119 protein-coding genes, 1 pseudogene and 1 other annotated feature (2 of these 121 running past the window's edge) are annotated in these 115,343 nt (G+C 39.1%); of the genes and pseudogenes, 88 read left to right on the top strand and 32 right to left on the bottom strand.

Translation table 11 applies throughout. The features are described 5' to 3' along the window. The 32 genes from H9648_RS06435 to H9648_RS06280 form a co-directional block, all read left to right on the top strand. Positions 1 to 411, top strand: the 3' end of a protein-coding gene (locus tag H9648_RS06435) for an amidohydrolase family protein (protein WP_191753059.1). Its footprint begins 636 nt before the window's first position; only the last 411 of its 1,047 coding nucleotides appear in the window; the start codon falls outside the window, past its left edge; its stop codon occupies positions 409 to 411. Further along, positions 383 to 853 (top strand): RidA family protein, encoded by a 471-nt coding sequence (locus tag H9648_RS06430; RefSeq protein WP_191753058.1) that lies wholly within the window; start codon positions 383 to 385, stop codon positions 851 to 853. Before H9648_RS06435 ends, H9648_RS06430 begins: the two co-directional genes overlap by 29 nt. A 3-nt stretch (positions 854 to 856) precedes the next feature. Next, complete coding sequence (locus H9648_RS06425; RefSeq protein WP_191753057.1) at positions 857 to 2,326, top strand: aldehyde dehydrogenase; 1,470 nt, start codon at positions 857 to 859, stop codon at positions 2,324 to 2,326. A gap of 72 nt (positions 2,327 to 2,398) precedes the next feature. Next, positions 2,399 to 3,184, top strand: coding sequence for a 2-keto-4-pentenoate hydratase (locus H9648_RS06420; protein ID WP_191753056.1), 786 nt, complete (start codon positions 2,399 to 2,401; stop codon positions 3,182 to 3,184). 27 nt (positions 3,185 to 3,211) lie between these two features. Then, positions 3,212 to 4,117 (top strand): acetaldehyde dehydrogenase (acetylating), encoded by a 906-nt coding sequence (locus H9648_RS06415; protein ID WP_191753055.1) that lies wholly within the window; start codon positions 3,212 to 3,214, stop codon positions 4,115 to 4,117. Beyond that, on the top strand, positions 4,107 to 5,132 hold the full coding sequence (dmpG, locus tag H9648_RS06410; protein ID WP_191753054.1) for a 4-hydroxy-2-oxovalerate aldolase: 1,026 nt from the start codon (positions 4,107 to 4,109) through the stop codon (positions 5,130 to 5,132). The genes H9648_RS06415 and dmpG overlap by 11 nt, the downstream gene beginning before the upstream one ends. Positions 5,133 to 5,135: 3 nt before the next feature. Beyond that, positions 5,136 to 5,936 (top strand): 2-keto-4-pentenoate hydratase, encoded by an 801-nt coding sequence (locus tag H9648_RS06405; RefSeq protein ID WP_191753053.1) that lies wholly within the window; start codon positions 5,136 to 5,138, stop codon positions 5,934 to 5,936. Positions 5,937 to 5,947: 11 nt separating this feature from the next. Further along, positions 5,948 to 6,133: a 4-oxalocrotonate tautomerase gene (locus H9648_RS06400; protein WP_191753052.1), complete on the top strand. Its 186-nt coding sequence runs from the start codon at positions 5,948 to 5,950 to the stop codon at positions 6,131 to 6,133. Between the two features lie 268 nt (positions 6,134 to 6,401). Next, positions 6,402 to 7,298, top strand: coding sequence for a manganese catalase family protein (locus H9648_RS06395; protein WP_191753051.1), 897 nt, complete (start codon positions 6,402 to 6,404; stop codon positions 7,296 to 7,298). Positions 7,299 to 7,384: 86 nt separating this feature from the next. Then, positions 7,385 to 8,206 carry a sensor histidine kinase gene (locus H9648_RS06390; RefSeq protein WP_191753050.1) on the top strand — a complete coding sequence of 274 codons (822 nt, stop codon included), beginning with the start codon at positions 7,385 to 7,387 and terminating at the stop codon, positions 8,204 to 8,206. Then, positions 8,203 to 8,835: a response regulator gene (locus H9648_RS06385; RefSeq protein WP_191753049.1), complete on the top strand. Its 633-nt coding sequence runs from the start codon at positions 8,203 to 8,205 to the stop codon at positions 8,833 to 8,835. The genes H9648_RS06390 and H9648_RS06385 overlap by 4 nt, the downstream gene beginning before the upstream one ends. Before the next feature lie 119 nt (positions 8,836 to 8,954). Then, complete coding sequence (locus H9648_RS06380; protein WP_191753048.1) at positions 8,955 to 10,328, top strand: PepSY-associated TM helix domain-containing protein; 1,374 nt, start codon at positions 8,955 to 8,957, stop codon at positions 10,326 to 10,328. 22 nt (positions 10,329 to 10,350) lie between these two features. After that, entirely contained in the window at positions 10,351 to 10,992 is a 642-nt protein-coding gene (locus tag H9648_RS06375; protein ID WP_191753047.1) for an SCO family protein, read from the top strand. Between the two features lie 215 nt (positions 10,993 to 11,207). After that, positions 11,208 to 11,489 (top strand): DUF3817 domain-containing protein, encoded by a 282-nt coding sequence (locus tag H9648_RS06370; protein WP_191753046.1) that lies wholly within the window; start codon positions 11,208 to 11,210, stop codon positions 11,487 to 11,489. A 600-nt stretch (positions 11,490 to 12,089) separates the two neighbouring features. Further along, a complete protein-coding gene (locus H9648_RS06365; protein ID WP_225218757.1) occupies positions 12,090 to 12,719 on the top strand; it encodes a flavodoxin family protein in 630 nt (209 codons plus the stop codon). Between the two features lie 16 nt (positions 12,720 to 12,735). Next, a complete protein-coding gene (egtB, locus tag H9648_RS06360; protein ID WP_191753045.1) occupies positions 12,736 to 14,019 on the top strand; it encodes an ergothioneine biosynthesis protein EgtB in 1,284 nt (427 codons plus the stop codon). Continuing rightward, positions 14,016 to 14,981 carry an L-histidine N(alpha)-methyltransferase gene (gene egtD, locus H9648_RS06355; RefSeq protein ID WP_191753044.1) on the top strand — a complete coding sequence of 322 codons (966 nt, stop codon included), beginning with the start codon at positions 14,016 to 14,018 and terminating at the stop codon, positions 14,979 to 14,981. Before egtB ends, egtD begins: the two co-directional genes overlap by 4 nt. A 138-nt stretch (positions 14,982 to 15,119) precedes the next feature. After that, positions 15,120 to 16,091 carry a ring-cleaving dioxygenase gene (locus H9648_RS06350; RefSeq protein ID WP_191753245.1) on the top strand — a complete coding sequence of 324 codons (972 nt, stop codon included), beginning with the start codon at positions 15,120 to 15,122 and terminating at the stop codon, positions 16,089 to 16,091. 146 nt (positions 16,092 to 16,237) lie between these two features. Beyond that, positions 16,238 to 16,969, top strand: a complete 732-nt coding sequence (locus tag H9648_RS20840) for a peptidoglycan-binding domain-containing protein (RefSeq protein ID WP_191753043.1) — start codon at positions 16,238 to 16,240, stop codon at positions 16,967 to 16,969. 107 nt (positions 16,970 to 17,076) lie between these two features. Next, positions 17,077 to 18,018 (top strand): VanW family protein, encoded by a 942-nt coding sequence (locus tag H9648_RS06340; RefSeq protein ID WP_191753042.1) that lies wholly within the window; start codon positions 17,077 to 17,079, stop codon positions 18,016 to 18,018. A 53-nt stretch (positions 18,019 to 18,071) separates the two neighbouring features. Further along, positions 18,072 to 18,932, top strand: coding sequence for an MBL fold metallo-hydrolase (locus tag H9648_RS06335; RefSeq protein ID WP_191753041.1), 861 nt, complete (start codon positions 18,072 to 18,074; stop codon positions 18,930 to 18,932). 14 nt (positions 18,933 to 18,946) lie between these two features. Further along, positions 18,947 to 19,720, top strand: coding sequence for an alpha/beta hydrolase (locus tag H9648_RS06330; RefSeq protein ID WP_225218756.1), 774 nt, complete (start codon positions 18,947 to 18,949; stop codon positions 19,718 to 19,720). A 15-nt stretch (positions 19,721 to 19,735) separates the two neighbouring features. Beyond that, positions 19,736 to 20,194, top strand: coding sequence for a GNAT family N-acetyltransferase (locus tag H9648_RS06325; protein ID WP_191753040.1), 459 nt, complete (start codon positions 19,736 to 19,738; stop codon positions 20,192 to 20,194). 24 nt (positions 20,195 to 20,218) lie between these two features. Then, positions 20,219 to 20,971, top strand: coding sequence for a sugar phosphate isomerase/epimerase family protein (locus H9648_RS06320; RefSeq protein WP_191753039.1), 753 nt, complete (start codon positions 20,219 to 20,221; stop codon positions 20,969 to 20,971). Between the two features lie 14 nt (positions 20,972 to 20,985). Further along, complete coding sequence (locus H9648_RS06315; protein ID WP_318243491.1) at positions 20,986 to 21,393, top strand: GNAT family N-acetyltransferase; 408 nt, start codon at positions 20,986 to 20,988, stop codon at positions 21,391 to 21,393. 12 nt (positions 21,394 to 21,405) lie between these two features. After that, the gene (locus H9648_RS06310; protein ID WP_191753038.1) at positions 21,406 to 21,798 is read left to right on the top strand and encodes a VOC family protein; all 393 of its coding nucleotides are present in this window, start codon (positions 21,406 to 21,408) and stop codon (positions 21,796 to 21,798) included. 156 nt (positions 21,799 to 21,954) lie between these two features. Further along, positions 21,955 to 23,631 carry a M3 family oligoendopeptidase gene (locus H9648_RS06305; RefSeq protein WP_191753037.1) on the top strand — a complete coding sequence of 559 codons (1,677 nt, stop codon included), beginning with the start codon at positions 21,955 to 21,957 and terminating at the stop codon, positions 23,629 to 23,631. Between the two features lie 370 nt (positions 23,632 to 24,001). Beyond that, positions 24,002 to 24,187: a hypothetical protein gene (locus H9648_RS06300; RefSeq protein WP_191753036.1), complete on the top strand. Its 186-nt coding sequence runs from the start codon at positions 24,002 to 24,004 to the stop codon at positions 24,185 to 24,187. A gap of 189 nt (positions 24,188 to 24,376) precedes the next feature. Beyond that, the gene (locus H9648_RS06295) at positions 24,377 to 25,129 is read left to right on the top strand and encodes a gamma-glutamyl-gamma-aminobutyrate hydrolase family protein (protein ID WP_191753035.1); all 753 of its coding nucleotides are present in this window, start codon (positions 24,377 to 24,379) and stop codon (positions 25,127 to 25,129) included. Positions 25,130 to 25,251: 122 nt separating this feature from the next. After that, complete coding sequence (locus H9648_RS06290; protein WP_191753034.1) at positions 25,252 to 25,584, top strand: hypothetical protein; 333 nt, start codon at positions 25,252 to 25,254, stop codon at positions 25,582 to 25,584. Positions 25,585 to 25,700: 116 nt separating this feature from the next. Then, positions 25,701 to 25,961, top strand: a complete 261-nt coding sequence (locus H9648_RS06285) for a hypothetical protein (RefSeq protein WP_191753033.1) — start codon at positions 25,701 to 25,703, stop codon at positions 25,959 to 25,961. A 27-nt stretch (positions 25,962 to 25,988) separates the two neighbouring features. Further along, positions 25,989 to 26,372 (top strand): gamma-glutamylcyclotransferase family protein, encoded by a 384-nt coding sequence (locus tag H9648_RS06280; protein ID WP_191753032.1) that lies wholly within the window; start codon positions 25,989 to 25,991, stop codon positions 26,370 to 26,372. Between the two features lie 67 nt (positions 26,373 to 26,439). Here H9648_RS06280 and H9648_RS06275 read toward each other — a convergent pair whose 3' ends face one another. Both H9648_RS06275 and H9648_RS06270 read right to left on the bottom strand, forming a co-directional pair. Continuing rightward, a complete protein-coding gene (locus H9648_RS06275) occupies positions 26,440 to 26,667 on the bottom strand; it encodes a hypothetical protein (protein WP_191753031.1) in 228 nt (75 codons plus the stop codon). A gap of 134 nt (positions 26,668 to 26,801) precedes the next feature. Further along, complete coding sequence (locus tag H9648_RS06270; protein ID WP_191753030.1) at positions 26,802 to 27,248, bottom strand: OsmC family protein; 447 nt, start codon at positions 27,246 to 27,248, stop codon at positions 26,802 to 26,804. Between the two features lie 171 nt (positions 27,249 to 27,419). Here H9648_RS06270 and H9648_RS06265 point away from each other — a divergent pair, with 171 nt between their 5' ends. The 3 genes from H9648_RS06265 (at position 27,420) to H9648_RS06255 (ending at position 31,670) form a co-directional block, all read left to right on the top strand. Next, positions 27,420 to 28,472 (top strand): hypothetical protein, encoded by a 1,053-nt coding sequence (locus H9648_RS06265; RefSeq protein WP_191753029.1) that lies wholly within the window; start codon positions 27,420 to 27,422, stop codon positions 28,470 to 28,472. Positions 28,473 to 28,523: 51 nt separating this feature from the next. Then, positions 28,524 to 29,912, top strand: coding sequence for a hypothetical protein (locus tag H9648_RS06260; protein WP_191753028.1), 1,389 nt, complete (start codon positions 28,524 to 28,526; stop codon positions 29,910 to 29,912). Between the two features lie 237 nt (positions 29,913 to 30,149). Continuing rightward, the gene (locus H9648_RS06255; protein WP_191753027.1) at positions 30,150 to 31,670 is read left to right on the top strand and encodes an MDR family MFS transporter; all 1,521 of its coding nucleotides are present in this window, start codon (positions 30,150 to 30,152) and stop codon (positions 31,668 to 31,670) included. A gap of 45 nt (positions 31,671 to 31,715) precedes the next feature. Here the strand turns inward: H9648_RS06255 and H9648_RS06250 are convergent, their stop codons facing one another. Next, positions 31,716 to 32,366, bottom strand: a complete 651-nt coding sequence (locus tag H9648_RS06250) for a hypothetical protein (RefSeq protein WP_191753026.1) — start codon at positions 32,364 to 32,366, stop codon at positions 31,716 to 31,718. Between the two features lie 156 nt (positions 32,367 to 32,522). Between H9648_RS06250 and H9648_RS06245 the strand changes: the two genes are divergently transcribed. The 5 genes from H9648_RS06245 to H9648_RS06225 all read left to right on the top strand — a co-directional run bounded on the left by H9648_RS06245 (position 32,523) and on the right by H9648_RS06225 (position 37,032). Next, entirely contained in the window at positions 32,523 to 32,831 is a 309-nt protein-coding gene (locus tag H9648_RS06245) for a hypothetical protein (RefSeq protein WP_191753025.1), read from the top strand. A gap of 177 nt (positions 32,832 to 33,008) precedes the next feature. Beyond that, positions 33,009 to 34,361, top strand: coding sequence for a hemolysin family protein (locus H9648_RS06240; RefSeq protein ID WP_191753242.1), 1,353 nt, complete (start codon positions 33,009 to 33,011; stop codon positions 34,359 to 34,361). Between the two features lie 90 nt (positions 34,362 to 34,451). Continuing rightward, positions 34,452 to 34,676: a hypothetical protein gene (locus H9648_RS06235; protein ID WP_191753024.1), complete on the top strand. Its 225-nt coding sequence runs from the start codon at positions 34,452 to 34,454 to the stop codon at positions 34,674 to 34,676. A gap of 165 nt (positions 34,677 to 34,841) precedes the next feature. Further along, positions 34,842 to 35,087, top strand: a complete 246-nt coding sequence (locus H9648_RS06230) for a hypothetical protein (RefSeq protein ID WP_191753023.1) — start codon at positions 34,842 to 34,844, stop codon at positions 35,085 to 35,087. A 124-nt stretch (positions 35,088 to 35,211) separates the two neighbouring features. After that, positions 35,212 to 37,032: a PAS domain S-box protein gene (locus H9648_RS06225; RefSeq protein WP_191753022.1), complete on the top strand. Its 1,821-nt coding sequence runs from the start codon at positions 35,212 to 35,214 to the stop codon at positions 37,030 to 37,032. 58 nt (positions 37,033 to 37,090) lie between these two features. Here the strand turns inward: H9648_RS06225 and H9648_RS06220 are convergent, their stop codons facing one another. Further along, positions 37,091 to 37,246 carry a hypothetical protein gene (locus tag H9648_RS06220; RefSeq protein ID WP_191753021.1) on the bottom strand — a complete coding sequence of 52 codons (156 nt, stop codon included), beginning with the start codon at positions 37,244 to 37,246 and terminating at the stop codon, positions 37,091 to 37,093. A 295-nt stretch (positions 37,247 to 37,541) separates the two neighbouring features. Between H9648_RS06220 and H9648_RS06215 the strand changes: the two genes are divergently transcribed. After that, entirely contained in the window at positions 37,542 to 39,290 is a 1,749-nt protein-coding gene (locus tag H9648_RS06215; protein ID WP_191753020.1) for an alkaline phosphatase D family protein, read from the top strand. A gap of 18 nt (positions 39,291 to 39,308) precedes the next feature. Next, entirely contained in the window at positions 39,309 to 39,446 is a 138-nt protein-coding gene (locus H9648_RS06210; RefSeq protein WP_191753019.1) for a hypothetical protein, read from the top strand. 100 nt (positions 39,447 to 39,546) lie between these two features. Here H9648_RS06210 and H9648_RS06205 read toward each other — a convergent pair whose 3' ends face one another. Then, a complete protein-coding gene (locus H9648_RS06205; protein ID WP_191753018.1) occupies positions 39,547 to 41,640 on the bottom strand; it encodes a DNA topoisomerase III in 2,094 nt (697 codons plus the stop codon). Positions 41,641 to 41,827: 187 nt separating this feature from the next. Between H9648_RS06205 and H9648_RS06200 the strand changes: the two genes are divergently transcribed. From H9648_RS06200 to H9648_RS06180, 5 genes are all read left to right on the top strand, one after another. Further along, positions 41,828 to 43,045: an MFS transporter gene (locus tag H9648_RS06200; protein WP_191753017.1), complete on the top strand. Its 1,218-nt coding sequence runs from the start codon at positions 41,828 to 41,830 to the stop codon at positions 43,043 to 43,045. A 191-nt stretch (positions 43,046 to 43,236) separates the two neighbouring features. After that, entirely contained in the window at positions 43,237 to 43,791 is a 555-nt protein-coding gene (locus H9648_RS06195) for a bifunctional transcriptional activator/DNA repair enzyme AdaA (protein ID WP_191753241.1), read from the top strand. Beyond that, positions 43,778 to 44,674, top strand: coding sequence for a DNA-3-methyladenine glycosylase family protein (locus H9648_RS06190; protein WP_191753016.1), 897 nt, complete (start codon positions 43,778 to 43,780; stop codon positions 44,672 to 44,674). The genes H9648_RS06195 and H9648_RS06190 overlap by 14 nt, the downstream gene beginning before the upstream one ends. Next, the gene (locus tag H9648_RS06185) at positions 44,667 to 45,155 is read left to right on the top strand and encodes a methylated-DNA--[protein]-cysteine S-methyltransferase (protein ID WP_191753015.1); all 489 of its coding nucleotides are present in this window, start codon (positions 44,667 to 44,669) and stop codon (positions 45,153 to 45,155) included. The genes H9648_RS06190 and H9648_RS06185 overlap by 8 nt, the downstream gene beginning before the upstream one ends. 193 nt (positions 45,156 to 45,348) lie before the next feature. Continuing rightward, on the top strand, positions 45,349 to 45,882 hold the full coding sequence (locus tag H9648_RS06180; RefSeq protein ID WP_191753014.1) for a hypothetical protein: 534 nt from the start codon (positions 45,349 to 45,351) through the stop codon (positions 45,880 to 45,882). A gap of 104 nt (positions 45,883 to 45,986) precedes the next feature. On the opposite strand, the gene H9648_RS06175 is transcribed toward H9648_RS06180, so the two are convergent. Further along, a complete protein-coding gene (locus tag H9648_RS06175) occupies positions 45,987 to 47,165 on the bottom strand; it encodes a NupC/NupG family nucleoside CNT transporter (protein ID WP_144702219.1) in 1,179 nt (392 codons plus the stop codon). A gap of 190 nt (positions 47,166 to 47,355) precedes the next feature. Between H9648_RS06175 and H9648_RS06170 the strand changes: the two genes are divergently transcribed. From H9648_RS06170 to H9648_RS06155, 4 genes are all read left to right on the top strand, one after another. Then, positions 47,356 to 47,919 (top strand): cysteine hydrolase family protein, encoded by a 564-nt coding sequence (locus H9648_RS06170; protein ID WP_191753013.1) that lies wholly within the window; start codon positions 47,356 to 47,358, stop codon positions 47,917 to 47,919. An 87-nt stretch (positions 47,920 to 48,006) separates the two neighbouring features. Further along, positions 48,007 to 48,480, top strand: a complete 474-nt coding sequence (locus H9648_RS06165; RefSeq protein WP_191753012.1) for a DinB family protein — start codon at positions 48,007 to 48,009, stop codon at positions 48,478 to 48,480. A gap of 203 nt (positions 48,481 to 48,683) precedes the next feature. Further along, on the top strand, positions 48,684 to 50,999 hold the full coding sequence (helD, locus tag H9648_RS06160) for an RNA polymerase recycling motor HelD (protein ID WP_191753011.1): 2,316 nt from the start codon (positions 48,684 to 48,686) through the stop codon (positions 50,997 to 50,999). A gap of 538 nt (positions 51,000 to 51,537) precedes the next feature. After that, complete coding sequence (locus H9648_RS06155; protein WP_191753010.1) at positions 51,538 to 51,984, top strand: DUF4385 domain-containing protein; 447 nt, start codon at positions 51,538 to 51,540, stop codon at positions 51,982 to 51,984. A gap of 60 nt (positions 51,985 to 52,044) precedes the next feature. Here H9648_RS06155 and H9648_RS06150 read toward each other — a convergent pair whose 3' ends face one another. Beyond that, positions 52,045 to 52,422: a DUF1428 family protein gene (locus H9648_RS06150; RefSeq protein ID WP_191753009.1), complete on the bottom strand. Its 378-nt coding sequence runs from the start codon at positions 52,420 to 52,422 to the stop codon at positions 52,045 to 52,047. Further along, a pseudogene (locus H9648_RS06145) lies at positions 52,419 to 53,232 on the bottom strand (alpha/beta fold hydrolase). The gene H9648_RS06150 and the pseudogene H9648_RS06145 overlap by 4 nt, the downstream one beginning before the upstream one ends. 183 nt (positions 53,233 to 53,415) lie before the next feature. On the opposite strand from H9648_RS06145, the gene H9648_RS06140 reads away from it, so the two are divergent. From H9648_RS06140 to hmpA, 3 genes are all read left to right on the top strand, one after another. Beyond that, positions 53,416 to 53,862: a hypothetical protein gene (locus tag H9648_RS06140; RefSeq protein WP_191753008.1), complete on the top strand. Its 447-nt coding sequence runs from the start codon at positions 53,416 to 53,418 to the stop codon at positions 53,860 to 53,862. Positions 53,863 to 53,880: 18 nt separating this feature from the next. Beyond that, positions 53,881 to 54,384, top strand: coding sequence for a hypothetical protein (locus H9648_RS06135; RefSeq protein WP_191753007.1), 504 nt, complete (start codon positions 53,881 to 53,883; stop codon positions 54,382 to 54,384). Positions 54,385 to 54,493: 109 nt separating this feature from the next. Further along, positions 54,494 to 55,705: an NO-inducible flavohemoprotein gene (gene hmpA, locus H9648_RS06130; RefSeq protein WP_191753006.1), complete on the top strand. Its 1,212-nt coding sequence runs from the start codon at positions 54,494 to 54,496 to the stop codon at positions 55,703 to 55,705. Positions 55,706 to 55,743: 38 nt separating this feature from the next. Here hmpA and H9648_RS06125 read toward each other — a convergent pair whose 3' ends face one another. The 6 genes from H9648_RS06125 to H9648_RS06100 form a co-directional block, all read right to left on the bottom strand. Then, on the bottom strand, positions 55,744 to 56,073 hold the full coding sequence (locus tag H9648_RS06125) for a hypothetical protein (RefSeq protein WP_191753005.1): 330 nt from the start codon (positions 56,071 to 56,073) through the stop codon (positions 55,744 to 55,746). A gap of 105 nt (positions 56,074 to 56,178) precedes the next feature. Beyond that, positions 56,179 to 57,207 (bottom strand): ABC transporter permease, encoded by a 1,029-nt coding sequence (locus tag H9648_RS06120; RefSeq protein ID WP_191753004.1) that lies wholly within the window; start codon positions 57,205 to 57,207, stop codon positions 56,179 to 56,181. A gap of 1 nt (position 57,208) precedes the next feature. Further along, positions 57,209 to 58,162 (bottom strand): ABC transporter permease subunit, encoded by a 954-nt coding sequence (locus tag H9648_RS06115; RefSeq protein WP_191753003.1) that lies wholly within the window; start codon positions 58,160 to 58,162, stop codon positions 57,209 to 57,211. 120 nt (positions 58,163 to 58,282) lie between these two features. Further along, a complete protein-coding gene (locus H9648_RS06110) occupies positions 58,283 to 58,798 on the bottom strand; it encodes a DinB family protein (protein ID WP_191753002.1) in 516 nt (171 codons plus the stop codon). Beyond that, positions 58,795 to 59,466: an alpha/beta fold hydrolase gene (locus H9648_RS06105; RefSeq protein ID WP_191753001.1), complete on the bottom strand. Its 672-nt coding sequence runs from the start codon at positions 59,464 to 59,466 to the stop codon at positions 58,795 to 58,797. The genes H9648_RS06110 and H9648_RS06105 overlap by 4 nt, the downstream gene beginning before the upstream one ends. A gap of 16 nt (positions 59,467 to 59,482) precedes the next feature. Then, positions 59,483 to 59,962, bottom strand: coding sequence for a GyrI-like domain-containing protein (locus H9648_RS06100; protein WP_191753000.1), 480 nt, complete (start codon positions 59,960 to 59,962; stop codon positions 59,483 to 59,485). 255 nt (positions 59,963 to 60,217) lie between these two features. Here H9648_RS06100 and H9648_RS06095 point away from each other — a divergent pair, with 255 nt between their 5' ends. The 3 genes from H9648_RS06095 to H9648_RS06085 all read left to right on the top strand — a co-directional run bounded on the left by H9648_RS06095 (position 60,218) and on the right by H9648_RS06085 (position 63,085). Beyond that, complete coding sequence (locus tag H9648_RS06095; protein WP_191752999.1) at positions 60,218 to 61,570, top strand: glucoamylase family protein; 1,353 nt, start codon at positions 60,218 to 60,220, stop codon at positions 61,568 to 61,570. Between the two features lie 396 nt (positions 61,571 to 61,966). After that, positions 61,967 to 62,695 carry a hypothetical protein gene (locus H9648_RS06090; RefSeq protein WP_191752998.1) on the top strand — a complete coding sequence of 243 codons (729 nt, stop codon included), beginning with the start codon at positions 61,967 to 61,969 and terminating at the stop codon, positions 62,693 to 62,695. A gap of 192 nt (positions 62,696 to 62,887) precedes the next feature. Further along, positions 62,888 to 63,085 (top strand): hypothetical protein, encoded by a 198-nt coding sequence (locus H9648_RS06085; RefSeq protein WP_191752997.1) that lies wholly within the window; start codon positions 62,888 to 62,890, stop codon positions 63,083 to 63,085. 57 nt (positions 63,086 to 63,142) lie between these two features. Here H9648_RS06085 and H9648_RS06080 read toward each other — a convergent pair whose 3' ends face one another. The 3 genes from H9648_RS06080 to H9648_RS06070 all read right to left on the bottom strand — a co-directional run bounded on the left by H9648_RS06080 (position 63,143) and on the right by H9648_RS06070 (position 66,224). Then, positions 63,143 to 63,985, bottom strand: a complete 843-nt coding sequence (locus H9648_RS06080; RefSeq protein ID WP_191752996.1) for a carbohydrate ABC transporter permease — start codon at positions 63,983 to 63,985, stop codon at positions 63,143 to 63,145. Positions 63,986 to 64,001: 16 nt separating this feature from the next. After that, positions 64,002 to 64,886 (bottom strand): carbohydrate ABC transporter permease, encoded by an 885-nt coding sequence (locus tag H9648_RS06075; RefSeq protein ID WP_066392036.1) that lies wholly within the window; start codon positions 64,884 to 64,886, stop codon positions 64,002 to 64,004. 87 nt (positions 64,887 to 64,973) lie between these two features. Then, positions 64,974 to 66,224: a sugar ABC transporter substrate-binding protein gene (locus H9648_RS06070; RefSeq protein WP_191752995.1), complete on the bottom strand. Its 1,251-nt coding sequence runs from the start codon at positions 66,222 to 66,224 to the stop codon at positions 64,974 to 64,976. A 390-nt stretch (positions 66,225 to 66,614) separates the two neighbouring features. Here H9648_RS06070 and H9648_RS06065 point away from each other — a divergent pair, with 390 nt between their 5' ends. After that, entirely contained in the window at positions 66,615 to 69,959 is a 3,345-nt protein-coding gene (locus H9648_RS06065) for a GH36-type glycosyl hydrolase domain-containing protein (RefSeq protein WP_191752994.1), read from the top strand. A 55-nt stretch (positions 69,960 to 70,014) separates the two neighbouring features. Further along, positions 70,015 to 70,983 (top strand): LacI family DNA-binding transcriptional regulator, encoded by a 969-nt coding sequence (locus H9648_RS06060; protein ID WP_191752993.1) that lies wholly within the window; start codon positions 70,015 to 70,017, stop codon positions 70,981 to 70,983. A 41-nt stretch (positions 70,984 to 71,024) separates the two neighbouring features. Here the strand turns inward: H9648_RS06060 and H9648_RS06055 are convergent, their stop codons facing one another. Beyond that, complete coding sequence (locus tag H9648_RS06055; RefSeq protein ID WP_191752992.1) at positions 71,025 to 71,801, bottom strand: TerC family protein; 777 nt, start codon at positions 71,799 to 71,801, stop codon at positions 71,025 to 71,027. A gap of 371 nt (positions 71,802 to 72,172) precedes the next feature. Between H9648_RS06055 and H9648_RS06050 the strand changes: the two genes are divergently transcribed. After that, on the top strand, positions 72,173 to 72,745 hold the full coding sequence (locus H9648_RS06050) for a nucleotidyltransferase family protein (RefSeq protein ID WP_191752991.1): 573 nt from the start codon (positions 72,173 to 72,175) through the stop codon (positions 72,743 to 72,745). Positions 72,746 to 72,767: 22 nt separating this feature from the next. On the opposite strand, the gene H9648_RS06045 is transcribed toward H9648_RS06050, so the two are convergent. The 4 genes from H9648_RS06045 to H9648_RS06030 form a co-directional block, all read right to left on the bottom strand. Further along, on the bottom strand, positions 72,768 to 73,358 hold the full coding sequence (locus tag H9648_RS06045; protein WP_191752990.1) for a hypothetical protein: 591 nt from the start codon (positions 73,356 to 73,358) through the stop codon (positions 72,768 to 72,770). Positions 73,359 to 73,375: 17 nt separating this feature from the next. Then, positions 73,376 to 73,840, bottom strand: coding sequence for a hypothetical protein (locus H9648_RS06040; protein ID WP_191752989.1), 465 nt, complete (start codon positions 73,838 to 73,840; stop codon positions 73,376 to 73,378). 2 nt (positions 73,841 to 73,842) lie between these two features. Further along, positions 73,843 to 74,232 carry a VOC family protein gene (locus H9648_RS06035; protein WP_191752988.1) on the bottom strand — a complete coding sequence of 130 codons (390 nt, stop codon included), beginning with the start codon at positions 74,230 to 74,232 and terminating at the stop codon, positions 73,843 to 73,845. A 70-nt stretch (positions 74,233 to 74,302) separates the two neighbouring features. After that, the gene (locus H9648_RS06030) at positions 74,303 to 75,109 is read right to left on the bottom strand and encodes a phosphotransferase family protein (RefSeq protein ID WP_191752987.1); all 807 of its coding nucleotides are present in this window, start codon (positions 75,107 to 75,109) and stop codon (positions 74,303 to 74,305) included. Between the two features lie 30 nt (positions 75,110 to 75,139). On the opposite strand from H9648_RS06030, the gene H9648_RS06025 reads away from it, so the two are divergent. Further along, positions 75,140 to 75,457: a hypothetical protein gene (locus H9648_RS06025; RefSeq protein ID WP_191752986.1), complete on the top strand. Its 318-nt coding sequence runs from the start codon at positions 75,140 to 75,142 to the stop codon at positions 75,455 to 75,457. A gap of 57 nt (positions 75,458 to 75,514) precedes the next feature. On the opposite strand, the gene H9648_RS06020 is transcribed toward H9648_RS06025, so the two are convergent. The 3 genes from H9648_RS06020 to H9648_RS06010 all read right to left on the bottom strand — a co-directional run bounded on the left by H9648_RS06020 (position 75,515) and on the right by H9648_RS06010 (position 78,263). Further along, positions 75,515 to 76,795 (bottom strand): L-cysteine desulfidase family protein, encoded by a 1,281-nt coding sequence (locus H9648_RS06020; protein WP_191752985.1) that lies wholly within the window; start codon positions 76,793 to 76,795, stop codon positions 75,515 to 75,517. A 209-nt stretch (positions 76,796 to 77,004) separates the two neighbouring features. Continuing rightward, positions 77,005 to 77,613 (bottom strand): GNAT family N-acetyltransferase, encoded by a 609-nt coding sequence (locus tag H9648_RS06015; protein ID WP_191752984.1) that lies wholly within the window; start codon positions 77,611 to 77,613, stop codon positions 77,005 to 77,007. A 212-nt stretch (positions 77,614 to 77,825) separates the two neighbouring features. After that, positions 77,826 to 78,263, bottom strand: coding sequence for a hypothetical protein (locus H9648_RS06010; protein ID WP_191752983.1), 438 nt, complete (start codon positions 78,261 to 78,263; stop codon positions 77,826 to 77,828). A 95-nt stretch (positions 78,264 to 78,358) separates the two neighbouring features. Between H9648_RS06010 and H9648_RS06005 the strand changes: the two genes are divergently transcribed. From H9648_RS06005 to lysS, 13 genes are all read left to right on the top strand, one after another. Next, entirely contained in the window at positions 78,359 to 78,826 is a 468-nt protein-coding gene (locus H9648_RS06005) for a GNAT family N-acetyltransferase (RefSeq protein ID WP_191752982.1), read from the top strand. Between the two features lie 94 nt (positions 78,827 to 78,920). Continuing rightward, positions 78,921 to 80,675 (top strand): methyl-accepting chemotaxis protein, encoded by a 1,755-nt coding sequence (locus H9648_RS06000; RefSeq protein WP_225218782.1) that lies wholly within the window; start codon positions 78,921 to 78,923, stop codon positions 80,673 to 80,675. Between the two features lie 242 nt (positions 80,676 to 80,917). Beyond that, positions 80,918 to 81,799 carry an SMP-30/gluconolactonase/LRE family protein gene (locus H9648_RS05995; protein ID WP_191752980.1) on the top strand — a complete coding sequence of 294 codons (882 nt, stop codon included), beginning with the start codon at positions 80,918 to 80,920 and terminating at the stop codon, positions 81,797 to 81,799. A gap of 95 nt (positions 81,800 to 81,894) precedes the next feature. Then, positions 81,895 to 82,428, top strand: a complete 534-nt coding sequence (locus H9648_RS05990) for a sigma-70 family RNA polymerase sigma factor (RefSeq protein ID WP_191752979.1) — start codon at positions 81,895 to 81,897, stop codon at positions 82,426 to 82,428. A 2-nt stretch (positions 82,429 to 82,430) separates the two neighbouring features. Beyond that, positions 82,431 to 82,868 (top strand): PadR family transcriptional regulator, encoded by a 438-nt coding sequence (locus H9648_RS05985; RefSeq protein ID WP_191752978.1) that lies wholly within the window; start codon positions 82,431 to 82,433, stop codon positions 82,866 to 82,868. Beyond that, positions 82,841 to 84,112: an FtsW/RodA/SpoVE family cell cycle protein gene (locus H9648_RS05980; RefSeq protein WP_191752977.1), complete on the top strand. Its 1,272-nt coding sequence runs from the start codon at positions 82,841 to 82,843 to the stop codon at positions 84,110 to 84,112. The genes H9648_RS05985 and H9648_RS05980 overlap by 28 nt, the downstream gene beginning before the upstream one ends. Before the next feature lie 97 nt (positions 84,113 to 84,209). After that, positions 84,210 to 84,563 (top strand): YciI family protein, encoded by a 354-nt coding sequence (locus tag H9648_RS05975; protein ID WP_191753240.1) that lies wholly within the window; start codon positions 84,210 to 84,212, stop codon positions 84,561 to 84,563. Positions 84,564 to 84,717: 154 nt separating this feature from the next. Then, on the top strand, positions 84,718 to 85,314 hold the full coding sequence (locus tag H9648_RS05970) for a LysE family translocator (RefSeq protein ID WP_191752976.1): 597 nt from the start codon (positions 84,718 to 84,720) through the stop codon (positions 85,312 to 85,314). A 286-nt stretch (positions 85,315 to 85,600) separates the two neighbouring features. Beyond that, complete coding sequence (locus H9648_RS05965; protein WP_191752975.1) at positions 85,601 to 88,774, top strand: GNAT family N-acetyltransferase; 3,174 nt, start codon at positions 85,601 to 85,603, stop codon at positions 88,772 to 88,774. A gap of 12 nt (positions 88,775 to 88,786) precedes the next feature. Next, on the top strand, positions 88,787 to 89,644 hold the full coding sequence (locus H9648_RS05960) for an amidohydrolase family protein (protein ID WP_191752974.1): 858 nt from the start codon (positions 88,787 to 88,789) through the stop codon (positions 89,642 to 89,644). Positions 89,645 to 89,742: 98 nt separating this feature from the next. Then, positions 89,743 to 90,315 (top strand): GNAT family N-acetyltransferase, encoded by a 573-nt coding sequence (locus H9648_RS05955; RefSeq protein ID WP_191752973.1) that lies wholly within the window; start codon positions 89,743 to 89,745, stop codon positions 90,313 to 90,315. Between the two features lie 507 nt (positions 90,316 to 90,822). After that, a complete protein-coding gene (locus tag H9648_RS05950) occupies positions 90,823 to 91,419 on the top strand; it encodes a hypothetical protein (protein ID WP_191752972.1) in 597 nt (198 codons plus the stop codon). Positions 91,420 to 91,466: 47 nt separating this feature from the next. Further along, positions 91,467 to 91,740 (top strand) — a binding site (T-box leader). Between the two features lie 66 nt (positions 91,741 to 91,806). Further along, positions 91,807 to 93,357 (top strand): lysine--tRNA ligase, encoded by a 1,551-nt coding sequence (lysS, locus tag H9648_RS05945; protein ID WP_191752971.1) that lies wholly within the window; start codon positions 91,807 to 91,809, stop codon positions 93,355 to 93,357. Positions 93,358 to 93,485: 128 nt separating this feature from the next. Here the strand turns inward: lysS and H9648_RS05940 are convergent, their stop codons facing one another. Together H9648_RS05940 and fdhF are read right to left on the bottom strand one after the other, a co-directional pair. After that, positions 93,486 to 93,965 carry a helical membrane plugin domain-containing protein gene (locus H9648_RS05940; RefSeq protein WP_191752970.1) on the bottom strand — a complete coding sequence of 160 codons (480 nt, stop codon included), beginning with the start codon at positions 93,963 to 93,965 and terminating at the stop codon, positions 93,486 to 93,488. A 15-nt stretch (positions 93,966 to 93,980) separates the two neighbouring features. After that, positions 93,981 to 96,917 (bottom strand): formate dehydrogenase subunit alpha, encoded by a 2,937-nt coding sequence (fdhF, locus tag H9648_RS05935; protein ID WP_404825653.1) that lies wholly within the window; start codon positions 96,915 to 96,917, stop codon positions 93,981 to 93,983. A gap of 384 nt (positions 96,918 to 97,301) precedes the next feature. On the opposite strand from fdhF, the gene H9648_RS05930 reads away from it, so the two are divergent. Both H9648_RS05930 and fdhD read left to right on the top strand, forming a co-directional pair. Continuing rightward, positions 97,302 to 97,646: a Na-translocating system protein MpsC family protein gene (locus tag H9648_RS05930; RefSeq protein WP_137790251.1), complete on the top strand. Its 345-nt coding sequence runs from the start codon at positions 97,302 to 97,304 to the stop codon at positions 97,644 to 97,646. 19 nt (positions 97,647 to 97,665) lie between these two features. Beyond that, positions 97,666 to 98,463, top strand: coding sequence for a formate dehydrogenase accessory sulfurtransferase FdhD (gene fdhD / locus H9648_RS05925; RefSeq protein WP_191752969.1), 798 nt, complete (start codon positions 97,666 to 97,668; stop codon positions 98,461 to 98,463). A gap of 43 nt (positions 98,464 to 98,506) precedes the next feature. Here fdhD and H9648_RS05920 read toward each other — a convergent pair whose 3' ends face one another. Next, positions 98,507 to 100,174, bottom strand: coding sequence for a serine hydrolase domain-containing protein (locus H9648_RS05920; protein WP_225218755.1), 1,668 nt, complete (start codon positions 100,172 to 100,174; stop codon positions 98,507 to 98,509). Positions 100,175 to 100,392: 218 nt separating this feature from the next. Here H9648_RS05920 and mraY point away from each other — a divergent pair, with 218 nt between their 5' ends. Then, the gene (gene mraY / locus H9648_RS05915) at positions 100,393 to 101,343 is read left to right on the top strand and encodes a phospho-N-acetylmuramoyl-pentapeptide-transferase (protein ID WP_191752968.1); all 951 of its coding nucleotides are present in this window, start codon (positions 100,393 to 100,395) and stop codon (positions 101,341 to 101,343) included. Between the two features lie 201 nt (positions 101,344 to 101,544). Here mraY and H9648_RS05910 read toward each other — a convergent pair whose 3' ends face one another. Further along, positions 101,545 to 102,723 carry an endonuclease gene (locus H9648_RS05910; RefSeq protein WP_191753237.1) on the bottom strand — a complete coding sequence of 393 codons (1,179 nt, stop codon included), beginning with the start codon at positions 102,721 to 102,723 and terminating at the stop codon, positions 101,545 to 101,547. 212 nt (positions 102,724 to 102,935) lie between these two features. Next, entirely contained in the window at positions 102,936 to 103,478 is a 543-nt protein-coding gene (locus tag H9648_RS05905; RefSeq protein WP_191752967.1) for a GNAT family N-acetyltransferase, read from the bottom strand. Between the two features lie 116 nt (positions 103,479 to 103,594). Between H9648_RS05905 and H9648_RS05900 the strand changes: the two genes are divergently transcribed. Together H9648_RS05900 and H9648_RS21070 are read left to right on the top strand one after the other, a co-directional pair. Beyond that, the gene (locus H9648_RS05900; protein WP_191752966.1) at positions 103,595 to 103,939 is read left to right on the top strand and encodes a winged helix-turn-helix transcriptional regulator; all 345 of its coding nucleotides are present in this window, start codon (positions 103,595 to 103,597) and stop codon (positions 103,937 to 103,939) included. Next, a complete protein-coding gene (locus tag H9648_RS21070) occupies positions 103,932 to 104,120 on the top strand; it encodes a cysteine-rich CWC family protein (RefSeq protein WP_191752965.1) in 189 nt (62 codons plus the stop codon). Before H9648_RS05900 ends, H9648_RS21070 begins: the two co-directional genes overlap by 8 nt. A gap of 27 nt (positions 104,121 to 104,147) precedes the next feature. Here H9648_RS21070 and H9648_RS05890 read toward each other — a convergent pair whose 3' ends face one another. Then, complete coding sequence (locus H9648_RS05890; RefSeq protein ID WP_191752964.1) at positions 104,148 to 105,209, bottom strand: DctP family TRAP transporter solute-binding subunit; 1,062 nt, start codon at positions 105,207 to 105,209, stop codon at positions 104,148 to 104,150. 96 nt (positions 105,210 to 105,305) lie between these two features. On the opposite strand from H9648_RS05890, the gene H9648_RS05885 reads away from it, so the two are divergent. The 8 genes from H9648_RS05885 (at position 105,306) to H9648_RS05845 (ending at position 113,968) form a co-directional block, all read left to right on the top strand. Next, on the top strand, positions 105,306 to 106,904 hold the full coding sequence (locus tag H9648_RS05885) for an ATP-binding protein (RefSeq protein ID WP_191752963.1): 1,599 nt from the start codon (positions 105,306 to 105,308) through the stop codon (positions 106,902 to 106,904). Continuing rightward, positions 106,897 to 107,580, top strand: coding sequence for a response regulator (locus tag H9648_RS05880; protein WP_191752962.1), 684 nt, complete (start codon positions 106,897 to 106,899; stop codon positions 107,578 to 107,580). Before H9648_RS05885 ends, H9648_RS05880 begins: the two co-directional genes overlap by 8 nt. 206 nt (positions 107,581 to 107,786) lie before the next feature. Then, positions 107,787 to 109,058, top strand: coding sequence for a C4-dicarboxylate transporter DctP (dctP, locus tag H9648_RS05875; protein WP_191752961.1), 1,272 nt, complete (start codon positions 107,787 to 107,789; stop codon positions 109,056 to 109,058). Between the two features lie 86 nt (positions 109,059 to 109,144). Then, a complete protein-coding gene (locus H9648_RS05870; RefSeq protein WP_191752960.1) occupies positions 109,145 to 110,209 on the top strand; it encodes an NAD(P)H-dependent flavin oxidoreductase in 1,065 nt (354 codons plus the stop codon). A gap of 99 nt (positions 110,210 to 110,308) precedes the next feature. Then, positions 110,309 to 110,557: a phage holin family protein gene (locus H9648_RS05865; RefSeq protein ID WP_191752959.1), complete on the top strand. Its 249-nt coding sequence runs from the start codon at positions 110,309 to 110,311 to the stop codon at positions 110,555 to 110,557. Between the two features lie 737 nt (positions 110,558 to 111,294). Continuing rightward, a complete protein-coding gene (locus H9648_RS05855) occupies positions 111,295 to 112,548 on the top strand; it encodes an L-lactate MFS transporter (RefSeq protein WP_191752957.1) in 1,254 nt (417 codons plus the stop codon). Between the two features lie 137 nt (positions 112,549 to 112,685). Further along, complete coding sequence (locus H9648_RS05850) at positions 112,686 to 113,135, top strand: GNAT family N-acetyltransferase (RefSeq protein WP_191752956.1); 450 nt, start codon at positions 112,686 to 112,688, stop codon at positions 113,133 to 113,135. 191 nt (positions 113,136 to 113,326) lie between these two features. Continuing rightward, positions 113,327 to 113,968, top strand: a complete 642-nt coding sequence (locus tag H9648_RS05845; protein WP_191752955.1) for a YrrS family protein — start codon at positions 113,327 to 113,329, stop codon at positions 113,966 to 113,968. Between the two features lie 161 nt (positions 113,969 to 114,129). On the opposite strand, the gene H9648_RS05840 is transcribed toward H9648_RS05845, so the two are convergent. Continuing rightward, positions 114,130 to 114,891, bottom strand: coding sequence for a class I SAM-dependent methyltransferase (locus H9648_RS05840; protein ID WP_191752954.1), 762 nt, complete (start codon positions 114,889 to 114,891; stop codon positions 114,130 to 114,132). Between the two features lie 259 nt (positions 114,892 to 115,150). Here H9648_RS05840 and H9648_RS05835 point away from each other — a divergent pair, with 259 nt between their 5' ends. Beyond that, a protein-coding gene (locus tag H9648_RS05835; RefSeq protein ID WP_191752953.1) for a DinB family protein crosses the window boundary here: on the top strand, positions 115,151 to 115,343 show its start. It continues 308 nt past the right edge of the window; the window shows 193 of its 501 coding nt (coding positions 1–193); its start codon is at positions 115,151 to 115,153; the stop codon falls past the right edge of the window.

Here is a 115,343-nt window from a genome sequence, read left to right as displayed (position 1 = left end):
GGTATGATGGAGAAATTTCCTAAACTAAAAATTTGTTTTGCACATGGTGGTGGTTCGTTTCCTTACTTAATGCCCCGTCTTGACCAGGGGTGGCAAGTGTGGCCGCATTTAAGGCTTACTACACATCCGCCAAGTCATTATGCCAAGCAGTTTTATTTTGATTCGTTAAATTACGATCCAATGAATATTCGCTATATGATGGAGCGATTCGGTTCAGACAAGATCTTTATGGGTTCAGATTATCCGTTTCTATTGCGTGAAGTGAATCCCGGAAAAGTTTTAGATGAAACGCTTGAGCTAACGGATGCACAGCGTAAAGCAATGCTTGGTGGAAACGCAGCTGAGTTTTTAGGTCTTGAAAAACGAAAGCGGGGTGCAGCCGTTGCAAGTCATACAAACACCGGAGGATAAGCTTCAAAGTCTAGGTCTTGTACTACCAGAGGTGCGGCCAGCTGTCGGTAACTATGTAGGTTGTGTACGAGTTGGGAACTTACTGTTTACAGCGGGACAAGGTGTCGATCAATACCACGGTAAGCTAGGAAAAGATTTATCGGTAGAAGAAGGCTATGCAGCTTCTCGCCAGTCCATGTTAAATCTCTTAGCAGTCGTTCAACACGAGCTTGGGAGTTTAAACAAAGTGAAGAAGGTTGTGAAGCTGTTAGGCTTTGTAAACTGTACAGAGGATTTTACGGATCAGCCAAAAGTCATCAACGGAGCATCAGATCTACTTGTTGCTGTTTTTGGTGAGAGAGGTAAACATGCTAGATCAGCCGTAGGCATGGCACAGCTACCTGGTGGAACAGCCATTGAGATTGAGATGATCCTTGAGATTGAAGACGAAAAGGGGAATTAGCTTATGAAACCTGAAACCCTGACACAACAAGTAAAAGTGAATAATGCAAAACTGTTCATTGACGGAGAATATGTTGATGCTCTCTCAGGAGATACCTTTGAATCTATTAATCCAGCAACAAACCAGAGATTAGCACTCGTTGCGAACGGCAGTGAACAAGATGCGAAACGTGCCATCCAATCTGCCAAAAATGCCTATGATAGCGGCGTTTGGAGTAAGATGCCTGTTGAGGATCGGTCTGATATTCTTTGCCGAATGGCGGATCTTATCATGAAAAATGTAGATGAACTGGCAATGGTTGAAACCCTCGATGTTGGAAAACCCATTAAAGAGAGCAGAGGGTTCGATATTCCAAGAGCTGCGTCAAATTTCCGCTTTTTTGCTGAGATGTCTAAATATATGGTCAGTGAACATTATGACAAGCATAACATCATGTCATATGCCAAATACAGTCCAGCAGGAGTAACAAGTCTTATCATCCCTTGGAATCTACCATTTATGCAGATGACTTGGAAAGCATCAGCGGCCCTTGCTGCAGGAAATACCGTTGTCATCAAACCTGCGTCATATACACCACTATCTGCTGTCATGTTTGGAGATATTGCTAATGAAGCAGGACTTCCTCCTGGTGTCTTAAACATTATTACAGGACCAGGAAGTACGATGGGAAGTGCGATGACAACAGATCCGAACGTGCGTCGCATTTCGTTTGTTGGAGAATCAAGTACAGGAAAAACAATCATGAAGAACGCTGCTGAGAATCTGATTCCTGTCTCCCTGGAATTAGGAGGGAAATCAGCCAATATCGTTTTTGAAGATGCAGATTTAGATGAAGCGGTAAAAGGTTCGATCGATGCCATCTATCGAAATCAAGGAGAAATCTGTCTTGCTGGATCACGTCTTCTTCTACAAGAGAGCATCTATGATCAATTCATGGAAAAGTTTGTAGCTGCGGTTAAACAAATAAAAATCGGTGATCCGACTCTTGAGGACACAGACATGGGAGCACTTGTTTCTAAAAATCATTTGGAAACCGTAGAAGCCTATGTAGACATAGGTGTAAAAGAGGGAGCCAAGCTCGCTTGCGGTGGTAGACGGATAACAAATATTGGTGATGGAAACTTCTATGAACCCACCGTTTTATATGACGTGAACAATAAATGGCGTGTGGCTCAAGAAGAGATATTCGGACCCGTTCTCGTTGTTATTCCATTCAAAACAGAAGATGAGGCGGTTTCTATCGCGAATGATTCCCAATATGGTCTTGCTGGCGTAGTGTGGACAAATGATATTCGTCGGGCACAGCGGGTTTCAGCTGCAGTTGATTCAGGTCTGCTCTGGATCAACTGTTGGTACATAAGAGATCTGCGAACACCTTTTGGTGGTTCAAAAGCCAGCGGGATCGGACGTGAAGGTGGAAGGCACAGCTTTGAATTTTATTCAGAGGCGAAGACGATCACGATGAAGCTATAAATTTTTGTATTGAAAACGTGATTGGATAACAGTCGCGTTTTGCTCTTTGATAAAAGAAGGGAGGAAACAGACATGCAACAACAGATCATTTCTAAATTAACAACAGAGCTGATAGAAGCAGAAGAAAAATTAGCACCTGTAGAACCTCTATCTGCACGTTTTCCTGAACTCTCGGTTAAAGACTCTTATCATATTCAGCTGCAATGGGTGGAAAGGAAACTTGAAGAAGGACGAGTGATCATCGGAAAAAAAGTAGGATTAACGAGTAAAGCGATGCAGGATATGCTTGGAGTCGACGAACCGGATTACGGTCATCTGCTCGATCACATGAAGGTTTCTACAGGTACCGTCCTTTCTAGAAAGGATTTTATAAAGCCAAAAGTTGAAGCAGAGATTGGCTTTATCTTAAAAGATGATTTGCAAGGTCCAAACGTTACCTATATAGATGTGCTGATGGCGACTGAGGCTCTAGTGCCCACATTAGAGATCATAGATAGCAGGATAGAAGATTGGAAGATAAAGTTGGTAGATACGGTTGCAGATAACGGTTCATCAGCAAGAGCAGTTGTTGGTAAACCTTTTTATGAAATTGATCAGATCGATCTTAGGATGCTAAGTATGACGCTGATAATGAACGGTGAGATCAGAGCAACAGGGGCTGGAGCTGCTGCACTCGGTCATCCGGCACATGCTGTTGCTTGGCTCGCTAACAAACTAGCAGACTATGATATGTCATTAAAAGCAGGTGAGCTGATTCTGCCAGGAGCTCTATCAAGTGCGATCGATCTAGAGTCAGGCGATGAAGTGACTGCCACATTTGGAAAGCTAGGCTCTGTAAGCATCTCGTTTTGTGAATAAAATTCAGCAAAGAAAGGATCAGCCATAGTGAAAAAAATAAAGGCGGCGATTATTGGTTCTGGCAATATTGGGACAGATTTAATGTATAAACTGCAAAGAAGCGATGATCTTGAACTTACAGCGATGTTCGGGATCGATATGGAATCGGATGGGCTTAGGCGTGCGAATTCTGCTGGATACCGAGTGTTTACAAATGGCATTGATGACTTTGTAAAAAGGCCAGATTTAGCTGATATTGTGTTTGATGCAACTTCGGCTAAAGCTCATCTTCGTCATGCACAACTTTTAAAAGATATGGGAAAGACAGTGATAGATCTTACTCCTGCGGCGATTGGCCCCTTCGTATGTCCTCCTGTTAATTTTAGTGAACATATAGATTCACAGAACATTAATATGATCACATGCGGCGGACAAGCAACGATTCCGATTATCCATGCGATTAATTCTGTTGCAGATGTTTCTTATGGAGAGATCGCTGCAACGATATCGTCATCAAGTGCAGGACCAGGAACACGTGCGAATATCGATGAATTTACACTAACTACGAGGCGCGGAATTGAGGAAGTCGGTGGAGCCCAGAGAGGAAAAGCGATCATCATCTTAAATCCAGCAGATCCTCCTATTCTGATGAGGTCGACCATATATTGTGAAGTAAAAGAGATGGACGAAGCTAGAATACGAACAGCCATCTTTGACATGGAAAACAGCGTTAAAAGCTATGTACCTGGATACAGGTTAAAGAATGAACCTCTTTTCGATGGTGATCGGGTAACGGTTATTGTTGAAGTTGAAGGAGCTGGCGATTACTTTCCGAGCTATGCAGGAAATTTAGACATCATGACCTCAGCAGCAAAACAAGCTGGTGAAATGGTCGCGAAACGTTTGCTAGGCACGTTCAACATGGATAAGGCGGTGACAGCCAATGATGCGTAACAGCTCGCTGTCTCTAAAATTTACGGAAGTCTGTCTGCGTGATGGCAGTCACGTCATGTCGCATCAGTTCACAGAAAAACAAGTATACGATGCTGCAAAGTCACTCGATGAAGCAGGTATGCATTACATCGAGGTCAGCCACGGCGATGGATTAGGCGGATCGACCCTACAGTATGGAAGGTCACTTGTGGATGAGATGAAGTTAATAGAGACAGCGGCTGGAGTGTGTAAACATGCAAAAGTTGCCGTCCTTTTGATTCCGGGAATTGGAACCGTACATGAATTGAAAAAAGCGCATGAGTTAGGAGCAAGTCTAGTTCGTGTCGCAACACATGTAACAGAAGCGGATGTTTCAGCGCAACATATTCATATGGCTCGAGAACTTGGAATGGATGTATTTGGGTTCTTAATGATGGCCCATTCGGCTCCTGTTGAAAAGCTTGTTGAACAAGCAAAGTTGATGGAGTCCTATGGCGCGCAAGGTGTTTATGTAACCGACTCTGCAGGAGCACTGCTGCCATTTGAAGTAAAAGATAGAATCTCAGCATTACGTGAATCACTAAACATTGAGATCGGTTTTCATGCACACAATAATCTATCAGTAGCCGTTGCAAACACACTTGTAGCCATTGAAGAAGGAGCGACTAGAATCGATGGAAGCGTTCGCTGTTTAGGAGCCGGTGCTGGTAATACACAGACGGAAGTTCTGATCGCAGTTCTTGAACGAATGGGAGTGGAAACAGGTATTGATCTCTATAAAATGATGGATCTAGCAGAAGATGTGATCGGACCGATGCTGCCAGGTGCGCAGGAAATTCGTAAAGGAAGTTTAGCGATGGGGTATGCAGGGGTTTATTCTAGCTTTCTTTTACATGCAGAACGTGCGGGTAAACGCTTTGGTGTTGATTCAAGAGATATTTTAATAGAACTTGGGAAACGAAAAGCAGTGGGTGGTCAAGAAGATCTGATATTAGAAGTGGCAGCTGGCTTAGCAAAGTCCAAACTGGAGGTGTAGGAGATGACGGTTACAAATAAGACGAACATGGATTTGGTTGATTATCTGTTAAAAGCGGAAAGTGACGTGACGGAAGTGGTCAAGATTACAGACCAATATCCTGAACTATCAATTGAAGAAGCGTACGATCTGCAAAAAGCACTTATTGAAAGGCGTATGGAGAAGACACAGACAAAGCGTCTAGGAATTAAGCTTGGACTGACGAGTAAAGCGAAGCAAGAGATGATGGGCGTGCATGAAGCCATTTACGGTTATCTTTTGAGTGATATGCTCGCATTTGAGTGGGAACCCCTACAGCAGCACCGTCTCATCCATCCAAAAGCTGAACCAGAGATCGCTTTTATCATGGGTGAAGATTTGATGGGAAGTGATGTGACAGCTTCAGATGTCATGCGTGCAGCAAAGTATGTGGTAGCTGCGATTGAAGTGATCGACAGCCGTTACAAGGACTTCCGTTTTACACTTCCGGACGTTGTAGCAGACAATTGCTCATCTGCTAAATTGATTTTAGGCAGCAAGCTCGTTCGTCCAGAAGAACTTGATCTGGCGAATATCGGAATGGTGATGAGTAAGAACGGAGAGATGATGACGACGGGTGCGGGATCTGCTGTTCTTGGTCATCCTGCTGAAGCGGTAGCGTGGGCTGTTCAAAAGCTTGCCGAGCGTGGTGAAGGTTTATTAAAAGGAGATATCGTTTTGAGCGGGGCATTATCTGAAGCGATCGCTTTTGATATGGATGACACAATCGTCGCACAGTTCGATGGTCTAGGATCAGTAACACTATCATCGAGATATGTGAAATAGGTGTAGCGGTCATGCCGATCATTCATGTGCAAGTGATAGAAGGGCGAACAGATGAACAGCTGAGCAAACTGATGGAACGGTTAACATTGGCGGCGGCAGAATCATTGGATGTGAAAAAAGAACAAGTTCGTGTACTGATCCAAGAGATTCCCAATAAGCATTGGGGAGTTGGCGGAAAACCAAAATTTAAGAGCTAGAGATGAGATCCTTTGTCGAGCAAAGGGTTTCTTTTTTGGATGCGAGAGGCTTGTGAGCGATTCTTGAGATTGTGAGCGATTCCTGGTATTTGTGAGCGATTCTTAAGATTTGTGAGCGATTTACAAGATTCGCGAACGATACCAGAAATTTGTGTTAATTCTTATTCCTTTATTTTATCTTCTCAATCTTCTTCATGAAACAATCGGTATAGTACAATCTTAACTTCACATACCCTTAAACGACATGCAATCGTGAGGAGGTAGCTTTATGTTTAAACGCTTTAATCGGCTGGCGATCGAACTGCCGACACCGACGAATCCTGATGCGAATGCGGCAGCGGCAGTTCAAGAATTGCTAGGTGGTCGTTTTGGTGAGATGTCGACACTTAATAACTATATGTATCAATCTTTTAACTTTAGAAAAAGAGGAAAATTGAAACCGTTCTTTGACCTTGTCTCAAGTATTACAGCAGAAGAATTTGGGCACGTTGAGCTTGTTTCACACACGATCAATATGATGATTTATGGCACGACCCATCCTGGAGATGTGAACGACGCACCGATGGCAGCTGCAACAGATAAAAGGAACACTCAACATTTTATTGGTACGGCACAAACATCCTTCCCGTTTGATTCGATGGGAAAAGCTTGGAACGGCGATTATGTGTTCAGCAGTGGGAATTTACTTCTTGATCTTTTGCACAACTTTTTCTTAGAGTGTGGAGCAAGAACGCATAAGATGAGAGTTTATGAGATGACCAGTAACCCTGTTGCTCGAGAGATGATCGGCTATCTTCTTGTACGCGGTGGTGTGCATGTTTTGGCTTATGCAAAGGCGATCGAGATGGTTACAGGTGTCGATATTAAGAAGATGCTTCCCGTTCCTGATCTAGAGAACTCGGCGTTTGAAACAACTCGGAAATTTGAAGCTGAAGGCGTACACCGAAAGTTATATACGTTTAGTGATACGGATTATCGAGATATCGCCTTGATCTGGGCGGGGCAGCATCCGTTAGGTGGTCCACTTGAGACGGTAATCGGTGCTCCAGAAGGTGCTCCAATGCCTGAATTGCGTTCCATCTCAGAAGAGTTTGCGCCAGGCATCTCCCATGAAGATTTTATGCAGATCGCTGAAAGACTGAAGAAGAATGCAGGAATAAGTTGATCGACCGGCGTACAATACGTCGGTTTTTTTATGGTATGATTTATTATGTTTATAGATTTTGTAAGAAATGAAAGGAAGTCCGGTAGATGACATACAGACAAATTAAGTGGTTGATTCTTCTCATTCCAACAATTTCTGTTGGTTTATGGGAATACGTTAGACATACGGTTCTGTTGCCTTATATATCCATGAATACGGGAAACTGGCTCTCTGCCATCATTGTATTTTTAGTTACACTTTATTTTTTGAATATCTTGTTTGGAAGGTTAGAGCGTATGCAGCAGGAGCTTCAGAGAGAACGGTCTGAGAAAGCGGTCCTAGAAGAACGAGAGAAAATTGCGAAAGAGCTGCATGACGGCATCGCCCAGTCGTTATTTTTTCTCTCCGTTCAAGTGAATAAGCTTGGAAGTGCGTTTAGTAAGGATGATAAATCGTATAATAAACTCAAAAAAACGTTGCAGCATATTCATGACGATACGCGTAGTGCGATTCAAAATCTTCGAAACGTTCCGGCTCGAGCAGATATTTCGTGGACTCGATCATTAAATGCGTTCTTCAATGAAATGGAGACTCAGCATGATTTCAAGATTCATCGAGAGTGGAGATTACAAGATGATGATCTGACTTCAAAGGAAAAAATCGAATTATTTGCTTGTGTTCGTGAAGCAATTATCAACGTAATTAAACACGCTAACACGAATGAAGTATGGTTGAATATGAAGAAAACTTCAAAAGGCTGGGTTTGTACGATTGTAGATAAAGGATCAGGATTTGATTCACAAGAGCCAACGGACGGTTTTGGTCTGAAAATTTTACAAGACAGAGCGTATTCTATGGACTGGCAGCTAAAGGTTACAAGCACGGCAGGAAAAACAACGATCATGATTGAGAAGGAGGGAAGTGCATGACACAGCCTATTCGTTTATTGATTGTAGATGATCATCATCTTGCTCGAGAAGGTGTAAAAGAGATTTTAGAGTGTCAGCCCGAGTTTGAAATTGTGGGTGAAGGTTCTAACGGTTTACAAGCGATAGAGAAAACAAAAGCTCTTATGCCAGATCTTGTACTCATGGATATTTCTATGCCAAAGATGAATGGGTTTGAAGCGACAAAAGAAATAAAGAAGCTGTTTCCAAACATAAAAGTCGTGATCATGACGGTTTCTTATGACATTACGGACTGGTTTGAAGCTCTAAAGCGAGGGGCACAAGGATATCTTCTTAAAAATTTGAACACAGAAGATATGTTAAATGGATTGAAAGCTTATGCCATGGATGAAATACCGATGTCGAAAGAGATGGCTTTTCGAATTTGGAAAGAGTTTAAGAAGGATGGACAAGCTGGGCAAGCTCTTTCAGCCCGGGAACAAGATGTGCTTCAATTGGTTGCCAAGGGGCATTCTAATAAGGAAATCTCAAAAGTTCTCAATATCTCTGAGAATACGGTTAAAACACATATGAAGAACATTTTAGGAAAACTACATCTAGAAAACCGTGTACAATTAGCGAGTTATGCTTACGATAACGGAATCGTTTAATTTCTAGTGTCATACAATCGACACAATTTTATATTGGTAATCACCCTTTAGAGTGATTACCATTTCCAGCTTGTTGTTTATACTTTTCCATATTGAGTACGAATAAGGAGAATATAGATATGCAAGCAACAGCTTATAAGTTACCAGAAAACAGCGAGAATGCTTCTAAAAAATCCAACAGTCTCTACCAGACGTTTTGGAGATGGCATTTTTATGGCGGAATCATATTTGCACCTTTTTTGATCTTACTTGCTATTAGTGGAGCATTATATTTATTCCAAGCTGAAATTGAAACGATGATCTACAAAGACAAGATCATTGTTCAAAAAGATGAACAACCTCTTATTCTCTCGCAGCAGATTGACACTGTTCAAGCGGAGTATCCCGGCGCAGAGATTGGTTCGGTCAGACTTCCGAAAGAAGATAATCGAGCTACTTTAGTAAAAGTAATAGAAAATGATATTGTTACACAGGTTTATGTAAACCCATACACAGCGTCTATAACAGGAACGATACTTGATGAGGATCATTTCAAAAACGTTGTCGCTAAGCTTCACAGTGAATGGATTGTTGGAGGTACGTTCATTAATCGATTCGTCGAACTGGCCGCATGTTGGACGATCATCATATTGGTGACAGGTCTATACATTTGGTGGCCAAGAAACAAAAAGACTTTCATGGGAACGATCTTTCCACGCCTTAAGAAGAGTGGTCGCATGTTCTGGAGAGACCTTCACGCAGTGACAGCGTTCTGGCTGTCGTTGATGATACTAATCCTTATCGTTACAGGGCTGCCATGGTCAGGTGTGATGGGAGAGCAGATCAACAAGTTCGCGACGAATGCGAATGCAGGTTATCCAACTTATGCATTCATGGCGCCAACAGCAGAAAAGACAACAGATGAGATCGCAGAAGATATTCCATGGGCAACGGAGAACAATCCTGCCCCAACATCAACGAAAGATGACGGATCACTTTCTGATGACCAAGTGATGTACTTAGCTCAAGAGAACAAGATCCAAAAGCCTTACACGATTTCAATGCCTGCAGGAGAAGATGGCGTATTTACTGTTGCTTCTTCAAGAGATAAACCGGAAAATGAAGCTACCGTTTATTTTAACCAGTATAACGGAGAAATTGTAGAAGATGTTAGGTTTAGTGATTACGGCTGGATGGCTAAAGCGATTTCGATCGGAATTGCGCTGCATGAAGGTCATTATTTTGGTCTGGCTAATCAAATTTTAGGAGCAATAGCTGCTCTCGGTTTAGTAGCGATCGTTATCTTCTCACTCATCATGTGGAAGAAACGTAAACCTTCTGGAAGATTAGGAGTGCCAAAAAAATCGGACAAGAAGCTAAAACCGTGGATCATCATCCTCATGGTCATAACTGGTATTGTTATGCCACTCGCAGGTATATCTTTCGTTTTCGTATTCTTACTAGATCGCTTTGTAATTCCACGAGTAAAACCACTTCAGGATTGGTTGTCATAAAATTATTAGAGGTGAAGAAAAAATGAAAAGAATGATGCTGATTTTTGGACTAGTGCTGACGATGGCAATATTGTCTGCATGCGGTTCAGGTGGATCAAAAGACGAACACGAGAATCATAAGAACCACGAACAACATAATAGCGAAAGCAAGGAAACGTCTCAGTCATTAGACTGGGACGTTCAGTCGTTTTCTTTTAAAGACCAAAACGAGGCTGAATTTGGATTGGAAGATTTAAAAGGTAAAGTGTGGATGGCGAATTTCATCTTCACAAATTGTACAACAGTTTGCCCGCCTATGACTGCACATATGGCTAAACTGCAAGGTATGGCAAAAGAAGAGAAGGTTGATGTAGAATTTGTTTCTTTCTCTATCGACCCAAAAAGAGATAATGCTGAGGCATTGAAGAAGTTTGGTGAAAACTATGACGCAGACTTTTCGAACTGGCACTTTCTTGGCGGCTATGAAGAGAAACAGATCGAACAGTTAGCAAGAGATTCATTCAAAACACCAGTAGTGGCTGATCCTAACTCAGACCAGTTCATCCATGCATCAGCCTTTTTCTTAGTGGATAAAGAAGGAAAAGTCGTATCCAGATATGATGGAGTAGAAAATACACCATACGAAGAGATAATTGCTGATATGAAAAATAGACTGAAAAAGTAAACCAGCTTTTTGGGGTAGTAGAAATTGAATTGAGCAAACGCGCTGTTGGAAAAATGAAAAGCGAGGAAAAGAAAAATAGTTAGGGGTCTGACCCCAACTATTTTTCTTTGATTTTGTTCACACAATAGTTATGGTTTGGAAGTCTAACTTCTATCTACTTATGATAAAACTAAAGATAGAATCGTCATTATGCAATAATGGAGGTATATTCAGTTATGAATCCAATAAAAATGTTCAAAACAGTAGGGTATCTTGAAGGAGCTTCGTTCTTAATCCTTCTTTTCATCGCCATGCCGTTGAAGTATTTCTTCGATCAGCCGATGGCCGTATCAATCGTTGGTGCTCTTCATGGTCTATTGTTCGTTCTTTATATTCTAGTCATTCTGTATGTGTACAACGTGAAGAAGTGGCCGATTATGCGTGCTTTCTTGGCATTAGTTTCTTCTGTACTGCCGTTCGGGCCGTTCATTTTCGATCGCAAGTTTTTAAAAGATTAGGCTGTTTTCGTATTCATTGTTGCTTTTGATAGTAGTTGATTTACGTTCTAGGTTGCTCGCTTTCCGCTGGGCAGGAGTCTCGCACCTTGCACTCCAATCAACTTTTCATAGAAGCGAATGAACACAGTGATTCAAAAGCAACAATCCTTTAGAAAACAGCCAAAAATTAATACTGTTTGAGGGAGCCACCTTATTTAGGAAGGCTCTCTTTTTTATGCGATAAAAGGTAGAGAAGGTGTGTCATCATTTGTCGAAAAGCCTATATTTTTCTATTTTGACTTAATTGTAGCTAAATCGGACTTAATTATATTATTTTAGACTTAATTGATAGCGTTTTCCGCTTAATTACTAGTGACCAAGACTTAATAAGCATCGCCGGCAACAATACATGCAAAAGATGTGCTTTCCACAGGAACACGGAACATGCTATTGTCCCCATCAGAAGGAAAAGCTAACTTCCCACAGCTCACTAAACCGCCACATCTAGTAATTTTCAATCGTTTTGTTCCCTTCATGTTAAGAATTCGTGTAAATTGTTTTAATTTTCTAATTTTCGGCTATTTATACTTTAATATGGTTTTTAACAGGAGGGACATTCTCATGATTAAAGCACTTCTACTTAATGCGTCTCTTAAAAGTGGTGATGAAATCTCCAATACCGAAAGCTTGATGAACGAAGCGGTGCATATTTTTAATAAAAACAACATAGATACAGAAATGGTAAGGCTTGCTGATTACAGGATCGCTTATGGTGTTTCTGCAGATGAAGGAGAGGGTGACGAGTGGCCAGAGATTTTTGAAAAAGTGAAAAAGGCTGATATCCTCATCATCGGAACGCCGATTTGGCTCGGTGAAAAGAGCAGCCTTGCTACACAAGCGATCGAGAGGCTATACGGTGCGAGTGGAATGACGAACGAAAAAGGCCAATATCTATTTTATAACAAGGTGGCAGGTGTTGTTGTGACAGGTACTGAGGATGGAGCGAAACACGCGAGTGCTTCCATTCTGTACGGCTTGTCTCATATTGGTTTCACCTTACCGCCAAATGTGGATACATATTGGGTTGGTGAAGCAGGTCCAGGACCTTCCTATATAGAGGCGGAAGGCAACAAGAATGATTTTACGATGCAGCACAATAAAATAATGACGTACAATCTGATTCACTTTGCAAAGTTATTAAAAGAACATCCTATTCCAACAGAAGGCAATGTGGTAGAAAGCAATAGCTAATTAAGGGAGGATACTTATGGCAATCGATCAGGTAGCGGCAGAACGATTAATCGGGCAATTCGAAAGGATCAGGTCATTATCTGAAAAACTAGCATCAAAACTTCAAAATGAAGATACAATCATTCAGGCGATGCCAGATGTGAGTCCGCCAAAATGGCATCTAGCCCACACGACATGGTTTTTTGAACGATTCATCTTAAAAGAAAAGAATCCCTCCTATGTTCCTTTTAATCCAAAATTTGATTATCTTTTCAATTCCTACTATGAAACGATTGGTTCGTATCATCCCAGACACTCTAGAGGCGTGCTTTCCAGGCCGTCGATGGATGAGGTGTATGCCTATCGTGACCATATAAACACAGAAATCTTGAGTCTTCTTAAGAACTATGAAGATCAGCTTCCAAAAGAGGTTGAGGATCTGATTGAGATCGGTCTTCAACACGAACAGCAGCACCAGGAACTTCTTTTAACAGATGTAAAATATAATTTTAGCTGTAACCCTTTACTACCTTCGTACACAGAATCTTCCTCTTCAACTGATCACACAAATTCTGAGCAAAAATCGCAAGTCACTGAAATTAAGATTGAAGGAGGACTCGTTGAAATTGGTTTTACAGGAGCGGGGTTCTCCTTTGATAATGAACGGCCACGTCACAAGGTTTGGCTGAATGCTTACGAGATATCTTCCCACCCCGTCACGAACGGAGAATATCTTTCATTTATTGAGGCGGGGGGATATGAGCAGCCTGAGCATTGGTTGTCAGATGGCTGGGCAACAGTTAAAAAAGAAAAATGGAAACATCCTCTTTATTGGCGTAAGAGTGAGGATGGCTGGTACACGTTCACATTAACAGGTGAAAAGAAATTAAATCTTGATGAACCTGTCTGCCATGTAAGTTTTTATGAGGCAGATGCTTTTGCTAGGTGGAGCGGAAAAAGGTTGCCAACAGAAGCAGAGTGGGAACATGCGATGAGTTCCCTCCCAATAGAAGGGAATTTTGTTGAGGAAGAGTCGTTTCATCCAATGGTAGGTGAACTTTATTCAAAATCACCGATCAAGAAAGCGTTTGGAGATGTTTGGGAATGGACCAGCAGCCCATACACATCATATCCTCAGAGTAAGCCGCTTGAAGGTGCGCTCGGTGAATATAATGCAAAATTTATGTGCAATCAGATCGTTTTGCGAGGTGGATCATGTGCAACCTCTAAATGGCATATTCGACCTACTTATCGCAACTTTTTTCAAGCAGATAAAAGATGGCAGTTCAGCGGCATTCGCTTAGCGGGGGATCTCACATGAAAACGATAAGATCGAACGTTCATTATCACAACGGAAACGAACCTGAAACAGATATGTATAGTGAAATACTTCATGGACTGCGACAAGAGAAAAAGTTCATTTCACCTAAGTATTTTTATGATAAAAAAGGTTCTGAGCTGTTTGAATCGATTACGATGCTCACAGAATATTATCCGACCCGAACAGAACTGCTGATCTTAAATAAATTTAAAGATGAGATGGCTCACGCAATTGGAAGCGATACGGCACTCGTAGAGTTTGGAAGCGGCAGCAGTGAAAAAGTTAGGACGCTTCTCGAGGCGATGCCTGAACTTAAAGAATATGTACCAATCGATATCTCTAAAGATTTTCTGTATCAATCCGCAAGAGCTCTGTCAATGGAATATCCTCATCTAGATGTGCATGCTGTGTCTGCCGATTATACGGATAAGTTTGAGGTGCCTGAACTCAAATCTAAACGCAAAGCCGTGTTCTTTCCGGGATCTACGATTGGAAACTTCGAGCCTGAGGAAAGCATGAAATTTTTAAAGATGACTGCAAATTTTCTTCGGCCAAAAGGTGGTTTGTTGATCGGAGTAGATCTGAAAAAAGATCACGCTGTGTTGAATGCAGCTTACAATGATAATAAAGGGATCACAAGTCAATTCAATATAAATTTACTAAACCGGTTAAACAGAGAACTTTTGGCAAACTTTGATCTCGAAAAGTTTCAACATCATGCTTTTTATCATGCAGAAAAGGGCAGAATTGAGATGCATCTTGTAAGCCTGATAAATCAGACGATAACGATTGGTAATGAAAAAGTTTTCTTTACTGAAGGAGAGACTATACACACTGAGAATTCTTATAAGTTTACGATTCAAGAGTTTCAAAATATGGCGAGACAGTGTGGATTCACACCTGAAAAAGTATGGTGTGATGATAAGAACTGGTTCAGTATGCATTATCTAGTTGTCGAATAGATTTAAAACTAAGGGACTCCTTTTGTCGGGAGTTTCTTTTTTAGTGCAAGAACATACGAATGTACTCAAAGCTTTTTATTGGGCATTTTCTTAGCAAAGGGAGATAATAAAAGAAAATGGAATGGAAGAGGGATTATGATGAAACTTAAAGGAATTCACCATGTTTCCGCGTTAACTGCAAAAGCCCCTGAAAACTTTAGATTTTATACAGAAGTAATGGGCTTAAGACTGATCAAAAAAACGGTAAATCAGGATGACACAAGCGTTTATCATTTGTTTTATGGTGATGAAAAGGGGAATCCAGGAACAGAGCTTACGTTTTTTGAAATTCCGATGGCTGGAAGAAACCATGACGGTAACAACAGCATTTCATCTATCTCCCTTCGAGTGAAAAATGATGATGCACTTCGCTTTTGGAAAGAGCGTTTAAAAGAACAGGGTATTGAAGCAGAAGAAATCATGAAACGTGCAGGCCGTAACACGTTGGCGTTTAGAGATCCTGAAGGTCAAAGAATGATTTTAGTCTCGGATGAAAACAACAAAGGAGTTGCTGGTGGCCAGCCGTGGAACAAAAGCACAACACCACAAGAATATGCAGTCGTTGGGCTTGGCCCTGTAAGGTTAACTGTGCCTTCAGCTGAACCAACTGTAGAGGTGCTAGCTGAACTATTAGGCTTTAAAAGAATCGGAAGCTACGCACCAGAAGTGAAAGGTCAACCTGAAATTATAGTGTTGGAAACAGGTGAAGGGGGAAGCGGTGCTGAAATTCATGTAGAAGAACGAAATGACCTCCCTCAAGAACGACTTGGTCGGGGTGGAGTACACCATGTTGCCTTTCGAGTTGATAATGAAGAAGAACTTCATGAATGGATTGAAAAAGTAAAAACATCACGATTTCCAAATTCTGGATTTGTAGATCGTTTTTATTTTAAATCTCTCTATTTCCGTGAACCAAATCGCATTCTCTTTGAACTTGCAACAGATGGTCCCGGATTTGATACGGACGAAGATATTGAACATCTGGGTGAGTCACTTGCACTACCACCGTTCTTAGAAGCTCATCGAGAAGAAATCGAAGCGAAATTAAAACCACTTGATACAAAACAATAAAATTCCTATGGCCTGAATCTTAACGGATTCAGGTTTATTTTTTTTTGCTTAAATTATTTTTGAGCAAAAACCCGACATAAAAAACACATTTTAGAAAAAATTAAAAAGCGTTACAACAATATAAACAAATAAGGAGATGTCACAAGATGTATTGGCAAAAAAATGCAAAGAATATAATGAAGTACGTTAGTGCTTTTGTTTTGGCATTAGCTCTACTTTTAGGTACTTCAAACGCTGCTTCTGCAGTTGGGAAAAATGCAAAAGGTCCAGATGTCTATGCAATTCAATCCATGTTAAAGTCTCTAGGCAGTTATTCTGGGAAAATTAATGGCTACTATAATGCCTCAACAGTAAAAGGTGTAAAGTATTTTCAAAAGAGTCACGGACTGCCTGTGACAGGATCAGTTGATGCACGTACGTATCAATCTATTCTTTATGCTTACTCTTCATTAAAATTACCTAAAGTACGACAAGGCGGCGGAGCAGGTCAAGGCGGCGGAGCAGGCCAAGGCGGCGGAGCAGGCCAAGGCGGCGGAGCAGGCCAAGGCGGCGGAGCAGGTCAAGGCGGCGGAGCAGGACAAGGCGGCGGAGCGGGTCAAGGCGGCGGAGCAGGTCAAGGCGGCGGAGCAGGACAAGGTGGCGGTGCAGGCCAAATTGAACAAGGTGAAGGTCAGCAACAAGAACAACAACAAGGTCAACAAGAAGAAGGCAAAGAGCAAGAAGTACCAAAGCAGATGGAAGAACAAAAAGGTGAGACACCACAAGCGCCACAAGCACCTAAACAAGAAATGCAGCAAAAAGATTCAAAACAAAGTCCAAGTGTTCAACCTGGAAAGAGCAGTCCATCACCAGGGATGAAAGATAATGGAAAAGACTAAAATTATAGTATGAAAACTAAATTTTAAATGAAAATAACAAAGAGGTCATGTTCATGATCTCTTTTGTTTTTATAAAAAGAGAAATAATTAATCGGAGTGATCGGTCAATGTTGCAAGTATGGTTAGCTGGACTTCTTTTATTATCGACAACTGCAAATCAAAACACTGAAACGTTCATTGTGAACCAAGAAGGTCAAAAGCTTGCAGAAGTAAGCCGAAAACAGTTCGAAGGCTCAATTCCAGGGTTTCCAATGATCGATGACACGAAATATAATCAGTTCGTTGACCTGCTCGATAAAAGATCATATAAAGCACCTATTAATGCTAAATTAAATGATTATGGCGGCATCATACCTGGCCAAGTTGGTTATAAATTAAATCGAAAATTATTTAAAGAAAAGTTTTATACGTATTTTTTTGAAACCGGCCCAAAAAAGATAGATGTGCCAGAAATGAATATCTATCCAAAAGTTGATACAGAGGTTCTTGCTCATATTAAGAACCAGCAGATCGGACAATATGTTACATACTTTAATTCAAATAACAATAGCAGAACAACAAATATTGAGCTTGCTGCAAAAGCACTTGATAGTCATGTTGTTTTTCCGAATGAAACCTTTTCGTTCAACCAAGTTGTTGGCAAAAGAACTACGGCAAAAGGTTACAAAAGTGCACCTATTATCGTCAGAGGAGAATTATCAGAGGGAATAGGGGGAGGCATCTGCCAAGTATCGTCCACTTTATTTAATGCAGTAGACCGAGCAGGATTAAGAATCGTTCAACGCTATTCACACAGCAAACGTGTTCCATACGTACCATCAGGGAGAGACGCGACCGTTAGTTGGTACGGACCAGATTTTCAATTTCAAAATAAATATGATCAGCCAATACTTATTCGTGCAAAACGCTATGGAGGAAGTTTAGTCATCAAACTTTATTCTTCTGAAATCCTTGATCAAAGAAAGAGAAAAGTACCGAATGCACCAACTCATATACCGGAGGAAATACAAACGGATCAAAATGCGCATCTTTCTAACCCTAAGAGATGATTTAAAGTACAATAAAACTGTTCACATGTTTTTGAATAGGGGAGTTGGAGCGTTTGCAGACATTAGTAAAACTAACAGAACGTTTTTGGTACCAAACACCTGTTTCAGACACAGATCGTCCAATTTTAGGAGCTGTTGTAGGAAACGAAATGACTTTGATGATCGATGCAGGAAACTCAGAAAAACATGCATCTTACTTTTTGGATGAACTGCATAAAAAGGATATTCGAAAACCTGATCTCGTAGTTATCACGCACTGGCATTGGGATCACATTTTTGGATTGCCTGCTTTAAACATTCCATCCATTTCTTCAGCAGAAACAAAAACAAAAATGCAGGAACTCCTTCCTTTTTCATGGAGTGATAAAGATCTTGATGAGAGAGTAAAGCAAGGTGTTGAAATTGAATTTTGTGCAGAAGCTATCAAAAAAGAATTTCCAAATCACCGAAACATCAAAATAAAACTACCGACGATTACGTTTCATGAAAATATGGAAATCGATCTAGGTGGGGTAACATGTGTTCTTCAACATGTTGGCGGAGACCATACAACAGATTCAATCATTGTATACATAAAGGAAGAAAAGGTTTTATTTTTATCCGATTGTCTCTACGCAAATATGTACGCACCTAAGAATAACTATACGGTGAATCGAACGCTGACTTTGTTAGATCAATTAGAATCGTTTGACGCGGATTTTTATATATTCTCTCATTGGAAGGCAGCGACGAAACAAGAGTTTATAACAGAGGTATCCATGTTGAGAAGGTTCGCTAACCTTACAAATGAATTTAAAGGTAATCCACAAGCAATTGAAGAAGAATATAAAGTCCAAGTTAATCGTGAACTAAATGAAGATGAACGAGAAACATTACAGTTTTTTGTTAACGGTTTCAACCTCGACCTAGATTAATAGAATGGGAGAAGATGATGCTGCAGACATTCAAAGTGACCATTGCACAATTTGGAGAAATAGAAAGACAGATCCGTGTGTGTCTGCCTCACGATTATAGAGACAGTCAAGAACATTATCCTGTTCTATATATGCATGATGGTCAAAACCTGTTTCATGATGTAGACGCCAGCTACGGTGTTTCATGGGGCTTAGCTGACTATTTAAAAAAGAGTAAAGCGCCTCTTATCATTGTTGGTATTGACTGTAATCATGAGGGGTTTGAACGTTTTAATGAATATGCTCCATGGGAAAACTCGACAGTAGGACCAGAACTTCTTAAATTTGAAGGAGTTTATGGAGGAAAAGGGGAAGCTTACATCGAGTTTATTTTACATACGTTAAAGCCGCTGATTGATGAAAAATACAGAACGAAACCTGACGAAACATTAATGGCAGGCAGTTCGATGGGTGGACTGATCTCCACGTACGCAGCATGTCGCTACCCTCATATATTTCAAAGAGTAGCAAGTCTTTCTTCCGCTTATTGGTTTAATCAAACAGAGATTGAAAGGTTCATAGAAGAAAGTGACTTAAGTGGGCTCAAAAGATTTTATATGGATATCGGAACCGATGAGGATACATCAAAGGTTGATGCTGCTCATTACATACGTTCTTCTGAAGAGGTATATGAAGTTTTTAAGAAAAAGAATATCGACATGCAATTTGAAATAATTGATGGCGGAGTACATCATGAGACAGCTTGGCGAGAGAGGATGCCTAAGATTATTGAATATCTGATGAAGTAAAGGGGAGATAGGCGTTTGATCACATTTGAGAGAATGGACAACAAGCAGTTTAAAGAATACCTAAAGTTTATGCTGCCAGATTATATTCGTGATACCGCTGAACATTATAAACTAGATCAAGAACTAGCCACTGAAAAAGCACAAAAGCAAATGGAACAGCTGCTTCCTGATGAGGAACAAACAGAAGGACAGCATTTATTTCACATCAAAGAGGATCATGAATTAGCCGGCTACCTTTGGTTTTATGTTTCAAAAGAAGAGAAGAAAGCTTTTCTTTATCATATTTACGTGCTGAATGCATTCCGTAAGCGAGGCATCGCTCAGACCGCTCTTCGTTTTTTTGAGAATGAATCAAAAGATGAAGGAGCGGACTATGTGGGTCTACATGTGTTTGGTTCGAACGAGAATGCAATCGAACTCTATAAAAAACTAGGTTATAAACAAGCATCTATATCGATGAACAAAGTTTTGTAAACGTTTAAAAGGAGAGAGATAAACATGAGAAAAATTGGATTGCAACTGTACTCCATTCAACAAGAAGCTGAAAAGAATTTATTAGGTACATTAGAAAGATTGAAAGGGATCGGATTTGACAGTGTACAGTTTGCTGGATTATTCGGAATATCTGCTAAAGAAGTAAAAAAGGTATTGGACGAAAATACTTTAACTGTTGCTGGAGCTCATATTCCACTTCAGCAATTCTCTGGAGATGCATTTAAAAAGCAGATGGAAGATCAACTTATTTTAGAGAATGATTTGATGATCATGCCATACTTAACAGAAGATGAAAGAAGATCGATCGACGATTACAAGCGTGTAGCAGATGTGTTGAACGAAGCTGGATTAAGAAGCAAAGAGTATGGAATCCGTGTAGCTTACCATAATCATGATTTTGAATTTTACGAGCTTGAAGGTAAGATGCCGTTTGATTTGCTATATCAAGAAACAGATCCTGATTTAGTCAAGATGGAGTTGGATACGTACTGGGCAAAATATGCTGGGTTCGAGCCTGAAGAGCTGCTTAATAAGTATCGCTTCCGTTGCGTATCCCTTCACCTCAAAGATATGGTAGAGAAAGACGGGCATAAACAGAGCACGATCGCCGGAACAGGGATACTTGATATTAGTAGCTTCTTACGATTAGCAGATGAACAAAAAGTAGATTATTGCGTGATCGAGCAAGAACATTTTGAAGGAGATCTTATTTCGGAAGTTGAAAAAGGTGTGCAGAACGTTAAAGCACTTTTATAGAGGAGAACATAGTTGTGGCAGATATTAAATTTGTTTCTTATGTAGAAAAGAAGCATTTTGAGCTGATTCAAGAACTAAACAAACAAGAAGGCTGGACACAATTAGTTGAAAGGAACGAAGAAACAAAACAGGCTTGGAGTAAGTCGAATATAGCCTATGTCATGATAATGAACGAAAAGGTAATAGGTTATGCCCGTGGGCTAACAGATGAACACGTAACACTCTATATTTGCGAGATGCTATTTTCGAAGCCTTATCGTGGACTAGGATTAGGCGGAAAGCTCTTGAACATCATCCAAGTGAAATATCCAACAGCACGAATGGAGATGCTTGCATCCCGTACATCGCACACTTTTTATGAAGGGCAAAATTTCAGACCTTTTTATGGATATCGAAGAACGTATGAAGAATGTAAATTTTAGGAGGCGTCTTCCATGAGTGAAAAAGTAACGAGTATCTCTGCTATACAAAGTCACATTAACAATGTATTCGTGCATGTAACTGATCTTAAAAAATCTGTAGCATGGTATGCTGATCTATTGGGAATTACGATAGATGTAAGTGAAGTGCAATCACCTGTACATAACATTCCTGTAACAGGACAAACAGGATTATCACTAGATGATCATACGTTTGACCCATCTTTCCACCGATCACCTGGTTCAGGTCCTATGTTTAATGTATTTGCAGCAGATATTGATGAAGCATACAAAGAACTTCAAGGGAAGAATATGAAAGTAATCCGTGAGATTGAGTGGCACGGTGAAGTAGCTTGGTTCAATGTAGAAGATCCAGATGGAAACGTAGTTATGATCTGTAACTGCTAACAAATATGAAATTTTTAGTAACTGGCCATTACTAGCCTTCTTAGGTACTAGTGTGAGTCAGTTTTTTTGCATAATTATATAAACAGACATTCCATCATCAAGTATTTTCCTATTTGTGGTAAAGTGGATAATAGAACGTTTTTGGGAGGAATAGAAATGAACGATCAGAAAATAAATGCACTAAAAGAAGAGTTTGAGAATCTTGTAAGCGTCACCATAACTTCATTAAAAGATCTCATGAATTTTTTACATCAGCAAAAACGCATCTACGAAAGAGTAGAAGAAGAGATGCTTCGCCATTATATTGCCTTTCAATGTCAAAGTAATGATGAAGAAATTAAAAAGCAATTTGAATTTGATCAGCAACACATTAAGCCATTGTTTAAAAAGTATCAATCGATATTGGACGAGAAAGTGTTAGAATCACCATTTATGGCTGAACTGTCAGACGATGAATTTGGAGAATATAAGAAGAAACTAAGAACACAATTTGCTCTATTTCAAGAAACCAACTTGGAAATCGAAAAACAAGAGGATGCTCTAACGAATCAATACTTTGAGATCACAGGAGGTCTATCTTCAAATTGGGAAGGTCAAGAAGTAACGATTAGTGAACTCTTTGTTCATATTAGAGATTCAAAGCGTGATATAAGGGAAAAAGCGATGAAAGCTTTGTATGAACCTATTTTAAAAGAAGAAGAGAAACTTCATAGTATTCTTGATGAGTTGATTCAACTACGAGTGAAGAAAGCGGAGAACGCGGGCTTGAACGGTTTTAATGATTATATGTTTAAAAAATATAATAGATTTGACTACACGCCAGAGGATTGTACAGAACTCGCTGAATCCATACGTGAGCATGTTCTTCCGATAACGATACAACTTCAAAAAGAGCACAAAGCTGAAATTGGTGTAGATGTATATAAGCCATGGGATGTTCAAGCAGAAGCAATCGGTCGAAAACCATTACAACCTGTAAGTTCTGATGTGGAGTTGATCAATAAATCAGCGAAAGTATTAAGTGAACTTGATGTTACGTTCGGCTCTCTTGTCCATGAAATGAACGAGAAGAAGCTTTTTGATCTTACGAGCAGAAAAGGAAAAGCACAAGGTGGATTCTGTGAATCTTTACCTGAAACAGGGCTTCCGTTTATCTTTATGAACATGTCCAATACGGATAGTGACTTAGTTGTTTTTATGCATGAGATGGGGCATGCGATTCACGATCTATTAAAGAGCGATTTAGAATTATATGCTTATAAACAAATTCCAATGGAGTCGGCTGAGCTAGCTAGTATGAGTATGGAGCTTTTCACAATGGACCGCTGGGACGAGTTTTACAAAACAGAAGAGGAACTTAACCGAGCGAAGAAAGATCAGCTCAAAGGAGCATTGATGAGTCTTCCGTATATTTTGGTCATTGATCAGTTTCAGCACTGGCTGTATCAACATCCGAACCATACTTGGGAAGAACGTACGAAGAAGTTTGGCGAATTGAAAGATCGCTATGATGCTTCAATAATCGATTGGAACGGATACGAGGAATGGAAAGTAAAAGGATGGTTCTATACCCTTCATATATATGAAGTTCCGTTCTACTTTGTTGAGTATGCCATTTCTCAACTTGGAGCTATTCAGTTGTATAAAAAATACAAAGAAGATCCAGAGGGAACGATCCATAAATATAAAGATGCCCTGAAACTTGGAAGCTCTAAGTCAATTCCTGAAGTTTATGCAACTGCAGGAATTGAACTGGATTTTTCATCTAATAAGATCGCTGAGCTTATGGAGTTTGTTGCGAAAGAACTGGATCTGCTATCTTCAGTTAGATAATAAAACAAATAGTTAACGAATTTAAATAATTTAAAGGAATTAAGCTCTATTAGTAGAAATATTAGGATAAGGCGCACTTTATATAAATACCATGATTTATAGGATCAACCAATAAAGAGGTGTCCATAAATTCTTGTCATAACCGGTTGGTGAGAGAGTAGCTAATTGTAAAGCCTACATACCGATTCCGATATTGAGCCGGACTCTATTCCCAGTGAACAAAGGAGATTGTATGCTGGATTCTCAATAACGAGAGTAAAATATGCACGTTTAAACATACGATTTAGGATTCATTTTCCTAAGTAGGGGAAAATAAAGTTAAATGGCATATTGTTATGGGAAATTAATCGGAATATGAGGGGTGAGAGGTATGAGGAAACCCGATGACGAGAAATTATGGGACACTGGCACATCAGATTTTGAAGAAGGCGACAAGATCACCTTACACAATACCGAGCAGGGTGTTGAGAAAACTTACACGGTGAAGCGTGTGAAGGAGAACGGTGATATTGAACTCGTTTATTCCGTAAAAAAGCCGAGACCACCGATGCAGTAGCATAGATATAAATAGCAGGAACAGCTCACAAGATTAGTGAGCTGTTTTTCGTTTACTTGAAAGAAAAAGAAAAATGTAACAGGTATGAATAAATGGTTAATAGTAATAGGAATGATAAATTATGGGTGTTTATGATTATGTGATTAAGGTAAAACATGAGTGAAAAGCATATTGGAGAGGAAGTTATATATGACTCAAAAACCATTAATTGGATTAACAAGTACGATCATGTCGATCAATACCATTGAAACTCAAAATGAAAACGTTGATACGATCGTTGTTTATAATAAATTTGCGGAAACGGTTAGAGAAGCAGGAGGAATACCAATTGTGATTCCGATGGGCAAGCCAGAAGAAGCTGAGTTTTACGCAAACATGTGTGATGGGTTAATCTTTACAGGTGGTGAAGATATCAGCTCTATCACTTACAATGAGGAACCTCACCCAAAAGTAAAAAAGGTAAATAAGAATCGTGATGATTTTGAGATTGAACTTTTGAAAAAAGCTCGTGAGAAGGAAAAAGCTATTCTTGCCATGTGCCGAGGCTACCATTTATTAAATGTTAGTTATGGAGGAACAATCATCCAAGATGTAGAGAGTGAGTTTTCTGACAGTATTAATCATTTCCAATCATCTGCAACGCGTTCAGAACCTTCTCATACCGTTAGCATTGAAGAAGACAGTAAACTGTATAAGATTGTTGGTGAAAAAGAGGTTGCTGTAAATAGCTTTCACCATCAGGCGATCGGAAAAGTCGGCAAAGGGTTACGTGTTGCAGCAAGGGCTTCTGATGGTGTAATTGAGGCTTTAGAGCTGGAAGACCAAGAGAAAACTTTCCTGCTAGGAACGCAGTGGCATCCTGAAGAATTAAGACATGACAACGAGAACATGATGGCGATTATAAATACATTTATTAAGGAAGCAAAGAAAAGTAAGGAATAGAGATCGAAACCTCCAAAACAGGAGGTTTCTTTATTTATATAGAGAGGTAATGTTTATAATAGGAAACTTTTTTCGTGGTAAATCCGTAGTATATAGATAACAATCATTGAGGAGGCTGTCTCATGAACATATCGAGACTTTTGAAAATAATAACAGGTGGTATTGAAGCTTTCCTTGGTATTCCTTTTTTAGGAGGAGCCGTCATTCTTGCTTCAGCATGGGGACCACTTCAATTCATGTTTGTTTTTCACTTGATCACACTCATTATTTGTATTGTTCAAAAAGAGAGATTTACGGGTAGTGTATTGGGTATGATTACTTCTATCGTCGGTTATTTTCCTGGTATTGGAATGATCATGCATATCGTGACAGCACTAGTATTATTCTTTGATGCTGCAAGAGGGGGCACAAAAAAGAAGAACGAGCATGTCATCGATGTAAGAAAAGGGTATTAAAAAACGTCATTTCATACTGAAAGCTTTCAGCCTAAGGAGTGGTTGAAAGCTTTTTTATTTGAAGAAAAATGATACATTTATTGAGGAAAGAAAATTATGAGAGGGGATGAGAAAATTTGGAGATCTTATACGTTCCTTTAATACAGATTGCTATCGCTTATTATTTGTTTGTTCAAGCTCCGCTATATAATAAAGATCGCTGGCTGTGGGCCATACTAGGTTTTGTTTTTAGTCTTTTCACGTTAAGTATTTTTCTGATTTTAACAAACCGAAAAGGATTAGGTTGGACGATATTAATCGCATTGACTCTTTCTGCTATAGCGGGAATTCTATTTTTAAGTTTACTGGTCTGGGCTGTCTTTTTTTCAAAAGGGTAATGCTTGTATGAAAAAGAAGGTGAGTTTATGAAAAAACAACTAGTGTTTGTTTACGGGACGCTTCGAAAAGAGGGAGATAATGCCCACTATTTGGAGAATGCAAAATACATAGATCATAGTTGCTACGCCGAGGGACAACTATACGATACGGGTTGGGGTTACCCAGCGTTAATTCTTGAAAAAGATAAATGGGTAACAGGTGAGTTATATGAAGTAACTACGGAGGAACTAAAACGATTAGACGAGCTTGAAGATTTTGTAGAAAACAGAGCTGATAATTTATATGAGCGCATCACTGTGATGGTACACACTACAAGTGGTAAAGAAGAAGCTATCATGTATGTGATGAGAAACATAAAAGATCATTTTGTATCGATTGTTGAAAATGATTGGATCAGATATGTTAATTAGTAACATTAACAAAAAAAGAGGTCACCATTTATATGGTTGACCTCTTTCATTAGGAGAAAATTTTTCTCTATTTAGCAATCAAGGTATTGATACAATGAACAGCTGAGTCGACGTTATTAAACCGCTGAAGGGAGTTTGTTTCAATCTGAATCACTTCGAACGTTTGATCATTTTTTAAATACTTAACAGAAAAAACAGCTGAGTTGTTTTCACTAAAAGTGTGCGTAATATCGGATTCAATATACTGCCTGTTCTGTAAATTTAAGAGTATGTTTTTCACTTCTTGTTGGTTCATGATACATCGTCCCCTTTCTATTATGGGGGAACTTGTTAGGAACCCAAATAATAATATTAGTTTCCTTCCTTAATATTTATGCTAACATAAGTAAATTTGTAAGTACAGATAACGAAAGGCCCGTTCTTCTAAATTCATCCTTTTTTTATTGACAAAATCGCCTCTATTTCGACATTACCTTTCAATGCGCGTGAAATCATGCACGAATGCTCAGCTTTAATGGCGAGTTTTTGAAGAAGTGTCGAAATATCTTTTGACTGGTCATGTTTGATCGTGACGACCGGTCGATGGATGATTTTCTGATACGTAATCACTCCGTTTGTAACATCGACATATCCTTCTGACTCCATCGTTAAATTTATCTTATCAATCTTACTTCGTTCTATCATGGCAGCGAGTGTGATGATATAGCAAGTTGCCGCCGCCCCAAGCAACATCTCATCGGGATTCGTCCCAATTCCTGGTCCATCCATCTCTGGAGGTATTGATACCTTAGTCTTTAAATTCTGCGTTTCTATCGTTCCGGTAGCATTTCTTCCACCTGGCCAATGGGCATTTAGATAAAAAACATGTTGTGCCATATTTAAAATCACCTCAACTTCTTACTCCTTTAAGTGTAAAGCAAGTGAGCCTTTACGTCACATTTCCTGTTTAAAGTGTACAAAATGTAATTTTTTTGTTTTTTAGTGATCCAAATCAAATTTACCTCCGTTAGCTATTTGAAAACACTTACAGAAGGAGGTGATAACCAGGTGAAACGATTTGTACAATTAGTAGTATTCGCAGCTGGGATGAGTATTCCCGCGATCGTATCGGCGGATAGCGGAGGGATTCTTTCTCCGGTAACTAGTCTTACAAAAGAAACAGCTGAGATCGTTGAAAGTGTTCCAGACAAGGTGAATATTTCTACTAAAGATCATTCAGTTTCTGATGAGGTTGTGAGACCTACTCTTAACACAGTTACAAATATTGTTAAAGACACAACTCGTGCTGTCGACAGGGTGGATCAAACGGTTAACGAAGTAACCGAGACCGTAAAGCCTGTAGATGAAGCGGTCAAAACGGTAACGAATACAGTCGATACGGTAAAAGAAGCAGTTCCGACAGAAAAGCTAAAAAGTTCTAAACATATCGTAGATGTTAACCTTTCTGATAAACCTTCAATAAAAGTCGATGTGTTAGATCAGGAGGTGAACGTTACGGTCCCTGTTACACCGGAAAAACCTCAAATAGAGGTGAATCTTCCAGTCGTTTCAGAGATTGTTACTACTAAGCCGAAAGTTGAGGAAGTGGTCGAGGCAAAACCAGAACTATCTCCTACCCCAACACCAGTAACTGAACCTGTAGTGGAGAACAGACCGAATACTATTGAAACGATTAATGTTAATGAAACGAAAGGTGCGATAACCAAAAAACCGGTTGTTGTGACGAAAAAGGAAATTTTAGGAAAAGACATAGAGAATCCCGTTAGTACGAGTTCGAGTGGAGAAGTACTTAAAAAGAGCAGGGTTCAAGAAACCCAGAAACCTGTACGGCAAAAAACAAGTCCGGATTATCCGGTAACTCAAAAGGCAACTCAAACACAAATGCTAACTCCATCATCACAAGGTGGACAATCTCCCTCAGGTTCATCCAATGGACCGATGACTTCTTCAAGCACTGTTACGTTCTTGGCTATTCTAGATGGTGGACAGAGTGATACACAGCTTGAAACAGGAAGTCGACTTGGTGAGGGAGTTCGACACTATTATGATCAATGGCTAAATGCTCCACCTGGGCAACCACCACAATCTTTCTTCTTCTAATTCAAATTTGGTAAAACAAAAAAATTAAGAAGAAGAAGGAGAGAAATGACAATGAAAAGATCAAACTTTATTAGAACATTTGCGATTACAGGTGCTGCTGCGGCGGGGTTATTCTTTGGAGGAAGTGAAACATTTGCAGATGAAGGATCATCGAGTCTTAAAATCGGAACAGGGTTGTTCAGTAACATTCAGCTTTCTGATAAAGATGAAGAGTCTAATCTTAACCTTGATTTAGGTACTGTAACGGGCATCGAATTAGAGAGTTCAGATGATGATTCGAACCACAATAGCGTAAAAACAAACGTTGGTGCAAATGTAAATGCTGAGGCTTCGGGTGAAGAAGATGAAAAAGCTCAAGTAGGTACTGCTGTAAATGCTGGAGTTGAAGCGGAATCAAAAACTGAAGATCATAACGATGCTGCTAAAGCAAATGCGGCAGTCGGAACTGATACTACAGTTAAAAGTTCTTCTAATGATGAAAGTAAAGCGTCTGTAAACGCAGATACAAACGTTGAAGCGGAAGTACGTTCTAATGAAGCAGATAACAAAGATTCTACTTCTCTAAATGCGGGAGCAGATGTTCAAGCAGCTGTTGAAGCTCAAGATGAAAGAGAATCAAATACAGAGGCTGCTTTGAATGCAGATGTAACTGCAGGAGTAGAAGCAACTGAAGAAGACGAAGAGTCAAGTGCGAAAGTAGAAGTAGGCACAGATGTAATGGCGAACGTAACTTCTGAAGATGAAGAAGATAACTCTTCTGTGATGGCTGATACTGGTCTATGGGCAGGAGTAGAAGCAACTGAGGAAGACGAAGAGTCAAGCGCGAAAGTAGATCTAGGTACAGATGTGATGGCGAACGTAACTTCTGAAGATGAAGAGAATAACTCTTCTTTAATGACTGATGCTGGTCTATGGGCAGGAGTAGAAGCAACTGAGGAAGACGAAGAGTCGAGTGCAAAAGTAGATCTAGGCACAGATGTGATGGCGAACGTAACTTCTGAAGACGAAGAGAATAACTCTTCTTTAATGGCTGAAGCTGGTCTATGGGCTGGAGTAGAAGCAACTGAGGAAGACGAAGAGTCAAGTGCGAATGTAAATCTAGGAACGGACGTGATGGCGGCTATTATGTCTGAAGACGAAGAAGATCGTTCTTCTTTAAGCTCAATGCTTAACACGGATACAACACTTTCTCTGTCTTCTGAAGATGAGCTTGAAAATACTTCTCTTAAGTTAAATACTTCAATCATGGCAGACTTAATGAGCTCGTTTGATGAAGATGAAGATCGTTCTTCTCTACACTCTTCATTAGATACGGGTCTTGAACTTGGACTTGAAGGCGATGATGAAGACCGTGGGTTAAATCTAAATCTTTGGACAGGCTTAATGCTAGATGCAATGTATGAAGGACAAGATAGTGAAGATTCTATCTTAGAACTTTAATAGGATAAAAAGAGACGGCAGACGTGCTGTCTCTTTTTCTATGTGAAAGAATAGGAATAAGAGGTGAGTATAATTTATTAAATTAGTAATTTAACTATTTTTATAGGTTGATCTGTAGAAAACACCCTAATTAAATGGAGAGAATTAGCGAAGGAAATAAATTGTTGGGGGACAGTCCCTCATGTATACTTAAGTTTATTAAGTATACATGAGGGTGTTAGATTAGGAGATGGCGATATGGTACATAAAGAAACAAATCTAAAGTTAGTCGTAGCCGGGTTGTTGCTAGGTATTCTAATGGCCGCGATGGATAATACCATTGTAGCAACGGCGATGGGTACGATTGTTGCGGACCTTGGAGGGTTTGATAAATTCGTTTGGGTTACAGGCTCATACATGGTCGCCGTAATGGCCGGGATGCCTATTTACGGTAAGTTGTCCGATATGTATGGCAGAAAACGATTTTTCATTTTTGGACTTGTCGTTTTCCTTATCGGTTCAGCCCTTTGCGGTCTTGCTCAAAGTATGGAGCAGCTGATAGCGTTTAGAGCGATTCAAGGTATTGGTGGGGGAGCACTGATGCCTATTGCCTTTACGATTGTTTTTGATATTTTCCCTCCAGAAAAGAGAGGGAAGATGACTGGGCTTCTTGGGGCGGTCTTCGGAACTTCAAGTGTTCTCGGACCTTTACTTGGAGCATTCATTACTGATGCGATCAGCTGGCATTGGGTGTTCTATATTAACGTTCCTATTGGTGCAGCTTCCTTTTACTTGATCTTCCGTTATTATAAAGAAACACTGGAACATCGCGAGCAAAAGATCGACTGGTGGGGTGCCATCACACTTGTGATCGCAGTTGTTAGTCTGATGTTTGCTCTTGAACTTGGTGGCAAGACGTATGCATGGGATTCTACGCAGATCGTAGCTTTGTTTACGATATTTACTGTCTTTTTTATTGTGTTCTTTGCTGTAGAACAAAAAGCATCCGAACCGATTATTTCATTTTGGATGTTTAAGAAGAGACTTTTTGCTACTTCACAGATTCTAGGTTTTCTATACGGTGGAACATTCATTATACTCGCCGTGTTTATTCCTATTTTCGTTCAAGCGGTTTATGGAGGTTCTGCAACAAGTGCAGGCTTAATTCTTACACCAATGATGTTAGGTTCTGTTGCTGGAAGTATGATCGGTGGTATTTTTCAAACCAAAACCAGCTTCCGTAACCTCATGATTGTATCCGTAATTTCTTATTTCACCGGCATGTATATGCTGAGTGGAATGACACCGGATACGTCTAGAATGATGCTTACCTTTTTTATGGTGATTGTTGGATTTGGTATGGGCTTCTCGTTCTCTCTATTACCGGCAGCAACGATCAATAAGATGGAGTTTCGTTATAGAGGTTCAGCCAACTCTACAAATGCATTTTTGCGGTCATTAGGTATGACACTTGGTGTAACCATTTTTGGTGCACTTCAAAATCGGATTTTTTACGAGAATATAAGTGAGAATCTAAAAGGCTTTGCAGGGCAAGGTGCTGCGGCATTTAAAGAGATTGACCCGCAAAAAATATTTCAGGCAGGAGAACGATCTAAAATACCTCCTGAAGTCTTAGATGGAATAACAGCTTCAATGTCTGCGTCTATTACGACTGTTTTCACTTATGCATTGATTCCAATCGTAATTTCAGCTGTAGTCATATTGTTTATGGGGAATGAACGGGTAGAGACATCGAAACAAAATATAAAATCAAAATAATATTATAAAAGAGCTTGGGATGATAATATCCCAAGCTCTTTTAGTTTAAGCGGCACGCGTTGCTTTCTTTTCTTTTTTTGGAGCAACCGTATAAGACAACGATACGACTACATCAATCGCAAGTATCAGGGTCCAAATACGTGTGACATTATTAACAGTATCGTTTTTGTAGAATAGATCTGTCTTTGTTGTGTCATACCAATCTTTCCACAGGGAGTCTAATTGTATAGTTGATATGGCATCTGAAAGTCCAAATACCAGCCAAAAAACACCTTGTATGGTGATGAATAAAAGAATGTGCTTATAAAGATTTTGTCTTTCTTGCTTCGCATGTTGCATCCCATAAAGTGGTTTTGAATCGAGCAGTTCGGACTCAGGCAAGCCACGCCATTTGGCGACCTTTCGCTGTATAAAGCGATCTAATTTTTGAAAATCACTCTTTCCATACAAAAATGCATAAGCGATCACGACAAGAATAATAATTTGATAGGAGGAGAATTCTCCTGTTCTTAAATAATCAAAATATCCCATCGCAGCAATCCATAGGTCATTTAAGAGAAAGAGAATGAAGAATGCAATGCTTAATTTCTTTAGATTGAACCAATAACGTACCACTAAAAAAGATAAGGTGGAAACCCAAAATACGGTCTCGGCCAGAATGAGAAACACCCATTTATGATCCAGTACAAAATCCATTTGATGTTCATCCTTTCTTTGCTGCATCCTATAACAGTGTTTTACCATTTATAGAATACCACTTTAAAATGGGTAAGTCTCCCATATTTAGTATCATTTTTCTTTGTTATTATGTGATAATTAACAAGAAGAGAATATAAAAAACGGAGTGATTTTATGTATTCAGATACAGCTTCTGAATTGCGCTGCATTCGTAGGACATTGATTGTATTAGGAATCTTGTTATTATTTGTAATCGGGTCTATCAGTAATAGTGGTAGCGCAGAGAATGAAGAGTATCCTACTATTACAACGAATTCAGAAAATAATCTTGTCCCATTAGGTAACGGGTATTTTGGACTGTACTCCAACTTTGAAGAAACTGATTCAGGGCATGGAATGAAGATTTATTATTATGATGAAAAAGAGAATAAACTTGTGTTGAAAAAGGAGGAAGACTTAGATACTGTAGAAATTTCAGAATAATGTAAACGAGTTTTAAGGATTAGAAAAGTAAATGTAAAATACAAGTAAGTTGTTTTATTAAGTAAGTTCTTCAATTATATGATATACTTTTTCTTGATTATAAAAAAATTTATAACACTTAGGAGGTGACAACTTATATTCCAGTAACTTGGGGTATAAGGAGTCTTTTTGGACAGTTTGACCTTATTGAAATTACTTGCAGTAGCCGTACTTATTCTACTAACCGCTTTTTTCGTAGCAGCAGAATTTGCGATTGTTAAGATTCGTAAATCAAGAATTGACCAATTAGCTGAAGAAGGCAACAAACGAGCGATTGCAGCACAAAAGGTTATTTCAAACCTTGATGGATCACTCTCTGCCTGTCAGTTAGGTATTACAATTACAGCATTAGGATTAGGTTGGTTAGGTGAGCCTACGGTAGAAGCAATTCTCGGTCCAGTATTTGAAAAAATGGATTTAAGCCCGGCGATTGTTCATACATTATCATTTGCAATTGCTTTTGCATCCATTACTTTTTTACACGTTGTTCTTGGTGAGCTTGCACCAAAAACAGTAGCTATTCAAAAAGCTGAAACAATCAGCTTATTGTTATCACCTGCATTGATCGGATTCTATAGAGTTATGTATCCATTCATTTGGTTCTTAAACGGAAGTGCTCAGCTTCTAGTAAGAATGTTTGGTCTAAAACCAGCTTCAGAACATGAAATGGCACATACTGAAGAAGAACTTCGTCTAATCTTAAGTGAGAGCTACAAAAGTGGTGAAATCAACAAATCTGAGTTCAGTTATGTAGAAAAGGTATTCGAATTTGACGACAGAACTGCAAAAGAGATCATGGTCCCTCGCACTGAAATGGTTTGTCTTTATGAAGACAATACCGTTGCAGAAAATATTAATATAATTGCAGAAGAAAAATATACACGTTACCCTGTTGTAGGGGAAGATAAAGATAATGTTCTTGGTATGGTGAATGCGAAAGAAGTATTTTTTGACCTGATTAAAGGAAAAGAATACCCTCTTGAACATTACATTAGACCAACATTGAGCGTATTTGAAAATACACCGATTAAGGAAACACTATTAAAGCTTCAGAAAAAAGGATTTCATATGGCTGTATTAGTTGATGAATATGGTGGAACAGCAGGTATTGTTACCATTGAAGATATTTTGGAAGAGCTTGTTGGGGAAATACGTGATGAATTTGATGAAGATGAATCACCAATGATTCATGCAGTCAGTCCAAATGTTAAGCACTTTGACGGTAAAGTATTGATCGCAGAAGTGAACGACATTTATGGACTTGAAATTGATGATAGTGAACTTGATACTATTGGTGGCTGGGTTCTTTCACAAAACTCAGAGATACAAGAAAATCAGGTCATATCGTATGATGAATATGATTTCAAAGTGATTGAAATTGATGGACATCAAGTTAAAAAAATCGAAATTACGAAAAGACTTAATCAGGATGAAGTAACGTCTTCTTCATCCCAAGAATTAGAACACAACTTAGTTGAAAAAGAAGCTTAAGTTTTAAGAGACCATCCCTAACAGATGGTCTCTTTTCTTGTTTATTTTTTATGATGCAGGGAACAAATGAAGGTAAAGGAGGAGATTCATTTGAAATCTATTACTATTCAATTAGAATACGATGAGACAACAATCCAAGCATCGCAAAATATTGAAAAATTGTTGGAAGAACAACTTTCTGGAACAGATTTTAGATTAGTTTCCATATCCCCATCCTCAGAACATAACACGACTAATGTGATTAAAGATAGAGACTCTACAGGAGCTGGTGGACAGACTTCGCCTGATAATGAAAAGCCACCTAACAGAAATTAAGACGGGATTTCCCGTCTTTTTTCTTTATCATTCTAATTTCCCAGGAAATCGACTTAAATTGACAGAATATATTGACAAATTTATAGTGATTATTTACTATTTAAATAACTAAACTTTTAATACAAAAGTAAAAAGGGATGGAAGATTAAAAGGGGGCTGAGGGAAATGGTAAGAACGCCGCAATATCGCTTTATCCGTTTGATAACAGGCAGTGAAATATTAGATGTTGATATTTTTTTCTATACCAACAAAACAACTGTAGTGATAAGTATGCTTTATTACAAGCAAGAACATATTATCATGTCCTCTCATACAGCTCCGGATCGAAAAACTGCTTTGAAACATGCCTTTCATACTTTTTATGAAACAAAATTCATCTATGATCAAAAACAACTATCCATCATTAATTAAGAAAAACAATTAAGTAGTAAGAATATTTTTGAAAAAATATCTTTATTTGCAAAAGGACATGTGTTTATAATTTAGGTAATCATGAACGAAACGTTTTGATTAACGTTTTTAATGGAGGGTGGGTATGGAAACTTCAGATGGTCAAGTATTAGGAGACAGCCTTTTCATTAATCAAATGAGAACATACGCCAATCAATTTGAACATTCTGAAACACCTTTTCTTATCCAGAAAGATCGAACTTGGGTATATGTAAATCCAGCAGCAAGAAAGATATTAGAAGCAGAAGAAGATATCATCGGTCAGCCGATATGGAACAACCTCCCGAATGAGTTGCATAATTTAGTGGAGGAAAGGATTCAAACATGCGACAAAGGTATTGCCCCTAAGCCAAGTGAACAAACATGGATCACACAAAAGGGTAATCTTATTCAATTAGAAGTCATCGGATTTCCCCTGATGTTTTCATCACACGCCACACAAATTATCATTCGCAATTTAACACAGCAGCATCTTGAAAAGAAAGAAACGCTTGATCATTTAAAGCTTATAACTGAAAATATGATAGATATTATTGGAATTGTTAGTGGTGATGGAATCTTCACCTATTTGACACCTTCCTATTTTTGGGTAACTGGTTATACTCAAAGTGAAGCGATAGGTACCACTCCATTTAACCTTGTTCATCCGGAAGATAGAGACCGAGTGATTCAAGAATTTACTCGAATGATCATGAAGGAAATACCTCTTACGATTGAATATAGATACTTGAAAAAAGATGGGAGTTATATTTGGCTAGAGTCTAAAGGGACCCCTATCAGTCATAAAGACAACCTCTCTGCGATTGTTGCATCTCGAGATATTACAAAGAGAAAAGAAGCAGAAGCTGCCTTGAGAAAGAATGAATTCAAACATAAGATTATCTTGGATCATAGCAACGATTTAATCTGCTCAGTTGACATGAATGGAAACTATTTATACGCCTCACGATCATATAAAAATGTTTTAGGAATCGAACCAAGCTCACTCCTCGGTACAAGCGCTCTGAATTGTGTTCATTTGGAGGATCATGAGAGTGTAGAGAAATATATTAAATTAGTTGCCGCATTGGAAAATCCGCTTCCTCTTGTTTATCGCAAGATACATGCTTCAGGTCATCCTGTTTTATTAGAGGGTAAAGGCATGCCGATGGTGTCTGATGAAGGGGACATAGAAGGTCTCGTATTTATCTCTCGAGATATTACAGAAAAGAAAAAAGCAGATGAGTATATACGAAATAGTGAAAAACTTGCCGTATTGGGAGAACTAGCAGCAGGTGTTGCTCATGAGATCAGAAATCCACTCACATCCATTAAAGGATTGTTTTCTTTAATGAAAAATAGTGAGATCGATCAAAACAAACTCTATTTATATAATGAAGTAATCTGTGAGGAACTTCATCGGATTGAATTCATCGTGAATGAGTTTATGGCATTAGCAAAACCAGACGCTACTCAATATATGAAGAACGTGAACATTATTCAGCTTCTGCAAGACACTGTAATGTTACTAACGTCTGAAGCTAATTTGTACAATGTAGAAATTCGCCTATTATTCAAAGAGAAGGATCTCTTTGTCTCTTGTGAAAAGAACCAGATTAAACAAGTTTTCATCAATGTGATTAAAAATGCGATCGAAGCTATGAATGATGGTGGAATTCTCACGATAGCCATTGAAGAAACGACTGATCAGAAAATTAAACTCATCTTTGTAGATAATGGGATTGGAATTGAAGAAGAAAGGTTAAAGAGCATTGGCGTTCCTTTCTTTACCAATAAGGAAAAAGGAATTGGTCTAGGGCTAACGGTTAGTAATAAAATTATTACAGAGCATAAAGGACATTTAAAAGTAGAAAGTTACCCTGGTAAAGGAACAACCGTTTCTATCACTTTACGAAAAACGGAATAACTTAGAGATTAAAGTTCTGAATGGAAAAGACTGAACTCGGAATGAGAGTTCAGTCTTTTTAAATTCCGTCAAACAGCCTAAAAACACTTCTTCCAAGTAGTCGAATCAGCCAGATGATAAGTTCAGGAATAACCAATACAAGATCAATAATAAAGTCTAGCCATGTGTATGTTTCATTGTTGTACTTCTTTTTCTTTCTCCGTCTGAGTGCCATTTTGCCATCACCTATTCCTTTTAATCAAGATAAATACTTTTCACACTAATACGATTAATTATGTTTATGAAGTAAAGATTTAATAAAGAAGAACAGGACATAAGAAGCATAAGGTATGTTGCGAATTGTGATTAATAACTAGTGCACCAGTTCGTCTTTTAATTTCAATTAATAAGATTAGTAAGTTGTTCCTATGTGTAGCCATTTATACGTTTACATAAAAAAATAGTTTCTTAACATTTCCTCTCTATAATGAACGGTGTACTAAATTCATTTAAAAGGGGTTGCATCAAGCATGGATGAAAGACCGATGGATGAATGGGTTAAGAAGCTTACAGAAGACAGCTTAAAAAAAAACAAACTGAATCGCAGAACTTTTCTCTCGGGTGCCGGAAAAATTGCAGGAATTTCACTGGGGCTTACAATTGCTCAGTCGCTAGGGAGCTACGAAGTGAACGCGGCACCAAAATTTAGAAATTATCCGTTCACATTAGGTGTAGCATCAGGTGACCCGTTAGCAGACGGCGTTGTTTTATGGACAAGATTAGCACCAGATCCATTGAATGGCGGAGGAATGCCTAATCAGGCTGTACCTGTTAAATGGGAGATCGCAGAAGATGAACGATTCAAAAAGATTGTGCAAAAGGGCACGGAGCTAGCGCGTCCTAATCTGGCGCATTCTGTACATGTTGAAGTAGAAGGACTTAAGCCGAACCATGTATACTTTTACCGATTCAAAAGCGGATATGAATTCAGCCCGGTTGGAAAAACGAAGACTCTCCCTAGAAAAGGTGCGAATGTGAAAAGTATGACTTTTGCATTTGCATCTTGTCAGCAATATGAACATGGTTTCTTTACAGCCTATCAGCATATGTCAGAAGAAGAGTTAGATTTTGTTGTTCATCTTGGCGACTACATATATGAGTATGGACCTAATGAATATGTATCACCATCTGGCAATGTTAGAACCCATAGCGGTCCAGAGATTATGACACTTGAAGACTATCGAAACAGACATGCTCAATATCGTTCAGATGGTAATTTAAAGGCAGCTCATGCAGCATTCCCTTGGATCGTAACGTGGGATGATCATGAAGTAGAGAACAACTATGCAAACATGATTCCCGAAAAAGGACAGTCGGTTGAAGCGTTTGTAAAGCGCCGTGCTGCAGGTTATCAAGCGTATTATGAGCACATGCCACTTCGCCGATCTTCCTTACCACACGGAGCTGACATGCTGCTCTATCGAGACTTCACTTATGGAAACTTGGCAATGTTCAACGTTATGGATACACGACAATATCGTGATGATCAAGCCAACGGAGACGGAAGTAAACCACCTACCCCTGAATCTCAAGATCCAAATCGAACTTTAACAGGTATAGAACAAGAACGATGGTTGCTTCGGAACTTAGGAAACTCTAAAGCACATTGGAATGTTCTTGCTCAGCAAGTATTTTTTGCACAGAGAAACTATGGGACGGCTGAGGCGCCTAGGCTGAGTATGGATGCATGGGACGGGTACACGGCATCACGTGAACGTATCACAAATTTTATACAATCAAAGAATTTAAATAATATTATTGTACTGACGGGCGATGTACATGCAAGCTGGGCGTGCGATCTAAAAGCGGATTACAATGATTCATCATCTAATGTATTTGGAGCTGAATTTGTTGGTACATCCATCACATCTGGCGGAAATGGTGCTGATAAACGTTCTGATACTGATAAGATATTAGGGTTGAATGCTCATATTAAGTTCTTCAACGATTATCGTGGATATGTGAAATGCACCGTTACACCTGAGGAATGGCGAACAGATTATAAAGTCGTTCCGTTTGTAACTTCACCAGGTGCTGCTATCTCGACGCGTGCTTCATTTGTCTATCAAAAAGATCAGAATGGTCTTCAGCAGGTTGGGGCAGCGGCTGTTGCTGAAGGAGTTAAAGTATCTCGTGAAGTAGAAGAAGACCGAAACCGTGCTCATGGTAAAGCACATGAGAAGCAGATGAAGAAAACCGGTGTAGAAGCTGGGCAATAAATTTAGGTAGATGCGGTTATGACGAAGAAGCTTCTGCCGCATATAAGGTTGAGTAGGAAGAGCTACTTTGGGATTGGACAGATTACCCGTTCAATCGGACAGATTAACACTCCAATCGGACAGATTCGTCATGCAATCGGACAGATCAACGTTTGAAGCGTACAAATACAATTTCCTCTAACTAAAGAAAGCTAACTTCATGAGTCAAAACAGCAATGCCATGCTAGTTTTTTAGTCTCAGAAGTTAGCTTTTTATCTATTTTTTATCTTTCATCGCTGCTTTTAGAGCATCTGCTAGACTGTTTCCAAAGCCTTCATCTTCTTTGTTATTACTGTATTTTTTGAGAAGCTGCCGTTCTTCTCGCTTCGTAACTTTCTTTTTCTTATCCTCTGCTTTTTCCACCACATTACATGGTTTACACTGAAAATAAGTGCCTGCCTTTCCGTTATGCAGTTCCATCTTTTTGTGACACTGCGGACAGCGGCGGTTCGATAGCTTAGGATCTTTACGGCGTCGATATGAACATTCACGATCAGAGCACACAAGAACTTTGCCGTCGCGTCCTTTAACTTCTTTCAATAATTTTCCGCAATCAGGACATTTGGATCCTGTGAGGTTATGCGCACGATATTCCTGAGAGCTTGTTTTGATTTCCATTACAAGCTGTTTCGTCTGTTTTCGGATGTTGGCTAAAAACTCTTTCGGATTTCCTTTCCCGCGTGCGATTGCTTCAAGTTCTTGCTCCCATTTAGCCGTCAGTTCAGGTGACTTCAGCTCATCGTTCACAAGATCGATTAACTGTTTTCCTTTTGGCGTGGGGTGCAGCTTATTGTTTCTTCGATCAAGAACTTCAGAACCTAACAGCCTTTCTATAATTTCAGCCCTAGTAGCTGGAGTTCCCAAACTATACTTCTCCATACGAGATAATAGATCTGCCTCTGTAAAACGTGAAGGAGGTTCGGTTAACTTCTTATCCGCGTTTACATCTTTAACAGATAGCGATTGCCCTTCTTTTAAATTCGCGAGTGCGCGCGGGCTTTCTTCATCTTTACCAGACAATACTTTAAATCCTGGATCAAGCACTAGCGTTTCACGGGCTATAAATGTTTCACCCGCAACGTTTAATGTAGCGGTCAACGTTTCCGATCGATAAGCTGGATAGAAAAGAGCCAAGAAGCGGCGTGCAATCAAGTCATATAATTTACGTTCATCATTATCGAGATCACCTAAGTGCAATGGTTCATCTGTCGGGATGATCGCATGGTGATCCGTTACTTTTGAATCGTTAAACACTTTCTTTGCTACTACGTTTCCTTTTTGTTTTAACAGAGGTTGCACTTCTTCACGATATCCTGAAGACATCCCTTGAAGTCGGTCATACATCGTATTTTCCATATCCTTCGTTAAGTAGCGGGAATCTGTTCTTGGATACGTAACAAGCTTGTATTGTTCATAAAGTTTTTGTAGTACTGAAGAGGTCTTCTTAGCAGAGAAACCGAAACGACGATTGGCATCACGCTGTAACTCAGTAAGATCATAAGGCATCGGATGCGCTTCTGTTTTTTCTTTCTTCTGAAGTGAAGCCACTGTGGCTTGCTGCTCTTTTACTTTTGCAACGATGGCTGTTGCTTTCTTCTCCTCAAATAGACGCTTCTCTCCGTTATGTTCCCATGATGCTTTTAACAGACCGATCGTCGCATCAATCGTCCAAAAGTCTTTTGGCTGGAAAGCGTTAATCTCTTGCTCGCGATCCAGGATCATCGCAAGTGTCGGTGTCTGAACGCGACCAGCAGATAGCGGATCGTTGTATTTCGTTGTTAGTGCACGAGTCACGTTCAGTCCGATCAACCAGTCTGCCTCAGAGCGGCAAACCGCAGATTGATAAAGATTGTCATATTGTTTAGCAGGTTTGAGTTGATTGAATCCATCTCGAATGGCTTTGTCTGTTTGAGATGAAATCCATAAACGCTTTACTGGTTTTTGCCATCTCACTTTTTCCATGATCCAGCGAGCGACAAGTTCGCCTTCACGCCCAGCATCTGTTGCGATTACAAGCTCACTGATATCTTTGCGTTTAGAAAGTTGATCAATCGCACGAAATTGGTGACTAACTTGTCTGATCACTTTTAGTCCTATATGGTTTGGAATGATCGGAAGGTCTTCCAAGCGCCATTGTTTATACTGTTTGTCGTAGTCTTCTGGCATTTTTAATTCAACTAAATGACCGAGTGCCCAAGTAACGATGTGTTTAGGTCCTTCAATATAACTCTTATTTTGTTGCTTACAGCCAAGGACACGAGCAAGATCGCGTGCAACGCTCGGCTTTTCGGCAAGGATTAATTGTTTCATAGTTTACCCCTTTCAAACTTCTACTCTTGTCATTATAACAGAGACAAAAAATAAGCTAAAAATGACGGATTATTTTTCTGAAACATTTTAAATGATGTATACTGAATAGTGAGTCTATTTTATTTTGTGAAATATATATATTTTATCATTACAGTAGTTTCGGTATGGCTGAGGGGAGAAAGGGAACATGTGGAGAAACCGGAATTTTTTAATTTTGATGTTTGGACTTGCTGTATCTAGCACAGGTCTATGGGTAGGGATTATTGGGAATCTTGAATTTTTGCAGATGAATGTTGAATCCTCTTTTTTGCAGGCTTTAATCATTTTGGCTGGATTTCTAGTAGGAATTTTTCTTGCACCGATGGCCGGTCGAATCATTGATCGCAGCAATAAGAAAAAGATATTGATCTATGCTGGGTTTGCTCGATGTGCAGCTATCTTCTTTATGTATTTGGCAATCGCTTATAACAATGTTTGGTGGATGGTCGTTTATACGCTTGTTATCGGTATTTCCGGTACGTTCTCTCAGCCTGCCATGCAAACGATGCTTCCGTTAATCGTTAAGAAAGAAGAACTTCTAGATGCCAATGGTGTCAACATGAACATCTTTACGGCATCAAGAATCGTAGGGACTGCACTAGGAGGCGTGATGCTGGTTGGTATGTCACTATTTTCTTTGTATACGGTCACTCTAATTTCATATGTGATCCTTCTTATATCTACTTTCTTTTTAGATGTGGAGGAACAGCCTAAGAAAGCAGATTCCTCAGGTAGAAAGGATAATTTCTTCAGAACGCTTGGGGAATTGTATCCCATTATAAAGAACGAACGTAAAGTTGTGTATGGAATCTTTTTATTGATTCCAGCTTACTTATTTTTATCTGGATTTAACTTGATGGTTATTGAAATCAGTGAGTTGCAGGATAATGCGGGCATAAAAGGAATTCTTTATACGACTGAAGGCGTTTGTGTATTCATTGGAACGTTCTTATCGAAGAAATTCTTTAGAGATAATCCGAAGTTAAGCTATATGTTCGCTATTACGTTCATTATCGCTGCTGCACATACATCTTTGTTTTTAGCAGATCATCCAATCATGTCGGTTCTTTCTTTCGGATTATTTGGTCTTGCTGCAGGAACGCTGTTTCCTGTCGTCACTACCATTTTCCAGACGGATGTCCCGTCAGATTATCACGGCAGGTTTTTCTCTATAAAAGGGATGGTTGATAATATTATCTTCCAGGTTTTGATGCTGCTAACAGGATTGTTCCTAGACACGATTGGATTTCATAAAATGGTCATAGGATTTGGTATCACATCGTTCTTGATTGCGTTTGTCATCTATTATCAATATAAGACTAAGAGTGGATCAAATAAGAATGATAGAATGGCAGCAATTAAATAAATACGGGTTCGAATGAGAGTGGCTAATCGTCACTCTTTTTTCATACTTTGGTTCTGGGTTGATATCGTTTAAGTTATAGGACCATAACAGCAAGATTGAGGACGATTTGCTCAGTTAAAATGGTTAAAATAATGAAAAGATGATAGATGGAGGTGTGGTCTGTGGGTACAATACAAATGTCGTTTGACGAGATGTGGGATAAGATCATGGAATGTAACAGGTCCTATGACGGCCTTTTTTATACAGCAGTAAAAACAACTAAGATCTTCTGCCGTCCATCCTGTCGTTCACGAAAACCTAAAAAGCAAAATGTAATCTTTTATGACTTTATCGCACAATGTGAGGAGGCAGGCTATCGAGCTTGTAAAAGATGTCAGCCGGAGATCGAACATTGTCCACAAATAAATCTGATTAGAAAAGCTACAAGTTTCTTAGTAAATAATCATCAAAAAAGAATTCTTCTACAAGATGTAGCTGAACATTCTGGAGTGAGTCCATTTTATCTTGAACGATTATTTAAAGAAGAATTGAATGTTACGCCTAGAGAATATGTGGAGAACATTCGAATAGATAAAGCGGCTTATCTGTTAAGTAACACTTCAAAAACCAGTCTTGAGATATGCTATGAATCAGGATTTCAGAGTCCTTCTAACTTTTATAAAAAGTTTCGTGCGTATAAGAATTGCTCACCAAGTGACTACCGAAAGTCCAGAGAAGCTAAGGTTACGAATCATGAGATGGACTGAAGAATTAGATGGATCATTGAAGATAGAGTTGCCAGCGGAATTTTCCTATAGCGAATGTCTTGTGTTTCTTGAGAGATCACCACAAGAAGTTCTTCACCACATACATGATAAACATATTTATAAGTTAATAATGGTGAATGCTGAACTGATCTTGATCAAGATCAGTTACAGAGTTCACGTACTCGTAATAGAATTTCCAGATAGAGAGCCTTTAAATAAGGGAAAAATCGTTGAATTTATTGAGAATTGGTTTGATCTAAATCAAGATCTTTCCTTATTTTATGATGCTGTTTCAGAAGATAGTCTATTACAGCCGCTCGTAAAACAATATTTTGGTTTGCGAATGATCGGAATTCCTGACCTATTTGAAGCATTGACTTGGGCAATCATGGGACAGCAGATCAACTTAACATTTGCCTATACTCTGAAGCAGAGTTTGGTCGAGAGCTATGGGAAGAAACGGGTGCTTCATGACAAGGTTTATTGGGTATACCCATCTCCTGAAATCATAGCAAGTCTTCAGATTGAGAATTTAAGAAAACTCCAATTCACAACGCGAAAAGCTGAATATGTGATTGGTGTTGCAAAAGAAATAGTTGAAGGTCGTCTATCAAAAGATGTATTAAGATCATCTGAAGATCCAGCTCGACATCTTGTGTCATTAAGAGGAATTGGACCTTGGACAGCAGATTATGTGTTGATGAAATGTTTACTAAAGACCGATGCTTTTCCAGTTGCTGACGTAGGGCTTCAAAATGCCGTGATGAAACAGTTGGGATCGCAGCAAAAACCAACGGTAAAAGAATTAAAGAAACAAGCAGAAAATTGGAGTGGATGGGAAGCATACGCCACTTTTTATTTATGGAGGTCATTATATGAGTAAGCACTATAAATTAGAGATAGATTCTCCTATAGGCGTTATCGAAATTTTAGGAAACGATGACGTTGTTCAGTCCATCCTTTTCGTAGAAAGTGAGGGGGCGATAGAAAATCAACATGATATCCCTGCTGTTCTACTAGATTGCCGCGATCAACTTATAGAATACTTTCAAGGTGTAAGGCAAACTTTTACGTTTCCATTCCAATATAGCGGTACTCCTTTTCAACACACAGTCTGGAATTCACTAGTTGGTATTCCGTTCGCAGAAACCGCCTCTTATCGAGATATTGCCATCACGCTTCAAAAAGAAAAAGCGGTTCGGGCGGTCGGGAATGCCAATGGAAAGAACAAGTTAAGTATTGTGGTTCCTTGTCATAGAATTATAGGCTCCAGCGGGAGCTTAACAGGCTATGCGGGAGGCTTATGGAGAAAAGAATGGCTATTACATCATGAGAAAACGGTTAAAGAAACACGATTAGTATAGAAATATAACTTTTATATTAAAATAAATACAGAACGAATTTATAGAATAGTTAGATAATTCAATCATATTAAGGCTTCAGGATTATTTTTATCGATTTATAAGAAAACGGATACATTTTAATTTACAATAGTAAGAAAAAGTATTAAAATGAGAAAGTTCCAAAAAATAGAAATATATATAGGGGGCTTTTTTGATGAAAAAGTTTTTAGCGGTAACAGCGGCTGCTGTTCTTGCGCTTAGCGTAGGTTGCAGCAAGGAAGAAGAAAAACCAAAAGAAGAGGCTAAGCCAGCTGTTGCAGAAAAGAAAGAAGATGGAAATGCGGAAAAAATCACACTCCTTAATTTTGAAGGTGAGCTTGTAAACCAACTTCGTGGCTACCATGCACCATTCAACGCATATGCTGCAGGTCTAGAAAAAGAAGGGGAAGAAGCTCTTCCACAAGCAGAGCTTGATAAATTAAAAGCAGATGCTAAAGCAAGTGGTGAAAAAGCAGTTGCAGAGATTCCTTCTATTGAAGTACCATCAGATCTAACAAAAGAACACCAAGAATCTGTAAAAGCATCGCTTGAAGAACTTAAAAAGTCTTATGAAGCTCGTGTAGCTGGCTTAGAAGATGAAGCAAAAGCAACTGAAGCTGATGAATTATTTACAGCATTTGAAGAGAAGTTAAATACAGTACATGAAGATTTAAAAATGATTCCAGGCAAATTTGCGAGTGAATTATAAAAATTATTGAACTGCTGTCCCTAAAAGACAGCAGTTTTTTTTTACAAGGTTCTGCCACCGAGAAAATAAAAAAAACAAGGAACCTCGGTTCCTTGTTTTTATATTTATAGAAACAAACCCGCAATTGCGGCAGATAAGATACTTACTAATGTTGCACCGTATAGAAGTTTTAATCCAAAGCGAGCAACTGTATTACCTTGTTCTTCGTGTAGACCTTTAACAGCACCAGTAATGATACCGATAGAAGAGAAATTGGCGAATGAAACAAGGAAGACAGAAACGATCCCAATCGTTCGATCAGACATGTCTTTCGCGTATTTTGCTAGATCAATCATAGCTACGAATTCATTCGAAACAAGTTTGGTTGCCATGATTGTACCTGCAGAAACTGCTTCTGCCCAAGGGATACCAACTAAGAACGCTACTGGAGCAAAAACATACCCGAGCATCGTTTGGAACGTAATTCCAAAAATCATATCAAACACATCGTTGATTAACGCGATTAAAGCTACGAATCCAAGAAGCATGGCACCGACGATCACAGCAACCTTAAAGCCGTCCATGATGTACTCACCAAGCATCTCGAAAAAGGTTTGTTTTTCTTCTTCAATTTCGATGATGTCATCATCTTCAGTAACTTCATAAGGATTGATGATGTTTGCGATGATGAATCCGCCAAATAAGTTGAGTACGAGTGCTGTTACAACGTATTTTGGATCGATCATAGCCATGTATGCTCCAAGGATAGAAGCGGATACAGTTGACATGGCAGAAGTACAAAGCGTATATAGGCGATGCTTTGGTAGATGACCTAATAATTTTTTTACAGAGATAAATACTTCTGATTGTCCAAAAACAGCAGAAGCCACAGCGTTGTAAGACTCGAGTCTTCCTAAGCCGTTCACTTTACTAAGCGCAAAACCGATCCATTTGATGATGAATGGAAGGATTCTGAAGTGCTGTGCGATCCCGATCAATACAGAAATAAATACAATCGGCAATAATACAGTTAAGAAAAAGGGCATCGCAGCTTCGTTCGCCAAGCCGCCGAACACGAATTCAACCCCAGCACCTGCGTAGCTTAACAACTTCTCAAACAGTTTAGAGATACCTTTTATAATGACAAGGCCAACGCCTGTATTTAATAGAAAGTATGTAAGGATAAGCTGTAGTCCAAGCATAACTAGGATCGGCTTGTATTTGATCTTTTTGCGATCATTACTGACAAGAAAGGCTAACAAGAAAACCGCTGCCACTCCAGCCAGAAAGATGATGTACTTCATTTTTCTTTTCCTCCTAAATAACTCACTTGTTGAACCTTACTATTATTAGATAATTTCCCGTTTTTCGCAACTATAAAAAATTCCTTCTTTGTTAGTAATAACCAGTTATTGAAATAAATATTTGAGTGGCAAGGATTTTTGTACTTTTAAAAGAAGTATTTAAGTGATAAACGAAAAAGGAGCGGATAATTTGAAACATGCTTTATTGGTCATTGATGCACAGCAAGAACTGATTGAGGGGAATGCGAGTGAGCAGGCGGTTTATAACAAAGTAGGATTGCTTCAAAACATAAATGTTGTTATTGAAAAAGCGAAGCAAGCAAAAGCTGCCCTTGTTTTTGTTAGAGACGTAGATGTTTCTGAGGGAAAGGGAGCAGGTTTTGAGGTTCACTCTGCAATTAATGTTCCAGAGGGTGCTCAAGTTTTTGATAAGCAGGCAACGAATGCCTTTTATAACACAGCTTTATTAAGCTATCTAAAAGAGGAGAAAATTGGTCATCTCGTTATTATGGGTTGCAAAACAGAACATTGCATCGATACTGCTGTACGATTCGCAACTGTCTCTGGCTTCGATGTTACCCTTGTTGGAGATGGTCACTCTACTTCAGATTCAGAAGTGTTAAAAGCAGAACAGATCGTAAGCCATCACAATAAAGTTTTGCATGGTCATTATAATGTCGACCATTTTTCAGTTGTGCGTAAAACGGATGAAGATCTATTTGCACCCATTCACGATAACTATCGATCAGAATAGATTTTAGCGCTTTAGCATAACGTTTGTCTTGAAACGATTGTACACGTATGATGAATGATGAAAGAGCAAAATCTGAGGAGGTTTATTATGAATCAATTAACAATTCAAAACTTTGAACTAGCGAGAAGCTTCTTCCTTAAGCAATTGGATGGAATGGATGAGTCAGCAGCAGATATTCAACCTGATGGGTTCAATAATAACATCCGCTGGCACATTGGACACGTCCTCACGACTGCGGAATACTTCATGTTTGGGTTCCCGGAACATTCTGCTAATCTACCAACGCGCTATGTTGACCTATTTAATAGAGGAACAAGTCCTGCAGATTGGAAAGGTGAGGTTCCTACACTTAAAGAACTCAAACAGCAGTTAGAAGAACAGTTAGTACGTGTAAAAGAGATGCCAGAAGAACGCTTGTTTGAAAAACTGGAGAAACCAGTATTCAATTTAACTACTTTTGGTGAGCTTGTAAATTTCACTGTTTTTCACGAAACTTATCACCTTGGACAAATGCATGCGATAAAAAGAATTATCGAAAATCAAACAGCTAAACAAGCTTAGTTGTAAATACAAAAAACAGTGAAGCCCTTAAATAAGGTTTTCACTGTTTTTATATATGTACTTTATGTACAGAAATATGCTATTATAGAAAAGACGCACTAACTCATTATTTTTATTTATAATTGTCCCTAATTATATTATACGATAAAATAGGAACGTGTGTCAACGATTAACTAATTAATTTTTTTGTAGGGGGAAATCGGATGACAACATGGGATCAGGAACAACGAAATGAACAAAAGCGTGTAGATCAAGTAATTCATAAACTTTCTGATGCAACAGATAAACTTCAAGATCATCTCGGAGGAAAGAAGGCAGATGTTGTTCAAATCAGAAAGAATTTTTGGTCTGATGTGACAGTTAACTTAGAAGATGCCGACGATGCAATTGAAACGGCAGCTAGCATCAAGCAGCAGTCAGAGTTATTATCTGAGATTGAAAGAAGTCACACGTCTGCAGAAGCTCGACTTAAAACTTATGAAAAATTAAAAAGCTCCCCTTACTTTGGTCGAATTGATTTTAAAGAAGACGGTGAAGAGGAAACAGAACAAGTTTATATTGGAATAGCCTCCTATTACGATGAACCTTCAAGTACGTTCCTTGTTCATGATTGGCGTGCGCCGATATCGAGTCTGTATTATGATCACTCTCTTGGCGGAGCTGATTTTCGTGCACCGAGTGGTACCATTGAAGGAGAGTTAAAGCTAAAACGACAATTTATGATTAAGAATGCTCATATAACAGGAATGTTTGATACGGGAGAAGCGATCGGGGACGAATTGTTACAGCACGTATTAGGCAACCAAGCGAATACACAAATGAAAAGCATTGTGGCGACAATTCAAAAAGAACAAAATGCTATCATACGAAATACAGCAAGTGATTTACTTGTTGTTCAAGGTGCAGCAGGATGCGGGAAGACATCAGCGGCTCTTCAGCGAGTAGCCTTTCTGTTGTACCGAGATCGAGAAACCATTCAGTCGCACCATGTTGTATTATTTTCGCCCAACAATATGTTCAACAGCTATGTAGCCAACGTATTGCCAGAACTGGGCGAGGAGAACATGGAACAAACAACGTTTCAAGCTTATGTGGACCATCACTTAGGAGGAGACTACTCGATAGAAACGCCTTTTGAACAGATGGAAGAGCTTTTATCTGAACAAGGAGATTCAAAGCGTGTAGAAGCGATACAGTTTAAAGCCTCTGTTGAATTTCTAGAAGCGATCCATCGCTATGCTGAGCAGTTAAGTACATCGGGTATACAATTTTTGAATGTGAGATTTCGAGACCGCATTGTGATTCGTGCTAAACAGATCAGTGAATACTTCTATTCTCTCGATCAGAAAGAAACCCTTCCTTATCGAATGAAAAAGACGGTGGCTTGGATTTTAGAAGAGCTGAAGAAAATAGAACGAAGAGAACGCAAGAAACCATGGGTTGAAAAAGAGATACAGCTTCTTGATAAAAATGTATACACAAGGTTGTATGAGAAGTTAGAGGAACGAAATAAATATGGAGCTGACTCATTTAATGATCTTTCAAGTGAACAAAAAGTGCTTTCGGCTTATGTAACTCGAATTGCCTTTAAATCGCTTAGAGAAAGCATCGAACGGTTTTCGTTTATAGATATAAAAAGCTTATATGCTAAGTTGTTTCAGAAAAATAAACGATTGATTGAGGACGTGAGCACTTGGAACGAAATCTGCAATCAAACGTTGTTTAATTTGAAACAGAACTATTTAGCGAATGAAGATGCCACTCCGCTATTATATGTAAAAGAATTATTAGTAGGTTTTCAGTCGAATGCAGCAGTACGTCATGTTTTTATTGATGAAGCACAAGATTTTTCACCGTTTCAGTTTGCTTTCATTCAGCGGGTCTTTCCTAGAGCAAATCTAACGATACTAGGTGACTTGAACCAATCTATTTACGCGCATGCGTCAGATGAAACGTTCAGTATGCTCAAAAACTTATTAAACAAGAAAAATCCTGAAACGATTACACTACAAAGAAGTTATCGCTCTACAAAAGAAATCGTAGAGTTTACGAAAAGTCTTTTGAAAGATAGTAATGAGATTATTCCATTTAATCGTTCTGGTGAAAAACCTGTTATAGCAGCAGTAAAACGTGAAGAAGATCATCTTAACCAGGTTAAGCATCTTATAAGAGATTGGTTGAGAAAAGGCCATGAAACAATAGCTGTGATCTGCCGTTCAGCTAAAGAGAGCAAGGCTGTCTATGAGAAGCTTAAAGATAATATAGAGGTAAGACTTATGATTGATGAGGATGCTTCTTTTCAAAAAGGAGTAATCGTCATTCCATCATACTTAGCCAAAGGAATTGAATTTGACGCAGTAACAATATTTGATGCATCAGGTTATCAAATTGAACGAGAACGTAAACTGTTTTATACGGTTTGTACACGTGCGATGCATGAGTTAACCGTTTTTTACTCAGGAAAACCATGTCCATTTATAGAAGGAGCATCCGAGAGTTTGTATGAGGTTGTTCAGTAATTGTATTGATCCGTTGTTTCTTTAAAGAAGCAGCGGATCTTTTTCTTATCCCAAATTCTTTTTTATTTTTGTTGTTATCTAAAGGCTGTTTTCGTATACTTTGTTGCTTTTGGAAGCGTTGATTTCCGTTCCAGGCTGCTCGCTTTCCACGGGGCAGGCGGTGAGCCACATTCGAACGTTTCACTCTTAAGTGTCTCACCTGCCAGCCTGTCCCGTAGGAGTCTCGCACCTTCCACTCCAATCAACAGTCAAAGAGGTAAATACAAAAGATTTAAAAGTAATAATCTTTTAGAAAATAGCCATCTAAAAGATTGTTGCTATTGATTTTGCTTTCTTCTTTGCAAATTGGTTGTAGCGGAAGGTTGCCGACTCCTACTAGCGCAAGGCGGCAGGAGGCTCACCATACGCCCAGTGGAAAGCGAGCAACCTGAAGCGGAAACCAGCAACTTTTAAAAGCACTCAACAATGAATACGAAAACACTCATTATTTTTGCTTTCTTTATTTTAGGGTAACGATAACAAAAAGGAGGAAAAGGAAATGGCTTTTGATTATGATCTTGATTTTGATAATATCGATTTCCGAAAACATCCTGAAAAGTATCGTGTTGGCCGTGGTGAGCAGGGAGTATTATTAGTGGAACCTTATAAGAGTGAGATCTTGCCGCATTGGCGCTTTAAGACCCCAGAAGAAGCAGAAAAGTCTTCTAAGAAAATCTATGAACAGTTTCTAGAATATAAGAAAAACAAAGACTTTGTTGGAGCAGATATGGCGAGGAAGTTTTTACAGATGGGATATACACGCGCAAGGCGGTACACGAACTATAAAGGCGGAAGGAAATACAATGAGGAGGGTGAAGTGAATAAAAGGAAGATTGATCCCGTGAAAGCAAAGTCAGCCGCAATCTTTGAGGAGAAGTGGAAATTAGCACGAACAGATGAGGAATATCTGAAGATGAAAAAAGCACATCAAAAAGAATTTGGTTAAGCATCTCCTTATAGCAAGGAGATGCATTTTTATATTCATCTTATGATTACAGACCTTCTCCTATACGGTCACTGCCTCAGTTTCAGAAACAAACTCTCCAAAAACTAATTTTTCAAGTGGTGCAACATGTGTTACAAATTCGTCTAAACGTTCTTTCATCTCTGGATCTTGGTCGAAGTCCTCCATCGTCATGCGTGCATGTTCTTCAGATTGGAAGCGAAGAAGGCCGATCCAAAGTTCTTCTCCTTCTTCAACTTGCAGTTTTTCAGAAATAGAGGAGAATCCATAATTTTTTGGTGATGTGGATAATTTGAAAATCTGTTCTGTCACACCTCCGTATTCTTGAAATTTTTTATTTGATCTCGATGATATTTCAAGAAATTTTTCTTTCACTTCAGGTTTTAATTTATAAAAATATACGAGTAGGTATGCCATCATTTAACCTCCGATTTTTTTAACCATTTTGATAAGACTATATCTATTACTATGCGGGGTCTGTCCCAGTGCAACAAGTGTGTCGTGTTTGGCACTATATGTAGTTCACCGTTTGCGTTATTTCTAAACGTTTCAGCGGTCTGCAATCTCATTTCAGACAATCGCTCAGGTACGGTGGCGACAAGTAAAGTGATACCTGGTGGAAGAAGATGATAGATATCTTCTGTTTCGTTTAGATGCATGCCAGCGAACTTTACCTTCTCTTTCGATACCTAGATCTTGAACTGCGATATTTTTTAACGGTGACCACATCAAATAGTTTTCTTTTTCAGCTAGAAAAAAGTCATTCCAAGAATCGAACACGTACTCATCAAAATCTTTTTCATAATGATCCATTTCTTCTTCTAGAGAGGAAGACCAAATACGCTTTGTTTGATAGCCGCCATCGATTAATATCGTATCCAAAACATGTTCAGGATAACGGACCAAATAGTGAAGAGCTAGAAAACTTCCCCATGAGTGGGACAAGAGATAGAAATCGCTTACATTTAACTGATCTAACAAACCTTGAAGCCATTCAACAAGTCTAGGCATCTCATAATCTATAGCCGAGTTAAAGGGCTCAGATCTCCCGTGTCCTGGAGCATCAAACGCAATGATTTTAAAATTCTTCTTTAATTCCTCAGCTGCTTCTAGAAAGCTAAGGCTCGTACTTCCTAATCCGTGTAAGCAAACAATAGTAGGATTGTGAGCTTCACCCCATTCTGTAAGGTGGACTGTTTTTTCTTTGTACGTGATTAAAGACCTTCTCATCACTTTTCCAACTCCTGATTAATCGATAAGTGTTCCGTTTCATTCACTTAGTGAAGTTTTGTATCTTTCAATAGTATCATATTATTATAAAATCGTTTGAATAGTTTGAAAAGAACTAAAGGATATTGAACCATTAAATGGTAATATTATGGTGGGAAGTTATTTAAAAAGGGGGAGCGTTAAATGGATAGCAACCAATATGTAAAGCGAAGTTCGTTGCTGCTGCTTGCTATATTTCCTGTATTAATAGTGGGTTATTATTTTGCAGTAAATCATGAGAATCTGTTCTTTCTATATGAGTGGACGTTAATAGTGGTTGTACTTGGAGCAGGTTTAATGTCTTTAATCGGTAGCATTAAAACAAAAGAAAAAGAAAAGTGGGTCTTACTTTCAATATTAGCATTTTGTGTTCAGTTTGCAGTTTTAGGGTTGTTTTTAGGCCCGTTGCATTATTATTCTATGTTTTTTGTGTATTACCTAGCAACAATACTAGGGATGACTGTTTTTGGAATCACGCTCTCTAAAGTGGATAACTATCGATTTATCTCTGTTATCTTTATGATAATTTCTGTGCTGCTCACTGTATACATGATTCTTCTACAATCGTTATGGGGGCAAGATCTAACGTAAAGAAAGCGGGGGATTAAGATGTTACCGTGTCTAAAGAGAATAACGGTGATCACTTGTAGTCTGCTTTTATTATTAGCGGGGTGTACTTCATTCCGCTCCTCTAATGAAGTAAAAGTGACTTCTGAAATGAATGAGTTGATCTCGGATTATATCATCCAACATTATGAAGGGGTATATCCTGAAACGGATAAAGAGTTTGAAGTTCATAAGATCTATGGAGCGAAGGAAACTGGAGGAGTGACATCGGTCTATCTATATTCTTTGTTCTCGGGCTTTAACGAGAAAACGAAGACTGAGGGACAGTCCGGTCATTCCGTTCCTGCTGTAATCAAACTCAGAAGTGAAGGCGGCAAGTATGTGATCTCACATTATAAGGAACCAAGGGATGGAGCTGACTTTAAACGATCATTGTATAAAATCTTTCCGAGAAAATACGCAGGAAAAGCATTAGAAGACACGAAAAATTCTGCTGGTCTTCAGGAGAAAATGAAGCAAAAAGCAGAAATGTGGCTAAGAAAATAGCATCATTTATGTTCACAAAACGTCCTAAGGAAAAGTGATTCAAATCACATATTCTCTTTTATCATTCTTTTACGATAGAGTTGTAGGAAGAATATAAGGGGGAATTGACATGCTACAGCAAAGAACCATTGAAATTATTAAGTCAACCGTACCTGTTTTACAGGTACACGGAGAAGCGATTACTTCCCGTTTTTATGAAATGCTGTTTCAGAAGCATCCTGAGCTTTTGAATATCTTTAACCATGCAAACCAGAAAAAAGGCCGTCAACAAGCTGCATTAGCAAACGCCGTATACGCAGCAGCAGCTAATATTGATAAGCTTGAATCCATCATTCCGGTCGTAAAAGGGATCGCCCATAAACATCGTAGTCTAGGCGTGAAGCCAGAGCACTATCCTGTGGTCGGTGAAAACCTGCTTCTTGCTATTAAAGATGTGCTAGGCGATGCTGCAACAGATGAGATCATCAATGCTTGGGCGGAAGCATATGGAGTGATCGCTGATGTCTTTATTGGGATTGAACGTAACATGTATGAAAATGCGGTTTGGGAAGGCTTCAGACCTTTTGTTGTAACACGTAAAATAGAAGAAAGCACTGTAATCACGTCCTTTTATTTAGAGCCGGAAGATAAAATAGCACTTGCAAAATTTAAGCCAGGCCAATATGTGAGTATCAAGATGGATATACCAGGTCAGGTAAACACACATATCAGACAATACAGCTTGTCTGACGCTCCAGGACAGAGCAGTTATCGCATCTCTGTTAAAAAAGAAAGCGGTACGGATACAGTCGATGGAATGGTTTCCGTTTATTTGCATGAGCGTGTTAAAGAAGGAGACATTCTTCATTTAAGCGCTCCAGCTGGTGATTTTTATTTAAATACAGACAGTAAAAAGCACGTTGTCCTTATTAGTGGTGGTGTGGGGCTTACCCCTATGGTAAGCATGCTGAAAACGATAGCAAGTGAACAGCCAGAACGAGAGGTTACATTCGTTCATGCTGCAATCAACGGCCAAGCACACGCTTTAAAGGAAGAAGTTATAGATATTGCAGAAGCTTCAGATCATATCACTACACATTTTGTATATGAAAGTCCGTTAGATGAAGATTTAGGTTACACGAAGAGGGGCTACATCGATCAAACTTGGTTGAAGGAGATCTTACCTTTAAACGATGATGCAGAATATTATTTCTGTGGCCCGATTCCATTTATGAGAGTGATAAATACAGCTCTTCTAGCGTTGAATGTACCAAAAGAGAACATTCATTATGAGTTCTTTGGCCCAGCATCAGATCTCGAGAAGGAAAGTATCAAGGCATAAAGAAGCAAAACACCTTCCTGAACATGGAAGGTGTTTTGCTATTTAGGCGAGTGATAGTGAAAGCGTTGTATCATTGATTTACGTTTAACTAGGAGAAGGATTAACAAGGAGATTAAACTGATTAAGATGATCCATGCACCTAAATAGATGCCACCGATGGTAAATGCTCTAGAGATTTTCACAGAAAAAAAGATCCACCCTACAATGCCAATGGAACCTATACATAAGTTAAGCATCATACTGACAAAGAAGTGGGGAAGCACCATACCCGTATGTGTGACAGTAAACTTTGCGTATCTATAGCTGATCGGTAACCCGAGCAGAAGGAACAAGGTATAAAAAATGACGTTAAGGTCTGCTTCGCTCAAAGAGTTCACTCCTTTTTATTTCTTTATTCAGAACGAACGAAAAACATACCAAATACGAATGACTCGATAAGGTAAATCTTTTCCTCACCGAGTCATTCGTATTTATTAATTATCTGTTCCTGTTTTCATAATCCTATCAAACTGCTCTTGAGACAATTTCTTAACTGGCACAGGATTTTTTGTCTTTTTTACTCTTCGTGTTCTTTTCGTGTAAGCACCTTTTGCAAGGTATTGACGTTTCATCGCTTCAACCATAAAGTTCAACGCGAGTATGGTGATAGCAAATCCGGCGAGTGGAGCAAAAACGATCCACCGATCACCACGTATTTGGTAATAGTTTGCACCAATCATGCTCGACCATTCGTTAATCATGGCGACAGGCACGGTATTATTTTCTAGTGGATCAAGAGTGATGAAGTCAGTTCCACCGATAAAAACTTGTAATATGCCAAGATGTGCCCCTAGTAAAAGAGTAGCGATCAGCTGTTGGCTATACAAAATACTTAAACGTGGTCTAAGATGCGGCAGGACATGTTTACGAAGTGTATGTAATCTGCTGCCGCCTAGAACTTTTACAGAAGAAATAAACTCATTTTCTAAAAACTTAGACGTTTCATTAGCGACTGTTACCATAATAGGAGGTACAGCGATAATAACCAAGAGTATGACAGCGAATATCGTCTGTATATCACGTGGTAGAGACCATGTGAATATCTGAAGTACAGGGTACAATAGCAAATAGGCGATAATCGTAGCCGGAGCATAGTAAAACGATTCAAATAGCTTACTCAACGTGTTAAGGATGAATTTAGGCAATTGACTAATAACAAGGCCAAGGAAAGTTCCAAAGAATAGTCTCGCAAAAGCAATAAAAAATGCTACGCCAAGTGTATATTTTGCGCCATCGATCACCTTGTGTAAGATACTGACACCAAAACGATCGGTTCCAAAAGGCATATCTTTAAAAGGTGCAATAGGTGCACCATCTATAGCATTTTTATTTTCATCGTATCTAATCTGCATAACTGGCTGTTTATCATTGGGTACGAAATTAGAATAAATGATACTCCCGAAAAAGAGGGAAACAATGATTAAAAACCCTGAAAGAAAAAGCGGACTTTTCCAAACTGTCATTTTAAGCCACCTCTTCTTCAGTGCGTCCTAATTTATGAGAAAGAATGTACGAGACGCCTGTAAATAATAAATAGAATGGTACAAACATTAATAGAATGCTAACTGTAATTACTTCTGGCGTAGTTGGTCCATTATCGAGCATGAAGTCTGTTATTCCTGGTATGGCCATAATAGTTTCAACCATAAATAAAGTGGAAATCAATAACCAATACACGGTCTTCGAGTAATAAAAAAGACTGAACAGTGAATTTCTAAGCATATGAACATATAGAATAAGCGCATATCTTAATCCTTTTGCACGTGCGAATTCAACATATGTCTTAGAGTCTTCGTCATCTAATAAAAATAACAGTGTTCTTGTTAAAAACAGACTTGGAATGATGGCCAAGCATAGAATCGGGATAAAATAGGTGGGATTTTGGTCGCTGTGAGCGATTGGGAACAAAAGAGTTCCAGTATTCCGAAAGTATAGAATCATTCCATATTGTATCATCACGACTATAAAAATATCAGGCAATGACTCTAGTGAAAAAAAGACAAAACGAACTCCCTTTTGAATTTTGTCTGGCAAGGTTTTAACGATTAAAGCAAGTATTAACGATGATGATATAGCCAATGTAAATGCACCGATCACTAGTTTCACTGAATAATAAAATGGGGTTAAAATGGTTGGAAACAGAAGTTTGATCTGTTGATATTCATAATACTCTACATTCGAAAAGGTGATGAGTCTCAGCATTAACGAACCGATATTCTCTAGATAGTTTCTAAAGAAAAGACCCAAATCTTGATCTAAAAATAACGCATTCTTTATTGCTCCGGACTCCAATAAGCGTGCGACAGCTTCAATACCTTGAACATTGCTGAAGAAAAGGTAAGGAAGTGCACCAATGAAAAAAACACCTACGATCGGCATCAAAAAATAAACAATGCGCCGAAGGACAAGTAAATACATAAAATTTCCCCCTGAATCTCTCTATCTCTTTTTTATCTAATAAAGTTAACTATAATCATTCGACATAATCCATTATTTTCCTCCGTGCAGAGATAAAAAAAGCTCCCACTGGGGGGAACGTTATTTGAGTATGCTTAAGTATGTTTTCCATGGACCAACATCCATATCGTAGCGTTTAGCCAGAACCCTACTAATCTGGTTGATGTGTGTAAGATCATGGACTGCCCAAGTTGATAGTAATTGCTCTAAAGTAACGGAGCCAAACTCAGGGTGGAATCCAGTTCTGTTTAAATCAAAGGGGTTAACTTTAAAAGCGTTTAATTGGTATAAACTCTGTTGCCTGCTCTGATTGAATTCCCGTAGAAGCTCATCAATCCCTGCTTCCTTTTCTAAGTGAGAGAATCGATCAAAGGGTGGAAGGGGTTCGTTATCATTGTTTGAGAGAATGCTGCTGATTCGTGGAATCCAATTATGCTTCTCGCATTCGATCAGGTGAGCGACAACTTCAAGAGAATTCCACGAATTACCGCTCTCGTTGCTGCTTAACCATTCATGAGAGAGCCCTGATAACAAGTGTGTTAAAACGGCAGGGGTACGTTCTAGAATTTCATGAGCTTCACTTTGTTTAAAGTTCATGTTTTTAATACTCCGTTCTGCGATGAGATAAAATTATCCATTCTTTTTATAACACTTTTAACCGTATCAATAGACGTTAGGATATCGTTGTCCACTTCAAGTGCATGGTTTGCACCAGGGGGGATCATACACTCTAATGATGGGTTAAGTATGATTTGTTTCATTTTTTCTATGTCATAAAAGGGGTCTTTATCACCGATTATGCAGAGTCCCTCTTGTTTACACTTTCTCATCGTTTCAAAAACAGGTGCATCTATTAAACGGGGTGTTAACCATATAGCTTTTGTGTCGTTTATAGGCAAAAGCTCTAAAACAATAGGCATGGCCATCGTGCCAAAGGATTTCCCTAACACGTAATATGAATTATAGTTCGTGTGATCAAGCACTTCATGTAAGACAGCAGAAACATCTTTAATTAGTGCTGAAGTAAGTTCTTCAAAGCTAAAGTCTTCATAATCTGCTGAATAATAAGGGTAATTTACATGCAATACATCATATTCTTTGTTTAAAAAAGCTCCTGAAGAAAAATGAAACAATGGTGATTTAACAGTGTAACCTATTCCAGGAAGCATGATAGCTAACCCTTTTGGATTCGCTGTTTTACTTTGTATGACATAAGGGATTTTCATCTGTTCATAACCCAGTACAGATCGAGAAATTTCTTTCATATCCTAACCTCCGTTTTTATTGAATGGTATCGTACAAGTCGATTTCTAATTGATCACCTACATTAAAGGTATGAAATATCTCGATGTGCCAATTTTTAAGTAGTCTGATATATCCATTCTTTTGTATCCAATTGTGCAATATTTCGTAGCTGTTTTTAATTTCATCGTTTCTTCCTATATGTTTGGTCACTGCATATTTTTGAGGTGGTATGGTTAATTCCACCATGTCAGCCGGAACATCTTCATATTTTTCTACTTCAACACAAACCCAGTATCCATCTTCTTGTTTAGTTTGTGCATCAACGACGAACGCACCTATTTGTTTTGATGAATCCACGACATGCTGAATGGACTGTAATTGTGATCGCAGCGCAGTTGAAGCTTTAGGGATTTCGTGAATGTATTGATTTCCCTCGCATAGTACCCTTAATCCAACTAACTTTATTTCTTTCCGTTCTTCTACAACGGGTGTTTCATAAACTGCTTTGTTTTTCATAGCAAAAACTCCTTTTTAACTATTTACTACTTTCTTCTCGTAAAAGAAATCATTATCCTTTATTTTCCTAATAAGAGGATTGATTTCCTGATATTATCAGTTTTCTCCTACCTTTATACCGTTTGTTATGAAAGCGCATACAACCATTGACGCAAAAGGCTGTAATCTCCTTATTTATTTCATTCAAACGTGATAAACTATTGGTGAAACGTTTCGACTGACTATTTTCTAAGTATGGAGAGGAGCAACGCGTCCATGAAAACAAGTAAAATAATAAGCTTTGTATTGATGTTCAGTTTGATTGCGAATGTTTTTGTAACTTCATCAGCGTCCGCAACTGACAGAGGAAAAGATTATGCTTTTCAAATGGAATTGAAAGCTATCGCTAAAAAGACTTATAAGTTTTATCAAGATCACACCGATCCAAAAACAGGTTTGACTTATGATGAAACTCGATACACAGCAGAAGGTAAAAACGACGCAACACACACATCTCCTACAAATATTGGGATGTATATGATGAGTACGATCTCCGCTCAAGAATTAGGTATCATCTCTAAAAAGGAAGCGGTAAAACGCATACAAGTAACATTAAATACACTTGAAGATCTCGAAAAGTGGAATGGCTTATACTACAACTGGTACAACACAAAAGATGGTTCGGTTAAAAAGGACTGGGGTCAATTCATCTCACAAGTGGATAACGGCTGGCTGTCTGCAGGGTTGATTGTAGTTGGACAAGCTTATGATGAGCTGAATCCGCAAACAAGTAAGCTCGTTGAAAACATGAATTATACGACTCTATATGATCCTGAAGTAGGACAGTTCCGCGGGGGATATGACGTTGCAGAAGGAAAGCTTACAGATCATCATTATGGTTTGTTTAACACAGAACCACGTGTAGCAAGTTATATCTCTATCGGTAAAGGCGATGTGCCGAGCGAGCACTGGTGGAAGATGTATCGTACGATGCCAAAAGAATGGGACTGGCAAGCACAGATTCCAGAAGGTGAAACTCATGAATATGATGGTGTTTCTGTCTTTGAAGGACATTACGAATACAACGGTGTAAAATTCGTTCCGAGCTGGGGCGGAAGCATGTTTGAAAGCCTTATGCCTGGAATCGTTTTAAATGAGGTGGAACTTGGCAAGAATGCACTTGGGCTGAACAACAAGCGTCATGTTGAATTACAGCAAGCTTTTGCAGAAGAAAAAGGATATAAAGCATGGGGCTTCTCTCCATCAGCAACACCAGATGGTTACAGTGAGTTCGCAGCTACACCACTAGGAACTTCTGGATACAAAGATGGCGCGACCGTTACTGCTCATGCGTCCTTCTTAGCATTAGATTATGATCCAAAAGCTGTTCGAAAAAACATTAAAGCATTAAAAGAGCTCGATACGTATAACAAGTACGGATTCTATGATTCTGTAAACGTGGAGACGGGCGAAATCGCTAAAGCTTATTTAGCACTCGATCAGGGAATGATTATGGTATCAATCGCTAACTATCTAAAAGATGGTGTGATCCGTGACTACTTCCATCAAGATCCGATTGGTAAGAAGCCAGAGGATCTGTTGAAAAAAGAAAAGTTTTCTATACAGTAATTGTTTGCAGCACCCGATTCCAGATGGAAGAGGGTGTTTTTTGTTGGACTCAGCTTGCTTTGAATGATATCAGGTGGAAAAGTAGAGGTTACCGGTGGTCAGCAGTGATTCATAGGTTGTCAGTATGAATTTATCAGTGAAACCGTGACGTTTATCGGTGAAAAGATAACTTTTAGCGGCGAACGTGTAAGAAAAATAAAAACACGTACCGTAAACGAGGATAAAAGGGTCCAGGATTTTTATGTGGAATTTATTTTTAGTGACAGCTGTACCTATCATTTATTCAGCTGGAAATTTAAAAGTGGAAGTGAAGAAAAGATGTGTACAAGTTTTGTTTGGCAAGAAGATCGAATATATATTGGAATGAACTTTGATATATCTGAGAGGCCTATTAAAATGACTGTGTCAGGAGACCACAAGCTAATTATTCTACAACAAGAAGGCGGGCGTTTCTTGCCTGCCATAGGCTTCAATAAGAAGGGAATCTTTATGAACCTTCATATGGTGAACTCGAATGAAGAGGGTAAATATACGAGGAACAAGAACTCTGTTCATATGATGAGACTCTTTGATGAGGTGTTGTCTGAAAAAGTAAAAACGTCAGTGCTACCTACATACCTTCAAGAAAAAGCAATCGTGAATGTTCCAGATTATAGTGTTCAAAGTTTGATAGTTGCTCCAGATAAAAAGTCATTCATAGTAGAGCCTGGAAGAAAATATATAGGTACAGATCAGCTAGAGGATGATTTTATGGTTCTTACAAATTTTTCGGTTCGAGATGCGATGGAACATGATGATGAAACCTTACAAGGACCAGGAAGTGACCGCTATCTTGTAGCTTATGATGAACTGCAAAATAGCAGAGGTCACTTTTCAGTTGAAAAAGGGTTAACCATTCTGAAGCAAACCGTTCAAAGGGAAGGTGACTATCCTACACAGCTTTCTATGATCTATAGTCCAGAAGATGAGAGCGTTTATTTTTCTCTTAATGCAGATTTTAATAGACTTTATAAGTTCTCTTTCTCGGATATGAGGATAACAACAGTGAGCGGATTTGAGCGTGATTTTGGTTTGTTAGTAAAGAAAAAAGGGATTTTATTGTCAGAGCTGGAGGGTTGGAATTAAAAGTACTTAATAATAGAGGCACTTTAAAAATATGCAGAAGGTGTATTTTGTTTTTTATAGGCTGTAATACTTGATTTATAGTCCTTCAAAAATATTTATGGTCCTTTAAAATTTTTTATAGTCCTTCAAAATAGTTTATAGGCTTTTCGACAAAATATCATTTTCTTAAATGAAATGATAGTGGGGGTATCTATGAAGAAAGCATCAGAGAAAAGATTAAACGCTTTTTTAATATTAACTGGTAGCCTGTTCTTGTACTCTATCTTTTCAAAAGTTTATCATTTGGACAGCATCATTAATGATATTGTTTATGCTTCAGGTTTTACAATAGCTATTGTCATCCATCACTATTATAGAATGAATATCAAGAGTGAAAAGGTAGATTCATAAAAATAAAAAAGAACCCCTCGATTACATATTCAAATCGAGGGTTCTTCAACGTTCTTTCTATTTCATCCCTGAAATGGTATAGCCTTCTATAATATGCTTTTGGAAGATGATGAAGATAATGACGATTGGAACAACCATGAACGTCGAACCTGCCATCTGCAACGCGAAGTTTCCTCCATACTGCCCTTTTAGAAGACTTAACCCAACAGACAATGTGTACAGACTTTCGTCGTTCGCGATGATCAACGGCCATAAGAAGCTGTTCCATCCCGCGATAAACGTTAGAATTCCTTGAACGGCCATGATCGGTTTTGAAATAGGCAGAACGAGCTGCATGAACACGCGGAACTCACTCGCTCCATCTAGACGAGCGGCTTCAAGCAGTTCGTCTGGGATAGTAGACATGAACTGGCGGAACAAGAAGATGCTGAATGCACCAACTAATCCTGGCAGAACGACACCAGCCATCGTGTTCGTCAAGCCCATCTGGTTTAAGATTAAATAAACAGGAATCATCGTTACTTGTCCTGGAATCATCATGGTTGCTAAGACAAGGTAGAAAAGCTTTTCTCTTCCTTTAAACTTGTACTTCGCAAACGCATATCCAGCCATCGCATTAAAGAAAAGTCCGACAAAAGAACAGAGGACGATGATGATCGTATTTCGCAAATAAACACCAAAGTTCATGTTCTCAAACAGGTAGATGAAGTTCTCCGTTGTAAAGGTTTCAGGCCACAGAGTCGGTGTGAGCTGAAGGACTTCACTTTCAGGTTTGAAAGCAGAAAGAATCATCCAAATAAATGGGATGGCAACTAAAAGGCCGCCAAGCGTTAAGACGATTCCTGCGATCCATTGTTGAATTTTGTATGCTTTCTTCGCATCAGATACTTTTGTTTTCATGTTCTCACCTCACGTCCTAAATATCGGTATCTTTCTTTTGTAATCGGAACTGAATCATCGTGATGATGATAATGGTTACAAACAGGACAAATGATCCTGCAGCTGCATAGCCGAAGTTGCTGAGCTGGAATCCGTTGCGGTAGATGAAGAGAGCAACAGAAGTGGTGCTATCCAGCGGTCCGCCGTTCGTCATAACGAATGGTTCTTCGAAGAACTGAATCCATCCAATCATCGTTGTGATCGATACGAAGAAAATGGCATAACGAAGAAGAGGAATCGTAATCTTCGTAAGCTGTTTCCAGTTGTTCGCACCGTCTAATTGAGCTGCTTCATAATACGTTTTCGGAATACCTTGTAAAGCTGCTAAGAAAATAATCATGTTCACACCGATCGCGCGCCAAACGGCTAATGCGATCAAGGATCCTTTGGCGATCGTAGGGTCTTGTAACCATGGTATAGCAGGAATGCCGACTAGACCGAGCAGATAGTTGAACAGACCGAACTGCGGGTTGTATAGGTACGTCCACACTACAGCTACTGCTACAACGTTTGTGATTGAAGGCATATAAAAAACAAGACGAAAAGCCTTGAAGATGCGCGCTGTACCAAAGTTGATCAAAAGAGCGATACCAAGTGAACATGCGATAACGAGAGGAACACCAAATACGACATAAAAGACAGTGTTACCGATTGATTTTAGAAAAATAGGATCTTTAAAGATATTGATATAGTTCTCGATTCCAATAAAGCTAATATTTGAATAGTCTGCAAGTCCAGCTAGGTCAATATCTGTAAAACTAATCACCAATGCAAGAACAATGGGAAAAAGAGAGAATAAAGCCAATAATAGAAGCGCTGGTCCAATGAAGAGGTAAGGAGTCGTTTTTGAATAGCTTTTCATGTTTTCACATCCTTCATCGTTACCCGTGTTGATGATAAAAAGGTAACGAGCAGGATAACCTGCTCGTTATACCCGGATCAACAGGATTTATTTCTTTAAGATCTCTTCAGCTTTTTTGTCGAAGTTATCTAATTCCTTCTGAACATCTGCTCCGCCTCTGTAGATCTTCTCAAAGCTCTTTAAATAAGATTGAGCGATTTCTTCCCATTGCTTAATGACAGGCATCGGTTGTGAGGCTTCCATCTGTTCACCGAACGCTTTGTAAAATTCATTTCCAGTAAGAGATTCGTCTTCCCATGCTTTTTGTGTTGCCGGAAGAGAATTCGTCATCTCCATCCATTTAAGTTGTGTTTCAGGCTTACTCATATATGCTGCGAATTTTAACGCTTCTTTTTCGTGCTTCGTATGTTCGAATACAGAAAGGTTAGATCCACCTAGTGCTGAAATGTTATTTTCTTTTGCTGGAAGAACAGCCGTACCCCATTTACCTTTAAGCTCAGGAGCTTGGTCGTTGATCAGCTTAATCATCCAAGGACCACTGATGAACATTGGCAGTATCCCGTCTCCACGGAAGCCTTGAACGATGTCCATTCCTAGTTCTTCTTTTGGAGCTGCTCCGCTTTCATAGAAGCTGTTCAAGTACTCAACCGCTTCAACAAATTTAGGATCATTGAATTTAGGATCATTGTTTGCTCCTAATAGTTCAGCGCCGTTTTGGCGAGCGAACATGAAGGACAAGCTTTGTTCTTTTGCATCGATCGAAATTCCATATTTTCCTTTTCCACGGTCAGCTAGCTTATCAGCCGCTTCCTTCAACTCGTCCCATGTTTTTGGAGCTTCTTTAAATCCAGCTTTCTCAAGTAGATCTGTACGATAGTAGAGCAAACGAGTATCAACGTACCAAGGTACACCAACCATTTTGTTATCAAACTTAGTCGTTTCAACAGAACCTTCAAAGAAATGTTTTGGATCTAGTTCCGGGTAATCTTTAACATGAGGTGTTAAATCTTTTAATGCTCCAGCTGATGCAAATTCCGGAATCCAAGTTGTACCCATCTGAACAACATCAGGTCCTTTTTTGGAAGCAACTGCTGTTAATAGCTTATCGTGTGCTTGATCCCAAGGAAGGGCTTGCACTTTAACATCGATCTTTGGATTTTCTTTTTCAAATTCTTCGGCAATCTTAGGAAGTGATTTTGCTTCTTCACCCATTCCCCAAACCGTAATTGTCGTTTTTCCATCTTCTGAACCTGAAGAGCAGCCAGCTAATACGCCAGATAGGACAAGTGCACCAACCATTGACGTAACCATCGATTTTTTAAACCAACGTTTTTTCATGTGAGTTCCCCCTAAAATTTGCTTGTGAAAGCAATACAATTTTTATTATTCCCGAATTTTCTTTGAGATTATTGTTGAAACGTTTCGATAAGCACATTATAATTCAAGTTGTAATCGTTTACAACATGGAATTTTCAAAAAGAGATTAGCTTCCATAATTTGTTGGAAGCATAAGGGTTTATATCCTGTTTTCCTTGTTCTAAAAGGGCATGAAGAAGATTAGGTTATGAGGTTCAAAAAACTAGAAACTCTCTTGAATTCAATTGAAACGTTTCGATAATGCTTTCTTTTATTCAAAAAGAGTTTGAAAGTTTCATGTTTATTTCAACAACAATTGTTTTCATTAAGTTAAAAGCCAAATAGCTTTATATAAGAAATGAGGGATAGACAATGACAACATTAACGAAAGGGAACATCACGATTAAAGCTGGTGACTTTACATTTGCGTTCTTAAGTACTGGTGATATCTACAAAGTTTCCCACCATGATACGATGATCAACCAATGGATGAGTAATCCGATCGATGGTTCTTTAAACAATCTTTATCTACGTGTCTTTAACAGTGAGGGTATTCAAGTAACCCCACTTTTAGGTAGTAAATCTAACAGCACCGTTTCGTATAATGAGAATCAAGTTTTTTGGAGCGGTACATTTCAAGACATTTCATATGTAGTCACTTTTTCATTAAAAGAAAGTGGTATATGGTTTTGGGATGTTGAACTCGAAGGAAAAGCTGAGAAGGCTGATATTATTTATGGCCAAGACGTGGGGCTAGCTCATATAGGAGCTGTTCGAACAAATGAAGCATTCATCGCTCAGTATGTAGACCATGGAGTATTTGAAGATGATAAGCTGGGTTATGTTATCTGTTCGCGTCAAAATCAGCCTAATGGAAAAGCCTTTCCTTACCTGCAACAAGGATCGTTAACGAAATCTGTTGGCTATATAACAGATGGTTTTCAATTCTTCGGTACTTCATATAAAGAAACGGATGTACCACAAGCACTTTATAAGGAAAACTTAGAAAGTGAAGTGTATCAATACGAATTCGCTTATATTGCACTTCAATCAGAGCGATTTGTACTTAATGGTAGGCATCACATCAATTTTTATGGATGCTTTAAAGAGGATCAACAGGAAGCTGTTACGTCTATTGATTTTAAGGATGAGATAATTGCTACTTGGAATGAAGTACAGGGTCAACCACAAAAAGATGCGACTATACTTGAAAAGATCAACCGCAATGACCAGTTTGACGGAACATTAAAAACAGTGGATCTTTCAATGGAAGAAGTGGCAGCTCTTTTTCCGGAGCGTATTTTAGAAGAATATGAGGGAGAAACGCTTCTATCCTTTTTTACTCCGACCTATGAACATATCGTTTTAAAAGAAAAAGAAAGAATCGTAGAGCGACCTCATGGACATATTCTCGTTACAGGAGATAACATATCATTAAAAGAGGACACGATCACGACTACTTCTTATATGTATGGAATTTTTAATTCTCAGTTAGTAGTAGGAAACACTTCATTTCATAAGATGATGACGAATGCACGTAATGCGTTGAATGTTATGAAAACATCGGGTCAACGAATCTATGTTGAGTTAGATGGGCAGCTGAAATTATTAACGATGCCTTCAATATTTGAGATGGGCTTTAACTATACTCGATGGTTTTATAAAACGGAAGATGAGATGTTCATCATCACAAACTACACAACTGTCGATACACCAGAGGTAGAGCTGCATGTTAAGGCTATGAGCGGAAAGACTTACCGGTTTGTTGTAACGAACCAAGTATCCATGAATAATCAAGAATACGAAGTGCCATTTAAGATGGAAAAAGAAGATGAAGTTCTTTCGTTATTCGCGGATGCTGCTTCAGACAGTGCGAAAACGTATGAAAATTTAAGCTATCGAATGAAGATTACGGGTACCGAGTGGAACGTAACAGACGAGACAATCTTTGGGGATAACATGGATCGTGGATCTGCTTCTCTTGTGGTTTGTGACCTTGAACCAACAAATGAGTGGGGAATCTCTCATCAAGGTCTAATCGACGGGAAGAAGATTCCATTCACAAATAAGACGATTGAAAATGAAATCGAGCGTTACCGTAAATTTATACAAAATACGAATCGTGGATTCCGTTTGACGAAGGATGGAGTCGAGACACACGATCTTCAGAAGATGAACGCGTTAGCGCATTGGTACACGCACAACATGCTGATTCACTATTCTGTTCCGCATGGTCTTGAGCAATATGGCGGTGCAGCGTGGGGAACTCGTGATGTTTGCCAAGGACCTGCTGAATACTTCTTAGCAACTCAGCATTATGGTGCAGTAAAAGACATTTTGCTTACTGTATACTCTCATCAGTTTGACGAGACGGGTAACTGGCCACAATGGTTCATGTTTGATCAATACTTCAAAATTCAGCAAGATGAATCACATGGAGATATTATCGTATGGCCATTGAAGTTAGTGACAGATTACCTTGCAGCAACGAATGATTTTGATATCTTGCGTGCAGAAGTACCTTACACGTCGAACAGTGATTTCAATTTTACTGAGAAAAAAGAAACATTATTACAGCATATTCAAAAACAGATTGGTTACATGAAAGCGAACTTTTTGCATGATACGCACCTTTCCTCATATGGAGACGGTGATTGGGATGATACGCTTCAACCTGCGAATCCACAGCTTAAAAAATACATGGTGAGTTCATGGACGGTTGCGTTAACGTATCAAGTCATGACTCAGTTCTCACAGCAATTAAAGCATGTGGACGAAGTAGAGGCTGTTAAACTAAGCGAGCTCGCTAAAAACATTAAGACAGACTATCAAGAACATATGTTAGGCACAGATGTAATCCCTGGATTTGTTTACATGGAGGATCCAAAATCACCAAAACTAATGCTTCATCCTAGTGATAACACGACAGGTATCAACTATCGATTATTACCGATGACGCGCAGTATGATCGCAGAATTGTTAACACCTGAACAAGCGGAACAGCACCTTGATCTGATCATGGATAAATTTTATTGCCCAGATGGCGTAAGGTTAATGGACAAACCTGCTCATTATAAAGGCGGTGTGAGTACGCATTTTAAACGTGCAGAGCAAGCATCAAACTTTGGACGAGAAATCGGACTTCAATATGTTCATGCTCATATTCGTTTTGTTGAAGCGATGGCGAAGCTAGGTAGAAAAGAAGAAGTGTGGAGTGGATTGGAGAAGATCAATCCTGTTATGATTCAAGAAAAAGTTCCAAATGCAGAGCGACGTCAGAGTAATGCTTATTTCTCAAGTTCTGATGGCGATTTTAAAACTCGCTATGAAGCGCAAGAACGTTTTGGCGAACTGAAAGATGGCAAAGCAAAAGTTAAAGGTGGATGGAGAATCTATTCTTCTGGTCCTGGAATCTACATGAACCAGTTGATCTCAAATTGTTTAGGTATTCGTCCACAAGGGGAGAACCTAATCATTGATCCAATATTAACAGAAGAAATGAACGGCCTTGAATTGCAGTATATGATCGATGGGAAACCTGTGAAATTGGTATTCCGAGATCGTGGTGAGGAAAGTAATAGGCTCATCGTTAATGGCCAAGAAATACAAAGTAATACGTATCATAACATCTATCGAGATGGTGGTGTGAACGTGAATCGCTCTGAATTTGTAAATAAATTGTCAGCAGACGTGAATACCGTAGAGATTTATTCATAACCATTCGTTATAATAAAGGAAACGTTTGCAACATGAGAGATAGGAGAGAAGTTCGTTGGTAAGTATTAAAGACATTGCAAAACAAGCAGGTGTTTCCATTTCCACGGTCTCCTATGCCTTGAACGGAAGTCCGAAAGTTACGAAGGAAACATCAGCACGTATTCTGGCTATCGCTAAAGAACTTAATTATATTCCAAGCGCAGCCGCTCGTTCTTTAAAAAAACAAGAAACAAAAATCATTGGAATCTATTTAACGAACTATAGTGGTGCTTTTTATGGTCAACTTCTGCAGGGGATGATGGAGACATTAAGCGAGAACGGCTATGAACTTATCGTCTGCAGCGGGAAAGAATCACATCGCTTTCTACCTGAGCGCATGATCGATGGCGCAATCATTCTAGATGCCACATATGAAACGAAAGAGTTGTTAAGTCACGCGGAGCGGGGACATAAGCTGGTCGTGATGGATCGAAGAATGGACCATCCGAACATCTCTCAAGTACTGCTTGATAATAAAGCTGGTGCAACACTCGCGATTGATTATCTGGCTGAAAAGGGTCATCGAAAGATCTGTGTCGTTAAGGGTCCGGATATTTCATTTGATGCAAGGCAGCGATTAGAAGCTGTACAGAAAGCGGTGCAACGCTATTCGCATATCGAGTACATCGAAATCGATGGTGATTTTAACAAGCAATCAGGTGAAGAAGCAGGTAAGAAAATTCATCAAGACTTTACAGAGCCTGTAGGTGTGTTTTGTTTGAATGATGAGATGGCGATCGGAATGTATAATTATTTCAGCCGGACGAATCTCCGCATTGGTGAAGATGTTCACATTATTGGTTTTGATAATATTGAAGTGTCTCAGTATATTCAACCGAGACTTGCGACCATCAACTATTCAAAGCATAAATGGGGAGCACTCGCATCAGAGCTGCTTCTGAATTTGATACAAAAAAAGCAAAGTCCTGAACATGAACGAATCAACGTAAGCCTGATTGAAGGAGATTCTGTTCGAAAACGATAAACAAGAAAGAGGAGCTATTGTCAGCTCCTCTTTTTTTGCAATTATTCAGCTTGTGATTGAGGTGATTTTTCTTTAGATAGAAACCAACCGCCAACAGCGATCAAGAGGAGAACTACATAAAACGTGATTTTCCACTCTGGTGACTTTGCGAAACCTTCAGAAAGGATAGCTAAGTCCTTGTGTGCAAGCGTATAAACAGCTAATTTCACACCAACCCAACCGACGATGAGGAAGGCTGCAATTTCAAGACCAGGCTTAGATTGTAGAAGCTTAACAAAAAAGTTAGCGGCAAAACGCATGATAATGAGTCCGATCAACCCACCGGCGAAGATCACTAAGAATTTTCCACCATCCAGCCCTCCGATGTTAGGAAGCCCGGAATCTGGTAGTGCAACTGCTAGTGCTACAGCTGCAAGGATTGAATCCACTGCAAACGCGATGTCAGCTAGTTCAACTTTTAATACAGTAGTCCAGAAACCTGATTTTTTCTTTGCTGCCTTAGACGTTTCAGTCGATTCATCTGCCTTTTTTACCACAACTTTTCTAAAGATATGGTTAAGTGCGATGAACAGAAGATATACAGCTCCGATAGCTTGAACCTGCCATACGTTGACTAAGAATGAAATGGCAAAAAGTGATGCGAAACGGAAAAAGAAAGCACCGACCAAACCATAGAACAATGCTTTTTTTCGTTGTTCTTCTGGTAAGTGTTTGACCATTATGGCTAAGACCAGTGCATTGTCTGCCGCCAATAAGCCTTCTAATGCGATCAGCACTAACAAGATCCAACCATATTCTAACAAGATAGATAGTTCCATTTTGGTTCCTCCTTTAAAATGATAGATGCTTGAATGAAGCGAGAACAATTTACATGAAGCGACCTCCTGATAACAAATAAAAAAAGACCTCTACCAATAGCAGGCAAAGGTCTTACATAGAAAAAGACCCTTACCAACCGAACGGTAAAGGTCTTGCTAACAACAATGAAGTTGCCAATATAGCCGAGAGCACGAAGCTCCGAAATGACGACTATATTGTAAAAGCTACTCCCCTTTAGGAGTTATGAAGTTACTATTATCATATTATACGGGATTTAAATTTGTCAATTTTTTTATCTCAAAAAGTTGTGGAAGATAGCCGGTGTGAATTTTTGTAGTAACCTTATAATATATAGGCAGGAAAAGAGTGGATGAAAAAGGTGGATCAACATCAATACATAATTAATTTGATTAAAAATGATGAATGGATGATGCGGGTTTTACGTGCTGCCAAAACATTAGAATTACCAGATTGGTGGGTATGTGCAGGGTTTGTTCGATCTAAAGTTTGGGATACGTTGCATGATTTTCAAGAAAGAACGAGACTTGCAGACATTGATGTTGTTTATTTTAATCCCGATGATTTGAACAAAGAGAGTGAGAAAAAATATGAGAGTATGCTACATGAACAAATTTCTGGTTTGCCGTGGTCTGTAAAAAATGAAGCGAGAATGCATCTTGTCAACGATGATTTTGAACCGTACACTTCAACGGTAGATGCGATTTCTAAATTTCCTGAAACGGTAACTGCTCTTGGTGTTAGGCTTAATGAACAAGGCGAAGTCATTCTTGCTGCTCCATGCGGAATAGAAGATGTACTAAGCATGGAGGTAAGACCAACGGATAGTTACAGAAGAACAGAAGACAGAAGAAACAAATATAAAGAGCGAGTGAAGAAAAAGAATTGGAATGCCGTTTGGTTCAAAGTAAGAGTGGTAGAATAGATAGAAGCTTGAGCGCTAGCGCTCAAGCTTCTTGTTCTGACCTCAGATGTTCCTTATAGAAAGTAGTTAGCATCTTGAAATTCGAGATGAAATGAACATGTAAATTCCGTAGTTGCAGATCGATCGTACTTCGTGAATGAAGACTCGAATGGTGTTTCAGTTCGTCGATCTCCTTTTCAAGACTTAATGTTTCCGTTAATAAGCTGTGCAAATAAACCTTAGTACTTTCTGAATACTCTTCATGAAACGCAAGGTTGATGAGTATATCTTTTGCTTCATTAATTTCAAATTCCATATCAGTTAATGATTTTTTGGTGATGGTTATAGAATCTTTGTCCACCAACCAAGGAAGTTCATACATTTGTAATAGATATTCAACATCATTCGTGGTTAAGTCTTTAATAAATTCTTCTTTCCTTTGTTGTTTGAGCCGAGGTTCATACTCCAGCTTGAATGCTTTTAACTCTGATCTATAATCATTAATGAGTACTTGATCTCCATCATAGGAAATGGATTTATAAATGTTGAGTGGTGAATAAGGAAATACCCAATTTATCAATAAGAACAAAAGGGCAAACCCTAGAAATATCTTCCAAGCACCTTTTTTCTTCATCCCCACGTTCCTCTCGGTCAAACAGTACTTTTACTTCTGTATCTTCTTTCGTCTGATGGACCTGTAGGTTTTTTAGGCTCTTTGGGTTCGCGTTTTCTTCTAGGTCTAAATAACGCATAACTTAAACAAAAACCGATTGAACAAGTGATTCCATAACCAAACACAGCAAACGTGTTCAGTCCTTCAAACTTAGCCCAATAGAAAATAGTGAAACGGTATATCAAAAGAAAAACAATACTTAATGCCACATATAAGAGCAGATGGAATCTAAATTTCAATCTCATTCTATCTTTAGAAGATTCAATAATAAATGCAATTGGCAATGTGCAGAAAAGGAAAAAGGGTAGAGCTGTAACAATCCCAAAGAATAGACCGAATAACACACCTTGTAGATCAAGCTTAAATGGATTCCCGCCTGGAATAGCAAAAAAGAACAGTGCTCCACAAAGTACCGATATTACTGATGAAATGATGACTCTCATAACTATCTCCTAACTACCTGTCGAAGCTTTTCGTTCATGGCTTCTGAATCTTTATATTCAAATAATCCTAAGCGGTTTCCCCAAGGATCGGAAAACGTAGCCCATCTAACAGGAACTTCGACACGTTCAAAAATTTCAAAGTTTTCCACATGTAAAACATCGATCAATCGTTTTCTCTCAGCATCGAGATCGACTACACCAAGTCGAAGAGGTCCATTGCCAACAGCTGGGTCTCCCTCTGCAACTTGCAGCCAACAGTTAGGAAGCAGCTCCCACTCAGCAAAGCCGTCATGTGGAGTGAAGTCAGGCCGACGGTTCAACAGAGTTTCATAATACTTTTGACCATCTTCCATGTTCGGTACACGAACTTGAACGGTCATTTCATATATCATATGTAATTCTCCTTTACTTCATTTTATATCTACTAACAACGTTTTTAACGAGGCAGAGGTTTCATAACGATTAATTACCTATTAGACCTTTATTAATTATTGATAATAATAACTTTTTCTCAAAATCAGGAAGATTTTCACTTAATCGTGCTGCAGCTATAGGAACCATCCAGCTCTCTAAGACTCGCGAAGAGAACTGGTAATGTCTAGTATAACTTTTTCTATAATACATAGCTAAAAGTTTTCGTGCATATAAAGTAGTTCTAAAATTTAGAAAAGATGTGCGATCTTGTAATCCGCCGTAACGCAAGATGAGGAGAGTCCGTGCTAAGTCTGCCATACGGTTGCCACTTGTAGCATCGCACCAGTCAATGATTACAGCATTATCCTTTGTGATTAAAATATTGTCAGGGTGAAAATCACCGTGACACATACATTGACCAAGGGGGAGTGCTTCTAATCCTTTGATGATTCTTTTCTTGTCATCCCCATTTAATTCTTTTACTGACATAATTTTTTGTTTTAAAACTTCAAATTGAGAAGGAAGAGTAGGTAATTTCTTTTCGTGAACGCTGTTTTGAAGAGTCGCCATCTTCTTTAAGTAATAAAGTGCTTTTTGAGGTTGAGATTCTAATAATTTTGTTAACGTTATTCCCTCGACTTTTTCATAAATCAAAACTCTTTTCCCAGGAATCGGTTTACCCCATCTTACTTCGGGAACCAGAAGCCCTGATTGAAGAATGTTTTTATGGATCGAATACTCATGTTCAACAAAATCATCAGATATGTGATCATGAAAAATCTTTGCAACTTCGGTTGGAGAAAAGATTACGACCTGTGCGGTACTCCCTTCACCAATTAGTACTTTGTGCTCCAATTGTTTAACTCCTTTGCTCGATAGTTCTGTATGGATAATTTTAACACATGGAGAAGGGGGGAACTGTTTAAATATTACAGCAAGTATAATCGGTGGCCGTTTGTTACTAAAGCTTACATTCAGAACAGTACGAACATCTGGCATCTGTTTCTACATTCCTCTGTCATTGAAACGATTAAATATGTTTGGTCAACTTCTTTCTCGAGCGTATTCTTAACAGGACTTATCTTTATCGGAATTGGCATATTTGTAGCTTTATCGGTAGGAAACAGCCGAATCAAGAAAGAACCGATCGACCAAAACACGGTTCGTGAGGAAATCTCATCAAACCAGGCAATTACAGAATAAACAACAAAGAGCTGATGCATGATCAGCTCTTTTCATTTTAATTTCAATCAATTGTGCTTACCGTTGCTTATTCACCATCATATCTAAAAGTACAGAATCGGTTGTACTAGAAGTTTCAGCGCCTAATCGGCAAAAGTTTTCAATCGTCTTTTCTACATCTTCTTCAATAAATCCATTTGTGGAGGGGATACATAATCCGTTTGATGCAAGGACAGCCGATTGGACAGCGGCACTTGAGCAAGTAGCAACCTTCATAGCGCATCCGGCTTTTGCTCCGTCACAAACCATTCCACTGACGTTACCTAATGTGTTCTGAATCGCAGCCTTCATCTTATCTAAGTTGTCATCAAGCAAGTAGGTAATAGCAGCTGATGCACTAGCACCTGCAACAGTCACACCGCAGAGTGCAGACAAACGGCCGAATTTCGATTTCATATGAATCGAAAGAAGGTGACTCAATGTTACAGCTCGTAACATCTTTTCTTCTGTTACACCTAGCTTTTCAGCAGCTGCTACAACAGGCATCGTAACTGCGATCCCTTGATTTCCGCTACCAGAGTTCGCCATTACCGGCATAGTGGAACCAGCCATTCGTGCGTCAGACCCTGCAGCTGATAACGCCATGCTATAAGTAGCAAGATCATCGGAAAGAATACCTTTTTTTGTTTGGTCATATAAGGTCTTCCCAACTCTTAAGCCATAGTCATTAGAAAGGCCTTCTTTACAGATCGCAGAATTCAACTCAACGCTATGTTTAACAAGATCCAATCGATGAAGAGGAACTTCGTTAATAAACGTATAAAGGTCATCGATGGTTAACACTGGATCATCAGCTTTTTTAGAACCTGAGGATGAAGCGGGATTTGATTCATCTACTAGCATTTTTCCGTTTTGAGAGATAAAGCTTATGTTTGTATGGTCACCAGAGATCACAACGATCGCTTCCTCTGTTGCGGTTTTCACTTCGACTTTAATAAATAATTTTTCAGGACCGTCTGCAGTTGCAACCGAAACAATACCTCTCTGGACTAAATCAATAGCTTTTTCTTCCTCATTACGCGTAACACCTTCAAGTACTTGAAGTCCTTTTGACGGATCTCCTGCAATCATACCGAGAGCTGCTGTAAAATCGATACCTGTATGATTCATGCCGGGAATCCCAACAGATAAAGCGTTCTTGATAACATTTCCGCTCGCTTTGACAGAGATTGATGTTACCGGTTCACTAATATATTTTTTGGCAGTAGCTGATGCGAGAGCAATTGCAACAGGTTCTGTGCACCCTAATGCCACGACGAGTTCTTTTTCAAGAAGTCTACATATGTTTTCGTTGATCATGAATTCAACCCCATTCCGCTATATTCTCTTTCTTTACAATAACTGGTGTGAGAGGTAAAAAGAAAGAGGTAAATCTTATAAATTTTAGAATATGAACCTGAACGTCTTAATGAGCACCTTACATGGTATAGGGGAAGAGGGCTTCACTTAATGACTTACTAACATTTAGTTTAAACGAAAACAATCTCTCTTAAGAAAATTTGATTTTACTAAGTAGATCTATATCGATTTTCTCTCTCAATAAAACCTTGTTTTACTGTTTTCCAATCTTCTTTTGTAATGGAATACAAAACGGCATTACGAATATAGCCATTTGAGAGAATGCGTTCGTTCCTAATAAGTCCCTCTTTCACAGCACCTAATCGTTCAATCGCTTTTTGTGAGCGCTCATTTCGCTCGTCAGTTTTAAATTGCACACGAATAAAATCTAAAGTTTCAAAGCAGAACGTGAGAAGCAGTTGCTTGCATGCAGCGTTTACGAATGTGCGCTGATAATCTTTTCCGTACCAAGTGGAGCCTAACTCACATGAACGTTGAGTAGGATTTATTTCGTAAAGACGAGTAGTACCTACAATTTTCTCGTTTCTCTTGTTCACAATAGCAAAAGGTAGAGCAAAACCTTCTTCTCGAAGCTGTATCGCATTACTGACCCAGTCATCCATTTCCTGTTGGGTGTTGATTGAAGTTAGCATATAAGCCCAATGGTCCGAGTGATTAATTTGAAATAGAGACATTGAGTGCTCAAATTCTAAAGGAATGAGTTTAATATCGTTACTTTCTAAAGTAGGTGGCTTTGTAAATAAATGCTGATTCTTCATTTTTAAATTCTCCCTACAAAATAAATTACATATTTATGTTAATATTTAGGTATTTCATACAAAGAGGTGACTAATATTTATGGAGTTTTTTATATTTATCATATTAATCGTGTTTATGTTTGACGCTGCGAAATTCCGAAAGCAAAATGAGACGCTTATCTTACAAAATGAAAAAATTATCTCCCTTTTAGAAGAGATAAAGGATAAGTAACTTATTCTTCTTTGTAAAGGTTAAAAAATTGATAATGATCTTTACCGGTAATCTTTAATACGAGTTTTTTGTTTTCTTTTAGATTCTTAATTTCCCCATCAAAAGTTACGGTTATTTGGTTTGGAAACTGATTGATAGAAAAGGTATATGCGCCAATCTCTGTTTGCTTTTTTTCTTGATCATAAGCTGTACTAAGCGTGAACATCAGTTCTTTCGGTAGTCTGTTTTTATCTTCATTATGTGTGAGCTTTAGTTGATTAGTTTTATCAACAGAGAACGCCGCTTGCCAGTAATCATTTTCTCCAGAAAAAACGATCCTGTCATTTTGGGATGTTGGTCCCTTGGTACTTGAAGTTGGAGCTGAATCTTTAAAGAAGATCGTTAAAACAGAAACAAATCCTATTAATAAAACAGCAGCTAAAATAAGCTTCTTTTTCATCCTCCACCGTCCCTCTCATCCACTACATAACAGTGTATTCTTTATTTGATGGTGAAATCCTTGTTTCAATCATTACTAAGAATGGAGGCTTATTCGTGATAGTCAGAAAGTACGAAAGCAAAGATCTCCAAGCTGCTCTTGAGTACAGCTTACCTGCAGAACAAGCAATATTTACGTCCATACCTTCTGAGGTACTTGAAACGTTTCAAAGTGATATCTTCAACCAGCCTTTTGTTATTTATTGCGATCAACAACTTGTAGGATGGTTTGCTCTATATACAGATGGGATGGGTAATATTTATACAAATAATAAGCAGGCGATCCTATTAAAATCTTTTTCGATAGATGCTAGGTTTCAGAAAAGGGGATTTGGGCTTGATTCTCTGAAATTACTACCGAATATTGTGAAGCAGCATTACAAAGATAAGAATGAAATTATTTTAACCGTTCATGAAACAAACTATGCCGCTATATCTCTTTACAAAAAAGCGGGATTCATACATGAAGATGAGAACTATGATTGGGAATATGGCATAGAAAGGATTTTCCGAATGGGTCTTTAGACCTTTACAAACTCTTAACTAAACCTTTACACCACTCCTTAGAAAATATTGTAATAATTTCTATACATAGACAAAAGGGGTGGCAAGTTTGAATATGGTTTTTCAACAAATGCGTTCGCAGATTAAGAGTGTAAAGATTTTTGATGGAATGAAATCAATTACATCACAGAAATTAAAGCTTCATTTACAGACAAAGCTATTACTGATGATTCTCTCGTTATTTATCTTAACCATTTCGATCGTAGGTCTTTTTAGTTATAACAAGGCATCTGATACTACTAAAACAATTATTGAAAATCGTTTAGAACGTGAAACAGAAACTACATATGACATTGCAAAAAATCTTAAATTTAGTTTTATAAGAGATGAAGAAATGTTTAATAAGAGAGTGGCTGAAAGTATCAATTCACAATATGTAGGCCTTCAGCAAGATGATATGAAAGCAACTATTTTTTTATTGCAGAATGGTACGCTGATTCCTTATAAGACGAGCGGTAAAGAAACAGTTGCATTATCCTCAGGCAGTATGAAGAAAATAAGTGAACTAGAAAATGGTGTTCTTCACACGCATCTTCAAGATAAACCGTATACACTAGCAATTAAACAGATTCAAGAGCTGAATGGAATCTACGTGATAGCTGTTGAAACAGAAAGTTATATGCAACCCGTTTATGAACTCAGAAATTTTATAACGGTTGCTGTAGTCATTAGCATTCTTTTAACTGCATTAGTAATTATTTTCGTTATCAGAAGCATTACTTCACCGTTATCAGCGCTCAACCAAGTTATGAAACGTGTTCAAAAAGGTGATTTTCAACATAATGTGGACTATCGTTCAAGACATATTGAGATTCAAAGACTCATTGATAGCTTTAACCAGATGATGCTGTTTATTAGAAATATACATGATCAGATTCAGCAAATTTCTAGGGAACTAACTGTTCAGGGCAATAAACTTGAGCATACATACAGTGAGGCCAACCAATATAATGAACAACTTGTAAAAAAGATAGAGAATGTGATGACAGGGGCAAAAGAAACGGCAATAAGTTCAGAGCATAGTGTTAGACTATTCACTGATATGCAGGAAAAAGTAAGTGAGTTGAACAAAACGGTGATGACTGTAATGGATGAGTTCTTATCTATGAATCACAATGCCGTTTCAGGTCAAGAAAAAGTGGGGAAGTTAGTTGGAGAGATTCATGAAAATCATGACCGTTTTGTGCAGTTAAACAAAATCATTGATGAGATGGGCACATACTCAAGTCACTCCCAAAATGTGATCTCTACAATAAAGGAAATTTCTGAACAAACAAAACTGCTGGCATTAAACGCTCGAATTGAAGCGGCTAGAGCAGGAGAAGCAGGAAGAGGGTTTGCAGTAGTTGCTGATGAGGTAGGAAAATTAGCAGACCAATCGAGTAAAGCGGCGGCAGATATTATTGCAACAGTTAACCAAATGAACCAAACAGCTTTACAAGCGATTCATGAGTCACGCCTTCTTGGGGAAGCGAATCTATCACATGTGCAAAAGGTGAAGGATACCACTGGATTCATTCAATATTTAATGAACTCAGTCTTAGACAACAATGAGCGAATGGGTGAGATGAGTGTAGCTTTGCAACAGTTAAAAGTGGCATTGCCTGAGATTGAAACAGCTGCTATTCAATTTTCAAGCATTTCTCAAGAAACTCTAGCAAGTTCAGAAGAAATGTCTGTAACTTCTGTTAAACAAAATGAAAAGATTAAACAGGCTTACCTCGTTGGAGCGACGTTATCGAGCCTGTCCCATCAATTAACACAAGAAAGTCAGTATAAGCGTGTAAGTGAAGGAAAAGAAACAGCATAAATGAGGAAAGTGACGGGGGAACCGTCACTTTTTTGATTGGTTTTATGTAGAGAGGTAGACTTGTAGATATAGAGACAACTAATGATTTTTTCTGGAGTTATACGGTATAGAAAAGAATGTTATTAAACACTCTTAACTGGATTCTTTAATAATGAGATAAATACTTCGTGATATACTTAAGGCACAAAGTTATCTAAATGACGATACATTTACATACATCATAGATTAGGGAGGAATAAATCATGTTTAATAGTGAAGCTGAATTAGTTCTACCTGCAAAAGCATCTTTAGGTGAAGGACCATGCTGGGACTCAGAACATGGCGTCCTGTATTGGGTCAGCATTTTAGATAAAAAGGTAAACGTCTACGATCCACGCGCTCACCAAAATCGAGAGATTCAACTAGATCAAATGGTGGGAACGGTTGTGCCGCGAGAATCAGGTGGTTTAGGCGTAGCCCTTCAGAAGGGATTTTATTTTCTGAATCTTGAAACGGAAGACCTTACGCCTATTATTGACCCAGAACATGAACTTCCTGAGAATCGTTTTAACGACGGTAAGTGTGATCCGTTCGGTAGATTTTGGGCAGGCACGATGAGTTTAAGTGAAGAGAATGAAAAAGGTTCTCTCTATTGTTTAGATCACGATCTACATGTGGAAAAGAAGTGTGAAAATTTAACGATTTCGAATGGTTTGGCGTGGTCGCCTGATCAATCGTATATGTATCTAATTGATACACCAACGAAAAAAGTAACGAGATTCCAATATGATATTCAAACGGGTCATATCCAAAATGCAACAGAAGTGATTTCTTTTCCTGAAGGAGTAGGTTCTCCAGATGGTATGACGATTGATGAAGAGGGCATGCTTTGGATCGCTCATTGGGGCGGTGCACAAGTTTCCAGGTGGAATCCAGAAACAGGCGAACAGCTATCTTCTATTCCCATTCCATCATTAAATGTTACTTCATGCACGTTTGGCGGAGAAAATCTGGACGAGTTGTATGTAACGACAGCTAGGAAGAATACAAGTGCAGAGAATCTAGAAAGATTTCCAGAAGCCGGTGGGTTGTTTAAAGTAAGACCGGGTGTTAAAGGAATGCCAGCATATTCTTTCAAAGGATAAAACTAGGACAGCGTTATTAAACGCTGTTTTTTTTTTGATTAACAAAAACTTGCAATCATCGTTCGTCGTCTAATAATAAGAGAGGGGGAATTGGGATGGAAAACATGTTAGTTGATGTGACCTCTGCAGAAAGTAAAGAGCACATTTTAAACGAAGCCATGAATGAATACGGACAAGACTTGCTACAGTTGGTTTATTCTTATGTAAATCATACAAGCGTTGCTGAAGATTTAACACAAGATATCTTTGTTAAGTGTTATAACGCATTGCATACATATAACGGCAAATCCAAATTTAAAACATGGCTATGGCGGATTGCCATTAACCATTGTAAGGACTTTTTGAAAAGTTGGTATAACAATAAAGTTATCACCACCGATGAGGAATCTTCTTTTCATCGAACTGAGGTGGATGTCGTTGAGCATGAAGTCATTCAAAAAGAAGATGATGAGAATTTAATCCATGCAATTATGCAGCTGGAAATCAAATATAGAGAGGTAATCTATCTTTTTTATTACGAGGAGCTGTCAATTAAAGAGATCGCTTTAGTAACTGAAGTGAGTGACAATACAGTCAAAACAAGAATGCGCCGAGCTAAAGAACTATTGAAAATACGTTTGGAGGGTTAGGGATGGAGAACCGTTTAAAAAACTTAAAGAAAATCATGGACGAAAAAACCTTCTCACAAGTAAGATTCACCGAAAAGCATCGCGAAACCATACAGAATAAATGGAGTAATCAAGAAGATAAGGAACAGATTGTATTAAATATTTTGCAGTTGTTGAACCAAGAAAAGACAGGTTATCAGTTAGCAAACTTACTTCTTGCTCGCGGGATAAAACAATTTAACGACAATGAAGGGTCTCTCTATGTATTCTTGCACCGTTTAGAGAGTAAAGGGGTAGTTCAATCAAGCTGGATATCAAAATATGAAACCAAGTATTATCAGTTAACAAGTAAAGGTAAAAGACTATTAAAGCAAGCAGAGCATAAGGAAAAACGGTCATCAGTCATTCTGCAGCAGTTGATAGGAGGAGCGGAATGGAAAATCGCAGAAAGTCGTTTCTAAACGAAGTTACGAATCAGATTCGTTCAAAGGAAGCAAAAGAACAAGTTTCTGCCGAGTTGAATTACCATATGAAAGAAGCAAAAATGCGATGGGTAAATAAAGGATACTCTGATGTGGATGCCGAACAAAAAGCGATTGAGCAGATGGGAAGTCCAATCACGCTAGGTATTCAGTTAAACAAGATTCATCGTCCAAGAATTGATTGGATTTTGCTCGCGTTATTGACTTCTGTACTCTTACTAGGATTTCTTCCTGTACTTTCTCTGGGGTATGATAGCAATCATTACTTTTTAATGAGAAAGATGATATTGGTTGTCCTTGGCATGATTGTGGCTTTAGGTCTAATGTTTGTTGATTATCGGAAGTTAGTAAGGTGGGGATGGGTGTTTTATGGGGTAGGTACTGTGTTGCTTCTATCTTTGCTCTTCTTTTCTAGTGGTACGATTAATGGGAAGCCATTCTTACTAATCGGTGGGCTAACAATAGAAAGCATTGCTGTACTTCCATTCTTTATGATTGCCTGGGCTTGTTTCTTTAATCGAGATTCCTTCAAAGTCTCTCAATTCATACTCTTATTCTTGGTTTCGCTGTTCTTATTCTTCATGATACCAAGTATCTCAACGACTTACTTGTATTTTGCCATGGTACTGTCCATGTTATGGTGGAGCAAATTTTCCAATCGTCAAAAAGGTTTTGTTTCAGGCATTACGATGGGTTCGTTACTATTAATAGGTATGATCTCTTGGCAGTATCAACCGTATTATATTAAAGATAGAATGATAGGTTTTCTGAATCCTGGAAAAGTAGCTGATGGAGCAGGGTATCAGGTGCTTCAAATTCAGAAGTTAATTTCCGGTGCAGGATGGTTCGGGGGAAACAAGAGTATTAAGCAGTTCATACCTGAAGCACACACTGATTTTGCATTTGTAAGCATCACGTATCACTATGGCTGGTTAGCAGCGATGTTTATTATACTCATCCTTTTATTAATACTAGCAAGAGTGGTTATCACCACACAGCAAGTAAGAGATTACTTTGGAAAACTTCTGATCATAGGCAGCTTATCTTTATTACTTTTTCAAATGGTAAGTAATATCGGAATGGCGTTCGGATTTTTCCCTCTTACTAGCATGTCACTGCCGTTTATTAGTTACGGGTTGGTTCCCATTCTATTAAACGCTATCTTGATTGGAGTTGTGCTGAGCGTTTATCGTAGGAAAGACTTAAACAGATCAGCTCTTTAATAAATTATTCTAGCTACGTTGTCGATTTTGATGATTTCCGTTCGTTGTATACTTAAAAGAAGAAAAAATAACTTCTGCATACAAGGAGGAAATGGCTATGCTATTTATGCTGATTGTTAAAGCTTCAAAAAACTCGGAAGGTGGCAACCGCCCTAATGAAGAGCTTAATGAAGCGATGCGCAAGTATAATGAAGAATTAGTTAAGGCTGGCGTTCGAGTTCTTGCTAAAGGGTTACACCCAAGTTCAAATGGTATGCGAATCTCTTATCTACATCCAGGAGAAAAACCTGTGGTTACGGATGGGCCTTTTACTGAAACGAAGGAATTGATTGCTGGATTTATTTTGATTGATGTGAAGTCTAGGGAAGAAGCCGTTGAATGGGCGATGAAGATGCCTGATCCACAAGGAAATGGAGAAGGGCAGATCGAATTGCGCCAAGTATTTGAGTAACATTACTAACAAAGCAACTAAAAAAACATAATGCTAATAGTATAATAGAAAGAGAACCTCAATTTTTTAATTAGAGGTTCTTTTTTCAGGGGATTCTTCTTATGTAATTCGGTATCTTTGCACTTTACGTTTTATGGATTGAAAGGAAATGTAGATGTTATTACTCAAGAGTATCATTTTAGGCTTTTCTATATCAGCTCCAGTCGGTCCGATCGGCTTGCTTTGTATCCAAAGGACGCTCGCACAAGGGAGGACGGCTGGATTTTTAACAGGCTTTGGAGCAATCACTGCTAATATCGTGTATGCAAGTATTGCGGTACTAGGATTTTCAGCTGTTTCAGCATTTTTAATTCAATACGAACTATTATTAAAAATAGTAGGTACCTTCTTCTTGCTTTACCTAGGGGTTAAAACATTCTTAAAGAAAGTACCAAATCAAGCTGCGCAGCTGGCAGGGGAAAGCAAGATGGCTATGTTTGCTTCTACGTTCTTCTTGATGATTACAAACCCTGTTACGATTTTGAATTTTACAGCAATGTTTGCAGGTCTCGGGTTTGGTGAGAGTCAGATGACGTTACAAATTGCAATGCTCTTAATAAGTGGTGTGTTTATCGGTGCTACCTGTTGGTGGATGTTCTTAAGCATAGTGGTAAGCCTGTTAACAAAAAGTATTCAGCCGCACTTAGGTACCATCAACAAAGGAGCAGGATTATTAATCATCGGCTTAGCTTTAGCGAATATCATAGCGTAACAGTCAAAAAATAAATATTCGGAAAATTATATTTACTTTTATATCCATATGTTTTACAATACAAGAGGTAAGGAAAAAATTTCAAGATAAGGAGGCGTTGGACATGATTAAATTTTTTGACACTACAATAACAACATTATATTGTCCAATACACAACCTTCTTAATGAGAACTCAATCTGTTAATGAAACGTGAATCAGAGCCTCAGGATGTGTATACATTCTGGGGCCTTTTTATGTATTTTTTGTATGAAAAGTCACCCATCTATTTCTGGGTGGCTTTTTATTTTGAAAAGATTGAACAACGGTACGATATTGAACATTGAAAAAGCGGAGGTTAGAAAAATGGAAGTATTGAACACACAGATTACTGATCAGATCACGATAGTGGAATATGATCCAAGCTATGCAGCTGCAGTCGCTGAAATGTGGAATAAAAGCCAAGATGGCTGGGGCGGCGGAAACTCAATCATGACGGAAGAACAAGTATTAAAGAAAGAATCGAACTCATCAAACCTCCATTTATATCTTGCGCTCGATGGAGATAAGGTCGTAGGCTATTGCAGTCTAGGAGAATATCGAGAAGACGAGGGAGCACTCTACATTCCGTTACTGAATGTACGAGGAGATTATCACGGTAAGAAGATCGGCAAAAAGCTTGTACTAAAAGCGCTGCAAAAAGCGATTGAAATGAAGTGGCCGCGTTTGGATCTATATACATGGCCAGGGAACACAAAGGCAGTTCCGCTATATAAAAAATGCGGCTTTTTTTGGGAAGATCGGGATGACACGACACATCTAATGAACTTCATGCCTTCTGTTATGCAAACAGAAGCGGTCTTAGATTATTTTACGGATGGTAAATGGTACGAAAACAGTACTCGTACGATTGAAACCATCCCTGATGGAAACAACGAAGATGAATTTCATTATTATGAGTATGCTTGGAATCATGAAACTCTGGGTAACTTGAAGATGGAATTTGAGCGTTTTGGAAGAGGGCTTCGCTCCATCGAAACAGACGATTATAAAATCTTAGCGGATGTTGAACACTTTAATCTTGTTTTTGGATCTGAATACAAGATTCGATACCACATGATTAATAAAACAGGTAAACCGTTAACCATAGAGATTCAAGGTGTGGATGATAAGAACATTCAGTTTGCCGCTTCGAAAAAAATCACAGTTCAACAGGAAGAAAAGATTGAGATTCCTTTTGTAGTAAACCCAATTTCTGAAGATCAAAGTGTGTGGAGAACGCACCCAGCTGTTACTTCTCAATTACTAATCAATGGAAAAAAAGCGGAATTTAAAGTAGGTATTTGTCCTAAGTATCCCGTTAAGTTAAGCAGTAACACGCCGGCTAACCTTCGTTTTGTTGGTAGTTCTTCTCAACTTTATTTTAACTTTGAAAATAACTTTGATGAACAAGTAACATTTAGCTTTAAACTTCCATCATCACAATTGATTACCATTCAGAATCGAAATGTGAGTGTTACATTGGCACCGAAAGGAAAGCAATCGGTATCTGTTCCTTTCATGATAAAAAAGAATGGATTTTTCTCTGCCGAAGTCCAAATCTCGGCAACAAAATCCAATGGAAATATCGTTACTTTTACGAAAAAGCTAGGTGTAACCCTGCAGGGAATTGGAGCTAAATTCGCTGGAGAATGTGACGATTTTTATCACGTATGCAACGGACAATATCGAATAAAGCTAGATAAGTTCAATAACTGGATCGCACCTGGGAAAGGTGATGTGGATTACAAATTAGCATTCATGGTTCCTCAGCTAGGCAAACCTTTCTCAGAAGAGATAACGCGACTTCGTCCAGAGAAAATCGAACCATTACAAGAAGATGGTTACGCAGGATTAAAAGCAACTTTTCAATCACAGGCTTTTCCAGAACTGCAGCTTGCAACTGTTGTGAAGTTGTACAGTGAAGGACTTGTAGAACGTTATGATGAAATCACAAATATAAGCGATGTAGAAACAGTCGCAGAAGTATGGCTGAATACGCCAATTATGTGTCCTATGTTAGACAAAGGTGTCTTGCCTTATGAAGGAAAGTACATCGAACTAAATGATTCAATGGGATCTGGTCTATCTTATTGGGATCCTAGTAAACTTACGGAAAATTGGCTTTTTCTTCGTGGAAATGATAACCCTAGAGGTATTTCATGGCCGAGAGAGGGGAAAGTGAATTTCTCCAGTTGGTTCATGTATTTTGAAAATAAGTTAGGCAAGTTAGCACCTCGAGAAACAGTTGCGACAAAACCAATCACCATGACAATTGGTGCTTTCCGTGATTGGCAATCGTTCAGAGAATTTGCGACGCAAAAGAATGATAAACCAGCCAGTTTGACCAATCACATGAACGTATCGGTTAATGGGGGAAATCCTTTTATTGATAATGGTGAGTGCAAAGCTGTTGTGAGAGATTATAAATCTTCGTTTTTTAATGGGTTTATTGAAATGAAGCTAGACGATGAGATTCTGCAGAGTCATCTATTCGCTTCAGATGAAGAGTTAACACATGCCGAGTTTGATATTGAATTACCAAATGATAAAGGGATACATGTCTTAACGTCCAAAATGAATTTAGGTGCTGTTCATGTTACACGGCAATCAGCCGCTTTTGTGATGAGGGATCAACCCGTTCATTTACAAAAATCGATAAAAGATGGTCTAGAAGTGTACTCTGTAGATAATGGAGAAATGAAGATTTCTGCTTCAGCACAGTTCGCACCATCATTGTTCTCTCTTCAATACAGAGATCATGAGTGGATGGATTCACCATTTCCAAAACCAACACCAAAATCGTGGTGGAATCCTTGGTTCGGCGGTATAGCAGGTCTTCTTGAAGGTACGAGTCTTCACTCCTTACTAAAAGAAGAAAGCACTGTTGAATTTGTAGAAAAGAAAGATAACAAGGGGAATGAGTGGAAAGGTCTTAAAATATCTACCCATTATAAAAAACACGAGACGTTTAAAGGTATTCAAATTCACAAGTACTTCTTGATGCTGCCAGGAGTTCCGGTGCTCTGCCATACAACGGAAATCGTCCAGAACACTGATAGTTACTTGGATGGTAAGAACTTTTACACAGGTTGTTTTTTAAATCCAGGACCAGAGCCTGTGACGAGCTGGGGAAGCTTTCAGGCTGAAAATGGGGAGTGGACCATGGTTTCTGGTGCGAAAGGAGAGCAGGAAATGACAATAGAACGCAGCGTGATTTACGGATCTGATGATCATGAAAACCTGCTCCAAATTGTAGCGGACCAAAACGCTACAAGAGTTGATTCTTATATCAATTTAGAAGTCATTGAGCTTGGGTACTCAGAAAAGGTGAGTCTTGTGCACGGTGCTAAGCAATTCACTTCACCGGTGTTTTATGTGTTTAATGATAAAGTGATTCCAGATACAGCATTAGAAGATCTGCAGAAAATTAAATTCAGCTAGAAAGGGGAACTCATGAAAATTATTGATGCACATATGCATTTCTCAAACATTGAAAGCTTTAAACATACAGCAACGAACCTTTCTAAACTTGACTATTCGTATGAAGGAATCATCAAAGAATATAAGGAATCTAACGTTGTGCTCGGCATCGCGATGGGGTTAACAGAAAAAGAGGTAGAGGGTTTTCCAGACCCTCTAGCTCCAACCCCAATGGGTATCGATCTGGATACAAACATTCCTGAAAACGTCGTGTATTGTGCTGGCATCAATCCGTATCATTTAGGTGAAAGTGAATTGATACAGCTTGAAGAAACGGTTCAGCTTCCTGAAGTTGTGGGTATCAAAATTTACCTCGGTTATTACCCGTACTATGCGTATGATGAGGTGTATCAGCCGGTTTATAAGCTAGCTGCTAAATACGGATTGCCAGTTGTTTTTCACACAGGTGATACTTATTCAGAGCGCGGTTTGTTGAAATACTCTCATCCCCTGACACTAGATGAAGTAGCGGTTATGCACCGAGATGTCAATTTCATGATGGCACATTTCGGCGATCCGTGGACGTTAGACGGAGCAGAAGTTGTTTACAAGAATCGCAATATGTATGCCGATCTGTCAGGACTAGTTGTTGGAACAAGAGAAGATATTACAAGATACAAAGATTCACCACGATTCTTCAATCACTTGCGCCATGCTTTGACGTTCACGGATAACTATGAAAAGTTTTTGTTCGGAACAGACTGGCCACTTGTGCCCGTACAGCCGTATATTGACTTTATAAAAGAAATCATTCCTGAAGAGCATCATGAAGATGTTTTTTACAACACAGCGGTAAAGCTTTTCCCGAAGGTTAAGGCGTTTGTAAAATAAACAAATACTTGTGAGAGGGGTGATGCCAATGGTACGTGTCTGTGGTTTTTATAAGGCGTATTTTAATAGATTACGAACTGAAAGAAGGGATCACCACTATGATATCAGGAAAAAAAGTAGAGTTACGGCCCGTTTCACTTGAAGATCATAAGCGAACTTACCACTGGCGAAATGATGAAGAGACCGCTACATTTGATGCGGGTTCTGGTTATTATCGATACAGTCATGTGCCGCTTGAACAGATTGAAGCAAGCTATGAAAAAGATATTCGTACTATTGATAAACGTGAAGTAGGAGAGTTCTCGATCTATACAAGAGGGGAAGAGGCGCGTCACATTGGTTCGATCGGATACCGCAACCTAGATATAATCTCACGACGATGTGTAGTAGGAATAGGTATTGGTGAGAAGGAACTTTGGGGTAAAGGATATGGAACGGATGCATTAAAAGCTTTGCTTCACTACCTATTTCATACGATGAATTTAAAACGCGTGCAATTGGATACATGGAGTGGTAACGAACGCGCGATCCGTGCCTATGAGAAGTGCGGTTTTGTGATTGAAGGACGACTCAGGAATGATGCTTATATCAATGGTAAATACTATGACACGATTGTTATGGGTGTTTTGAAGGAAGAGTTTGAGTATAATAATGAAATAGTAGTTAACTAGATAGTAGTTGAATGTTGATTTAGCTAGGAGTAATCATGATAGAGTTATTCAGAATTGGTCTAATAATGATACTAACTTGCCAAGGATCTTATTTTATATTACTTATTTTACTATATGGGATTATGATGCACTGGTATGAGTGGGGTACGTTCCCTAAACCAAGTAATATATTTGAGAAGACTGTTAATTTCCTAACTGCTCTAGTCTTTGGTGTCGCTTATTGGGCAGGTTTAAAAGTAAAAAAGAAAAAATGGTTTTTGAGACCAGTATATCTTAGCGGTTATTTAATTGTTTATATCTTCCTTGCAATGATTGCCTTTAAACTGATAAATTCTGTTCTCATTTACATCGAGAGGAATGTTTCATTTTTTTAGGGTAAAGAGATTCGGTAAAAATTAGTGTATTTGAACAACACAAACGCAAGGATAGGACTTAAGGTTCTATCCTTTTTTTAGTGCAACTAAACATTGTTGTTTATCGACTAATACTTGAGGAGGATTGGTTGAAGTGAAGAAGTCCATAAGTTTTATTATCTGGGGAATGCTTTTATTAGTGATTTTATATAGCTCTGAAGTTGTTCAAGCAACAAGTTGGGCAGAGCTTGAACCAGAGGAAGTTCATAAAAGAGCTGATGTGATTGTAGTAGGACAGTATGATTTTACGAGTAAACCAGAAGGAAGAAATATGGTATTTACGAGTTACAAATTTAACGTCCAAAAGGTATATAAAGGAGATGTATCCCAAGAAATAAGGGCAGGCATTGATGGATATGATGTTGGTTGGGCAGATGAGTACCAGAAAGACGGAGGAGATTTTTTGCTCTTTCTTGATAAAAATAAGGAAATCAGCTACTTAACACCGGTAGGGGGACCTAATGGGATGATTCAGATCTCAAATGGTGGATTACAACATTATAACAGTAAAAGCAGAGCTTATTATGAAGAGTTCCTTAAAAAGCAAAGTGAAGATCCTATCGTGAAAACTAGTAATGAATCAGTTCCTAATAGCAAAAATAAGTATTTATATATCAGTTTTATTGTCATCTTTATAGGTTTAGGAATTTTCACTCTTTATCAGAAATTAAAAAAAATCAACAAAGAATAGTTTTGACAACTTTCCCAAAACTATATATACTAATAAAAATTTAACATTTTATGGCTATGAAGAGAAAAGTAGTTAAGCATTATTATTTCCAGAGAGCTCTTGATTGGTGTGAAAGAGCAATAATATCTTAACGAAAAAAAGACTCCGAGCTTTGTACGGATGCAGAGGTATCTTTGCTGATAATACAACGGGATCTCCCGTTACAGAGATAGGGTATACGCGAGTGATTCTTTTTCATTGCCGTACCTGAAGAGGTTGATATGGTGACATATGAACAAACTGAGGTGGTACCGCGAACGCTAATAAGCTCTCGTCCTCAAGATGAATAATCTTGGGGGTGAGGGCTTTTTCTGTTTTTCTTATAAAAAAATGAGGAGTGATTTTAATATGCATTGGGCATTTCGAATAGCAGAAGAATTAGTCAGGAAACATCCAGATCGTGAGAAGTTTGTTTGCGCATCAGGCATCAGTCCATCCGGCTCGGTTCATATAGGGAATTTTCGAGAGGTGGTTACCACATACTTTGTTGTAAGGGCATTGCAACAGCTTGGGAAAAAAACGCGTTTTATCTTTTCATGGGATGATTTTGATCGATTTCGTAAGGTCCCGAAAAATGTTGATCCTACTTTTGAGCAATATATTGGAATGCCATACTCAGAGATTCCATGTCCGTTTGAGTGCCACAGTTCTTACGCTGATCACTTTGAAATAGAGTTTGAACAGTCATTGAGAGAGTTCGGAATCGTTCCTGATTTTATCTATCAAAGCAAGGAGTATGGATTGAGAAGGTATCAAACTCAGATCGTTCATGCTCTTCAAAATCGCAAACAGATCTATGATATTCTAATGAATTTTAAAACTAGTGAACACAGTATGGAAGAGCGAGAGCGTTTTTATCCAGTTAATGTGTATTGTGAAGTTTGCAGGAAAAATACAGTACACATTCACAAATTTCAAGATGAAAGATTAAGCTACACTTGTTCATGTGGTCATTCAAACTCTATCGAGGTAGCACTAGCGACAAACATTAAATTGAATTGGAAAGTGGATTGGCCGATGAGATGGAAGGCAGAAGATGTGGTGTTCGAACCAGGTGGAAGAGACCATTCTTCTGCGACTGGAAGTTTTAATGTTTCCAAGGAGATCGCATCAAACATCTATAACTTTCAAGCACCAGAGTATGAACCGTATGATTTTATCAGTATTAAAGGGTCTGGTGAGAAGATGTCGAGTTCATCAGGAAACAATATTACACCCGGAGAGTTGTTGAAGATCTATACACCAGAAGTTATCCTTTTCATGTTTGCAAAATATCAGCCGAATGCTCCTTTTCATATTGGGTTAGATGATGACGTTATTAGGAACTACACAGAGTATGAAAGGTTTAGCCATGCAGAGCAATGTCATTTGAAAGAAGAGATTTCAGCAGCTTTGGAACTTTCTTCAGTAACATCTGGTATAAGGCGTGTACCTAAATTCAGCCATGTGGCGAGTATATTGCCGCTTGTGAATTTTGAGGTCTCACTCGTTAGAGAAGTATTGGCTAGAACAGGGGAGGCGTATACGCTTAAAGAGGTAGCTGGAGTTTGTGAAAGAGTTGAATATTGGTTGAAAAATTGGTGTTCAGAGAAAGTACTTAAGGTTAATGAAGAAACAAATCGAGAATATTTCGGGATACTTCAGGATCAGGAGAAAAAATGGATTGAGGGTTTTGTGCAGTTATTAAGGTCTGAGGCCGATCTTCAGGATGATGAAGAGTTGATGAGAAAAGTTTACGATATTTGTCATGTAGATGATCCCAAACTAAAGAAAAGTAACCAAAAAAGATTGTTTAGCATCATATATCAACTGGTTTTAAACGGCAACAGTGGACCCCGAATTCCAATATTGATCCATTCTGTTGGTAAAGAGCGGTTGATAAGGTTGCTGACATTCTAATACGAAGGTTACTGTCGGGTTTTCATGAAATACTGTCCACTTTCACAAGAATAATGTCCATTCGACAAATCCACTTTCAGATAATACACAAAAAGGTGACGCCACCAAAGCGTCACCTCACCTTATTATCATTTCTTCAATTCCTGACCCATACCCTTCAAAAAGTGAAGACCAAATCCGATCGCTCGATTAATATCAGGGTCCTTCAGCGACTTCACAAGATCAAAAGCTCCAACCTTCTTATCGCTCTCCACAAACTCTTCCCCTTGCTTCAAGCCAGTAACAACACTATCGAGCAACTTCGCCGTTACTTCTGGATCCATTTTCGTCAGAACACCTGCTGCACCCATTAAGTTGTTGATCATGTTCGTAACAGGTTCACGGGTTGCCTGGCCAAGTGCGATGCTTGCGATTTTATCTTTTGCGACGAGCATGGAGTTCGCTGCTTCTAATGCTCCAATTTTATCTAGTTCTCCAATAAAATCGAGTGCTTTAGTGAGAGCTGCTTCTTTTTCAGCTAAAGCTTTTTGAAGTTCAGTTAGCTTCTCTTGCTGAATCTGCTCTTCGGTTTTTATATTCTTTTTGATAACCGTAGTTGGTTGTGCCATATCAAATCGCCCCCCTTACACTTCATCCGTCAAGTGAACATAGCCTGGACGGTTCCATTTACGCTGTACTTCAACACCATTTTGCGGATAGCGTTTTTTGTTTCTTGGGTTGTTGCCAGGAAGCTTCACTTCACCTTCACGGCTGATGATTTCCATTCGTACCTTCGTCTGTTTATAAGCTGGTGTATGTGTACGATGATCGACAGCGGGACCAGTTAAAAAGTTGATTGCAGTCTCGTTATTCACGGAGTTCATCGGAAGATACAGCTCATTGTTTTTCACACGATCTGTAACGAGTGCGTTTAACTTCACTGCTCCAAACGGCGAGATCAACCGAACGACTGATCCATCGATCACACCGCGTTCTTCTGCAAGACTAGGCGATACTTCAACAAAAACATCAGGCACTTTATGCTGAATGCCTTTCGATTTATTTGTCAGATTGCCTTCATGAAAATGTTCGAGCATGCGCCCGTTGTTGATATGAAGGTCGAACTCTTCAGGAAACTCAGCTGGATGCATCCAGTCTGATAATGCGAAACGCGCTTTTTTATCAGGAAAATTAAAACCTTCTGTGTATAGGAGTGGTGTACTCTTACCGCTGAAGTCACCCCAAAGGAAGCTGCCCCAGCCTTCTAGCACATCATAATTTGCTTCTCCAAAAAGAGGAGCAAGTCCCGCCATCTCTTCAAAGATTTCACTCGGATGACTGTAGTTCCAATCAGCACCCATTCGAATGGCGATCGCTTGGATGATTTCCCAGTCAGGACGAGATCCTCCTGTTGTAGGTAAGGCTTGATACAAACGCTGCACACGGCGTTCGGTATTCGTGAATGTTCCTTCTTTTTCAAGAGAAGGAGCTGCAGGCAGAACCACATCTGCGTATTGTGCGGTTTTTGTTAAGAAAATATCTTGGACAACAAAGAATTCAAGCTGACTGAGCATCTCATGAACATGGTTGGAGTTTGAATCAACGAGCGCCATATCTTCACCGACTAAATACATCGATTTAATCTCGCCCGTTCCGATGCCTTCGACCATCTGGATGTTGTCTTTACCAGGTTTGCTATCAATCGTTACGCCGTATGCTTTTTCAAATTTCGCTCGAGCGAGATCATCTGTAATATGCTGATACCCTGGAAGCCAAGCAGGTAAGGTACCCATATCGCAAGCCCCTTGAACGTTGTTGTGACCACGAAGCGGGTAGGCACCAGCACCTGGACGACGATAGTTGCCGGTTGCTAACAGCAAGTTAGAGATCGCAGCAGAAGTATCACTTCCACCCGTGTTTTGCGTTACACCCATTCCCCAAAGTACGCATGTGCCGTCAGCGTCACGAATCATTTTCGCCACATCAATGATTGTTTCTTGTGAAAGACCCGTAATTTCTTCTGCATATTCAAGCGTATATTTTTCAAGTACTTCTATAAACTCGTCTAAGTAATGAACATTCTCTTCGATAAATTTCTGATCGTGCCAGCCTTGATCGATCATGTACTTCGTCACGGCCATAAGCCAAACTTGGTCTGTGCCTTGCTTAGGACTCATGAAAATATCTGAGCGTTCCGCGAGTTCATGTTTACGAAGATCCGCTACGATTAATTTTTGTCCATGCAGTTTATGGGCACGCTTTACACGTGTGGCAAGAACGGGATGTCCTTCTGTCGGATTCGCACCAACGACGATGACAAGACCAGCTTGCGCGATATCCTGAATCGTTCCTGCGTCACCACCCATACCGACCGTACGGAACAATCCGTCGGTTGCAGGAGACTGACAATAGCGAGAGCAGTTGTCAACATTGTTCGTGCCGATAATCTGACGCGCGAACTTTTGCATCAAGTAGTTCTCTTCATTCGTAATTTTAGATGACGAAACAAAGCCAAGTGCGTTGCTGCCGTGTTTTTCTTTTATCGCGCTCATCTTATCAGCAATCAGTGTAAGTGCTTCGTCCCAAGTGGATTCTACAAAAACACCGTCTTTACGAATAAGTGGTGTAGTGAGGCGTTCTTCGCTGTTTACGAAATCCCAGCCGAACTTTCCTTTGACACATGTGGAGATCGCGTTCACAGGACCTTCACTTGGTTCAACTTTTAAAATCTTTCTGCCTTTCGTCCATACTTCGAACGAACAGCCGACTCCGCAGAACGTGCAAACCGTTTTCGTCTTTTTCGTACGTGTTTCACGCATAGCGGCTTCCACTTCAGAAATCGCGAAAATGCCACTATATCCAGGCTCAACTTCTTTTACAAGTTCGACCATTGGCTCAAGTAAATCTTCTTTCAATCCTGTCATGAAACCCGCTTCGCCAAGCATTGATTTTTCCATAAGAGCGTTACACGGACAGACGGTCACACATTGTCCGCAACTGACGCATGAGGAATCATCGATACTTGATCCAGCATCCCATATTACGCGGGGGCGTTCTCGTTCCCAGTCTATGGATAGTGTTTCGTTTACCTGTAAGTTTTGACACACTTCTACACACTGACCGCACGTGATACATTGATTGGCATCATAACGGTAAAACGGGTGAGACATATCAAGATCCACCATTTCTTCTTTTGGCGAATATGGAACCGATTGATGCTCAATCTCCATCAGTTCAGCGGTGTTATGCAGCTTACAGTTGCCGTTATTGTTATCACAAACCGTACAATAGAGAAGGTGGTTCTCAAGTAAACGATCCATCGCCTCATTCTGTGCATCCTTTGCTCTTGTAGAAGAGCGCTCGATCGCCATACCGTCGAGTGCCATCGTTGAGCACGAACGCATCAGCTTGCCATCTACCTCCACGATACATGTATCACACGTTTCAATCGGATCAACTTGTGGGGTGTAACAAATCTGAGGGTGAGTTAGTTCGTTTTTATTTATTATATCGAGAATGGATGTGCCAGAAGGAGCTTCATATTTGTTGCCGTCGATTGTAATTTGAATCATCTTATCCATTAAGAATCTTCCTTTCGTTTAATACTTCTAGTCATCGTAAACGTATGATTGTACAAAAAAATCCACCACGAAAGCACAAATTCTATAGACGTACAGAAAATGTGAATTCATGGTGGAATAGTGTAATAGCAGGTCATACCATTAGGCCAATCCAGCATGCGATCTCTTTTATTGTTACTAAAAGATAAATCATTATGTAATTTACAAGATGGAAGAAAAAACTGTGTAAACGATTTTCTCTACCAACTTTTCTCCTTTATTATAGCGTTTACACCATCAATAAACAACAAGACTTGTATTCTAGCTTTTCATTTTTATCACGTGCGAAAAGTAAGTACATCATGTATGATTAGTAAAAAATGGAGAAATAGTGGTGATGTCCGAATGACGAAGAAAGTGCATGACTTTAATGATATTATTCGTAAACTCCGTAAGAACTTATTAGGAAAAGGACCTGAGAAAATTCATACGGTCTTTGTGGAAAACATGGCGATCTCAACTATGTACGGAAATTTAACACCAACTGAAAAATTCATTGCTCGAACGGCTGAAGGCAAAGAGATGGTGCATGCTGCAAGGACTCGTCTGATTCAGGACGTTTACGCAACAGCTCCACCAGATGGATTAGAAGATGTGACCGGTGCAAAATTCGTTCATCTGTTCTCAGATTTCAAAGTGGATGAAGATATGGCAGTGTCTGTCTTTGTTTTTGATAAACCGATCGCGTAGCGAAGGGGGTGATTGTCTTATGAAACCAATTGTGACTAAGCGCAGTATTCTGCAGATTAAGAACGGACATGCAGTGAACATAGAAGACACTATCGTAACTGAGCTTCCTGTAACAATTAAAATCAATGGAGAAGAATTTGTTACGATGGTATGCAGCCCTGAGTACATTGAGGATATGGTCGTAGGTTATCTCGCCTCTGAAGGAATCATCCGAAACTATAAAGATATTAAAGACCTATGGATGCAGGAAGACGGTAGCTTTGTGCATGTGACAACTGATCGTTTGAACCCGGTCTATCAAAATTTGCAGAATAAAAGATACATAACTTCATGCTGCGGCATGAGCAGGCAAGGCTTTGTATTTGCGAATGATGCTCGTACGGCGAAATCTATGAATGAAGTCAGGGTGAAAGTTACGCCTGAGGACTGCTTCCGTTTGATGCGAGAGATGCAGAAGGGAGCAGGCGTTTTTCAAGAAACAGGTGGTGTGCATAACGCCGCACTTTGTGATGTGAACGGAATCGTGCTGAGCCGAATGGACATTGGACGTCACAATGCCCTTGATAAAATCTATGGATATTGCTTGAAGAATGATATTTTCATAGGAAATAAGATTCTCGTATTTAGTGGTCGAATTTCTTCTGAGATTTTATTAAAAGTAGCGAAGATCGGCTGTGAGATCGTCCTCTCAAAGTCAGCCCCAACAGAATTTGCTCTGCAATCAGCGGAAGAACTAGGAATTACGACGGTTGGTTTTGTAAGAGGAGATTCTATGAATGTGTATACACGTCCTGAGAGGATTGTTGTACAAATATAAGTAAGAGCAGTTTCGCTGATTAAAGCGAAACTGCTTTCTTGTTTTACCAACCGCGTTCTACCCATTCGTTTTGAACGATTGTTAATCGGTTCTTCTTTCCGCGCCGGTCACTTCCATATACATCATCTACATACCATCCTCTACCGTTTACAGAAGCATCGGTTTCATAGAGGAAGCGTACAAACTTTGTTCCTTCAGGGAGCTTTACCTTTTCGCGATCCCATGTTTCTTCTTTTCCAGTATATGTGTTCGGTAGTGTTGTCCACGTTTCATTGTCACTTGAAACTTGAACGGAACCTCTGTCACTTCCATCTTCAATACTGAACCAATGGTTAAAATGAAGAGTATCCTGATTTTTACCGACTTCAAAAGTTAATCCTTTTTTCAGGTTATCGCCATATCCGGCAAACCAAGCTTTATCTCTGTGATGAAGCGGCACTGAGATCGCATCAGCTGTTAGTTGTGCGACTTTGCGTCGTATCGGATTCATAGAGACCGTCGCTCGAGAAGGGTGGACGCGATTCGTTAAGGTAAGTACAATCGTTTTATTCTTAGGTGAAACAACCATTGAGGTTCCGGTATATCCAGTGTGTCCGAGTGTTTCTTCATTGCTGAGAGCATCCATGTACCACCCTTGATTCAACTCCCAGCCTAGTCCGTGTGAGTTTGATGGAAACTGTGGTAGCTGGTTTTCTGTTAATAAGCTAACCGTTTCTGGCTTGAGAATCTGCGTTTTACCATACTTACCATTCTGTAATATCATATGGCCGAAAATTGCGAGATCTTTAGCGGTGGAAAAGACGCCGGCATGTCCTGCAACGCCATCTAAACTCCACGCGTTCTCGTCATGCACACTTCCCCAGACCATGCCGCGGCCGATTGCTGGCTGATATTCAGTAGCAGCGATTCGGTCACGAAGATCTGCCGAAGGGTTGTACATCGTATCTTTCATTCCGAGCGGCTCGGTGATGTTCTTTTTTACATAGTCGTCGAGACGTTGTCCTGACAGTCTTTCAACTAAAACACCTAGAGTGATTAAATTTAGGTCACTGTATGTATACGTTGTTCCAGGCTCATTCTTTAAGCCATATTTTAAAGCGATCTGCAGTCGTTCCTCGCGATTTGCTCCCATACTATATAGAGGAATCCATGCAGTAAACCCTGAAGTATGCGTCATGATCTGCCGGATGGTTACGCTCTCTTTTCCGTTTTCATTGAACTCTGGAATGTATTTTCCGACAGGGTCATCTAGATTGAATTTTCCTTGTTCATACAGCTTCATTGCAGCCGTTGTGGTGAAGAGTTTGGAGATCGAGGCAATATCAAAAATAGTGTCTTTTTTCATCTCAACAGGATGATCCATTTCTGTGAACTGATCGTCTATGTAGCGAGCGGAATAGCCATATGCATCATGCTTTGCGATACTTCCACTTCTGGCGATGAGAACGACAGCGCCTGGCATGGTTCGTTTCTCAATCTCACTTTCAATAAACGGACCGATTTGCTCTAGTGGTTCTCGTTTTAATGCAGCACTTTCTGGTGTTCCCGGATGTAGAACAGGTGATGATTTAGAGGGCTGGTTCCAGTCACCGTGGTGCGTTCGATTATGATGTTGGGTGGAGGAGCCCTCTGCAAAAATGGCAGGAGTAAAACTGGATAACAACATGGCTGTACTTAGCATGGTACAAACTAAAACACGTTTTCCTCTCATAAGTCATTCTCCTTATTCTGAATATTCTTACACTTACTTACAGTAGCAATCTGGAGAAAAGGTGTCTATCACTCGGAAGTCCCACAGCATTTTGTACTAGTTAAATTGTATAGAAATTGTAGGGGGTCTGACCCGGGTCAGACCCCCTACAATTTAAAGGAACTTTTCATCTTTTCTCGAATAGTTACAGTGGAGAAAGAAGAGAGGAGACCAAAATCGTGCTGTTACAACTAACACCTGCTTTTATCACGTTTTTGTTAACCGTAATATTTGCGCCTCTGTTAATCATGACTTTAAAAAAACTTAAACTCACACAGCCCATTCGAGTAGAACTTCCACAAGATCATCAGGAAAAGAAGGGAACACCCTTAATGTTAGGAAGTGTGTTTTTTGTAGGGATTTTCGTCGCGCTTTATTTCACGACAAGTCCAGTCATGCTCTTTTTAGTGGCAACGTTTATACTGTTTAGTTTTATTGGTTTTCTAGATGATTTTTGGAAAGCTTCAAAACAAGATCCTGGCGGGGTATCGGGAAAAACGAAGCTAAAATTTCAGTTCGCATTCACCATTCTTCTCTTATATGTCGGCATCGATCTTTTTAACATTGATACAAGCATACGGGTAACAGAATCTTTTAATATTGTTTTTCCTTACATCATTTACCTCATCCTGATCACACTGTTTATTGTCGGGACGGCCAATGCTATTAATTTTACCGATGGAATGGACGGGCTTCTAGGCATGGTTGCGATTCCTACATACTTCTTTTTCTTTGTGATCACTGAGTATACGGAAGTGAAAGTCTTTTGCTTAGTGATGATCGCTACAATTCTAGGTTTCTTAATCTATAATTTGTATCCCGCAAAAGCGTTCATGGGTGATACGGGATCACTCGCCATTGGAGGAACCTTATCGTTTCTTGCCATCATCGAAAACGTAGAGATCTTAATTCCAATCCTTTTCATTATCTATCTCGCAGAACAGCTTTCTGTCATCATACAAGTTGCTTATTTTAAACGAACAAAAAAGAAACTTTTCCGTTTCACCCCAATTCATTACCATTACGGTATCAAGTATGGTTGGTCAGAAAATATAATCGTAACCGTGTTTGCGATGGTTTCGTGGGCGGCGTGTGGCATTTGTTTGGTGTATTACGAGTTATTTATGTAAAAAGAGTGGCACGAATCGTGTGTCACTCTCTTTTTTTTTGTTGTTATCTGTTTCTGAAAAGAATTACAGACTTTTATGTAGTCTTAGAAAAGACACGGCTTCCTCTAAATATGGTGTTGCTCCATATATTCACGTTAACTAAATATTAGCAACTCAGTAACTAAAAAAGCCCACCGAAGTGAGCCTTCCTAGCACGTATTTCTACCAGATTTCCTCAGCCCATTCTGGGTGGTCGATGAATGGGTTGCGGTTATGCTGATAATCTTCGTAGATGATGTTGTTTCGGTTGCGCTCCCAGTTATCAACCGGATCCTCTAAGTGCCATTGCAGCAACACAGACATCTTACCGTGATAAGGAGCCGTACCATTATTAACGTTGTTGTTCAATTCTAGTTGTGGTTCACCGCTGTCCCCTTCATAACGAACAGCCATGTAAAACAACATGCGGGCAACGTCGCCTTTTACTGCATCACGTGGTTCCCATGAGTCGCTGTCGTAATAGTTGCCAAGTGCCTCAGAATGCTGCGAGCCGCCATTATCAAAATCAAGGTTTCCTCGAGAACTGTTTACACTTACATCAGTTGGACGCAAGTGATGGATATCCGTACCCGGACCCATCGCTGTTCCAAAGTCTCCATGTGATTTTGCCCAAACGTGCTCACGGTTCCAATCGTTTACATTCCCACCGTTAGTGGTTTTGCTCTGCGAACGGCCGGTGTATAGAAGGATGACATTGTTGCTGTTGTTTGGATCTTGATCGGTTACTTTAAGAGCGTTCCATACGGCATCATAAGAGAGTTCAGTATGATCGTCGATAATATTGTGAAGAGCCGTCTTTAATGCTGCGCCAGTTTTTCCTTGAGCAGGATCATAATACGATTCATCAAAAGTTGGTGGGTCAGTGGGATCTGTAGGCGGATCTGTAGGTGTTGTGCCAGATGCTTTCTCCATAGCTGTTGGATCTTTTAGGCCAGCATGCGAGAAGTAAGCCGCCAGACTGCCTGTTACTTTAATGGATTGACCTTTTAAAGTAGGGTTTGTTTTTAGACCAAACTGTGATCGGTAAGATGTTGGAATCTGAACATAAACCATATTAGCTGTGTTTGTTTCAGTGGGACTGTCTGCTAAAGCAAGTGCATAATCATTTGGATAATTGCTTGTTACTACGGTTGTTGTTGCGGTAGGTTGTCCTACTACATAACCTTGAACAGTCTTTGCAGAATTGTTCTGATTCGAGATACTTTGAGAAACTGAATAAGGACTGGACCACGATCCATCTCCAGCCGCTTGAAGAGCGGGAATAAATGCTAACGTGCTGACCACTAACGCAATTACTACTGAGAAAAGCGAAAGAAACTTTTTGTTTTCATGCCTTTTCATCATCAACGCCTCCACCCATTTAATTTTTACACCTTGCACTTTGTATTTCTAGTTGTTTCACATATTTCAAAATGTTGGTGAAACAGGTTTTATTCTACAATACTTTTATTAATTTCATTTTACAGATTTGTAAAACGAGAAAACTAGTTACAAAGGGAGGAACTAAAGAGGCTTTGAAAAACAGTTATAAGGACCTAATAAATGAAAAGAAGTTAATTACTTCTTACTTTCTTACTGCGTAGAACCGAGATGAAACCGTCTAATATCTCATGACTGACTGTAAATCCTTTACGTTGATAAAAGGATAATGCGTCATCGTTCCCATTGGAAACGTAGATAAAGTAATCATCCACTTCATCAAAAGAAGAAAGCCAGTCCATAGACATGTTAAATAGTTTAGAACCCACTCCATATTTTCTGTACTCATTCTTCATATAAAACTGGGAAAGGCAACCGACGGCTTCTCTCTGAACGGAATTCATATCAAAAAAGGTGGCAAAATCGTTGCGGTACACCTCTTTCGGAGAAATGTTTGCATAAACGTAACCAACAGGTTCATTTTTATCTTTAACAACGACGATATAGTTATGCATCGCTTTATGTACGGACGGAATTAAGCGCGTTTCAAAGTTCATGGAGTCAAAGAATTCAGGGCTTATGTCGGCTTTTGATTTTTGATACTTCATGAGCTCGTTACAGAGTTCTCGGCAAACCTCGATCTCATGATCAGGAATAATCTCGTATTTTAATTCCATTTTATTCACTCCCATACGTTGTTCTTTACGCTATAATTTTATTACATAGAAAATGGAAAACAAGTATGCAGTAATTTCTTACTAAGTCAGTAAAAACTGATTAAAGGAGCCTGAACATGAGTGAGGAAGGATATAAGAGAAAAGAAGATTGCCCGTTAACATTTGCTCTGACACTAATCGGGAGTAAATGGAGACTTCCAATCATCTGGGCATTGTGGAAAAATAAGACGATACGATATAACGAACTGAAGCGTCAGGTGGATGGAATCACAAACATGGTTTTATCTCAGTCTTTAAAAGAGATGGAAAAACATGGACTGGTGGTCCGAACGCAATTCATGGAGATGCCACCTAGAGTGGAGTATTCATTAACGGAGGCAGGAGAAGCTTTAATTCCATCGTTAAAATCCTTGGCAGAATGGGGAAAAGAGATGCAGGTAAAGGTGACAGATCTTGTCTGAGTGCCCGTTATGTAAGGGAGATAATGTCTGTGCAATTTCAAACGAAAAGAACCCAGAAACGTGTTGGTGTATGAACGTTCAGATTCCAGCTCAACTTCTTGAATGTGCTGCTTCAAATCGTGAAACGTGTATTTGCCAAACGTGTGTGGAGGAATGGAATAAAAAGGGTGCTGAATATTAAAGAATCAGCACCTAGATTTGTTTTCGATTAAAAATCTTTATAGGAATCTCTTAATTGAATCATTTTGGAAAGAAGATCATCTCCAATCTCATTTTTAAACGCTCGGTACACGGGCTCCCATCGATTCGCCCACTCTCTTTTTTCTTCTTTTGTCAGGTAATGAATATCGATTGAAGAGTTTCTCTCGATCAATGCCAGCTGTTCATCGTTCATCGCGAAAGATTGAGTCTGGTTCCAGCGAGAAGCTTCATCCAAAGCTTCAGTTATGATTCTCTGCTGCTTCTTCGTAAGATTGCTCCAAAACTCATCATTCATGATCACGGCATACCCTAAAAATCCATGATTGCTTATCGTAAGGTGACTTTGTACATCAAAGAATTTTTTAGAATAGATGTTAGATATCGTGTTCTCCTCACCGTTCAATTCTCCAGATTCCAATAATCGGTACGTATCGTTAAAATCCAATCCAACTGCTTTAGCCCCAACTTGATCAAATTGATTCTCAAGCACTGAACTAGGCATGATTCGCAGGTTTTGCCCTTTTAAATCATCGGGGTGAACGACAGAACCGTCGTTTGTGGTAATCTGTTTAAATCCATTGATCCATAACGTAAGACCTTTCATATCTTTCTCTTCTAGTGACTGAAGCAACGTGCTACCGATGTCTCCGTTTAACGCTTCTATTATACTTTCAGAAGTAGGCATAGCATAAGGAAGATCAAGAACCTGCCATTTTGGTGAAAATGAGCTTAGCTTTGTTGTAGCTGGTGCAATCATATGCACATCACCACGCTGCAGAGCTTCAAGCTCTTCTTGATCGGAGTAGAGTCCACCGTTTGGAATCACTTCAATTTTTATCTGACCATTTGATTTCTCGTTTACCCGATTTGCAAAACGTTGAGCCGCTAGCCCCTTGGGAGTATTCTCTGCCACGACGTGACTAAACTTGATGACAACTTGGTCCTGTATGCCTTTTTGATCATCATCAAAGGGAAGTGTTCCTTCTGCCATTTTTGTATGAAAACCAATCCAGATTGATACGGCTAAACCCGCTATCAGTATCAGTGCGATCCCAATGAAAGATTTCATCCATGAATTACCCCAAATCCGTTACTTTTTTAAATAGTCTAACATATTGAAATTGAAATGATACAATAGGGACAATGAAAAGGAGGATGCTAGTAAATGATGATAAAACGATTACCCATTCGAACAAAAATAATGATCCTTACGTTGGGAATCGTGCTCTATGCTATCCTTATCGGCGGTGTCGTCATTATTGGTAAAATCCTCGATATTCAGGAGGAAGAGCTGGGTAAGCGTGCAATGATTACTTCACGCACTGTAGCGCAGCTTCCTGAAGTGAAGAAATACATTCAGATAAATAAGGGCTGGAATGAGATAGAACCAGTCGTTGAAAAGATACGAGTCATTAATGAAGCAGATTATGTCGTAGTCATGGACATGGATCATATCCGATATTCTCATCCTGTTAAAGATATGATTGGTACAGTATCTAAAGGGAGTGATGAAGGTGCAGCCTTTGCTGACCATACGTTTATCTCGAAAGCAAATGGAGAGATGGGTACAGCTGTAAGGGCATTTGTTCCCATCAAAAATGATGAGTTAGAGCAGATCGGGGTTGTAGTGGTTGGTCATGTGATTCCAGGATACTATGAAGTGTTTCACGATCTGACGGATGAGATGACTCTCATCCTACTCTTAGTTCTCTCGTTTGGTGTGATCGGCTCCTATCTGTTAGCTCGTCATCTTAAACAGCAAATGTTCTATTTGGAACCGCACGAGATCGTCCGAATGTTCGAAGAAAGAACAGCAACGTTCCACTCCATGCATGAAGGTGTAATCGCCATTGACAACCAGGAGCACATCACGATCTTTAATGAAAAAGCAAAAAGTATATTCTCTGTGAGTGGAGACGTTGTTGGAAAGCAGATACGTGAAGTAATACCAGATACGCGTCTGCCAGAAATTATAGAACTAAGTCGTCCTGTTTATAATCAAGAGATTCGTGTAAGTGGAAAAGTGATTATGAGTAACCGAGTGCCGATACAAGTCAATAACAAGATCGTTGGAGCTGTTGCTATTTTCCAGGATAGAACAGAAGTTGCAAAGATGGCGGAAGAACTGACAGGGGTTAAGGCATTTGTAGAGGCACTACGAGTTCAGAACCACGAGCACATGAACAAGCTTCATACGATTGCAGGGCTCCTTCAGTTAGGCAATATGAAAAAAGCGATGCAGTATGTATTTCAAATATCAGAAGAAAAAGGTTCACTCACGCGGTTTCTAAATCAAAGGATCAAGAACGAGAGTCTAGCAGGTTTGTTGTTAAGCAAAGTCGGACGCGGAAAAGAACTCGGAATAAAAGTGGTCATTGATAATGAGAGCTCACTTAAAACGTTTCCCGATCAACTCGATCAGCATGATTTTGTAACGATTATTGGTAATCTAATAGAGAATGCGTATGACGCTCTAAAAGGAATTCATGATGCTAGGATTGATGTTTCTATCGCCCAGGATTCAGAGGCTTGTGCAATTTTGGTCGAAGACAACGGTTGCGGGATGACTCAGGAAGTTCAGAACCACATGTTTGAAAGAGGATATACGACAAAAGGAAATAGCGGGTCTGGAATCGGGTTGTACCTGATTCGTCAGATTATAGAAAAAGGTAACGGAGACATAGAAGTAACATCAGAAGAAAAGCAGGGAACTAGCATTGTAATTGTTTTTCCGATGAATGATAGAGGTGAAGAGGATGAGTGAGATAAAGGTTCTGTTGATTGAAGACGATCCGATGGTCTTAGAGATAAACAAAGCGTTTATTGAAAAAGTAAAGCGATTTAAGGTAATTGAAACAGCATCAAATGGAACTGAAGGGCTGAAGTTGATAAAAAAGCTTAAGCCAGATCTCGTCGTACTCGATATCTACATGCCAGAGCAGGATGGGATTGAAACACTGCAACAGATTCGAACGGAAAAAATCCAGGTAGACGTTATCATTATTACGGCTGCCAACGATTTAGAGACTATCCGTTCTATGATGCAGAACGGCGCGTTTGATTATATAATCAAACCGTTTACTTTTGAGCGTATTGAAAAAGCATTGAACAAATATAGAACGTATCACTCTACCTTGTCACCATCCGGAACAGCTACACAAAAAGATTTGGATAACCTCTTCTTCTCTGAAATACGCAATGTTCCAGCTACAATGGAGCTTCCTAAAGGGTTGAACGAACTGACGCTTAAACAGATCGCAAGCTTTATAAAAGCGCAGAAAGAGGCGAAGTCGGCAGAAGAGGTAGCAGAAGGAATAGGCATCGCACGAGTAACAGCTCGAAGGTATCTTGATTATTTAGTAAAGAGCGGCACGATTCAAATGGACATCCAGTACGGTACAGTCGGTCGACCTGTCAATCGATATCTTCTTAAAAAATAAATGAAGACCAAAAAGACCAAAATGTCCAATAAGTTCTTAATATTCTAATAAATTGATGGAAGCGCTATCATTGTTTTTACAAATGGTAGCGTTTTTTAATTGGCTTGTTAAATTGTGTGGAAATTGTCTGGGGTCTGACCCCGGGTCAGACCCCAGACAATTTAACTTTCTAAAAGCTCATTTTCAAACTCGAAAGGAGAAGAACAATGAAAAAGTTATTTAAGAACTTAACGTTTCAGGTTTTAACGGCTATCGCAGTGGGTGTACTTGTTGGACTGTTCTGGCCAGATTTCGGGAAGCAGATGAAACCTGTAGGAGATACATTTATTAATGCTGTTAAGATGGTAATCGCACCAATTATCTTCTTAACGATCGTACTTGGCATCGCAAAAATGGGTGACATGAAGAAGGTAGGTAAGGTTGGAGGTAAAGCTTTCATCTACTTTGAAATCGTAACGACGCTCGCACTCGTAATTGGATTGATCGTTGTTAACGTGTTAAAACCTGGAGCGGGCTTAGACTTTGAAAAGCTTGAAAAAGGTGATGTTTCACAATACACGTCTGAAGAAGGCGGTAAGATCGATTGGATCGAGTTCGTTACACATATCGTTCCAAGCAATATGGTTGATGCATTTGCTAAAGGTGATATCCTGCAAGTACTTTTCTTTTCCATTCTATTTGGTGTCGGACTTACAGCACTCGGTAACAGCGGAAAGATCATTATTGAGTTCTTTGAAAAGTTGCTGAACGTCTTTTTCAAGATCGTTGGTTATATCATGAAAGCAGCACCACTTGGAGCGTTCGGTGCGATGGCGTTTACCATAGGGAACTATGGTCTAGAGTCACTCGTACCGCTCGGGAAGTTAATGATTTCGGTGTACACGACGATGTTCTTCTTTGTTTTTATCGTGTTGAATCTGATCTGCAAGATGTATGGATTCAGTTTGTGGAAATACTTGAAATTTATAAAAGAAGAGCTCCTAATCGTACTCGGAACAAGTTCTTCAGAATCTGTATTGCCAAGAATGATGAACAAGATGGAGAAGTTTGGATGCTCGAAGTCTGTTGTAGGTCTTGTTATTCCAACCGGCTACTCCTTTAATTTAGATGGAACGTCCATCTACCTCTCGATGGCAGTCGTCTTTTTAGCTCAAGTATTTGGCATCGATCTCAGTATCACACAGCAGCTAACGATCATCGCTGTACTGATGCTAACGTCAAAAGGTGCAGCAGCCGTTACAGGCGGCGGATTCATCGTTCTTGCGTCAACGCTAACAGCTATGCAAGTCATTCCAGTTGAAGGACTAGCACTGCTATTAGGAGTTGACCGTTTCATGAGTGAAGCGCGTGCCATTGTGAACTTAATCGGAAACGGAATTGCAACGATCGTTGTATCTAAAAGTGAAAATGAATTTGACGAAGGTAAAAGTGAAGAAGCCATTCAGGCGATGTACGAAAATAGAAAAATTGCGGTATAACGTTAGGATGAGCTTTGGTCAAAACAGACTAAAGCTCTTTCTTTTTGATATGCTTATTCTAAAGAAAGAATGGAGGAAGTTAACTTATGATCTGTAGCATGCTTAATATTAAATATCCTATTCTACAAGCAGGCATGGCAGGTGGACCTACAACACCTGAATTAGTAGCAGAAGTAAGTGAAGCGGGAGCATTAGGAACACTAGGTGCAGGATACATGACTCCTCAACAAATTGAGGTTGCGTTACGAGAAATTCATCAACTCACACAATCCCCAATTGCGGTTAATTTATTCCTTCCTCAGACTTATGAATGTCATGAGAAAACGAGTTTAGCCATGCAGCAGCATTTAAATACATACCGTGTAAAACTCGGGATTTCCGAGATACACGACATTCCAAACATGAGTGATCTATTTGAGGAACAACTTGCTACAGTGATAGAAGCAGGTGTGAAAATAGTGAGTTTTACATTTGATGCGCCGACTAAGAGAATAGTAGAGAAATTGCACGCTTCAGAAATCATAGTTATCGCAACAGCAACTTCTGTTAAAGAAGCGGTTCAGCTTGAGTCCAATGGTGTAGATCTTATCGTTGCACAAGGTGCTGAGGCAGGTGGACATAGAGGGACGTTCTTAAATGTTGAAAATGAATCTATGATTGGTACAATGGCCCTCGTTCCACAAGTGGTAGATGCTGTCTCTTGTCCGGTTGTAGCAGCGGGAGGTATCATGGACGGCAGAGGAATGGCGGCAGCACTAGCTTTAGGTGCCTCAGCCGTTCAGCTGGGTACAGCATTTTTAACGGTAAAAGAGAGCGGCGCGAACAACATTCATAAAGAAGCCATTCTAACGAGTACCGATACAGACACGAAAATCACGAAAGCTTTTTCTGGAAAAAGTGCGAGAGGTTTTAAGAATAAGATGATGGTAGACTTGGAGAGTCGTATAGGAGATGATTTGCCTCCATATCCACTGCAGCACGTATTAACGTCTGATATTAGAAAAGAAGCAGCAAAGCAAGGAAATAAAGAGATGATGTCCATGTGGGCAGGGCAAGCATCAGGTCTAGCACAAGTGAGATCTGCGAGGAATTTGGTTGAAAATTTGGTTGGTCAATGTGATGAAGCACTCCAAAGAGCAACATTAAGATGAAGTTTTACATACACGGAAAAAGGAAAATGGTCTATTTTCATCCGATTAATAATAAGATTTGTATAAGTTATACAAATTTTATCGATTGGGGTGAAAATCATGGATTTTATGACCGATTTTGCGCCGTACGTTGGTTTAGCTGTGATTTTATATGCAATTCGTCATACGGATCGGTTTTCGAATAAGTATATCCCCATTGTTGCTGTTGTCTTAGGTGTTCTTTATGCTTTTTGGGAAGCTGGCGGTGCTACACCAGAAGCCACATTGATCGGGTTAAAATACGCACTTCTTGGAATAGGAACAGTCGCAGGTATAAAATATTCATTAGAGCAAAATTTAAAAAAATAAGAGTAAAACAATAACAGTGCTGAACATACAGTGCTGTTTTTTTGTTGTACAAAAGGTCTATTTTCATTTAACTGAACGTGTATTAAATGTTTAACATATTTAACTTATGGGAAATGAAAAATATCAAAGGAAGTAAACAGGAGGGTGTTGCTATAATGAACATACGACATGACCTTGAGAGTAAGGTTTTAAGCCGATTGCTCCAAAAGGATACAAAAGCCTTAAAACAGATGGTCGATTCATATAGCGCAATACTATTTCAAGTTGCCCTCCGAATTACAGGTGATAAGCAAATAGCTGAACAGATTCTGTGCGAAGTATTTCGTGACTTATGGGAAAATCCAAACCATTACACTAAAGTGAAAGACAAATTTCTTTCAAGTTATTTAATAAAATTGTGTAAATTAAAGTGTGTTGATCGCGAGGAGGTACATATTACTCGGTTATTGTCTAAAAAGTCAAAAAATTATGTTGCGCATAATGTGACGATCTGATATTATAAAAACGCTTACAATAATATAAATAGTAATGGAGAAAATACAAGAACTGTACTTTTTCTATTCTACTTTAATGATGAATGAACGCTCTGCACGAGTATGTAGAGCTTTTAGGCAACATTCTACAAAGGACTTATTTGAGAAAATAAGTACTTTTGAATGTTGTCTTTTTATTTGTCTTACATTAGGGTAAGTTTCATGATTGTTTAACTTTATTAACTTTTTAGGGGGGAATTAAGGATGAAAAAGTCAAAAAATCGTTGGCTCATTGCTTTATCAGCTGTCGGAATTCATATTTCTATCGGCTCCGTGTATGCTTGGAGCAACTTTACAAATCCATTGATCGAAAAATTCGGCTGGACAGCTTCTCAAGTACAGATGACATTCAGTATCGCTATCCTATTCTTAGGTTTGTCGGCAGCTTTTTTAGGACATTTTGTTGAAAAACATGGTCCCAAGAAAGCGGGTCTGCTTGCAGCCATTTTCTTTGGTGTTGGAATTGCTGGCTCAGGTATTGCAGTCAATATAGGTTCGTTAACTCTCCTTTACATCTTTTATGGAGTGCTTGGTGGAATCGGACTCGGGGTAGGTTATATTGCTCCTGTATCTACACTGATTAAATGGTTTCCTGATCGTCGTGGCTTAGCAACAGGACTTGCTATTATGGGGTTTGGTTTTGCAGCAGCAATCAGTTCACCAATCATGGACGCACTTATCAAATCTGCAGGTATCGCTAACACGTTCTTTATATTAGGAATTGCGTATTTTGCAGTTATGACTTTGTCCTCTCTTTATTTAGAAAAACCAGAAGAAGGATGGCTACCTGCTGGTTTTAAAGAAAATGTAGAAAGTGGTAAAGTCAAAATCAAACAAGACCTCTCACAACTAACAGCAAACGAAGCGGTAAAAACACGACGCTTCTATTATCTGTGGATCATGCTGTTTATCAATGTGACTTGTGGCATTGCTATTCTTTCTGCCGCTAAACCTCTTGCTGAAGAAAGTATCGGATTAACAACTGCTGAAGCTGCAGCACTTGTGGGTGTACTAGGATTGTTCAACGGTTTTGGTCGAATCGGATGGGCATCCATTTCAGACTACATCGGGAGACCTAATACATATACAACATTCTTTGTCTTGCAGATCGCTCTTTTCTTCATGCTGCCACAAACGTCATCATCGATTCTTTTTCAAGTCATGCTCGCAGTCATCTATACTTGTTACGGTGGAGGATTTGCATCAATCCCAGCATATATTGGTGACCTTTTCGGAACAAAACAAGTTGGAGCGATTCATGGCTACATCTTAACAGCTTGGGCAGCAGCAGGTCTTGCAGGTCCGTTATTCGCGGCATGGATCAAGGATACAACGGGATCTTACGCGAACAGTTTAACTTTCTTTTCTGGACTGTTTATACTTGCGCTCATTGTGTCTATACTCGTCCGTTTTGATATGAAAAAACTAGCTGAGAAACAAGTAAAATCCGTAGCATAATCTACTAAAATGCAGTGTCTTCAGTAACGGGTAGGCACTGTTTTTTAATGATTGAGAATTTGAGAGCATCCCGCACTCTATTCATATGTTATAATATGGTAAAACAGAAAATGTAATTTGCATTCAAAGGAGAACTTATGACACAAAAACAAGTAACAATCGCAGAATTAAACGCAGAAAATTGGTACGAATGCTGCTTTTTAGAAGTTGCAGACGATCAAGTGAGTCATATTGAACCTAACGCAGTTTCCATTGCACAATCCAAATTTGAACCAAGCTTAAAGCCTTACGCTATCTGTTTCGAGGATAAAACAGTTGGTTTTCTAATGTTCAATTCAATGGAAGAAGAATTAGATGGTTATTGGGTCTATCGTATTATGATAGATAAAAATTATCAGCAAAAAGGAATAGGAAAGGTCGCAACACAGTTGATGATTAATGAAATGAAGACATTGATGAATGCTAAACGAATTGTAGTGGGATATCATCCTGAGAATAAGGGTGCACACCAATTGTATGCGAGCTTAGGATTTGTAGATAAAGGTGACAGGTTTGGCAAAGAAATGGCTGTTGTACTAGAAAACTAATACATAGTTTTACGTTGGCAAAAACTTCTGAAATCTCATGCCACCCTCAAAATTTTAATAAACGCTTTCGAATAATTAATGTTGAGTATAAAAGTTTTATAAAATTATTGAACTCCATGTTTTATTGGAGTTCTTTTTGTTTTGTTTCATCACGAAAGGGAACGTTTGTTACGAAGGAGTGAATTTAATAGATGAGAAGATCAGAACGCAAAAAGTCAAAAAAGAGAAATGTGGTTTTATTCAGTGCATTAGGAGCTGTTCTTTTAGCATTATTATTCTTACCAAAAGATGCGCTGCTTATAGGCGGTGAAGAGGAGCCTGTTACAGAAGAAAAAAATCAAGAACCAAAACATAAAGTGGTCAAACTTCAGCCAGATAACGAAAGTGCTTATGAAAAAGATGAAGATAAAGAAGCAAACAGTGGGGACAAAGCAAAAAAACAAGAACCATCTGAAGAGATCGGCATAGATCCTGAAAAAGAATCCGATAAAAAGAAAAAAGCAGAAGAAGCAAAAAAAGCTGAAGCAGAAAAGAAAAAGCAGCAAGCTTCCGGTGACAAACCTGTTCTAAACAAGCCGATAGGTACGTCTCAAACAGGACCACATACTTCTAGTTATGATGAGGGCAGCGTGGACTGGAATGAAAAACTGAAAGCGATTCGTCTTGCAACAGGACTTGATGAAAACATGACTGTGTGGAAGATCGGTAACGGTGGCAGTCCTCAAAAATCAGTAGCAGAAGTAAGTCCGAATAAACAGCCGAACGAAAAATACTCCGTGAACCTCGAGTGGGTTGATGAGAAAGGCTGGATGGTGACGAGTGTTCAGAAGTAGTTTTTAAACAAGTGGACAGTAAATTTAGAAAACTGGACAGTATTTTGAATGAAATGGACAGTAGATTTATATCCTTCAAAACGATCCACCGACAATCTAGTGTTCAATCTAAATAAAGCTGGCTCAGCTCGTTCAAATTGAACGATTACTGAGCCAGTTTTTTACTTTATCCTTGCTTTTAGTAGAAAACGATGCTGTTTCACTTCAAAGTATCCATTATTTTGAATCATCTCATGAATGTGATGTAGCTTCTCCACAGAATCTTCAATTTTAAACTCTGGCACCTGCCAGGGTATGGCGTCTAGGTAATAAAGGAGCGCGCCAATATCATAAAAGCGCTGAACAGGAAATTCCTCTTTTGCTTCCAGTATTTCATATCCATTCTCTCTTAATTCATGTTCAGCAAAACGCAAATTCCAGTGTGAAAATTCTTCATTAATCGGATATCCGAGCATTGTATTAATTTCAGCACAGTCTGAACCACCAACTTGTTGTGTAAGAAAAATTCCGTCCGCTGTTAATACGCGCTTTACTTCAAGTGGAGAATAGGATTCATGTTTATTGATGATAAGGTCAAACGTACGATCTTCAAATGGAAGAAGATCGTCGTCACCGATCTGAAATACATTTACACCAAGAGGTTCAAGCCGTTCTTTTGCGATTGGAACGTTAGGCAGATACCCTTCTGTAGCACAAACTACTGCTGGAAATGGTTGAAGCTTGGATAATAATTCGCCGCCTCCCGTGCCCATGTCAAGCATCGATGACACTTTGCCGATGAGAGGGGTCGCCATACTGCCATAAGACCAAGAAAGCATGCCACTTGCCATTCGACCAGACTCAGTAATATATGAAAAATCCCATCCTGAAAATGGTTTATTAACTTCCTTAATATACATTTCAAAATCTACATCAGGTTTCATACGTGCACCTCCAAAAATTTATGTTTCATTATGATAAGTCTTTAAGGTTCTGTTGGAGGTCCCCTAGATAAGTAGCAGTTTTATATCTCGTGTTCAAAATAATTCATAACGTTCTCCTTTTAACAAGAGTAATATTATCTTCTGTATTCAATTCTTCAAAACAATTCCAACTCCTTTTGAGACTTCAGAAATAGAGGGAATCTTATCGTGTTGTCGAAAATAGGCAAAAGGCTGAAGAATGTGTTAAAGGGAGGACATTATGACTCATCACGCAATCAAAATGTATGAATATCACGTATGGGCGAACAAGGAGATGTTTAATCGTTTATTAGAACTTGGAGATGAGGTATATCATCAGGAAATACAAAGTGTTTTTACATCCATCTCTAAGGTGGTTTCACACATGTACATCGTTGACCAGCTTTGGTTTCATATCATTTTAGGGACTAGTA

Origin of the sequence: Fictibacillus norfolkensis (assembly GCF_014836645.1) — a bacterium.
Lineage (GTDB): Bacteria > Bacillota > Bacilli > Bacillales > Fictibacillaceae > Fictibacillus > Fictibacillus norfolkensis.
This window is presented reverse-complemented; position numbering and strand designations above follow the sequence as displayed.

Bases quoted from the DNA above. Each gene is read 5' to 3' on its own strand.
- H9648_RS06000 (WP_225218782.1), top strand. From the start codon at position 78,921: ATGGTTTTTCAACAAATGCGTTCGCAGATTAAGAGTGTAAAGATTTTT.
- H9648_RS06100 (WP_191753000.1), bottom strand. From the start codon at position 59,962: ATGAAAAACAAAGCAGTTTATGAAACACCCGTTGTAGAAGAACGGAAA.
- H9648_RS06375 (WP_191753047.1), top strand. From the start codon at position 10,351: ATGAAAAGAATGATGCTGATTTTTGGACTAGTGCTGACGATGGCAATA.
- H9648_RS05850 (WP_191752956.1), top strand. From the start codon at position 112,686: ATGACACAAAAACAAGTAACAATCGCAGAATTAAACGCAGAAAATTGG.
- egtB (WP_191753045.1), top strand. From the start codon at position 12,736: ATGGCAATCGATCAGGTAGCGGCAGAACGATTAATCGGGCAATTCGAA.
- H9648_RS06050 (WP_191752991.1), top strand. From the start codon at position 72,173: ATGAAAAAGGTGGATCAACATCAATACATAATTAATTTGATTAAAAAT.
- H9648_RS06425 (WP_191753057.1), top strand. From the start codon at position 857: ATGAAACCTGAAACCCTGACACAACAAGTAAAAGTGAATAATGCAAAA.
- H9648_RS06190 (WP_191753016.1), top strand. From the start codon at position 43,778: ATGAGATGGACTGAAGAATTAGATGGATCATTGAAGATAGAGTTGCCA.
- H9648_RS06385 (WP_191753049.1), top strand. From the start codon at position 8,203: ATGACACAGCCTATTCGTTTATTGATTGTAGATGATCATCATCTTGCT.
- H9648_RS05890 (WP_191752964.1), bottom strand. From the start codon at position 105,209: ATGAAATCTTTCATTGGGATCGCACTGATACTGATAGCGGGTTTAGCC.
- H9648_RS05975 (WP_191753240.1), top strand. From the start codon at position 84,210: ATGCTATTTATGCTGATTGTTAAAGCTTCAAAAAACTCGGAAGGTGGC.
- H9648_RS06085 (WP_191752997.1), top strand. From the start codon at position 62,888: ATGAAGAAAGCATCAGAGAAAAGATTAAACGCTTTTTTAATATTAACT.
- H9648_RS06105 (WP_191753001.1), bottom strand. From the start codon at position 59,466: ATGAAAGAAATTTCTCGATCTGTACTGGGTTATGAACAGATGAAAATC.
- H9648_RS06120 (WP_191753004.1), bottom strand. From the start codon at position 57,207: ATGACAGTTTGGAAAAGTCCGCTTTTTCTTTCAGGGTTTTTAATCATT.
- H9648_RS06350 (WP_191753245.1), top strand. From the start codon at position 15,120: ATGAAACTTAAAGGAATTCACCATGTTTCCGCGTTAACTGCAAAAGCC.
- H9648_RS05855 (WP_191752957.1), top strand. From the start codon at position 111,295: ATGAAAAAGTCAAAAAATCGTTGGCTCATTGCTTTATCAGCTGTCGGA.
- H9648_RS06390 (WP_191753050.1), top strand. From the start codon at position 7,385: ATGACATACAGACAAATTAAGTGGTTGATTCTTCTCATTCCAACAATT.
- H9648_RS05840 (WP_191752954.1), bottom strand. From the start codon at position 114,891: ATGAAACCTGATGTAGATTTTGAAATGTATATTAAGGAAGTTAATAAA.
- H9648_RS06195 (WP_191753241.1), top strand. From the start codon at position 43,237: ATGTGGGATAAGATCATGGAATGTAACAGGTCCTATGACGGCCTTTTT.
- H9648_RS06115 (WP_191753003.1), bottom strand. From the start codon at position 58,162: ATGTATTTACTTGTCCTTCGGCGCATTGTTTATTTTTTGATGCCGATC.
- hmpA (WP_191753006.1), top strand. From the start codon at position 54,494: ATGCTACAGCAAAGAACCATTGAAATTATTAAGTCAACCGTACCTGTT.
- H9648_RS06150 (WP_191753009.1), bottom strand. From the start codon at position 52,422: ATGATGGCATACCTACTCGTATATTTTTATAAATTAAAACCTGAAGTG.
- H9648_RS06045 (WP_191752990.1), bottom strand. From the start codon at position 73,358: ATGAAGAAAAAAGGTGCTTGGAAGATATTTCTAGGGTTTGCCCTTTTG.
- egtD (WP_191753044.1), top strand. From the start codon at position 14,016: ATGAAAACGATAAGATCGAACGTTCATTATCACAACGGAAACGAACCT.
- H9648_RS06420 (WP_191753056.1), top strand. From the start codon at position 2,399: ATGCAACAACAGATCATTTCTAAATTAACAACAGAGCTGATAGAAGCA.
- H9648_RS05905 (WP_191752967.1), bottom strand. From the start codon at position 103,478: ATGGAATTAAAATACGAGATTATTCCTGATCATGAGATCGAGGTTTGC.
- H9648_RS06110 (WP_191753002.1), bottom strand. From the start codon at position 58,798: ATGAACTTTAAACAAAGTGAAGCTCATGAAATTCTAGAACGTACCCCT.
- fdhF (WP_404825653.1), bottom strand. From the start codon at position 96,917: ATGGATAAGATGATTCAAATTACAATCGACGGCAACAAATATGAAGCT.
- H9648_RS05865 (WP_191752959.1), top strand. From the start codon at position 110,309: ATGGATTTTATGACCGATTTTGCGCCGTACGTTGGTTTAGCTGTGATT.
- H9648_RS06010 (WP_191752983.1), bottom strand. From the start codon at position 78,263: ATGAAAAAGAAGCTTATTTTAGCTGCTGTTTTATTAATAGGATTTGTT.
- H9648_RS06135 (WP_191753007.1), top strand. From the start codon at position 53,881: ATGTTACCGTGTCTAAAGAGAATAACGGTGATCACTTGTAGTCTGCTT.
- H9648_RS06140 (WP_191753008.1), top strand. From the start codon at position 53,416: ATGGATAGCAACCAATATGTAAAGCGAAGTTCGTTGCTGCTGCTTGCT.
- H9648_RS06095 (WP_191752999.1), top strand. From the start codon at position 60,218: ATGAAAACAAGTAAAATAATAAGCTTTGTATTGATGTTCAGTTTGATT.
- H9648_RS05980 (WP_191752977.1), top strand. From the start codon at position 82,841: ATGGAAAATCGCAGAAAGTCGTTTCTAAACGAAGTTACGAATCAGATT.
- H9648_RS06215 (WP_191753020.1), top strand. From the start codon at position 37,542: ATGGATGAAAGACCGATGGATGAATGGGTTAAGAAGCTTACAGAAGAC.
- H9648_RS05930 (WP_137790251.1), top strand. From the start codon at position 97,302: ATGACGAAGAAAGTGCATGACTTTAATGATATTATTCGTAAACTCCGT.
- H9648_RS06395 (WP_191753051.1), top strand. From the start codon at position 6,402: ATGTTTAAACGCTTTAATCGGCTGGCGATCGAACTGCCGACACCGACG.
- H9648_RS06175 (WP_144702219.1), bottom strand. From the start codon at position 47,165: ATGAAGTACATCATCTTTCTGGCTGGAGTGGCAGCGGTTTTCTTGTTA.
- H9648_RS06080 (WP_191752996.1), bottom strand. From the start codon at position 63,985: ATGAAAACAAAAGTATCTGATGCGAAGAAAGCATACAAAATTCAACAA.
- H9648_RS06185 (WP_191753015.1), top strand. From the start codon at position 44,667: ATGAGTAAGCACTATAAATTAGAGATAGATTCTCCTATAGGCGTTATC.
- H9648_RS06040 (WP_191752989.1), bottom strand. From the start codon at position 73,840: ATGAGAGTCATCATTTCATCAGTAATATCGGTACTTTGTGGAGCACTG.
- H9648_RS06250 (WP_191753026.1), bottom strand. From the start codon at position 32,366: ATGGATTTTGTACTGGATCATAAATGGGTGTTTCTCATTCTGGCCGAG.
- H9648_RS05960 (WP_191752974.1), top strand. From the start codon at position 88,787: ATGAAAATTATTGATGCACATATGCATTTCTCAAACATTGAAAGCTTT.
- H9648_RS06245 (WP_191753025.1), top strand. From the start codon at position 32,523: ATGTATTCAGATACAGCTTCTGAATTGCGCTGCATTCGTAGGACATTG.
- H9648_RS06035 (WP_191752988.1), bottom strand. From the start codon at position 74,232: ATGATATATGAAATGACCGTTCAAGTTCGTGTACCGAACATGGAAGAT.
- H9648_RS06405 (WP_191753053.1), top strand. From the start codon at position 5,136: ATGACGGTTACAAATAAGACGAACATGGATTTGGTTGATTATCTGTTA.
- H9648_RS06300 (WP_191753036.1), top strand. From the start codon at position 24,002: ATGAGGAAACCCGATGACGAGAAATTATGGGACACTGGCACATCAGAT.
- lysS (WP_191752971.1), top strand. From the start codon at position 91,807: ATGCATTGGGCATTTCGAATAGCAGAAGAATTAGTCAGGAAACATCCA.
- H9648_RS06180 (WP_191753014.1), top strand. From the start codon at position 45,349: ATGAAAAAGTTTTTAGCGGTAACAGCGGCTGCTGTTCTTGCGCTTAGC.
- H9648_RS06165 (WP_191753012.1), top strand. From the start codon at position 48,007: ATGAATCAATTAACAATTCAAAACTTTGAACTAGCGAGAAGCTTCTTC.
- H9648_RS06015 (WP_191752984.1), bottom strand. From the start codon at position 77,613: ATGAAGAATCAGCATTTATTTACAAAGCCACCTACTTTAGAAAGTAAC.
- H9648_RS06025 (WP_191752986.1), top strand. From the start codon at position 75,140: ATGGATAATTTTAACACATGGAGAAGGGGGGAACTGTTTAAATATTAC.
- H9648_RS06320 (WP_191753039.1), top strand. From the start codon at position 20,219: ATGAGAAAAATTGGATTGCAACTGTACTCCATTCAACAAGAAGCTGAA.
- dmpG (WP_191753054.1), top strand. From the start codon at position 4,107: ATGATGCGTAACAGCTCGCTGTCTCTAAAATTTACGGAAGTCTGTCTG.
- H9648_RS06225 (WP_191753022.1), top strand. From the start codon at position 35,212: ATGGAAACTTCAGATGGTCAAGTATTAGGAGACAGCCTTTTCATTAAT.
- H9648_RS05885 (WP_191752963.1), top strand. From the start codon at position 105,306: ATGATGATAAAACGATTACCCATTCGAACAAAAATAATGATCCTTACG.
- H9648_RS05970 (WP_191752976.1), top strand. From the start codon at position 84,718: ATGTTATTACTCAAGAGTATCATTTTAGGCTTTTCTATATCAGCTCCA.
- helD (WP_191753011.1), top strand. From the start codon at position 48,684: ATGACAACATGGGATCAGGAACAACGAAATGAACAAAAGCGTGTAGAT.
- H9648_RS06260 (WP_191753028.1), top strand. From the start codon at position 28,524: ATGAAAAGATCAAACTTTATTAGAACATTTGCGATTACAGGTGCTGCT.
- H9648_RS05900 (WP_191752966.1), top strand. From the start codon at position 103,595: ATGAGTGAGGAAGGATATAAGAGAAAAGAAGATTGCCCGTTAACATTT.
- H9648_RS06210 (WP_191753019.1), top strand. From the start codon at position 39,309: ATGACGAAGAAGCTTCTGCCGCATATAAGGTTGAGTAGGAAGAGCTAC.
- H9648_RS20840 (WP_191753043.1), top strand. From the start codon at position 16,238: ATGTATTGGCAAAAAAATGCAAAGAATATAATGAAGTACGTTAGTGCT.
- dctP (WP_191752961.1), top strand. From the start codon at position 107,787: ATGAAAAAGTTATTTAAGAACTTAACGTTTCAGGTTTTAACGGCTATC.
- H9648_RS06070 (WP_191752995.1), bottom strand. From the start codon at position 66,224: ATGAAAAAACGTTGGTTTAAAAAATCGATGGTTACGTCAATGGTTGGT.
- H9648_RS05845 (WP_191752955.1), top strand. From the start codon at position 113,327: ATGAGAAGATCAGAACGCAAAAAGTCAAAAAAGAGAAATGTGGTTTTA.
- fdhD (WP_191752969.1), top strand. From the start codon at position 97,666: ATGAAACCAATTGTGACTAAGCGCAGTATTCTGCAGATTAAGAACGGA.
- H9648_RS06230 (WP_191753023.1), top strand. From the start codon at position 34,842: ATGGTAAGAACGCCGCAATATCGCTTTATCCGTTTGATAACAGGCAGT.
- H9648_RS06075 (WP_066392036.1), bottom strand. From the start codon at position 64,886: ATGAAAAGCTATTCAAAAACGACTCCTTACCTCTTCATTGGACCAGCG.
- H9648_RS05990 (WP_191752979.1), top strand. From the start codon at position 81,895: ATGGAAAACATGTTAGTTGATGTGACCTCTGCAGAAAGTAAAGAGCAC.
- H9648_RS06275 (WP_191753031.1), bottom strand. From the start codon at position 26,667: ATGAACCAACAAGAAGTGAAAAACATACTCTTAAATTTACAGAACAGG.
- H9648_RS06370 (WP_191753046.1), top strand. From the start codon at position 11,208: ATGAATCCAATAAAAATGTTCAAAACAGTAGGGTATCTTGAAGGAGCT.
- H9648_RS05995 (WP_191752980.1), top strand. From the start codon at position 80,918: ATGTTTAATAGTGAAGCTGAATTAGTTCTACCTGCAAAAGCATCTTTA.
- H9648_RS06295 (WP_191753035.1), top strand. From the start codon at position 24,377: ATGACTCAAAAACCATTAATTGGATTAACAAGTACGATCATGTCGATC.
- H9648_RS06280 (WP_191753032.1), top strand. From the start codon at position 25,989: ATGAAAAAACAACTAGTGTTTGTTTACGGGACGCTTCGAAAAGAGGGA.
- H9648_RS06255 (WP_191753027.1), top strand. From the start codon at position 30,150: ATGGTACATAAAGAAACAAATCTAAAGTTAGTCGTAGCCGGGTTGTTG.
- H9648_RS06340 (WP_191753042.1), top strand. From the start codon at position 17,077: ATGTTGCAAGTATGGTTAGCTGGACTTCTTTTATTATCGACAACTGCA.
- H9648_RS06205 (WP_191753018.1), bottom strand. From the start codon at position 41,640: ATGAAACAATTAATCCTTGCCGAAAAGCCGAGCGTTGCACGCGATCTT.
- H9648_RS05880 (WP_191752962.1), top strand. From the start codon at position 106,897: ATGAGTGAGATAAAGGTTCTGTTGATTGAAGACGATCCGATGGTCTTA.
- H9648_RS06330 (WP_225218756.1), top strand. From the start codon at position 18,947: ATGATGCTGCAGACATTCAAAGTGACCATTGCACAATTTGGAGAAATA.
- H9648_RS06065 (WP_191752994.1), top strand. From the start codon at position 66,615: ATGACAACATTAACGAAAGGGAACATCACGATTAAAGCTGGTGACTTT.
- H9648_RS05985 (WP_191752978.1), top strand. From the start codon at position 82,431: ATGGAGAACCGTTTAAAAAACTTAAAGAAAATCATGGACGAAAAAACC.
- H9648_RS06305 (WP_191753037.1), top strand. From the start codon at position 21,955: ATGAACGATCAGAAAATAAATGCACTAAAAGAAGAGTTTGAGAATCTT.
- H9648_RS06290 (WP_191753034.1), top strand. From the start codon at position 25,252: ATGAACATATCGAGACTTTTGAAAATAATAACAGGTGGTATTGAAGCT.
- H9648_RS06270 (WP_191753030.1), bottom strand. From the start codon at position 27,248: ATGGCACAACATGTTTTTTATCTAAATGCCCATTGGCCAGGTGGAAGA.
- H9648_RS05940 (WP_191752970.1), bottom strand. From the start codon at position 93,965: ATGGCACAACCAACTACGGTTATCAAAAAGAATATAAAAACCGAAGAG.
- H9648_RS06020 (WP_191752985.1), bottom strand. From the start codon at position 76,795: ATGATCAACGAAAACATATGTAGACTTCTTGAAAAAGAACTCGTCGTG.
- H9648_RS05920 (WP_225218755.1), bottom strand. From the start codon at position 100,174: ATGAGAGGAAAACGTGTTTTAGTTTGTACCATGCTAAGTACAGCCATG.
- H9648_RS06090 (WP_191752998.1), top strand. From the start codon at position 61,967: ATGACTGTGTCAGGAGACCACAAGCTAATTATTCTACAACAAGAAGGC.
- H9648_RS06400 (WP_191753052.1), top strand. From the start codon at position 5,948: ATGCCGATCATTCATGTGCAAGTGATAGAAGGGCGAACAGATGAACAG.
- H9648_RS06055 (WP_191752992.1), bottom strand. From the start codon at position 71,801: ATGGAACTATCTATCTTGTTAGAATATGGTTGGATCTTGTTAGTGCTG.
- H9648_RS05870 (WP_191752960.1), top strand. From the start codon at position 109,145: ATGATCTGTAGCATGCTTAATATTAAATATCCTATTCTACAAGCAGGC.
- H9648_RS06380 (WP_191753048.1), top strand. From the start codon at position 8,955: ATGCAAGCAACAGCTTATAAGTTACCAGAAAACAGCGAGAATGCTTCT.
- H9648_RS06155 (WP_191753010.1), top strand. From the start codon at position 51,538: ATGGCTTTTGATTATGATCTTGATTTTGATAATATCGATTTCCGAAAA.
- H9648_RS05955 (WP_191752973.1), top strand. From the start codon at position 89,743: ATGATATCAGGAAAAAAAGTAGAGTTACGGCCCGTTTCACTTGAAGAT.
- H9648_RS06220 (WP_191753021.1), bottom strand. From the start codon at position 37,246: ATGGCACTCAGACGGAGAAAGAAAAAGAAGTACAACAATGAAACATAC.
- H9648_RS06310 (WP_191753038.1), top strand. From the start codon at position 21,406: ATGAGTGAAAAAGTAACGAGTATCTCTGCTATACAAAGTCACATTAAC.
- H9648_RS05910 (WP_191753237.1), bottom strand. From the start codon at position 102,723: ATGAAAAGGCATGAAAACAAAAAGTTTCTTTCGCTTTTCTCAGTAGTA.
- H9648_RS06200 (WP_191753017.1), top strand. From the start codon at position 41,828: ATGTGGAGAAACCGGAATTTTTTAATTTTGATGTTTGGACTTGCTGTA.
- H9648_RS06365 (WP_225218757.1), top strand. From the start codon at position 12,090: ATGATTAAAGCACTTCTACTTAATGCGTCTCTTAAAAGTGGTGATGAA.